Consider the following 97,279-nt stretch of genomic DNA (forward strand, 5'->3'; position numbering starts at 1 on the left):
GTGGGTGATTCAGGCATTTCGTTCTTGAGTCGTTCCGGGATATTCATTTCTAAAGCGCGGAGCTTTTTTATGAGGGCTAGTTCCGCCCGCTTTTTTTCACCTGAATGGGTTTCTTTTTCTTTGACATAGAAGATCTTCCTTTCTGTTTTGGTGAAATCCCTTCTATGCCTATTTCTAGAAATTTCTGATGACAAGCCAATACTAAGGTGTCATTTGACAGACCATATTTTAATGCGACAGTCAGATAAGATTCACCATTCGTTTAATAATAGTGTATGACATCCCGCTTGGATTTGGAAGAGCAATGTTGATAATTTACTTTTCGATGAAGTTCGTTAAATCCAAATTTTTCGACTGTTTTACCCCGTTTACGAACAGTTGAAAGTGAAGCAATATTAAATTAATTCGCTAGTGTTCGATAACCTCCTGATCCATTTTGATAAGCTACGACTACGTTTTTCTTGAATGCATAATCGTATTTTGCCAATTTAAATACGCCCCCAATGTTAGACCAAAAAATCTAAACTTTGGGGGCGCACTACATAGTGCCCTTTTTAACGGCTCTTTTTTATTTTTGAAAAAATATGGTGGCTTTTTAGCCACCATTAGAAACTATAAAGCCATAAAATGGCATAATCAATTGTCAGGAATATTTTCATTGATAAACAATGATAATTTTGTTTGATAGCGTGATAAAATCGAATTTACTAAAGGTGATTCTAGACATTTTTTAATCAATTTTTCTCCCGAAAAACCTATTGATTGTAATAATTTTTCTAGAGATAATTTTTCATTATACGTTTGACCAAGCTTTTTAATCAAAGCACTTTTTATAAACCATTCAAAGAAACCTAAACTAGATTGGTTGGAATCATAATCAATAACTTGATCTAAGTTTCTTTTTATATTAATTTTACTTGTAAAAAAAGTAATTAAATTTGCTAGTTCTTTACTTGCAGCATTTAAGTGTTCTTTAAGGACATGATTATTAGGGGCATTAAGTTTTTTTGATATTTTTTTTATTATCTTAAAATGCGAATTATTTTCGCTTAATGAGTTTGTGTGGACATTATCTATAATTTCTCCAACAGTAATATTATCATCTTTTAAAACAGGTTGATTTCTTATTTTTTTTATAATTTTTTCTATATATTTTAATATCTCGATGTTATTTTTTTGAGTAATATTATTGATTTGCTCAAGTGATTCATCTATTAATTGTCGTAAAACTTTTTCCTCTATCATAAAATGATACGGGGGATTATCATCTAAAGAAATATCTAATGCAATCTTATTACCTTTACCCAATCTTCTTTCTCCATAAGTTATTTTATCCCAATAAACATTAACTGAAACTTTATCAAAAAATAATGATTTTTTGGTTATTCGAAGCTGAATAGGCTTTTTTTTGTTTATTAACATGGGTATTTTTTTTATTAACTTATCTGTAATACTTTTTTTTGTCAAATGAAATATAGAAAATATATCTGTTGCATTCGAAGAATCAAAATATTTCTTAATTAATGTAATTATAGGTTCTTCAGAAGACTTTTCTATTTGATTTGGCAATACAGTCTTTTCGTCGGTAGCACCGTTATGTTCTGAAGGTGCTAAATCTTTTGAATTTAAAGATGTATCGGTCGCTTGCTTATCTGGTAATACAGTTTTTTCATCGGTAGCACCGTTATGTTTTGAAGGTGCTGAATCTTTTGAATTTAAAGATGTATCGGCCACTTGCTTATCTGGTAATACAGTTTTTTCATCGGTAGCACCGTTATGTTCTGAAGGTGCTAAATCTTTTGAATTTAAAGATGTATCGGTCGCTTGCTTATCTGGTAATACAGTTTTTTCATCGGTAGCACCGTTATGTTCTGAAGGTGCTGAATCTTTTGAATTTAAAGATGTATCGGCCACTTGCTTATCTGGCAATACGGTCTTTTCGTCGGTAGCACCGTTATGTTCTGAAGGTGCTAAATCTTTTGAATTTAAAGATGTATCGGTCGCTTGCTTATCTGGTAATACAGTTTTTTCATCGGTAGCACCGTTATGTTCTGAAGGTGCTGAATCTTTTGAATTTAAAGATGTATCGGCCACTTTCTGAGATGAATTTGACAAATATTTAACGGGAGCAGCTGATTCTATAATTTGCACTTGGTTAGCATGGACAGAAGTAGATTGACACGCATAAAAAAATATGATAGTACAGAAAAAAATTAGAATATTATATTTGTTTTGTTTATTCATATGTAAACCTCCCTTTCGTTGATAAAATTATTATACTAACTGTGTCATTCTGAAATCATTAACATGTGTTAATTCGATACTATTGATATCTGGGCATAGATATATAAGCAACATATAATACTATCCATGAATTAACTAAAAAATTATAGAAAAGAAATATTTTTTTTGATAATATATTCTTGAAAATTTTATATATGGAGGAATTTATATGAAAAAAATGAAAATTATAATGATAATTTTTCTTTTGATTTCAAATTTTTGTTCAATATTTCAAACAATGGCACATGCAGAAGAAGGTAGAGATGTTACTAGTAATGTGACTTCTTTAAGTGTCTCGCCAACTAGTGTAAGAGATGGCGAAAAATTTACAGTAAATCTTGAATTTAATGAGAAAACAATTGATATTCAACCAGGAGATTATATCAAAGTTAGTTGGCCTAGCGGTGGTGACATTTATGGTTCTGGATTTAATAAAAGTATCGATTTGATGATTCAAGGAAAAAATGTAGGTAAGTTAAATGTAACAACAGACGAAGCAATCATAGTTTTTAATGATAATATTCGCAATTTAGATGATGTAGAAGGTTGGGCGCAATTCGAGGTTCAAGCGCGCAATTTAACCAATACCTCTGAAGAAAATACGGGGAATCTTACAGTAAGTAGTGGTGATAAAACAGCAGTAATTACTGTAACTAAACCAGCATCTTCTACAGGGCCAAGTGATTTTTATTATAAAGTTGGTGATATGTTACCTCAAGATACAGATCATGTCAGATGGTTTTTATGTATTAACGACAATAAAGCTTATGTTTCACAAGATGTACGTATTTTAGACGAAATACAGCCAGGTCAAAAACTTGATCCAGCAAGTTTTGAAATAGTCACTGACTCTCAGTATGCTGGAGAAAAGGTGTTTAGAGGTGAAGAAGGTGTTACAAATTTTTTACAAGCATATCCTGGAGCAAGTTTTAATTATTCTGTTGACGAAAATAGAATTACAATTAATTTACCAAAAAACATCGCAAATCTAACTTCTTTTAGAATTAATTATAAAACGATTATTTCGAATCCAAATCAAGCATCTTTTGATAATCATTCCAGAGCTTGGTTCAAAGAATATAATCAACCAGCTGTTGAAGGAGAAGAATTTAATTATTCAGTAAAAAATATTGATGTATCTGGTGGAGTGAATGGGACAGTTAAAGGTGAATTAAAGATTGTGAAAAAAGTTCATGGGACAGAGGTGGGGATTCCACATGTTCAATTTGAACTTAAGCGAGCAGATGGAGGAACAATTCAAGGACAAGAAAGTGTACTTCTTGAAACAAATGAACAAGGGGTTACAGGGATTAAGAAGTTAGTAGTTGGTGATTATATTGTGAAAGAAGTTCATGCTCCAGACTGGATTGATTTTGATCCGCTAACGGTAAAAGAACTGAAGTTTACTATGACAGATCAAGATACAAGTGGTGTCATCTTAAATGTTAGCAACGAGAAAAAGAAAATTTCTGTTACTGCAAATAAAGTTTGGGAAGGTGGAGAATCACCACGACCAACAATTTATCTTAAATTGTACCGATTAACTAATAATGGAAACCAACTTGAAGAAGTCCCTAGCATAGGATTAGGTGAATTAAAAGATGGTGAGTCTTCATTTACTTGGAATGGGTTAGAGCAATATGATAATTATGGAAATGAGTATCAATATAGCGTAAAAGAAGTCGATGAAAATGGTATTGATTTTGTTCCAAAAGGTTATACAAAAATTGAAACAGGTCTTACTGTAACTAACAAAAGTGTAGAAAAAGTAAACATTCAGGGAACGAAAATATGGAATGACAATGATGATCAAGATGGTAAACGTCCAAAGAGCATTAAGGTAAATTTATTGGCCAACGGCCATATGGTTGCGAATAAAGAAGTAAGAGAAAGCGATGGTTGGAAATATCAATTTGAGAACTTACCAAAATATGAGAATGGCCAATTGATTAACTATACAGTGACAGAAGATCAAGTAGCTGATTACAGTACTGAGGTTAAAGGCTTTGATATTATAAATAGCTATACGCCGGGTAAAACTAGTGTGAGCGTAACTAAAGCTTGGAATGACAGTAATAATCAAGATGGATTACGGCCAAATAGTGTGAAAGTTCAATTATATGCCAATGGTAAAGCAGAAGGAGAAGCGATTGAATTAAGTGATGGAAATCAATGGAGTTACACATGGGTAGATTTGGCAGAAAAAGCTAAAGGAGAAACTATCCAGTATACAGTGAAAGAAGTAAGTGATGTACCAGGCTATACAAGCGAAGTAGAAGATAGTAATTTAGGAAATGTGACAATTACAAATACACATACACCTGAAATTATTCAAGTTAGTGGAACGAAAACATGGAATGACAATGATGATCAAGACGGTAAACGTCCAGAGAGTATTAAGGTAAATTTATTGGCCAACGGCCATATGGTTGCGAATAAAGAAGTAAGAGAAAGCGATGGTTGGAAATATCAATTTGAGAACTTACCAAAATATGAGAATGGCCAATTGATTAACTATACAGTGACAGAAGATCAAGTAGCTGATTACAGTACTGAGGTTAAAGGCTTTGATATTATAAATAGCTATACGCCGGGTAAAACTAGTGTGAGCGTAACTAAAGCTTGGAATGACAGTAATAATCAAGATGGATTACGGCCAAATAGTGTGAAAGTTCAATTATATGCCAATGGTAAAGCAGAAGGAGAAGCGATTGAATTAAGTGATGGAAATCAATGGAGTTACACATGGGTAGATTTGGCAGAAAAAGCTAAAGGAGAAACTATCCAGTATACAGTGAAAGAAGTAAGTGATGTACCAGGCTATACAAGCGAAGTAGAAGATAGTAATTTAGGAAATGTGACAATTACAAATACACATATACCTGAAATTATTCAAGTTAGTGGAACGAAAACATGGAATGACAATGATGATCAAGACGGTAAACGTCCAGAGAGTATTAAGGTAAATTTATTGGCCAACGGCCATATGGTTGCGAATAAAGAAGTAAGAGAAAGCGATGGTTGGAAATATCAATTTGAGAACTTACCAAAATATGAGAATGGCCAATTGATTAACTATACAGTGACAGAAGATCAAGTAGCTGATTACAGTACTGAGGTTAAAGGCTTTGATATTATAAATAGCTATACGCCGGGTAAAACTAGTGTGAGCGTAACTAAAGCTTGGAATGACAGTAATAATCAAGATGGATTACGGCCAAATAGTGTGAAAGTTCAATTATATGCCAATGGTAAAGCAGAAGGAGAAGCGATTGAATTAAGTGATGGAAATCAATGGAGTTACACATGGGTAGATTTGGCAGAAAAAGCTAAAGGAGAAACTATCCAGTATACAGTGAAAGAAGTAAGTGATGTACCAGGCTATACAAGCGAAGTAGAAGATAGTAATTTAGGAAATGTGACAATTACAAATACACATACACCTGAAATTATTCAAGTTAGTGGAACGAAAACATGGAATGACAATGATGATCAAGACGGTAAACGTCCAGAGAGTATTAAGGTAAATTTATTGGCCAACGGCCATATGGTTGCGAATAAAGAAGTAAGAGAAAGCGATGGTTGGAAATATCAATTTGAGAACTTACCAAAATATGAGAATGGCCAATTGATTAACTATACAGTGACAGAAGATCAAGTAGCTGATTACAGTACTGAGGTTAAAGGCTTTGATATTATAAATAGCTATACGCCGGGTAAAACTAGTGTGAGCGTAACTAAAGCTTGGAATGACAGTAATAATCAAGATGGATTACGGCCAAATAGTGTGAAAGTTCAATTATATGCCAATGGTAAAGCAGAAGGAGAAGCGATTGAATTAAGTGATGGAAATCAATGGAGTTACACATGGGTAGATTTGGCAGAAAAAGCTAAAGGAGAAACTATCCAGTATACAGTGAAAGAAGTAAGTGATGTACCAGGCTATACAAGCGAAGTAGAAGATAGTAATTTAGGAAATGTGACAATTACAAATACACATACACCTGAAATTATTCAAGTTAGTGGAACGAAAACATGGAATGACAATGATGATCAAGACGGTAAACGTCCAGAGAGTATTAAGGTAAATTTATTGGCCAACGGCCATATGGTTGCGAATAAAGAAGTAAGAGAAAGCGATGGTTGGAAATATCAATTTGAGAACTTACCAAAATATGAGAATGGCCAATTGATTAACTATACAGTGACAGAAGATCAAGTAGCTGATTACAGTACTGAGGTTAAAGGCTTTGATATTATAAATAGCTATACGCCGGGTAAAACTAGTGTGAGCGTAACTAAAGCTTGGAATGACAGTAATAATCAAGATGGATTACGGCCAAATAGTGTGAAAGTTCAATTATATGCCAATGGTAAAGCAGAAGGAGAAGCGATTGAATTAAGTGATGGAAATCAATGGAGTTACACATGGGTAGATTTGGCAGAAAAAGCTAAAGGAGAAACTATCCAGTATACAGTGAAAGAAGTAAGTGATGTACCAGGCTATACAAGCGAAGTAGAGGATAGTAATTTAGGAAATGTGACAATTACAAATACACATACACCTATAGCCCCCAAAAATACACATTTAAATAAATCAATAACTTCTGAATTATCTAATATAAAAAGCAAAAAAAATATTCTTCTAAAAACTGGAGAGAAAATAGATTTTTGGCTGATTATATTAGGAATTTGTTTAATTTTTGGTAGTAGTTATTTTTATTTTAGAAAAAAATAAAAAAGTGTAAATACTCAAAAAGTCATAATTTTAGGTTCTTTGTCAAATAATGTTTAATATTGATAAAGATAGATTGCAGAATCTCGTCAAATCCAGAGGATTTTTTCCTCTGGATTTTTTTATTTTGTTTGCATTACTTGTCTTTGCAGAGTGAGAATATGCAATTAGATATTCCAGATGGATCTTTTCTTAGTATTTTCTTAAGGTTGTTTGATAAGCAGCAGGACATTAAATTATGTTTGATTTCGTTGATGAATAGGATACAAAAAGTTCTTGTTACAACGTGTAGACTTGTGTTAATTCATCATTATAGAAAAGTAGTCTGTCCATATGCTCTATTCCGATTAAATAAGTTTTAAACGAAGGACGTCAATAACAGTTTAAACTATCAAAATTTTCTTGTAATAATTTTAAGTATTTTTTGAGTCATTTTTCAGTTAAACTTTAACTTTTTAATAAGTAGATTATCCAAGTGATTTGATGGTTTCGGAAGGTTCAATCGACGTGAAAGCAATTAATAATACTGAGAATCATTTTTTCACTAGAGAAACATGAGGTGCAATACATATCACTGGCAATAAATTGGACTTTTTTTGTACAAACAGTGAGAAACGGCTAAAATAACGTTTTAACTAATAAAGTTGTCGGTTTTCAACAATATCAAATAACTTTCATGTTTGTTCATTTACTTATATGAGTAGATAAATTATTTTTATGTTTATATTATGCACACTCTATTATTTAAGTGATAGAAATAATTTGAAATTTAACTAATGTTAAAGCGTGTTGATTGATATTAAATATAAAATGAAAATACAAAAAATAAAAGGAAGGATTGATTGAAGTGGAGTATAAAAAGAAAGTAATTAGTAAAAAAAATGTAATAATGAAGTTGTTTAGTGGAATCATTTTTTTTATTATTTTAAGTATATTTAAGCCTACTTGTGTAAATGCAAGCCCAAGTCTCAATAAACAATTAAATAATGGTGATTCAAATATATCTATATCATTTCATCAAGAAAATGAATATGTTAATCTAAAAGAATCAGTATCAAAAGAAGAGTTGGATAAAAAAGAAAAGAATTTGATGGAAGAATCAAAGGAGAATATTTTGGAAGATAGTAGTTCTCCAAATTCAAAAGAATCAGTATCAAAAGAAGAGTTGGATAGAAAAGAAAAGAATTTGATGGAAGAATCAAAGGAGAATATTTTGGAAGATAGTAGTTCTCCAAATTCAAAAGAATCAGTATTAAAAGAAGAGTTGGATAGAAAAGAAAAGAATTTGATGGAAGAATCAAAGGAGAATATTTTGGAAGATAGTAGTTCTCCAAATTCAAAAGAATCAGTATTAAAAGAAGAGTTGGATAAAAAAGAAAAGAATTTGATGGAAGAATCAAAGAAGAATATTTTAGAGGATAGTAGCTTAAAAAAATCAACTTTAATTGATGATTTTTCACTAAATAATAAAGGCGGCATTAATAAAATTATGCTAAATCATAGAGGAGCATATATAGTACGTTACTATATTGATTGGGATGAAATTAGTTCCAGTAATAATAGTAATGAAATAATAAGGAATATAGAATGGCCTGAAAACAACATGAATAAAATGGCTGGTTTTTTATCACAAATATTAATTCCAGCTAATGCTAGAAACATCAATATTAAAATTATTGGAGCTACAGGGTTAGTTTGGAATCCTTGGTGCGTTATATATCAAAAGAAAAATTTGCCAAATATAGAATTACGTACTATATTAACAAGTGGTACAACTATTTTCCCTCATTATATAGAAGAAACATTGCCGAGAGAAAATACAGATTACCATCAAGAGTATGTGTATGATAAAGTTATTCAATACGATACATTCGATGATTTTGAAATAAAAAAATTACAAAATGGTGAAGAAAAAAAAATCATTTGGTCAGAATCAGAATTTATGGGACGAAAAATATATGTTTCGGAGTTTCCAAGAGTTTTAACTGGTGTACTGTATCCATTTTTAGCTTTTCCTAGTTTTTATAGAGTTGTTCCCCCAGAAAACGGATATATAGAAATTGCAGATTCAAAGCCAACTTTTACTGTATCTTCGGCTAAAAGTTCTCCATTTCAATTTAGGATTATAGGAAAGGTAGATTCTTTGATAAAGGGAAGAAGTTATGAAGCTAAATTGATATCTAAAAATAGTGATTGTGAAGATAAATATATGAGCTATGATGGTATTGATAAAAAAGCTACTGTAGAAATTTTATTTATTTCAGGTGGTACATTATTTACATCTAATGGGCCTCAAATACTTAAGCCTAACTTTTATGCAAAAGCAAGTATGAAAGCTAATGATGATAGTGCTGAATTTAATATAAACCTAAATCCAGCTATTTCTCCATATATAAAGAAGAGAGAAACGAGATGGCGGCATCCACTTTTTCCTCCATATAATGAAAAAAACCAAACAAGTTTTACTCCTAGAATAATTATAGAATTAAAATATAGTAAAATATGGCATAGTATTGACAAGTTATTTACTTCAGATAAATATACAGAATTATTGCATGATGTTACAAATAAAAAAATTCAAGAGGTTAAGCAACAAGTTTTGAGTATGCCGAATAATCAAGATGCTTTAGAAATGATTAAATTAATTACTAAAGCTGAACAATTATGGGAGAAAAAGAGACAGCTGTTACAAAAGTAAGTGTAATAACAATCTTTTGTTATTTGATAAATCTAAGCTCTTTTGTACCATTAGTAATGGAGTTTTTACATTTGGTAAAAAATATGATTTCTTATATAGGAATAAATGATCCATAAAGTATAGAAGCTAAATTTAATGTGAGTTAAGCTTATAACTACCACATAATGTGTTATTATTAAAAGATATTAAATGGAGAAAGGAATAAGAAAACAAAAATACCCATTAATCAGATATTTTTGATTAATGGGTATTTTTGTTTTCTAGTTAACATAAGATATATTATTCAAAGTAGTGTAAAGTGGGCGAATGTTAGGATTAAGTGCAACATATAATTGTTTTAGTATAACAATAGTTCGTGATTTGATCTATTATAACATGTTTCTATTTACGTATACATAGTATTGTTCGTTTTATTTTTTTATACCAATTGTAAAATTTGTTTGCAGGTTTCTAGAAAACTTTTGATATTTGGAATCGGGTTGTTTAAGTAATTTACATTTATTTTTGTTCTAAATCGTTTGTTTAGCGATGTTTATCATTAAATTTGATTAAAGAAATAAAAAGAGAACTAGAAACATCTAGTCCTCCAAGCATAAATCAAAGTAATATATCCTATTTGATTTGAATTTTTACCTAATAGCAAACCATACGTATTGTGCGGTATTTTTTACTAAGTCGTTCTTTTATTTGCATAAATGCTCTAACCTATTCTGTATTTATCATATGTAGTCTTCAGAAATTAAGTTGTATTTGACATTATTTTAGTAATTTAATTTTAATTCTGTTTCATCGGAATAATTCACTATGTGAGCCTATTCTAGCTAAAGTTAGAATTAATTTATCACCATCAATTTTATAAATCAACAACCAGTCTGGTTCAATATGACATTCTCGTGTGCCTATATAATTTCCTGTTAGTGCATGGTCTTTATACTTTGGTGGCAATGTTTGTTGTTCTTGTAAAAGTACTAGTACTTCTTTTAACTTCTCTAAATTCTTTCCTTGTTTCTTTGCTTTCTTAAAGTCTTTTTTGAATTGGTTCGTGTAAAATATTTCAAGCATTTAAATCCTCCATTAAATCCTCCACGGAAGAAAATCCACCATGAACGTTTCCCTCTTTAATGTCTTTTAATGCTTGTAGAGTTTCTTTGTTTCCCTTATTAATCATAAAAGGAATTGCTTGTTCATTAATAGACTGTTTTAAGAAAATAGTAATTGCACTTGTCATATTTAACCCTAAATCATCAAATAATTGTTCTGCTTCTTCTTTTAAATTTTCATCAACATTTACATGTATAGGTTTCTTTTTTGTAGTGGCCAACTTTATCCCTCCTTTATGTGAATAACAATAACATGAATTGTTGTTAAAAGCAACATTTTTTGTTGTTTGTTTGATTCAAACGTTCTATCTTATAAAGGATACAAGATTTATGTAAATGTTGTAGTTTAAGACACCTCTTCTTCTAATAAATATTCTTTACAAAGCATTAACAAGACTGATTTTCCTACACAACGAATCTCGGTAATAACCTTAATAAATTCAGAATCTTTAAACTGAATAAGCTAATTAAAACAAATAGATCTTTTAAACATTTTCATCCTTCTGTTGAAGTAAAATTCTATTATAAAATTATTTCAACATTATTTGAAGTTAACTTCAAATAATGTTGACTTTTTAAAACAATAGGAGTTCAAACAATCTCACAGTGCTATGTATCACTGTGAGAAAACTGACTGTTATTAATTTGAAAAAAATCAGTAAAATAAATAATGTATTCAATTTTTGATATTAAGTAATGTTGCATACAGTATTAGCAAAATTTTAGCTTAATAAAGTTAAATATGCTAGAATTTTATTGTAGGAAGCATATTATTCACTTCTTTACAAATCTATCTTAATCTTAGGCAGTCGGCGGAAAACGGCTGTCTATTTATCTGGTGAAGTATTTTAGGTTTGTTTATTCAGTGGTCGATTAGACATGAATAAAAGAGCGATTCTTTTTAGAATCGCTCTTTTATTTAGTTAGCTGTAAAGTGTCCTAAGTAATCCACGTTGAAGTCAAAACTAATATTTATAAGTCCTCAACGTTGTATTCGGTATATCCTTCATAATAATAACTAATATCAATACCCTTCATGAAGATTTCTCTATCATTAATTTTATTAGTTAAAGCATTTGAGAATAAGTATTTGATTTCCAAATCGTTGACCGGACTTCTTTCCATTGCAGACAAATAATCTTCCTTATTAATTAAGTTCCAGTCTACAACTTGCTTTAATTCTTTTTTCAGAATTAGGTCTAACCATATTCTTGTAGCTCTACCATTACCTTCACGAAAAGGGTGAGCGATGTTCATTTCAACATATTTAGCTACAATTTCATCTAAATTTCTTTGTGGCATTTTATCTATATGTTCTAAAGCAACTTCTAAGTACATTACTGGTGCAAAGCGAAAATTTCCTTTAGAAATATTTTTACTTCTTACTTTACCTGCAAATTCATAAATATCTTCAAACAAATAATTATGGATATAAGATAGCCCCTTGAATGTTCCGACTTCTACTTTGTCAATATCTCTTGAGTCATATAATCGTTTTGCATTTTCTTTACTAACACGCTCCTCAACTCTGTTTAACTCAAGTTGGTTAGTAATACCTAATTTATTCTCTAACAAATTAAAATCACCGCCTATTAATTATTGTCCTTCTTTTTAATGATCTCTTCAACTCTCATACTAAGTTTTTCAATGTATTTTAGCACAAAAGTTACATAACAATCAAAAAGCTAAAGATACATACTATCCAGTTTTCTCCAGTAATATTCTCCTTTTTCCTAATAGTGAAAATAAACTCAACACCCTTTTTTTAGATCTGGAACATCATCATGATAGATAGTTGATGGTATATAATAAATGTTTTTCTATTACATATAAGACATTAATTTAGATATTTTTAACAATGAACGCTTGTAAAATATCTAATTTGCTAGTTTCGATATTATGTGCCGCAGGTTTAATAATTTGAATTTTTCTTTTATCTGAAATTTTTAATAACCCTATTCCTTCAGGAAGCTCTTTAGATGCAAGTAATAAGATATCTTCAGGAACAACGACCCAGCTATAATTAGTTTTAGTATTTAAAATTATATTGTTAAGTTTGTTATCCGAAAAAACTATTTCGATGCTATGCGTATTTAATTCTTCTGTATATTTACTAGACACGTTTTCTAGCAACAAAAAATCTAAAGTGACGGATCTCATTAATAACGAAGAATAAAAGGAAAAATTGGGAACTAATTTATAAACTGATTTTCCTTTATGATATGAGTTATTAGTACTTTGCAACCATGAGCTTTCTGACAATGCAAACGAGAAATCAGATATGGTGAATATTTGTTCGTCGCTACTATCAATTTTAGAGTATCTATTTTTTTTAACTATTCCTCCACCCTCTTTAGCTTGTATCGTTTTAATAGTTGCCCAAGTGTTTAACAAGTCAGATCTCTTAATATCTTTTGCTAAAACTTGTTGCATTAATTCATCTTTTATTTGGCTGTTTCCTTGGCTAATTTTTTCTACTAATTCAAAGTTATCTGGACTGACTTCTACGTCCTCTATGTTAGGAACACTAACTCCCCTACCTGCTGCTCGCTGCTGGTAGTCAAAGTATATTTCTCCTGCTTTTTTTCTTTTCCATATTAGTGCTTCAGTTACTCCAGCTACATGTGCTAAATGTTTAATCCATTGTGTGAAAGAACTATACTCGTTACGCCATAATCTATTATGTTCTACTTTCCTTATTAATTCGTATAGACGCACCCATGAATGAGTATCCTTAGCCAATATTTCTTCAATTTCATGTTCTATTTTTCTTAGGTTCAATTTTTTCTCCTTTCTACCAATTTACTATAATACGTTATAGTAAATATTTGCTATAAAAAGAAAGAATTCATGAATATTAGCTATTATATGTATTCTTTCTTCTTATTATAATTAAAAAATGTATTCAATGATTTGATCTATTTTAGCCATATCTTTTAATGGTAAATGTTCTATTTGGCTTAACTTTCTTTCTGTAAAATCTAAAGATTTTAATTGGGAAATAACGACTTGTCCATGAGTTTCCATTTCATCAGGTAATGTATAACGAGTTGGCATGTTTTTAATTGTAGAAGTTATAGGACAAATTACTGCAAACATTGTTTTTCTATTAAATTCGTATCTAGAAACTACTAGACCTGGACGTCTCTTCTGTATTTCTTTTCCAGCTGAAGGATCGAAATCTATCCATACAATATCACCCTTTTTAGGAATATATTTTGTTTCGTCATTCATTAAAATAATTCTCTCCCTCCAGGTTCAATGTCATGCCATTCGTCTTTTTCGTAGTACTCCCCTTCTGATCCACCACTAAATGGATCTTGTAATTTAGGGACTAACGTAATTGTCCCATCATCAGAATACATCACTATATATTCTTGGTCTGCCTTTGGTTTCTGTCCGTTATTAGATGGTAATGTCAATACTACAGAACTTCCTTGTTTTCTAGATTTTGTGGTTAACATACAATCACCTCTTGTCTTTTATTATACTAAATAATTAAATAGTTTCAAATGATTATATACTACATTTAGTTAACTTAGTGTGATTTAATTAAATAGTCAAAATTAGATATTTTAGAATTAATTTTTTAGATTCAGAAACTTAAAAGTTTTTGACCTCTTTGTTTTTTCGTGCTATACTTGGAATTATCAAGTGTCAAAAACTTATGTTCAGAAAAGGTGAGGAAATTTTGGCCATTTATGGTTATTCAAGAGTGAGTACTAGTAATCAAGATTACAAAACCCAGATTCAAAAACTAGAAAAATCCGGAGCAGAAAAAATATTCAGTGAAAAATATACGGGAACAAAAAAAGAAGGAAGAAAAGAATTAGAAGAACTACTATCTATTGTAAAACCTGGCGATAAAGTTTTAGTGACGAAAATTGATCGGCTAGCTAGAAGTATCGTTGATTTAAATTCGATTATCTCTTCTTTAAACCATTCAGGAGTGACTATCACCTTCTTAGATAATTCCCTAACCTTTGAGCCGAATAAAAGTGATTCTATGCAAACATTAATGATGAACATGTTAGGGAGTTTTGCACAATTTGAAAGAGATTTAATCGTGACAAGAACGCAAGAAGGAAAACAGTGGCACCGGGCAAATAATAAGAACTATCGAGAAGGACGTCCTAAAAGAGTGTTGAATGATAAATACAAACATGCACTAGAGTTAATGGAAACAAATAGCATGCGAGAAGTGGAAAGGAAAACAGGTATTTCTTTATCTACTCTCAAACGAATCAAGAAACAAGCAAAGGAAGAACAGTTACTTAATGAGAAATAATTCAGGAGTAGTTATTATGGAAAATAGAGAGAAGATTATTCAGATGTTGGAAAATCCTTTGATTTCAGAATACGGAATAGAAAAAATGTCAAATGGTCGGCTCTATTCTGCAAATTATCAAAGATACAAAAAACGTGTCGAAAAAGAAAATCAGCCAATGTTTATTTTTGATACGATGTCAGTAAAAGCGGAAAAACTATTATTAGAGTTGTCCGAAGAAGTATTACAAGTTCAGCCTAAGATAAAACAAGAATATAAAGAAATGGTTGCAAGATATAGCTTTAGAAATGGAGAGAATTAAGATGGTTGTTCGAAAACAATATGATCATTGGGAAATAGAAATTACTACGTGGAATAAGACAAATGTAGTTACTTATGTTGATTGTGATTGTGGTCAATTGGCTAGAAGAGAGTTGGGAAAATATAATCATTTTAAGTGCAGTAGCTGTAAAAAAGAATATAAATTAAGCAACGGTTCTTATGTAGAAATACGCACAAAAAAGAATTGAAAAAAGGTAAAATCTTGATAAAATAATAATAGGCAACAACTATTTCCTCAATAGAATAGTGTCAGTATGTATAAAGTAATACCTCGAATTTTTTGTGGTTGTTGCTTTTTTATTTTAAAGTAGGATCTGGGTAGATTCTCTACTTATTTTTATTACGCCACCAGTGATAAATTCCTGTTAAGATAGTGGCTATATAAAAAAGGCAGATACTTAAGAAGAGTATATTCATGATTTCCTCCTAGTTAAATAAAAGTCATGAATAATTGTACCAAGATTTTTTAGGGAAGTTAAGATTGAAATAGGAAAGTAAATACGATAAAATTTTTATAGACTGTTACGTTGAAATTGTTCTTCAGAGACTATTTCTTCCAAACCACCTACTAGATAGGTGGTTTTAATTATTATTTTCGGAGGTTGTGTTTTGGCCAAAAAAAGTAAGGATTTAATAGATATCGGATCATTTGTGCATTGTCAATCTGTTATGGGACAAACGCTCAAAGGAAAAGTTGAAGTGATAAATCAATATACAGTGATCGTTTTTGATGGAGAATTTCGTCATGTGGTCACGAAAAAACAGTTGAAAGAATTAGGCTATTCTTTGCCAAATAAAAGAAAAAAATAAGCAGAGAGGGATTCCTTTCTGCTTATTTTTTCGTTCGTATAGATTGTTGATCAAAGTCGAAAAGTGCGCCTTCACAGTCAAGAGTTATCTTCTTTTTATCTGAGGATATTTCAGATATTACTCCATGTAATCCTCCAATAGTCACAACAGTGTCTCCTGGTTGTAAATTGTTTAAAAAATCTTGTCGTTCTTTTTGTTGCTTTTTTTGTGTACGAAACAGATAAAAATACATAGCAACAATAACTAATAGCATGATAAGCATCGGTTTCATTTCTCCTTGTTAATTTGAAAATTTATATATAGACATCAAGGCTATTTTATAAAAAGAAAGTATTGATGGCAATATTTGTTTCGAATGAAATGGTACAATAATCAGGTAAAAACAATTGGAATTGATGGATACCAACTTACAAAAATGTTAGGAAAATTCTTTTGTTTTAACATTTACAAAACTATACTAATAGTTCTATAATTTCTATATAGAAGACGTTTTCTAATTTTTATTTTCGAGATGAACATTCATGAAAAAGAAATTAGTTAAAGGCTTAGTTATTTGTGGCATGATAGGAATTGGTTTTACAGCATTAGGAACAAATGTAGAAGCTGCTACGTATTACGGAAATGGTGTCTATTGTAATAAGCAAAAATGTTGGGTAAATTGGGGCCAAGCATGGTCAGAAGGAGTTAAACGTTGGGGAGATAATTTGTTTGGTAGTTTTAGTGGAGGAAGGATTTAAATGATTGATATTGAGGAAACAAAAAAAATAATTCATGAACTATATAATAGTTTAATGAAGCGTGATAAGACCAGAGCTATATTAGATATTACAGATGTTTTACTGCAAGTCTATAAAAAAATAGATAGCGAAAAATATCCAGAAATATTAATAAATAAAATGGTGAATTATATCTATATTGTTGGATTTGACAATAAAATTCATTTTTTAGGAAATGATGAAAAGTTATTAATTGAATTGGGAGATATATCTAAAAAGGCTGGAATTAACAGTAAATATAAAGCTAATTTTACAGATAAGTCTCAATTCTATAGTTATTCTGAAAAAGTACCTATTAGATAGTGATAGTTCTGCGTTTGACTGAACAACTACAAAATTTCGTTGTCTTAGATAACTCTGCAATTCTTATATAAAGGTATGATAAAAAGAAATGAAGAAATCGATATTTTTTAAAATTATTATGGTAGTAGTTATATATGCAATCTTTTTAATTAGCAACATAGTTATAGAATATATACCAATAGAAGATTCGTCTATTTTAAAATCTGTTCTACAGCTTGGATTCAACTGTATTTTAGCGTGGAGTTCATATTTAATAGTAAGAACTTTTAAATTAACCAATGATACATTGTTAACTAGTAGAATTACTAGTGTCTGGTTAACGATATTAGGAATAATTATAATACTATTTTTATTGATAGTAACAAATGTTCCGCAAAATATTAAAGATATCTTCAGTGGAGGATTAAATTTATTAGTAAATTCTTTTTTGGTAGCCGTTGCAGCAGCTATATTTGAAGAATTTTTAGTTAGATTATTAGCATTTTCGACATTTTTAGAAATATTTAAAAAAAATAAATATTCTTTGGTTTTTGCTTCAATAGCTTCTTCCTTTTTATTTGGAGTATTGCATATTTCTAATTTAACAATGCAATCTTTTGAAGCAACCATGCAACAAATTTTTTATGCAACAGTTTTAGGTATATGTTTTTCTGTAATTAGAATTCGATTTAATGGGTTACAGTATGTTATTTTCTTACATTTTTTAATTGATTTTCAACCAACAATAACTGATAACGGAACTCCGGCATCATCTTGGGAACAAGTATTTTTAGTGTTTATGCCGATAGCAATTGTTTCTATTATTTGTTTAATTCAATTAAATAAAGATAATAAGAATTTAAATTATTTATTTTAAAAAGTAAAAATATGTGTATTGTAATAAGCAAAAATGTTGGGTAGATTGGAGCAGAGCTCTTTTCGAAATTATAGATAGAGGCGTAAAAGCATATGTCAATGGATTTACGAAAGTGTTAGGTGGTATAGGGGGAAGAGAATAAAAATCAAAAGCTATTTACACTGTTATCAAGGGCATATAATACGTACACACTTGATAATATGGAAGTAAAAGATGGACTTTTAGAAGCAGCAAAAGTATTGCAACAAGAAGACTATACTAAATCTATTATTATCATTTACAAAAAACTTGCGAAGTTAAAAGCAGAGCAAAGAATAAAGATACCTGAAATTCGTGAGTTAATGGATTTTATAAAAAAGGATTATCAAAATTTAAGCAGAAAAGAATTGATAGATAATGATATTGGATATGGATTTGAAGCAATACCGTATATTTTTTAATTGAAGGGCTGCAAAATTCCATATAAATCAAAATCATGTAGCTTAATACAAACTAGTATATTGAGGTTCCCGCTGTCTTTTAAGGCAGTAGGGTTCTTTTTTATGCTGTTTTGAGAAATATAATAAAAAATATTACTGTTAAAAATGAACACTATTCGCTTGATCATACGAACTCTAGTTCGTATGATGTTGAGTGGAAAGGTGGTTTTTTGTATGAAATTTGATTATTCCAAAGAACCTAGACGTGACATTCTGTGTATCGATGTAAAATCATTTTATTCGAGCGTAGAATGTGTAGAACGCGGCTTAGATCCCCTCAAAACAATGCTTATAGTAATGAGTGGGGCTGATAATGCAGGTGGATTAGTACTTGCTGCTTCTCCAATGGCAAAAAAAGTTCTAGGAATTTCTAATGTGACTCGTAAAGACGAAGTCCCTGATCACCCTGATTTATTAGTTGTACCACCAAGAATGAATGTGTATATGAAAAAGAATCAAGAAATCAATAATTTATACAAAAGATTCGTTGCCGACGAAGATCATTCTGTCTTTAGTGTAGATGAAAGCTTTTTTAGATATTACTGCTTCTCTCTCCTACTTTAATTGTGATTCAGCATTTAAGTTGGCCAAAATTATACAGCGTGTGATTTATAATCACATGGGATTGTACGTAACTATTGGAATTGGAGACAATCCTTTGCTAGCTAAATTAGCATTAGACAATGAAGCAAAAAATACACACAGCTGTACGCTCATTCTTGGGGTATTGATCGAAGTTTTTTAGGAGAAAAAAGACAAGTTGCTAAAGAAAAGTCTTTTGGAAATAGTCAGGTATTACCTAGAGATTACGCAAGAAGAGATCAAATTGAATTAGTGCTGAAAGAACTTTCAGATCAGGTAGCAACCAGGTTGAGAAACTCAAACTGTCAAACGGAATGTGTATCTGTATTTGTAGGCTATTCTAAAGGACAAGTTGATGGACTGGGAAGGTCTGGTTGGCGAAAATAGCTTAAAATCGCTCGCAGCAACAACACAAAAGTGTTAACCGAGCATGTTTTAAAGCTTTTTCGAGAAAACTATGTTCCTGGAATAGACATTCGTAATTTAGGCGTTTCATTTGGAAAGTTGGTTTGGGATACTACCCTTCAGTTAGATCTCTTTTCTGTTCCTGAAGAACAAATTGTAGATACTCAGTTGGATTTTTTGATTGACAAAATACGTCAAAAATTTAGCTTTAAAGCATTGATACATGCTTCTTCTCTTTTAGATGGAGCAACAGCTGTGAATCGTTCGGGCTTAGTTGGCGGTCATGCCGGAGGAAACATTGGTTTGGAAAGATAAACTAAAAAAATTTGTTACTAAATCAAAAATAAGAGTATACTGGTATACTCTTATTTTTTTATAGGAAAAGCCAGACATAAAAGATTCAAAACATATTTATGCGCATGTTCACACGCATGAATATGCGCATAAATATGCCATAAACACACGCACACATATGCCCATATTTATTTGATCAATGAAAGATCTGATTGGGAACGATTAAACATTGCTGAAGGGCCCTCTAAACGTTACATTTGTGAAGGATGCTGTGTGGCTGTTTGGTAAGTAGAGTGTTAAATAATTTTGATAAATACAAGTGTTCCTGGTGTAAGCGAACGTATATGTTAGGAAAAGAGATTTATAGATGAAATAAAATACTGAAGTTTTTAAAAGTACATAGGGATATTTTGAATTTATGTTATAATTATTGCGGCAACTGCCAAGTAAGGTGGTGTAACTATGGCTGAGAAACTAATTTCGTTGATTATCTCACCGCTACTTGTGGGTCTAGTACTTTTTCTAGTTGATCGTTGGCTAGACGATTAGTCGATAATCCAAGCAGTTGCCTTTTAGCCCCAACGCTGAAGTCGCAACAGCGCCAAAAAGTCCTCCTACCGCAAATAGGAGGGCTTTTTGGTATAACTATGCTGTTGAACTAATTTCGCTTCGCACCTATAGTATAACATATTATTTAAGGAGGTCAACAAAAAAATAAGCAGGAATGTCCTTCCCTTATTGCTTGGGGTTTGATAGAATATTACTGCGAGCGCATTAATATTTATTTAAAAGGAGGATTTCCCACCATGCCTAGAAAAACCTTTGTGTATCCGCACCCTATCAACACATACATTATCAAGCAACTAGGGATTACTGTTGAAGAATTTTGTGAATTACACGCTTTCTCTCAAGGAACTGTTTCTTCTTGGATTACTCGCAACAAAAAAATTGAAACACTTCCTATCTCATTTATTTATTCTCTTTCCCTGTCTGCCAGCAAAACTATGGATCATGTTTATTCAGACCTTTTAAAACTGCAAGACGATTATTTGCTACACCTGGAACGTTACAGACGTACTAAAAAAATTATTGATGAAAAAGTTTAGTATAACAAGGGTTAAAAATATTTCTATTTTTTTTAATCAATCAAAACCAAGTAACAGCAATCCTTATTTTTAGATTATTACGCCTTAGGATTATCTGTACAAACCTATCTATAAATAACAAGTTGGAGAAAAATTTCTGGCTGTTTATCCATTTCAAATTCTGCATTTTGTTTCTTTCTATTACTTATATATCAATATTTATTATGTATTACTTACCACTTTTAATACATTTAATTACTACCTTAAATCATTTTATCTAGTGCTTTTTCCCTATACTTATAACGTAAATAACGTTTTTATTTTATTTAGCTACTACTTTAATAGCATTTATATACCACCTTTTATTAAAATTCACTACTTATACATCAGTATTTAATATATACCACTTCTTCTTATTTACCTACCACTTTAGTCCGGTTTATTTACCACCTTTAATCTTTTTATCTAGTGCTTTTTTCCTATACTTATAACGTAAATAACGTTTTTATTTTATTTAGCTACTACTTTAATAGCATTTATATACCACCTTTTATTAATATATATTACTTATATATCAATATTTAATATGTTTTACTTCTTATTTGATTACCACTTTAAATATATTTTAATATACGTAGAGAAAGTGTATTAAAATTTTTACTTCTCTTTATATGTTTCACAAAAATCATTAAATAAAAAAATACCTACCATATTTATTTAAAGTGGTAGGTATTTTTTTTATTTTCTTATTTTATCGTTGATTCCCCATTGTTTCTTTATATCAGTAAACGTTTCTTGCTTTATTTCTTCAGACGAACGTATCACATTATTGTCTATATCTACATCAGGAATAATAGGATGAGCTTCTCTAAACAAATCTAATTCAAGGGCAACAGAATTAAGTAAATCATTTTTATCTTCTTGAGAAAGATTTAATCGAATATATTCATTTAAAGCTTTTCTCAATAATTCGTCTTTTTTCATATTTGTTTCATACTTTTCAACCATGATGCTTGCTGTAGCATTAGTAAGGGCAGATAATTTAACAGATTGCATTGCAGCGTAAACTTTATCAAATTTTGTTATTGGGGCACCTTTTCTTTTCTTTCGAATAGGTACTTCATGAGTTACAGAGCTTGTTTTCTGGCTTCTAAAGGTACTATTAGTCTTAGGAATATTACTTATAGTTGTTTCTCTTGCCCTCTCCTTTGATCGCTGCTTTATTTTATCTAGTCCTTTATTACTACTACCAAAGATACCTAAGTTTTTAATCTCAGCCATTCTTTACACCTACCCTTCATACCAATGTTCATGTTCTTCTAATTCGTCCAAAATGTTGATAAATAATTCATGGCATTTCTTATCCCATTGCTTTAATTTTCCTTTTTTAGTTAATTCAGTAGTGATACCCGATCCGTCATATCTTTTAAGTCGTGCATTTTTTAGCACAACGTTTTTAATTAAGTGCTCTCCATAGATTTCCTGTGCTTGTTGATACATTTCTTTATCTACGGAATCACCGCTTTCTAACATAAATGGAACAACACCAGCAACTTTTAAATTTGTATCAAATTCATTAGTAAAGAAGTCCATATATTCCAAATACTGCATAGCATTACGCATAGATTTAACTTGAGTTTGTAACACAACAATAGCCCAATCAGCTATATACATAGCTGATTTACTATAAATAGAAATTGATGGAGGTACATCCAAATAAATGACATCAAAATCATTAAATAGAGGAGATAATTTTTCTTCCATGTATTTAAACTTATCAATTGAATTAGGAAATCTATCTTTAATCCAATCATCGTATAATTCAAACGACATATCCGCAGGTAATATATACAGATTTTCAATAATCTTATAAATAGCGTCATGTGGATCAATATTTGAAATAAGTACGTCAGTAATTGTATTTGTGTATTCGGTTAACTCACCTTCCCCCCCACCCTCATCTTTAGAAAAATTCATATGCGTTAAGTTCATAACATCAGAAGTATTTCCTTGCATATCTAAATCAATGATTAATGTTTTTAATTCTTTGAATTTTGCTGACTCAAATCCAAACATTTGAGCACAAGTACTTTTACCGACGCCACCTTTAAAGTTACCAATTACATATTTCTTTGCTGCCATACATGCAACTTCCTCTCTAAGTACAATTTTATAAATATTATAACATACCACCTAAAATATAACTAGTTTAAATACCACCAGAAGTATTTAAGGTAGTAATTAATTTCAATTAAATAATAATTACTGTGGTAATCAATTTATTTAAAGGTGGTAATTAATTAATTTATCTTTATATTTAAAGTGGTAGGCAATTGTTTTTAATCTACAAGAAGGTGGTAACTAATTATAATTTCGGTAGTAGATAATACACATATTTTTATATTTAAAGTGGTAATTAAATAAATTTAAAGTGGTAACTAATTCATTTAATTACTATCGTTATTACCAATAATTATACATTTACATACCAAAATAAGTAGTAATTAAATAAATTTAAAGTGGTAACTAATTGTTTATTAAAAGTAGTAGGTAATTCACTTTACAGTAGAGTACAATTATACATTCAGGTAGTAACTAAATAAATTATTTTTATATTAATGGTGGTGTGTAAATACTTATTTTATTAAGTTGAGGTGGTAACTAAATAGTTTCTAACAAGAATTAAAGTGGTAACTAATTTAAATAGCTATTATTATTGCTTGCCAACGCCTTTTGTCTTTGCTATTTTTAAATTGCTTACTATGTGATTAAAGTATATCTAATAAAGGAGTATCTAAAATAATGACGAATATTAAAGAACGGGGGTATAGTTATCAAAACAGCTACTCGGAGCTATTTTGGAAATTCCCACAGTTTCTGTTGAAAAATGAAAAATACAAATCTATGAAAGATAGTTCTAAGATTGCTTATATGCTTTTTAAAGACAAAATTTCTCTTGCTCTCACAAATAACTGGATTGACGAAGATGGAATGATTTATTTGATTTTTCAACAAAAGGATCTCATGGAAATGCTGAATTGCTATCAAGGAAAAGTTAAATCTACCCTAGATGAATTAGAAAAGTATGGCTTATTGGAAGTTGTCAGAGGCGGTTTTGATGCGAAAGCTGGAAAAAACATAGCAAACAAATATTATCTCTTACAGCCAGAGTTAAAAAAAGAAGATTTATACCTGTCAGCAAACACAAACGCTGAAACCCTTGATAATAGTGGATATGCTGAAATCGCACGCCGTGAAAAAAACGCTGAAACCCTTGATAATAGTGGATATGCTGAAATCGCACGCCGTAAAAAAAAAGCTGAAACCCTTGATAATAGTGGATATGCTGAAATCGCACAAGTAAAAGATAATATCTATATAAATAATTCTTTAGATACAATAGACACAAAAGAGACGGATAAAGAGCAGATGCGCCAACGAATTTTATTAGATCAGTTTCATGAAGTTCAAGAACAAACATTTTTAAACAAGTCCAGCTTAAAATATATTGCTCTTTTTTCAAATACAATTCAAGAAGCTCATGAAAAAGTTGGCACAATTATTCGAGCTAAAAATAAAGCAGAAAAGGAGTATGCTACAGTCTTGTTAGGCGAAGATTATCAAGAAGAAATTGACAAATGTTTACGAAGAGTGATGCATAAAATTAAAACTGATTCTACTGTAAAAAGTCCTAAAGGGTTATTTTATAAATCTTTTTACAACTTATTCGTTGAATGTGCAATTGAGAAAAAGAACCAGTTAAATTCAAATAAAATTGAGAATCTACCAGATATAACTACCCATAATTGGGTTTAAACTGCTTCAAGCAATCACGATTATATTGTATGCAAATTTGCATATTTGTTTATCAATATTGACACTAAATTTTGCTAATGGTATATTCTAAACAAACACAAAGGGAACGCGAGTTCGCTTTTTACTGTTGATTTTTGTGTTAATTACAATTTACTAGTAAATCTAAAAAATTATTTGCATTATTTTTAAGGGTATGCTATTCTTTTTTTGAAATTATTAGAATTAAAGAATACACCTTTAAATAAATGCAATGTTTGTTGAGTTTCCAGCTTAAAAGTAAGCATGAGAAGCTAGCAGGCAACAAAAAAAAGAACCGTCTCCATAGGATTGGCAGTCCTAGCGGGAGATTAAGACAATTCAGCTCTCCAAAGCGTATGAATTGCCCTCGGTCCTTTTGTTGCAACCTGCGTTACAACAAACTGTATTATATCAATTTATGCGCAAAAAGAAAAACATTTTTTCTTGATTTTCCTTGAATTCTTTTCCTCTTCTCATTCGAGAAATTGAATTTTGGGACGCTTATTTTGGTATAATCTGTTTTTGCTGTACGTAGGATGTTTCAAAGGGGAGATTGTGCAATTTGGCGCAATCTCCCCTTTTTTTGTTGTGTGCTAACTTTTCATGATGATGCTAAGGAGGAATTTCAGTGATTAAAGTCTTACGTAAAGAGGATATTGGGTATTATGGCGCAAGAGTAACGACATTTTCCTCAAGGGAAAAACGCCAGTTAAGAAATACACGTTCTGAAACGCGTAAAAGCAGTAAAAACTATCGGATTGATGGGTTAGAAGCAATTGAAGTAGAGCATTATTTCGAAGGAACCAAGAAAAAAGTAAGAGAAAGGGCGAGAATTTTGTTAAAAGATGTCTATCCTGAAATCAAACATGTCTATGATCATAACGGTATTTTGATTGGCCGTAGAATTCAACGTGGCGCTCCGTTAAAACCTACGGGAAAAGGAATGAGCAAATTTTTACGTTATGAAAACTAAATAAAAAACGATTTGTCTTCTTGGACGTGCTTGAAAATGTTATGGAACTTTTGGTTGATTTCTGTGATGTGAAAAAGAGAAATGTTGGACACAAGAAGGTGGCGTGAGCGGTCAGCGGTTAAAGTTAGGGCAAACGATTGCCAGTCCTTTTTAGAATGAACGAAGGTCGTTCTTAGTCTATGTACAACAACGAATTGGTGCATAGAAGTACACGCTTGCGAATAACTTTTGTAAATGAACAAGAATGATGACGATTCTTGGTAAACAATTGGAGCATGTAGAAAGGATGCCAAAAGGAAAATAACCTATAGCGCCTAGATTTATCAGAGCAGCTACTAAGGGATCTAGGCTTTGACACTTCTTTTGATAAAAAAGAAAAGGCTTCTCGTAATGGGGAAGCGCTTATCTGGAAAAGGTAGGTTGTGTGCTGCACTACATATAGGCACTTGTAATGAAAAACAGGACATTACATTTACCGTTGTCTATTAGGGTTTCTAGTTTCGGACGCCATAAACTAGTCGAAATTAATTTTTAAGTGGGTCCAAGAAGACAAAGTGCAAAATCAGTGCGTGTTTTTGTCTGTTTTACGTTTCTTTATGGCTGGAAGGCTAACCCATAGAAGCAAGGCAACAGGGAAGAAGAACAAGAAAATACCTAAACTGATTTTATGTAATAAAAAGACAACGGCGAATACTAAAAAAGCAAGAAATAAAATAAAAACAGTTAGCTGCATGGTCGTTCGTCCTTTCGATTTAGTGTTTAGTTTCTAAAATTATTTTAGTAAGGAAATATGAATTTTTCAAAAAAATTGTTTAGAGAAAGCATGAAAGAATTTGACAGGAGGAGAAAGCACAATGAAATATTCAATAGCAAAAAGATTGCATGAACTTTTTGGATTTGAAAGGATGAATTTTGAAAAATAGTGATGCAAAATTTAGAGAATGGAGAACAGAACATGGGGCTATCAATTTAAATTAGTAAAGGTTATTCAAAAAAAGACATTAGCAACTATGTAACTATTTCAATTATACTTAAGATATAATATTGAAGCGGTTAAAAAAAGTTGATATAATAAAAAAGGTTATGTGATAAAAGTAACAAGAGAAGCTCTCTTGTTACTTAACGGGAGTAGGCAAGGTATTGTTCATGGATTTTTGCAAGACCAAAAGTATCACCTATTTTTAAATTATTAGGGGTATGTTTGATACTAGAAATTGAAAAAAGGTTTTTCTCTTTATCTGTTACGGTAAGAGGAAATTCAATATCATTTTCTTTTTCAGAAGTGATAAAAGCTACGTTTTTCTTTTCAAACAAGACAGTAGTGATTTGAGAAGAACCAAGGTCGATTAAATCTTGTCCATATTTTTCTCTTAAGCTATTTAATGAAGGATAAACGGCAAGCTCACTAGATTGGCTTGTAGTAGTTGATTGAACAGTATTTTGTGACTGTGTTTCTGTTTTGTTAGATACAGTAAAAGCAATAATAGTAAGTACAATCAGTAAGATTGAACCAATAGCAACAATGTATTTCTTATTCATAGAACCTCCGTTGTAAAAATTGTTTATTATTGTTTTAGTTGTAAATTCAAGACAGAAAACGACTTATTGCCGTTTCTGTCTTTTTTCTTCGAGCTGTTCGGCATATTTTTCAACATCGCTTTTCAGATATAGACGAACACTTCCAGTGCCTGAACCGTATTCTAAAAAAGGTTTGATATATTTTAAATTTACGGATTGAGAAAAACTGCTGTAACTTTGTTTAGTTATTTTGGCAGCTTCTTGTCTAGTTAATAAATTTGTTAAACACCAGTCTTGAATATCTTGATTTGTTTTTAAATCCATCATAAATCTCCTTTCAATGTTGTATAGTAAATTTATTATACTAAAAAATAAAAAAATAGCAAAAATGTGTTTACTTTTTACGTTAAGTTTATTATAATAAATTTATCGTAATAGTTGAAAATATTTAATAAAGAAAGAAGGAATTAAATCATGAAAATTTTGAAGGTATTAGCTATCGGAGTAACAGTAGGTGGAATTGCATTAGCAATGAATAGTGAAAAAGCTGAAGCAGCAGAATGGACACCACGTACAGCAGAACAAATCAAAGCTGAAATTAAAGGGAATGAATATACTATTGTTTGGGGAGATACACTAAGTGCTATTAGCCAAGCAACAAATATTACAGTGCAAAAATTAGCAGATATGAATAAAATTGCAAATGTAGATTTAATCTACGCAGGAAACAAATTGAGTTTTGATGGCAATGTAGCAAGTGTGCAAAACAGCGCAGGTGAAACAGTGGCTCAAACAGTGATTCAAGATACAGACAAAGTAAATCCTTCTCAACCTGTCGGCCAACCTGCACAAGAAGCAACAACGAATAATGTAGTAACAGATAACACACAAACTGGAAATGTTGAAGTAGCACCAAGTACACCAGAACAAACGCCAGTTCAACCAGATAATGGCAGCCAAGGCGAACAAACAACGCCTTCTACACCAGAAAATAATCAACCATCAACTCCTGGAAACGGAGGAACGACAACGCCAGAACAACCAAGCCAACCTGGTGGAGGCAATCAAGGAGGTTCAAATGGAGGAACAACTACTCCTGAGCAACCAGAAACACCGCAAGAACCAACACCAGATTATGAACCAGCTGGTCGAATCAGTCCTTGGTTTATGACCTATGAAGAAGCAGATGCTTGGGCAGAAAAATTACCAGATGATCAATATAATAGATGCAGCATTGAAGGCACTTCATTTTCTGACGGTACAATCAGATATTGTGTAACATTAAAATAAAATAGTCATTATACTATGAAAGATCTTTAACGTTTATGTTAAAGGTCTTTTTTTATACAAAAATTCCACCAATCTGGGTGTTTATATAAATAAAATTTTACCTAAGGAGGCAAACAAATGCGATTAAAAAAATTATGTACACTCTTTACATTAGCGGTGTTGGGAATAAATTCTTTAACACCTGTAACACAAGTAGTAGCTGAAGGATTTCCGTCTATAGCGACTACAGAAACAACTGCTTCTGAAAGTACGTCTAGTACAACTGAAAATTCAAAAGAAGAAACAACTCAAACAAGTTCTTCTGAAAAAGAGAAGACAAGTGAGACAAAAGAGAATGAAACAAGTACACAAACTCAGCCGTCTACAGATACGGAAATGAGTGAATCAACAGTTAACACTGATAATTCAAGTCCAGATGTGGCAAAAGGTGAAGAACAACTGTATTCTTCTGATAGATCTGCCTATACTTATTTAGTAGGAACTGAAACAGAGCTTGTAAAAGCAGAATTACTTGCTTTCATGGACGCACATACACAAGAAATTCAAGCGATTAAAGGCGCTTCTTACGAAGCACATGTAGGATTTACTGCTTCAAATGGTAAGTTGTATGAATTCACTCCAGTTGACTCAGCGGCTAGATTGCGTAGAGCAGTAGAAGAACAAGCAGGAATAACAATTCAAGTTGTTCGTCAATTTGCAGTTAATTGGCATATTCGTATGCCTAATAGCGGACTAGAAACATGGGGGTCAGTTTATGATGAAATGGCTACCCCAGATGGACAACCACTTTTTTGTATAGAACCTGGTATCCTTGTTAATGGTTTTGGTGGTTATACGCAAACGGTAATGCCTAGTCAAATTACGAAAAGAATGAAACAAGGTGCGAGTATTGGATATACTAAAACAAAAGATATTCCACATTATTGGAATACTCAAACATTTTTGTGGGATGAATTTGGAGTTCAGTGGATTCAAAACAGTGGACGTAATCAAGGGATTATCAATGAAATCCATACAGGTATTGCGAATCTAGCTAAACGTCCGTCTTTCCAAAATAAAGAAGTAACTTTGAAAGTTGGACAGTCGGTAACATTGACAGATACAAATGGAGTATTTAAAGATTATGATAATCTAGTAAGTAATACTGCAGGAGTAAAATTAGAAAAGAGCGGTAATAATTTAAAAATTACTGCAACGGCTTCGAGTAATGAGAATGGAACTGTAACTTATAGACGTTACAAAAATGAACCAGTAAATATAGCTTATTATAAACCAGGAAGTCAAACAGTAGCTGTATTGAATGATCCTGATAGAGCTAGTTTCAGTATTCCAATCAAAGTTCTAAAAAACGGTAATGTAAAAATCAAAAAAGTGGATGCAGACACAGGAAAAGCTATTTCTGGTGCGAAATTCAAGATTTCTTATGGTGGCCGAAATGTAGAAGTGGTAACTAACGCTAATGGTGAAGCTGACCTGAAAGATATTCCTCACGGAACAAAAGTAACCATTACAGAAATTCAAGCAGCAAACGGCTACGTTCTTAACAAAACACCACAAACAGTTACAATTGAAGCAAATAAAACAATTACAGTTACGTTCAAAAATAAAAAACAAGTTGGACGCTTAGATCTCATCAAAGAAGATAAGGAAACAGGTAATCAAGCGCAAGGTTCTGCTAAGTTGGAAGGTGTTGTGTATGGTTTATTTGAAACAAACGGTCAAAAAGTAAAAGAAGTGACGTTGAAAAAATCTGGAGACAAAGTCACAGGTTCTTTTGAAAACATTCAAATTATGCATGACTATTATGTTCAAGAAATCAAATCACCAGAAGGATATACGTTAGATAAAACAAAATATCCAGTAAACATTGCATATGCAGGCCAAGATAAAACCGTCGCAGTAAAAACAATGACGCTAAAAGACCAAGTCATTAAAGGTGGGGTGGAAATTGTTAAAATTGGTGACAAACCACTTGTCAAAAAATTCCTTGATACAATCACAGGAAAAGCAGACAATATCAAGCCTCAATTAGAAGGGGCAGAATTCACTATCACGTCAAAAACAAATGGAAAAGTTGTAAAAGTGATGACAACGGATAAAAATGGTAAAGCAAGTACAGGTAAAACATTGCCTTACGATTCTTATATAATGACAGAAACTAAAACGCCAGACGGCTACTTGCCAATTGAACCGATTGAATTCACCATTTCAGAAGAAGACCAAAAATTCTTCTGGGTTTTGGAAGATAAAATCATTGAAGCCCGTTTACATTTAGTGAAAGTGGACGCAGAAACAGGAAAAAATATTCCGCTACGCGATACCACGTTCAAAATTTGGGACCGCTGGGCAAATGATGGCAAAGGTGACTATGTTTCCATGCGTGTGCCAAACTCATTAGAAATTAGTGACGAATTCAAAACCAATGAAAAAGGGGAATTGGTGACAAGCGATAGCTTACCATTCGGTAAAGATCGTTATGAAATTCGTGAGTTACGTGCGCCAGAAGGCTACTTGCTTGCGACTGAACCAGTTGTTTTCTCTGTTACTGAAGCCGATGCAGGTGGTGTAATTACGATTAAATTCGAGAATATGCCACAAAAAGGCCAAGTAAAAATCCATAAGACAGGTGAAAAAGGAATTTCTACCGTTGAAAAAGAATGTGAGTACGGGAAATATGCGGAAATTCAATATGACCAAGTGGATTTAGCAGGTGTGAAATTCAAAATCCGTGCAAGAGAAGATATTACAACACCAGACGGAACAGTTCGTTTGGCCAAAGGTGAATATGTTCAAAAAGACGGCAAAGATTTTGAGTTAGTAACAAATGATTTAGGAATGACTGAATCTGAGCCAAACTTGTATCTAGGTAAATACGAAGCAGTAGAAATCGAAGCACCAAATGGTTTTGTGCTGTTAAAAGACCCAATTCCTTTTGAAATCAAATACGAAGGACAACTGGTTGAATTAGCTTCTACAACCGTTAAAGTTGAAAATCAATTGCAAGAAATCAACGTATACGGCTACAAGAAACAAGAAGTTGTAACTGGTTGGGAAGACGGCAAACCAGTGATTGAGCTAGAAAATGCGAAGAATGGCCAAGTCTTTGGCTTGTTTGTTGGCGAAGGTGGTATTCAAATTGGTTTTGATATTTTACCTCACGACACAGCATTAGCTTTTGCGAAAGTCAAAGACGGTAAATTAGCTTTTGAAGGCTTAACATTACCAAACGTAGAAAGTAATTTCTACTTGAAGGAAATTGATGCAGGAAATGACCACGTGTTAGACGAAACTAAATATGGATTTAAGTATGTGCCTTCTACAAATGAAAAAGAGCATGCGATTCATGTATTTGCGGACGGATACGCTGAAAATAAAGAAATCTTGACGAAAATGGCTCGAAAAGAGATTGAAAACAAATTAGCGTATACAGACGTAGAGCTAATCAAAACGGATAATTTAGGAAACAAACCTCTTGAAGGCGTTGAGTTCCAATTGATCCGTGTAGACGGTAAAAAAGAAACTGTGGTAAATACGTACAAAACAGATAAAGACGGAAAAATCACTGTGAAGAAATTACCAACAGGGAACTACAAATTCAAAGAAACAAAACCTTTGAAATGGTACTATCCAAATACAGACGATTTGAGCTTTGAAGTAACGCCAGAAACGAATGGCCAAATCATTTCCCTTAAAGCAGTCAACAAACGCAAACCAATGGAAATTACGACACTTTTAGCGACTGTAGACGGTAAGAAAGAAGCGAACCCAACAATTGACAATACGTTACGTGATGAAGTGAAAATCAAAGGTGCAGAAGTAGGACACACTTACACTATCGTTACTCCATACGTAGATCCAGAAACGAAAAAAGTGATTACGACTGTTGAATCAACGTATACAGCAAAAGCCGAAAATGAAACGATCCATGTAGATATTCCAATTGCGAAAAATACAATGAAAGACGGTCAAAAAGGGGTAGCTACTCACTATATCTATTACGACAAAGAAAAAACAAAACTTGTTGGTAAAGAAGATAACTTGGCCAATAAAGACCAAACAGTTACCTTCAAAACACCAAAAGCATTACCAAAAACAGGAGAAACAGCAAATGTTGCATATGTAGCATTAGGGCTGTTTCTTTTTGTATGCGCAAGTGTTGTTTTGGTACGTCGTAAAGTCAAAGAATAATGAAACGAACTAGAGATAGTCAAAAGGGACTATCTCTAGCTTTATTTTAAGGAGAAGGAGATCAATGCTTTCTAAATTTTTGAACAATTTTAACAAGAAAAAACAAAGTAGAAATAAACGAAGAAATATCCATGAAAATTGGTTTTTAGACGCTAATATCTTGACTGATAATTCCACAAAGCCTGTTAGCCAATCAAATAAAATGAGAAAAAGTGACTGCTTTATGCAAGCACCTGATCCCCATTTTTTTACTCTACCAGAATCAAGAAATCCCAAATTTGGAAAATGGAATAGGTAGTAAAGAGTATCTTATGTAGAAAATTTGTAAAAATAATTAAAAGTAGGGGGTAGGAGAAAATGTTGTTTATTTTTATGTTGAGGAGGAATTTCTGTGTTTTCAAGAATATTATCTGAATTTGCTTCTGTTGAAACTGTTATTGTTTATTTATTACCATCAGTGTTATTGGCATTGTTTTTTCTTTTGTTGCTTACATGTATTGCTTTTTATTCTAAAATATCAAAAATCAAAAGAATTTGTCTTTTAGCAGGGTTAAGTTTTTTTCTTATTGCTACATGTATAACGGGTTATATTTATAACAAAAAAGAGAATGAGTGGAAGGATACTATTCAACATAGTTTGAAAGAAAAACATTATCAATTACCAGGAATGGTAGACGAGAAGTCTAAACCAATTATACAGTTTTATCCTAATCCTGTTAAAAATTTTTATGAATCATTGAAAAACGAAGGACCATCTTTTTTTGTTACTTTTAAAACAGAGGATAGGAGAATAAATCCAAAATTTTATTTAACAGGAGAGATTCGAGGAAATAAAGTAACAAATATTCAAATCGTTAATAACAAAAATGTAAAGGAGAAACTTTTACAATGAGTAGCATTCTTTTTGCCTGTGGCTTACTTGTTGGTCTTTTCTTAGGTGTATTTCTAAGTTATCTAGCTTTACACGTTGATTAACATAGTATTTTTTGACAGTGAAGTTCACTGTTTTTACTTATAATAATTGAGAAAATTTTAGGAGGAACTTTATGGGAAGTATTTTTAAAGCTGAAGGAAAAGCTTTGGCAGTGAGAGAAACAGATGTAAAACTTTATTATGATGAAAATAATTATCTTTTTCGGATTTCACTTTTACCAAATAAAGTGTTGGAATTTCAGAAGAATGGTTTGTTGAAGCCAGATCAGTTGAGGGCATATACCCAGATAATTTTGATACATTCAGGTAAGTGTTTGCCAATACCGATTGTACAAGGAAGTCATGGAGTTTGGAAAGATTTGTTTGGATTTGATGTACCAAAATCATCCAAAATAAAGAAACGAAAATTAAACAAGTGGCACCTAAAAGCAAAAAATTAAAAAAATTTTTACAGTGTATTAAAAAAGCTTTCACAAACAGATGTATATACTTCTGTTTGGTAAGAAAAAAATGAAATAAATGGAGGAAAAGTCATGAAGAAAACAAGTAAATTATTGTCTGCATTATTAGTTGTTAGCCAAGTATTTGGTTATACACCAGCAGTTTTTGCAAATGAAGAACCTACGTCGCCGACACTTTCTTCAGAATCTGCGACGGTTCAAGAAGGAAGTACTGGAGGACAAACAGAAGAAACCGTTGATTCTACACCAGAAACAACGCCAGAAGCACCACCAACAGATTCTTCCGCGGAAGAACAACCGACTACGCCTGAACAGCCAGTAGAACCAGAAACGCCTACGGTGCCAGATTCAAGCAAACCAGAAACGACACCCGTAGAACCCGAACAAAAACCAGAAGAAAATCAGCCTGTGGAAGAGTCTAAGCCAACGGATTCTACAACGACACAAACACCACAAAAGCCGACAGAAACGCCGACGAATCAGCCAAATGTATCCACTCAATCTGGTGTTTCTACTAATACAGAAACAAGCACAACAAATCAAGAAACAGCAGCACCTGTTGTAGACGAAGTCAAAGAATACCACCAAGCTCCATCAGCGCCTATTCAAGAGTTAGTGCCAGAAAGTACGCTTTCTTCAGATGGAACAATTCACTTTGAAAAAAATGAAAGTGTGGAACAATTTATTCAAAAAATTGGAGAAGCGGCTAGAAAAGTGGGCCAAGAAAATGATTTGTATGCTTCCGTTATGATTGCGCAAGCGATTTTAGAATCTGCTAGTGGTCAAAGTTTACTATCAAAAGCACCAAATTATAATTTATTTGGCATCAAAGGGACACATAACGGAAAAGGGGTCTCTTTTGCGACACAAGAGGATTTAGGCAATGGAACGCTTTATACTACCCAAGCAACCTTTAGACAATATCAGAGCTACGAAGAGAGCCTGAAAGACTATGCGAAACTCTTAAAAGAAGGGTTGGCAGGTAATGCTTCTTTTTATGAAGGTGTCTGGAAAAGTAAAGCGAAAACCTATCAAGAAGCTACTCAGTATTTGACAGGACGTTATGCGACAGATAGTCAATACAATCAGAAATTAAACGGCTTAATTGAAACCTACGACTTAATGATGTATGATCACCCGAAAGCGACAGTAGAAATGACAGAATCTGATTTTCCAGCGTATAACGGTGAAAACTACGATACGTCTAATAGCTATGCGTGGGGGAATTGTACGCAATATGTCTATAATCGAATCACTCAATTAGGTAAACACATTGACTTAACGATGGGAAATGGAAAAGACTGGGGAGTGACTGGTCTAGCTCGAGGGTATGAAGTGAGTCGCACACCACAAGCTGGAACAGCTGTTTCCTTTCCTGCAGGCGTGTTGGGTGCAGACCCAGTTTATGGTCATGTCGCATTTGTAGAAAAAGTGAATCAAGACGGTTCTATTTACATTTCAGAAATGAATGTACAAGGATTAAACATCGTATCTACTCGTACAATTCCAGCAACTCAAACGAGTATGTTGAGTTATATCATGCCCAAATAAAAAAACAAGAAAAGCAGACAACGTGTCTGCTTTTCTTTTGTTTCTGCGAGAAAGGATTTTGAAAAATGGTGAATACAAAAGCCGTAGTTTTATTTGTTATTCTAACTTTAGTTATGTCTTTGTTTGTATTGTTTAGTTACTTAAAGATGGAATCATATGAGCTGAAGGAAAAGCTTTATGATGATACAGCAGTGAACTATGAACTTGTGAAAAAAGAAAAATTTGAGGAATTGTCATCAGTTGATAAAGAACTAAATATCTTTGGGTCGAAAGGGAATTCTCCTTTATTATTAGGAAATTTTTTCATATTTAGTTCAGGAGTAACAAAAAATGGAGAAACTCAAACAAGTAGTGATTTATATTATTTTACGAAATCTGATTTTGGATTAGTAAAACATCATTTGTCAGATACGATAAAGGTTGATAAAAAGAAAAACAATGTTTTTTATAAAGCAACGGAAGAAAAGCAGCCATTTATTGAAGTGAAGGAAGCGAAATTTAAAGATAAGGTATTAGAAGAAAAACGTAAAAAGTTTGATATATCAAGAACGATTTATGTGATTTATGCACCGAAGGATATGTTAGATCTTATTAAGTGCGTAGAATTAACGTAGGTAGAAAGTATAAAGGAAGAAGGTTTAACGAATGAAAAATGATGTTAAAAAAATGTTCAACGAGTTAAAAAGGGAAATGAAAGAAACGAAAAATAAATGTGTAGCAACCCTAACAAGTTCTGCATTTTATCGTGTTCAATGGATGAATCTTATTTATTTTATCAAACACCTTGCGAAGATAGTCTGTCTGTTGTATTTTTGGAATTTTAGTCTAATTTATTTTGAATTAGATAAAATTTTGGGAATATCTAAACAACAGCTGTTTACTGCTGTAGCCACCACGTTAAGTAGTTTTTTACTTATTTTATTTCTTATCCATTTCGTAGGTTTGATGGTAGACATGTCTAAATCATACTATAAAAGAGAGCGATTATGTCATTTAGTAAAAATATTTACCAATTATTGTTGTGTATGGTTTGTCTATTTAATTTGGCAAAAACAAATTCCGAATATCCAAACGTTGGATGATATTCCAATAGAATTCATTTTTACATTTCTTTCCAATTTAGTAACGTTTCTTTTAAGTACTCTTGCGATTCACCTTTTTTGGAAAAGAGCGAGAAACCATTTAGCTGTTATTACAGATTATAGAGAAAAAAGAGACGCTGCTTCTATTCCTAAACGTATTCAAGATCAAGTTATTTCATCGGATTATGCTAAGCAGATTTTTGTTCCAGTTGATTTCAAAATAGTTGAACATGAGCTTGAAAACCAACCTGCTTATATAGAAGGACAATCTGCTTATACTCATGTAGAAAAATATCTAAGAGAAACATTTGTTACTGTGAAATTAAAGTGGTCTATTATCGAACCGAAAAGTTTATCGGTGCAAGAATGTGTGCTTGAAAATGATTCATCATTCACTTTAGAAGAAGCTAGTGAATGAGAATAAAAAGAAAAGAGGTACTTAAAAAGTGGAAAGCTAATAGTTTCTAAAACAAGAAGCTTCTGAGTAAAGGAAATAAAAAAAAGAGAAGCAATCATGACTGATTGCTTCAACAGCGGTTTAGAAAACATTATCTAATTTTTTTGAGGTATATGTTATTTATATAGCATATTCTTCAAAAAAATTCAATAAAAAATACCAGTCTTTTAGACTGGCAGTCGTAAATTCACTGCGTCGAATTTACACGATGTTTGAGTTACTCGCTTCTTTATTTTATATCACAGCCAAAGAACTTTTTCAATAAAAAATAAAAAGGCTCGACAAAATATGCGAAGCCTTTCAAGATAGATTGTGATGGAGTGTTTAATACACCTTTTATTATAATGCAAATGAAAAGGATGTCAATTTTATGATAAAAACAGTCAATCGACCACTGATTGACTGTTTTTGGAAAATATTGTTGGTAGACTATTGATCCAGAAAGAAACGCCCGTTAGTATCCGCTAACGGCCGCTTGAGTGTGACAAAGAACAGAAAATAACACTGTTCTTTGTTTTTTTATACCACAAATGCTGTCTTTTTTTTCAAGAAAAAAAGAATGTCCAGTACCGCAACTACTGGACACCAAAGGAGTATTTTTTGTTTTGTGACTTAGTCACAGGGATTATTAAAGGAGTATTGTCCTTCTATTTATTATATAACATAAAGCAATTTTTGAAGCAAGTAGTTTTTACTTGCTTTTTTGTTGCTTTGAAAGGGGGTGAGGTGAAAATGAACGAAAAAGAACTAGCTATAAAAAAATGGTTACTACATTTGTTAGATCAAGTTTATCTTGATGCAGATGCGTACAAAAACTTTTTTATACGTATTTTACCAAAAGAGCGAAAGCGTGTAACAGGCACTTATCATTCAGTTGAACGAGTGATTGAGGTAAGTAACTTGTTACGGCCTCCAGAAGTAATTGCTTTAAATGTCATAAAGCTTTTAGCTCAACATATTGTTGTGGTTAATCAAGAATTATTTGACACAGAAGAATCAGAAGTAAGTATCTGCAAAGAATTACTAACAGAATTAATCAATCAAGGAAAAATTAGTAAGAAAGAATTAGAAACGATGGTTGATACAGGAATGTTAGATGACGAAATGGCGGTGTATGGAGAAATTTCTACATGGTCAGAAAAAGAGACAGAAGGCTTACTTTGTGTGGTGGTTAGAAATAGTTTTTCTCTTAAAGGAGCATTACGAAAACGAGGGTATAAATGGTTGTCAGCTAGAAAAGCATGGATTAAAACTTATTCTTCGTTAGAAACTGCTGAAGAGGAAAAAAGCAGCTTGTGGACGTTAAGCAGTGAAATAGACATTGGGCTTGAAACACCGATACAATGTTTATTTCATTTTGATTATTTTCTTGCCATTAAACAACCAGAAGTCAATGGTGACCAAATGGAAGTGCTTGGCTATGTCTATGAAAATTATGGCATTACCAAAAAATTTGTTAAGCGCGTTCCTACTTGTTTATTTTCAAATGAACGAGAACGGTTGGCAAAATTAGAAATTCCATTTGAATTAGTCGTACCGAAAGAACGTCAAGTCGTGTATTAAACACATATAAAAAAATAGGAGGCAAGTATATGGCAGTAAAAATTGATGGAGTCATAAAAAAACGTGCGCAATCGTTAATGGCTCTAAATGGCCAATCTTATGAAGAATGGCTAAATGAACAACATCAGAAATATTTGAATGAACAAGCTGATGTGATTGATCAATTATTGAAAAAAGAATTGGAACGAAAAAAGCGTGAGAATCAGCAAAAACCACATCAAATGTATGGAGGGAATTCTAATGGTGAATAAAGTAAAAGAAAAGTGGACACGTTGGACGAGTGTGTTACAAATGATTTTAGCTTTAGGTTGGATTGAAGTAAATACGATGATGCCTGCTTTTGCGGACGTAGAATCAACATTAAAAGGAGTAGAAACGGGTTTAGGTTCTAATTTTAGAAAATTTGCCAATCCAGCCTTAGGTATTGCAGTTTTAATTTACGGTGGTTGTCGTTTTTTAGGATTAGAACTTTCACAATGGGCCAAAAGATTTGCCTTTGGTGCCTTTCTAGGTGCAGCCATTATTATTAATTTCAGCTGGATTAAAGATACTATCTGGGGCTGGCTAGGAGGGTAAAAGAAATGGCAGTAGAAGTAGAAATTTTAACATCAAATGTTGAAATTCTAGCAAAGCAGCCGCCCTTGGAACTATTGCCTTTTAGTGATTTTTTAGAAATTACCCAGTATATGGAAAAAGGAGAAACTGTGACGTTTCAATTATTGGAAGTAGCTGGAGAGCCGTTTTACAAAGGGACATTTACAAAAATGTCTGAGGAATATGCGTTTGAAGAAGATATTCGTAAAAAGTTGAATCAAGTGATAAAACAAAAGAAAATGTCTGCAGAACAAGCAGAATCATTATTGGAAAAACTTTCTTTTACAACGGTTCATGAGACACCACCGCTTTCTGTGAAACAGAAATTTTTAGAAAAAAAGAAAGAGAAGTCTGAAAAAGTAATGATTCAGAAAAAGAAACCAGAAAGACGTGTTCCACGTCTTTCTAAGGTTTCTCTTCCTTCTTTTTTTGTCTCATGGAAAAAAATAGGCATTGGGTTGCTTATTTTTAGCTGTATAGGATTAAGTGCCTTCTTTTTCTTGAAAAATGATACGAGTGTAGCAAAGAAAGATACTAGTTATGAACAATTATTTCAGGAAGGAAACTATCAACAACTTTTAGAAAAGTATCCTGAAAAAGAACAAACGTTGATTGAGCAGTTGTATCAAGAAGGAAATGAGAAGGGGCTGGAAGAAGTAGCGAAACAAGCCGCTGATAATTTGGCTCAATTTTATCTTTCTTTTTATCGAAAAGACTGGGAAAAAGTGACAACTCTTAAAGAGTTACCACAAGAAAAAGACGTTTTGTCAATGAAAGGTTATGCTTTTTTAAAACAAGGCAAGCTAGAAGAAGCTAAATTAATCAATGAAGCAATCAAAAATGAAACGCTCACCCAACAAATTGAAGCATATGAACTAACTCAGGCATATAAGGCTTTGCGAGAAGGAAATGTTTCAACCGCTGAAAAAATCAATAAAGAAATAGCAAATAAACAGCTATCAGACGATATTTCAGTAGTAAAAAGCATATTAAATTTAATGAAAAAATATGCAGAAGATAAAGAAAATAAAAAGTTATCAGAAGCTGAGCGAAAAGAAGCGCAACAAAATTATGATGACTGGAAAAAGAATTTACAACAAATAGGGGAAGAGTCAACCTTTGAGTAAAAATGACAGGTATCCTCTATACATATTGTGGAATTCTTTTGAAGCTATTTTCTTTTGTAATAAGAAGAATGTAGAACCCAAAATTCCTTTTTGCTAAAATTGGAGGTGAAAAAAAGTGAAAGGAAGTAGTGTGATGGATTGGGTACAACTGGGTGGAATTTTGTCGGTTATTGGTGCTATCGTAGCAACTTTGATAGTAATGGTACGAGATAATAAAAATTTAACAAGGGACCATAAAGACTTATCTAAAGATCATGTAGATTTAAAGCATGGGCAAAAAAGTTTAAGTAAAAAGCTTTCTGTTCATGAAAAAAATAGAGTTTCAGACGTCCATAAGTTAGATAAGACCGTATCAGAAATAATGAAAGAGACAACAAGGGTTTCAACATTTTTATTTAATGAAAAACAAAAAGAGCAACATAAGTTAAGTTTGTTGAGCTATAGTCAACAAGATATTCAAGATTCATTGGAACATATTCAAGGAATTTTTGAAGAAGTCAAAGAAACGAATCGTTTGAATGCTAAACTTGCTTCTGAACGAGAAGAATTGATACGTAAAAACGAAGAATTGACTGAGAAGAATCAACAGTTGCAACAAAAGAACCATGAGTTAACTAAAAAATTAGATAAAGTAATGAATAAAGGACGTTCTAGAGGCTTAGAACGTTAAAGAATATAAAATACTACGTAAAACGATAATCATTAAATGATTGTCGTTTTTTTATTGGAGGAAAAACTATGTCAAAAGAAGTAAGTGTAAACAATGAGAAAAAAATGAAGTATGGAATTGTTAGTGTATGTGCAGTCGCTTTGTTAGGCTGTGGTGCAGCATTTGCTATGTTAAACAATGAACCTGAGCCAGTGCATAAAGCAAATGGTACAGAAACAATCCAAGAACGTAAAGAAAAACCGTCTGCAGAAACGAAAAAAGCACCTTGGGAAAAACAAGTGGAAAAAAGTCAGAAGAAAGAAGCTTCTAAAAAAGCAACAAAAACAGACGATCCACTGGCATTAGTTAGGGATGAAGCACCATTGGTAGTGGCTAATCCATTAAAAGCAAAAGTCGAATTACTGAATCAGTTAGAAAAAGCGATTTCTGTACAAAATGAGAAAGAAGCAACCAGGAAAAAAGAACAAGAAGTCGTTCCTTTAGTATTCTCTAAAGAGGAGAAACCAGCTGTTTCTTTAACAGAAAAACCAACTAATAAACCGAATGTAGAAAAGCCTGAAGGTTCCGAAGAATTGGAACAACCAGTATTACCAGAAAAACCAATTTTACCAAATGAACCTGTATTGCCAGATAATCAACCGTCTATACCAACACCGCCTGACCAAAATATTCCAAGTGAACCAGAGCAACCAGTATTACCAGAAGAGCCAACAGGACCTTCTTTAGATGAGTTGGTTTCTTCCGCAAAAGATAAGTTACAAACAGCAAATACGCAAGCCCAAGCAATTAATCAACAGTTACAACAAGTACAAGACAAATTAAACCAATTGAATCAAGTAACAGAAAAAACACAAGCAAATGTAAATGAAGCAACAGAACATTTAGCTGAAGTAAATCGATTAGTAGCAGAATACAATGAATTATCGGCTCAAATTAAACAGTTGTTAAATGAAAATAACGAAATTCCGCCTATTAATCTAACAATCTATCAAGAAACTTATGCGAAGTTACAAGCAAAAGTAACTGAAATTCAAGAAGCACAGAAAAAAGCAACACAGTCAACAGAAGCTGCACAAACAGTTGTTTCAGAAGCACAAGAAGTAAATCAATCATTAGATACAATGAAACAACAATATGAAGAAACACATAAACCACAAGCGGAAACAGCGGTTTCCATGATTCAAACAACTGTAAATGAAGTGAAAGAAACATCTGAAGTAGCAGAACAGGTACAACCAGAGTTATCTCAAGCACAAGAAACAGCAAATATGGTAGGAACAACAATAGAAAAAGTGGAAGCTGGGTTTGAAGAAGCTAATCAAGCAACAACGGAAGAAAAATTAACGCAAGCCCAAGACTCTGTTAATCAGTTAGTAGAAGAAACAACCAATCAAAATCAGAAGGTAGAAGAAGTGTTAGCAGACTTTAATCAATTGCCAACCCCACTTGAAGTGCCAGAACAAGAGACACCAGAAACTGCACCTACCACGAGTGAAGTAACTACCCCTGAGCAACCTGTAAGTGCAGATTCTACTATGGCCTAAGAGATTGTTTCATTTTTTGAGCAGAGAAAGTCTTATTTTCTCTGCTTTTTAAAATGTATTTTGTAAAAGAATAGGAGAAAACAGTCTATGGTAAAGAAAAAAATATATTATTTGTATTTTAAAGGAAACGATTATCAATTACTTAGTGGTAATCATTCTGAAGAAATAAAAAATATTATGAATGGCTCGAGTGGTACACAAATTTTGACAATTGGGCTGACAAAAGAAAATGAAAATGCTACAGAATTTGTTGTGTGGGGAAGCTCTAAGGAAGAAGTAAAGGAGCTTTTGGAAACGGGGATAAAAAGTGTATTAGATAATTTAATTAATTATATGGAAGGAGATTTAAAAAAAGGATTGGAATTGACTTGTTTAGAGATGTTAAAGAACAGTTCTCCAAATTTAGGAGAACTGTTCTTTTAGTTCGTTAAGTATTAGTAACTTTTCATTTGTGCTGGTTCAGATTTTAAGCAGAGAAAGTTTTATTTTCTCTGCTTTTTTACTATGAATAGCCTTTTTCTGGTAAGAAATATGACATTTTATATAGCAAAATTATGATAGAATAGGAGAAAACAAAATGATATTTGTTAAGATAGGAGTAGTTTTGCTAATGTTAAGTATAGGTGTGGAAGTTGTTAAATGCATTTTGAAAAATGTCTATGGCGCCCGAATTCTTATGCAGTTTGGTGTTACTATTCTTGGAACTTTGTTAATTGCTTCATTAGACTTAGTATATTCTTCTTTTTTTAGACAAGATTGGTTATTTTTTCCTTCGATGATTAATACTTTATTAAAGGGATCAGAAATTCCTTTTGATTATTCAGATAGATTAAATGTGGGGTTATCCATGATTTGTGCAACTATTCTGATTATTATGCTTTATATAATTGCACGAAATAGGCAAATCACTATTGATAAAAAACGGTTTAAACTTGATGAGTTGGATAACAAAGTGTCAATTTATGTTGACAAAAAAACGTTTAATTACTCATGTTTTTGGTGGGGATTGACCACACTTATTGTGTATTTTAGTTATTATTCTTACGTTTTTGATTTAGGACGTATGGATAAACGAATAGTAATTCCCCTGATATTTATTTTTGGAATGGTTGAATTAGTTTTAACAGGAATGCAATACTTTTTTTTAAAAGAGCTAATTCAAATCAGTTTTATGATTCGCTTGTTTATAAATAAAGAAAAATATAGTGATATAGTTACAAAAATTGACAAGCTTCTTAATAATTCTACTGTATATGTACAGGGAAAAGAGATTGATGACCAATTAAAAACATGTATTGATATGAATGTATTTGATGTAATAGGAACAGAAAAAATAAGAGATATTAAGTTGAATGATACTGTTCAGATAAAATTGACAGAATTAGCTAAGAAGCTTTTCTCAAATCAAGAGGAGCTTTTATCAAAAGGAGTCGTTATATGTGAAGAAGGAGTTGATTTATATAGTTTAGAAGAATAAAGAACAAGTCCTTTAAGAAGTTTTGCTTATTTGATAAAAATGGATAAAAACAAACACTGATAGAAAGGTGTTTGTTTTTTTATTTTATTATAGGAGGTTCCTATGAGAAAAAAAGAAAGAGGAAAATATAAAAAAAGGAATTATGAAAAAGCCACACAAAATCATTTACGATTTCTTGCAGATCGTCGCTTTTTAATTCCTAGTATGACTATTTTCTTTATGGTGGAAATGATTCTTGGAAATTGGTTAATACAAATGGTGGGAAGTATTACCCAACAATCACTGTTTGCTTTTCAAGGGGTATCATTAAGACAAGCAGTTTTTTACTATCCGATAGGACAATATCCTCAATGGTATCTTCTATTGTTTCTTTTTTCTTTAGTTGGGGTAGCTGTATCAACGCTTCGATTGTATAGCTCGTTTCGACCATTGGAAGAAGAACACGTTCAAGGAACGATGGATTTTGAGACAGTCGAAGGAATGAATAAGCAATATGAGCTTGTTCCTGTCCATATGTTTACAGACAAAGAAGATTATTTTGATGGGAAACCAGGCTATCCAGTCGGAAGAAAACCACAAACACCTAGTGAAAAAGCCCAAGGGCTTTTTTATTATTATGTTGATACTACAGATTCGAATAGCATTACTTTGGCAGGAACACGCCAAGGGAAAGGTATTTATTTTGTAGATCCATTTATTGATATATTGACACGAGCCCGATTGATTAGCAATCGGGCTTCTTTTGTTATGACAGCTACTAAAGGAGACGAGCCAAGGGTATGGTATGAAACCTTAAAAAAACGCGGCTATCGCATACGAGTGGTTAATACAATGAATCAATATTATTCTGACCCAATACCTGTTTTGGGTGTGTTTAATAACTATTATCGACACTACAAACGATTAAAAGCAGAAAGTGTTCAGTTGAAACAAGCTGGCAATAAAAGCGAAGCGTTAAATTTAAATATCCAAGCGGAAAAACAATTGGCCAATGCAGAAAAAATCATTACGCAAGTAGCATTTTCTTATTTTCAAGAAGTGAATGAAGGAAAAGATGGTGGGTTCTGGACCAAAGCTTGTCGTAAGTTATTTATTAGTGTCGGTATAGCTTTAGCAGACCAGGAATATGAAAAAGAGGAAAAGAGTAAAGTCAATCCATACACTATTTATACGGTTGTTAATGAAATGCAAAAACGCAAAGTTAAAGAAAAATCCTATAATTTCTTACGAAAATATACAGACGATGAGAGTGAATTAAAGCGTTTGTTAGCAGAGTATGAAGGGAAATGTGAATTAGACGTTTTCTTTGGTGAATTGCCTCGCACACACCCAGCTACACGACATTATGACGCAATTTTTGCTTCAGCACCAGCACATGTGACGTTGGGAAATATTATTACGCACTTTGATGGAGATTTAGAACCGTTTTTAATGACGTTAAATGCCAAAATGACAGCGATTGATGATGGCTTTGACATGGAACTGATTGGTTTTGATAGAGAACAACCAACAGCGGTATTTGTTGTGTTAAGTGATGCAGATACGTCTAACAATCAGTTGGGAGTCATGTATATCGATCAAATTTATCAAGTATTGATTAATCGATGTAATTTAGAAGACGATTCCTGTTGCTATCGAGATGTGCATTTCATTTATGAAGAAGGAGGAAACTTAGGCGTTCCAATCTCAAATCTAGCAAGAAAATGGACGTCTGGACTAAGTAGACGTTTATTTTCTCATTTAGTGTTACAAGATGTGCAACAACTTGCTTCTTTATATGATGAGGATACGAAAGATATCATTTTGGGCAATACAGGGAATTTGGCGTATATTCGTACAGCCTCAGATAAAACGAATAAATATATTTCTGGTCGTTTAGGTGAACGGTCGAACTATTCAAAAACACGACATAAAGATCCGCTGTCTATAAAAGCAACCGAGACAGAAAGCGCAGAAAAAATTGATTTGTTAGCTTCGTATGAATTAGAACGTGTACGTGAAGGGGAATCGATTATTTTGCGTATTAATAAACACCGAGATTTAGAAGGAAACCCTATTTATCAGTATCCGATTTTTAATACGTATGAAAATGATACCAACTTAATCCCTTTTTATAAGTATCGGAAAATGAAAAAAGTTTCATGGGAAGAGATTCCTGTAAATAATCAGTTTATGGAACTAGAGCTGGAAGAGTTGAATTGGTTGTTAGAACCTAAAGAAATAAAACAGACAAGTGCTCCAGAACAGCTTTCACTTCCATTGCTTTCAGAGTATCAAAAGCCAAAACGTAGAAAACAACAAGAAAATAAAGTGTTATCACTGAAAGAGATTGAACCAGAAGTGCAAGAAAAGCATTTCTTTGAAACAAGCAAATATCAAACGCAGGTTGCGTTGCTAGAAAAATTATATGGTGACCAGCTTGAACAATCAGTAAAAACTACTTTTTCAGAAGAACAACAAAAACGCTTGACCTCGTTGATTCATATTGCAGGTGAAAGGAACAACAAAGCGTTTGCGGAACTTAAAACTATTTCAGATACAGGAAATTTACGGTCGTACTTTAGTTGTATACTCTCTAATTTTGAAGAAAAAGCCGTGAATGTTTTTGTACAACAATTGAAAGAATGGAGGGGAACGTATGAGTACTAAAGAAATTTTTACAGCATTAGATACGTTTTCGGATTATCTTTCGCTTGCGTCTATGATAAAAGATATTGGGCGTTCCATCTTGTATTTTATTGTGTCAGTTCTATTATGGATTGTAGACAACTTAACGAATGTATTAAAAGAAATGTTAAAATTTTTTGGGTTTTACAATGCTGATTCTTTAAAAGGAGAAGGTGGGCTAGTTCAAACGCTTATTAGTTTTAAATCATTTGGGGTAGCTGTTGCTATTTTAATGATTGGGCTAGTTCTACTTTTAGGGAAATCACAACAAACAAGAGATATTCCAATGAATGTCTTGATGTTGTTGCTAATGTCGTTGATGTTGCCTTCTATTATGCGTGATGGGATAAAAATTGTAACGGCCACAGAAACAAGTTTATCTGCGACACAAGGGGCTGTTGGCTTTGCGACAGTAAAAGACAACATAATAGACACGTATATTTTAGCAGAAAAAGGGTGGAAGACCACAGAACCTGACCCCAAAAATCGACTGACGGATTTAGATTGGTTTGATATCAATGAACGAATATCTGATCCAGATGAAATGGAAAATGGGGAAGTATTTAATTATGAACTAAAAAACAAGAAAAATGGAGAAGGAAAAGAAGCGGTCGAATTGGACGACGGTGGAGGAGGAATAAAAGGATGGTTACTGAAAAAATTCTTTACCTCGGCTTATTATCGATGGCGAGCAGATTGGTTGCCAATGATTGTTACATTGGGTGTTCTTGCGTTTTCTTTAATTATTTCACTGCTTCGTGTAGGACGGTTAGGAATTGAGCTTGCTTTTAACAATATTTGGGCTCAATTAACTGTCTTTTTTAGTTTTCGTGATATGAAACGTGCAAAAATGGCGTTTATGGAAATCATCAGTGGGTTTGTCATGTTGCTGTCGATTTTTACGATGTATTATGTGTTTATCTACTACAATAGCTTCGTGTTTTCAAAAGATGTGTCTATGTTGGCTAAATTGTTTGCTGTAGCTGGTGGTGCTTGGTTTGTGTATGACGGACCAGCGATTGTTCAAAAAACATTAGGTATTGATGCAGGACTATCTACTGCAGGTTCGTTTGTTATGGGTATGGGTGCCAAAAGTGCAGCTGATAAAGTTGGTGATGTGGCTAAAACAGCCGCAGGTGCTACGGTTGCAGGAGTTGTTGGTGCTGCAGGTTTTGCTGATGGTTTGATGAGAGGTAAGAAAAATAATGAGGACGCAAACCTTAACAAAACGGATAATGAAAAGAATACAGATGAAACAAATGATGATCTACCACCAGAGGATGAACCAGAAGATTCTAATTTAGAGAAAGAATCAAAAGATACAGAAACAAAAAATGCTTCTGAAAATGAAGGAGAAGATTCTGAAACAGGAGAACCTGATATGGAAGAGTCTGCAGATACAGAAAAATCATCAAATGAACATGAAAATATGGATGACTGGAATCAAGAAGATATGGAAGAGAAAAATTCAGAGGGCAATGATGCTTCCTCTTCTCCTGATGAATTTGATGAAACTGGCGAAGCAGATAAGACAGCAAACGAACAAGATTCTTCTAATTTTTCAGAAGAGACTGGTGAAAAGAATACGACTTCTGACCATGAATCTACAGAATCAGCAAGTAAAAATTCTAGCGATACAAGTGAATCAACAGCACCTGATGAAAAAGAGAGGAGAAACTCAGACCGCTCTTCTGCTTCAGAAAGAGAAGAGAATGCAGATAATTCTTTAGAAAAAGTAGAAAATCCGTTTAAGAAAAAAGCGAAAGAAATGATCCATACCAATAAGTATCAAAAAAATATGAAAAATCCTATTGGGAATCAAGTAGATCGTTATCAACGGAACAAAGAATTTGGTCAAGAAGTAAATGAGTGGTTAAGTCAAAGAAAAGCATTAAAAGAACAAGCACGTAATGAGCAACGTTCAAAAAATAATGACTAGGCAGGTAAGAGTGTATGCATGAAATACAAGAAGAGATTTTCACACAAGCAAAATTTTTTGGGAAACTCTTAATAAAAGATGCGGTTTGTGTGTTTATTCTGTTTCAGGTAGCCACAGGGTTACAAGAAAAAACCTATAACCCACTAGGCACTGTTGCGTTTCTTTTTGTTATGATTATGGGAATCTATTGGTTATTGCCAACGGTAGGAAATGTACGAGTGAGGAATTATCAGCGATTGTGGCTTATTCTTTCAAAAAATCGTCAAACCTATCATGCGATTGCCCAACAATCTTTCCAAGAGGAAGAAGAAATAGAGTTTCCTATGTTTACGGAAGAAGAGATTTTAGAAGAAGATTCGCAAATTGAACAAGAGATGAAAGAATATAATGAATAAAAGAAAGCAAAGAAGTTCTCTTTGCTTTCTTTTTGTTTCATGATGTAAGTATTTTAGAACAAGGAAGTGAAATGATTTGATGATTGATACAGATGCATTATTGCAACCAGAAGAGGCGTTACCAGCGTTAATTGATACAACGGAAAAGAAAAAAGAAAAAAAGAAGATAAAAAAAGTAGAAAAATCCGTATTAAGTTTTATGGCAGAACGTCGCATTATTTCGGAAGAGTGTATTGCCTTAGAAAAAGGAGTAACAGACTTTTATCGTATTGAAGACTCTTCTGCACGAGAGGGAAGTTTAGAGCAACGACAAGCAGCCATCAATGATTTTTTGGTCTTTTTAAAAGCGATTCACAAGGATGTAAAATTCATTTTTACCAGTTTTCCAATTGATATGTCGGAAAATATTGATTATGCCATTCGTCGGTTTAAGATGGGGGCATTAAGTCCAGCAGTAAAACAGGAACAGAAATATACGCTTAAAGTATTAGAGAATTTAGACAACAATCGATTAATTGATACGGTCTATCTTCAAATATTTGCAGATAACGAAGAAGAATTAAAAGAGGTTAGCCGAGAGATACGGGTAGCTCAAAGTGCAGGATTTCGATTATATCCAATGACCTTAACACAAAAAATCAAATTCTTATTTCGACGATATAATCCAAGTTCTCCTTTACCTGTGGGCATTCCTTATCAAAAAACAGATAAAACAGGAAGAGAAGCTTCTGTACAAAAAATAGTAGATAAAAAAGGATATGATCCGTTATTTATTGGAACTATTCAGCCAATGGGAGGTGTCAAGCCGCATTCTTCAAAAGATTTACAAATTGCGGACGGTTACATACGGGTATTAAACCTTGTTATTTATCGACCGAAGAATAATCCGAATTTTTGGGGTGAAAAAATCTTTTGTATGAAAAACGTTTTAACCACGTTGGATGTTCATACGATTGATATCAATAATCCTCTAGTCGAGCAAAATTTAAATCGTAGTTTAGGAGAATATGAAGATCGTGTGTATTCGTCAAAAGACAAAATTTCACGAAAAAAAGCTCGGAAAGAGTATGAACAACTTGACCGTACCGTAGAAAGTATTTTGGAATCGGTTGAAGTTTTAAAAGAAATTCATGTACGATACATTTTGACTGAATCAAGTATTGAAAAACTCAATGAACGAGAACAAGAAATTCACCGAAATTTACGAAAAAATCAATTTCAAGCAACTTGTTTCTTAGATGAAGCAGAACGGCAATTTAGAGCTTCTTTTGTAAGCTTTAAAGAAGGCATGAAGCTAATTAAACGGAAAGGAAAAGAAATTAAAGGAACGGCATTAGCAGGAAGTTATGCGTTTAATTATGCCAATCACATTGACTATGATGCGCCTTATAGTGGCTATCCGTTATATGGATCAGGTGTTGTTGCGTTATCTACCACACATAAAGATAGTTTGAGAAAATCTTACAGTATTATTATTCTAGGTAGTCAAGGATTTGGGAAAACAACGGCTGCCAAAAAGCAATTAAAACAGGCAGTGGAATATAACAATATTCATTATGGTTTTTATGTGAGTGATGAAACCAAGCGCTTAACAGAAAAATTAGGTGGCGATTATTACGATGCAAGCCTTGTACGTTTAAATCCTTGCCAAATCTATCGCTCTGATGTGGATGCAAAAACAAAACAGACCAATGAAAAACAATCGTTAAAAACAAATTTAACCAAAATGCGCTTAGTTTTTGGGTTGGCTGAAAACATTGATTTTGGCAGCCCCACTATGACAGAAGCAAAGCAAATTTTTAATGATGGGTATCGAAAATATATGGAGCGTCATCATTTGGAAGAAAGTAAAATTACCCAATATGATCCTGAACAATATCCAATTTATTCTGATATTTTGACTTATGCAAAAGAAGAATACAATAGACGATCTGAAACGTTTGAAAAGCAATCGTTGAGTGAGTTAATAAAAAAACTAGAATCGTTTATTACGGATTCAGGAGACATTTTTAATCAAAAATCAACGTTTGATTTTTACGAGAAGAAATTAGTAACCTTTAATATGGAAAATCTCGTAAAATCAGATATGTTTGCGTATAACGCCCAATACTACAACTTATATACCGCTGCATTTAGTGAAACCGTTCGTGTAGGCCAACGAGAGAAGTATTTGTTTGACCGTAAGAAAAAACGGGTAGACGAGCTGATTTATTCCAATATTACTTCAGATGAGTTTCATAACCCTATTCGCACAGAAAATCTTACGTTGTTAAAAGCTTTGGATCGTTACAATCGTGAAGGAAGGAAATTATTGATTGGTCAAACGTATATTATGCATGATATAGCCGACGCATTTCCTGACTATAGCGACAATAAAATGGGGGAAATTTCAAAGATTGTTGTGAACTTGTTTAAATTATCTACGTATCGGTTTTTGTTTAAACAAGATGAATCTTCCGAAGAATTATTAAGAAAAGTCTTTGGGAAACAACTAAGTGTTTATGATATTAAAGATATTATTCAGTTTGAGGAAGGCGATATTTTGTTAAATATTAAGGGAGCGAAAAATATCAAATTCCGTTATGGTCTATCAGCTATGGAAAAAGAAATTTTTGATGGAGGGGTGTAACATGGCTAAAAATGTAGTAGAAAAGCAAAGAAAACTGAAAAAAATAAAACAAAGTGTTCAGCGCATTGTATTTGGAAAAAAGAATCAAACGATTGTAAGTTTTGAAACAAGACGACTATACCTTCTGGTAGTAGTTGTCTTTTTTATTTACCTTTTATGTTCATGGTTAGTTTCTTAAAGGAATAGGAGGGAAACACATGTCAACCATTCCTGTTTTCTCCCAAAAACAGTTAGCAATTGCAAGACGCACGAATATGTTGGCGTATATGCAAGAGCGAGGAGAAACTTTTGAAAAAGTTTCTTCCAAATTTTTAGAACATACACTGCATGATAGTATGCGAGCAAATGCCAAAACAGGTGTCGTAAATTGGTATTCTCAAGGAATCAATTCGTATGATAATGCGATAGATTTTGTTATGACTTATTATCAAGAGCCTTACGAGCAAGTAGTGCGTCAATTGTTAGACTTTCAATTTAATCAGCAGAAACGATACACGACAACGAAAACAGCAAATAAACAACAAGAACCACGACAAGAAGCATTTCGCTTAGATAAGCTTTCAATCACAGGAAATTATGACACAGGTGTATTAGATGAAAAAGGCTGGGATTATTTAAGAAGTCGCTATTTATCTGATGAAACCATTCAAGAATTTGTAGATAAACAAATGATTAGTTCAGACAATCGCCACAACATTCTTTTTAAATTTTCTGATATTGGAAAAGGTAAAATGGGAACAGTGGTTGGAGCGGATGTGCAAGGAACCTATGCTCGACCATTGGCAAAGCGAATAAAAAAAACGAAAGAGAATGACCTTAATTTAGAACGAAAATATTTTAAGGGAATTGCTTTAAATAGCCACGGACAACGTGGTTTTTTGTTTGCCAAAAATGTTGATTTTAAAGAACCTATTACACTTTATGTGACAGAAAGTCCAATAGAATCTTTATCGTTGTATGAGTTAGATAAAGAATATTTGCCTAAAAATAGCTTTTTCCTTTCATTGTCTGGTTTAAAAGAAGAAACCCTTTGGCGAACGTGTCGTGATTTATCCAATACGATGAACTGTTCTATTGGAAGGATCGTGTTAGCTGTAAATAATGATGAAGCTGGAAAAGAATTAGTGAGTAACGTGCATGGTACTTATAGTAAAAATGCTGAAATGAAAGAAAACACTAAGTTAACTTTATACTTGCCAACAGCGATAGAAAAAGGAGATTACAATGAAGTCTTAGAAATGCAAAAAACAGGGCGTCTTGCCAGTCGTGAACTGAAGGAAAAAGAACAACAGCAAGCGCAACAACTATATAACCAACAAAAGGCTGTACAGTATCAAGAGGTGTCGGTATGAGAGGTTTAAAGGCGAAAATTTTTCTTATCGTTGCTTTATTAGGAAGTATAGCTTTAGTTACAATGTCTGTTGCTCAAGAAATAAATTATATTATCATGCTTGCAATAGGTACTGAAGAAGAGGAAAAAACAAATCTTTCTCCTGTAGAAAATCAAGGACTTTCAGCAGAAGTATTAGCGTTAAAACCAATTGTTGAGCGAATTGCCAAAGAGATGGGGGTTTCAGAAGAAGTTCCTTATCTTTTGGCCATTATTATGGTGGAATCAGGAGGAAGAGGTGGCGATCCGTTTCAATCAAGTGAAAGTGCGGGATTGTCGCCCAACTCAATAACTGATCCTGAACAGTCTATTCGGCAAGGAATTATCCATTACAAAAGTGTTTTACAATTAGCAAAACAATATGGCATAGAAGATAGAAAAGCAGCCTTACAAGCATATAACTATGGCGGAGGTTTTCTTAGTTGGTTACATGCTAATAATCGTCCATATACGTTTGATGCAGGCGTAGAATTTGCTAGACAGCAAGCGAATGGATTGAAGGTTCCATATACGAATCCGATAGCAAGTTCTCATGGAAATTGGCGCTATGCTTATGGAAATATGTTTTATGCAGAATTAGTGTATCAGTACGTGAATAGTATGCAACAAGGGGTTGCGAATGGTGGAAATGGGGCTTCTTTAGCGGTTTTAGAATCTGTTTTAGGTCAGGAACTTTACGGCGGAGAGTGTTACATGTTGACCGCTTATTATGTTGAAAAATTAGGAGGCCCACAATTACGAGGAAGTGGCTTTGAGTATGCAGAAAGAATTGGTGAAGATTACGATTGGCCAGCATATGGATGGTCAGTAATTATTGACCCTAAGCCGTCAGATTTGCGCGCAGGAGACATTGTTAATTGGTACGCAGGAGGAATATTAACTCCTCAAATATGGGGGCATACAGGCGTAATAGCGAGTGTTTCAGACGGTGGACAATCGTTTACTACCTACGAGCAAAATTCCGAAAAAGGACGAATAGTAGCGAAGTATAATCGTACCTATTCGATAACGAAAATCCGTAGTATTGTGCGAAAAAACAAGTAAATAAGTTGTATTTTTCTTTTATAAGAAATTACTATTCATTCTTTTTGACAATTGAATTAAATTGAGTTAAACTTTGTTAAATTAAAGAATGGAGCTGAAAAGAATGGAAACCATCGCAAGAAAAATCGGCAATTCTGTAGGAGCAATTTTCCCAAAAGATATCTCTCCAGAAGTTGGGGAAGCCTTTACTATTTTTAAAGTAGGTGACACGTATATTCTAAAACCTAAAAAAGAAGATATTTTTGAAAAGAAAGAAGCGTGGGAAGGTTTTAGAGAGTCTTTAACAGAAGAAGATAAAGAATGGGACACTATGAAGCTTGAAGGGGAAGAATATTAATGTATACACCAAAACAGCGTGACATTATTTGGTTAGATTTTGACCCTTCTAAAGGTAAAGAGATAAAAAAACGAAGACCTGCATTGGTTGTCAGTAAAGATGAATTTAATGAACGGACAGGTTTTTGTTTGGTCTGTCCCATAACGTCTTCTAAAAGAAGCTTTGGGACATATATTTCTATAAAAGACCCACAAAAAATTGCAGGAGACGTTGTTACACATCAATTGCGTTCGGTGGATTATACGAATAGAAATGTAGAAAAAATAGAGCAATGTGATGTATTAACATGGATTGATGTTATTGAAGTCATAGGTATGTTTATTTGAGTACAGAGTTAATAAAATAGACAGGAAAAAGCAATCTAAGAAAGAATTCTTAGGTTGCTTTTTTTTGTAAAAAAATACAAGAATGCGAGGGAAAATAATGAAATCAATGCCTCAATGGTTAATGATTGGTTGTTGTGGTTTATTATTAGGGATAGGAGGAACCTTCTTCTATACAAAGAAAATATTGGCACCACAAGAAACAAAAATCATGCAAAACTATGAAGAAAAAAACAAGCAATTAGAAGAAGAATTACAGTCGTTAAAGGAGAAAAAAGCTAACGGAACAGCAGGAGAAGTTCCGATTCCGAAACATACTTATTCACATAGAGAATATAAAAATTTAAAAGCGATTGGAGAACAATTTAGGAAAGCCTATTATGATATTTCTACCGATACGGCAGAAGAAAAATTAAAAAAATTATCGGAAATATGTGAACCCAAATTAGCAAAAACGTTACGTCCTGCTTGGGTAGATGACTACAAAGATAGCTTCCGAATTGAACAAGAAACAGTAAGTGAACAATACTATGTTCAGCTTGATGGCATTACTGGTAAAGCAAGAATGATTGGTTGTCTGGTTGTTTCAACGAAACACGGAAGTGCGCAAGCATTTGATGTGAAATATATCGATCAATTTACGTTAGAAAAAGACGAAAATAATCATTGGAAAATAAAAAAATTTGAAGAACAAATTGCTTCACGAGATTTTCCTACTAGCTATTTTTCTAAGGAGTGAAACGAATGTTTGACAAGATAAATGAATGGCAAGAACGTATTGAAACATTTCGAGAACAAGTCCAATCGAAGGAAAAAAAGCCTCGTAAAATACAGTCAAAATTACAAAAACATGCCTCAAAATTTTATATTTTGATGTGTGTTTTTACTATTTGTGGGTATCTATTTTTTAGCTTTTCAAGAAGTATTTTTAAAGATGATAGCCCTATGTTAGATACAGGAATTGGCGTGGCAAGTAAAACAAAAATCGGGTCTAGTGAAGTTGAAATTTTATCACGAAAAGTAAATGAGGATAGTGGGTATGGAGAAGTTCTTTTTTCTATAGAAGATGGGAACGACCAGGTGCATAAAAATTATGTTGCTTTCGCAGGAGAAAGCAAAAGTAAGCAACAAATAAAAACCGATTTACAAGAAATTTCAACGGGTTACTACTTACTGAAATTGAATGGCATACCCAAAGAATGGAAAGAAATTATTATTGATTTTGGGTACAACGAAGAGAAAAAAGCGCCAACTTCTATCGAACAAATTGAAGAGGAAGCAGAAGAAAAACAAAAGAATCAATCGCAACAAACAACGTTTTATTGGGACGTTAGAAAAAGTAAAAACAGTCCTGACTTAAAAGAAAAACCAAAAGAAAATTATGAATTAGAGGTCATTAAAATTGAAGAAAAAGAGGTAGGAAAACAACAAAAATTATTAGCGGAAAACAGTAAAAAAATTGATGAAGAAATGAAATTAATTGAAGAAAAAATAGCTACTGAAAAACAAGAATTGTTCTATAAAGTTGGGGAGGAAAAAGAAGATGGAGAAGAAATTGTTAGAGGGTTGGAAAGAGAAAAAGAAACCTATTTAGAAACCAAAAAGAAGATAGCTGAGGAACAAGAATTATTAGAGGAAAAAGCAGAAAAATTAGCTGAAAAGCGAAATAAAATAACAAATAATTAATCATTTTACACCTATTAAAAACGTAGTATGTGTCTATTAGAAATGTATTATGTTTGTAGTATGAATGTAGTATGTGTCTATTAGAAATGTAGTATGTCAAAAGCACAATTACTGTAAAATCAATAAATACGTATCTATTAGAAATGTAGTATATATGTATTATGAATGTAGCATGTATGTAGTATGAATGTATTATGAGTGGGCAAAAATGTACTACACCGGAAAGCCTTGCACTGCAAGGCGGGACACCCTGTGTGTCCCCCATTTCCCCTTATGCTCTTACAAGAAGAGTGGCGATTAAGCAAACTGCTCAGAACTAGAAAGAAAAATAACGAAGGTACCACAAAATAATATGAAGGGGACAGAAATAAAAATGGAAGGGAACGTGATAAAAGTGTCAGAAAAAACGGTGTTAACAATACGAGATATAGATAAAGAAACGTGTAAACGTTTGGTAAAAGTAGCAAAGGAAAAAGGGTACAGTGGACGAGATGAAATGTTACGTGACATTCTGAAAAAAATTGCCTATGAAGAGTTTCAATTAGAGACAGAAATTCGTTATCAAGCTTTTACAAAAGATGTAGTTGAAACGATGCAATTGGGCATGGAAATTTTAGCAATGAAAATGCTTGAACCAGGAAAAACTTTTGACGAAATGGAGAATGAAAAATGACGAAAAACACTTTAGAAGTAAAGAAATCAACAAGTATTTATATGTCAGCAAAAACGAAAGAACGGTTGGATCAGTTGGCAGACAAATTACATTATAGTTTAGGAGATACGATTGAGTTCCTATTGGATATTTCTGAACGAACAACGATGAATCAATCTGATGAATTATTGGCCACACAAAATCAAACGAAAAAAATGGTTTCGGTGATTGAAGAGCGGACAGAATTATTTATGGTTTTATTCAATGCAATGACTGATTTTATGCAACTAGAAATCAAAGAAGGGGAAGAACATGCAGCGTTTATTGAAGCGAAAGAGCTAGTAAAAAAACGACAAGAAAGTAGAAAAACAGAAGCGATTAATAAAAAGAAATATTCTCAAGTGACGGGAAGAAATGACTAAGAAAACAGCAGGCATTATCTTGACGAGTGCGTTTGTTATGCCTGGTTCCAATACGTATCAAGCTTACTTGGATTATATGGAAAGAAATGAAGCCACTCGTAATGAACAATTCGATCGTTTTAATGCTTTTTCTACACAAAATTTTATGGACAGTATTTCTGCTATTGATGGCGGAGGAGAAGTGATGTTTTCGACTTATAACGATTATATGTCGAATCCAGAAAAAACCTCTGCACTGTTTACAAAAAATTATGATCAAACACCAGAAAACGAAGTTCACCGAATGAAAAAATACTTTAGTGAGGCACAAGAAAATCGCTCACCTTTATGGCAATTAGTCTTTAGTTTTCGTAATGAATGGTTAATTGAAAAAGGTTACTTAGATGAGAAAACCAATCATTTAAAAGCGCAATATATTTACCAAGCTACTCGAAAGGCCGTAGCTGAATTGGAAAAGAAAGAAGGATTGAAAGGTGAATGGACAGCGGCCATTCACTACAACACAGATAACCTTCATGTTCACGTAGGTTATGTTGAAAAAGAACCGACAAGAGAATGGATTAATTATATTCATCCAACAGAGCCTCACAAATCAGGTTGGCAATATAAAGGGAAATTTGCGCAAAAAAATATCACAGCGACAAAACGTGCTTTCGTGAATGAATTAATGCAAAATAAAGAACAATTATTGTCATTGCAGACCTACCTAGATTATCAAAAAAGATTAGCAGAATCGTGTCAGGAACAATTCACACAAGGGCAGTATGAACAACGCTTTGTTCAACTCATGGAAAAACTTCCTCGCAATCAATATTTTTGGAAATATGGTTTTGCGGAGCGCCACCATTTTAAACCAGAATTGGACCGATTAATTGATTTATTTCTAGAAACTGATGGCAAAGAATTGATGGATAAAATTCTTCCACGTTTAAAACAAATTTCTGATGATTATGAAGAAGTATATGGGAATCCAAGAAATAAACCTACGTATTATGATCAACAACTTTACGGAAAAAATAGTTTGTATTCTCGTATAGGAAACTTAATTTTATCCGAAGCAAAAAAACACCCTGAATTATTCAGAGAAACACCACGAACTGCTTCTTTGTCAGCATTAATTGAAGAAGAAAATAGAGGAAGAGATAGTCCAAACGAACAATTTTTAACAGAACAACAAATAGTAACAGAGGAGGGGGGCTTTTCTGAAGGCTATGCGTCGTTAGAGGCTTCTATGCCAAGTGAAGAATCAGAATCTTTAATTGATGTACAAAGTGAAAAGCCTCTCTCAGAGCTGTCCACAAATAAAGAAGAGTGGACAGAAGAAGAGCAACGGATGTTTTCGTCATTAGAGGCAGAGCAGCCAATGGATAACGAAGAAGAACAGATAACAGATCAACAAACAGAGGCAAAAAAAGAAGAAACACCATTAACTCAAGCATTAGGCACGTTGAATCGTTTTTTTGAAAACCGTGAAGCTACAAGAGAAGAGCGAAATCAGAATATTATACGTCAAATGGAATTAGAAAAAGAAACCGCTATTAAAGAAAAGCGAGGGGTTTATTTCCATAAAGTAAATGATGAGGATTTGGCAGAACCCGTGAGTATATTTGAACATGGAAAATTAAAGAAAAAGATTATCTTACCTAGCAACAATCGTGCGGAATATGTGTCAATGCATGAAGGGCCTTCTAAGAAGATAAAAAGCAACTTAGAAAATTATTCAAGTACAAACCAACGGTCAATTTTGAACCAAAAACCAGAAGCAACGTATGTGTTAGGAGAAGAGCGTTGGCAACTGAAGAATCGTCGAATAAAAGAGTCAGAAAAAGACAAGCCTATTTTATTAATTGGCCTAAAAAAGGAAGGAGAAGAGAGTTTTCGTTTTGAAAAAAAGAAGGTTTATGATTATTCTCAGACAGAAGAGATTCCTATAAAAGAACGAAAAAAAGATGAAACGATAGAAAAAGGTGTATTGTCCAAAAAGCAACCTTCGGCATTCCGCTCGACAAATGTAGGATTCAATAAGAATCACTCGAAACAAAGTGATTATGAATTTCGAAAACAGATGTATCATTTACGGAAAGCGTGCCAAAATAGTTTACAAAATTACTTAAATGAAAAGGCGTATCGAGAGTTAGAACATTCAATCGGTACAGAAATGATTTTTTAATAAGCAACCATTGTGTATTAGAAGATAGCTGAAGCTATCTTCTTTTTTTTATTTATCAAAAAGAAAAGAGGAAACAATATGCAAAAAGAAGTATCTAATTTTGATTTTTCAGATTTTTACGATGAAGGATTTGAAAAAACAAGCAATATTCGTCAAGCGATTTATGTTTTTCAAGATGGTTCAATGTGGAATGGTTATTCTGAGGGAGGAGGTGGTTATATTAGAGATGTAGATCATGGGTCTATTGAAGCCTTTTTTAAAGACACGTCAATTGATAGATATCACCCTGAATATCATTCGATGGTTTTGAGCGAACTAGTGCAAGTCGTACCAGAAACGCAAACGGTATTAACATTAGAAACCAATAATTACTCAGAAGAACAATTAGAAATGTTGCAGCAATTTGAACAAGAAGGATTTTCTATAGAAAAATTAGAAAGTTCTATTTCAGAAGAACAGGAAAAGTATGTACCGATTCAAACATCAGAAGGAATGTCTGAAGTTTTTGAAAGAGAAACAAAAGAACCTCTTCCAGAAGAAGTAAGACCATACATTGAAGAATATGTTCGCTTTATTTCTCATGAAAGTTATTATACGTATGATGAAATGGGAAATGAGTATGAAGAATATCATATTAATGGACATAGTTTTTATGTGCAACAAGCAGAGTATGAGGTGTCAAAATGGGCATTAGATGAAGAATTGATTGAAAGCTTAATGGATGGAAGTATTCGTCTTGCTGATGCTTACACAGAAAAATATATGGCGAAACTATCTCCTGAAGCAGAAAAATTTTGGAAAAAAAGTATAGAAGAAACGAATTCTCAGAAAATATTAGAAGAAAAAGTAAAACAGGCCTCTATCGAATTAGAAGAAAATATTATGGAATTAGACGATAAAGAATTTTGGGAAGATTTACAGTCAAGATATGACTTAACAAAACTTGAAGATATAGAAAAAGCACAAGAAGAAACTGAACAGCGATTACTTGAAGAGGATGAAGAAGCTAAAGAATTAGCTGAAATAGAAAATGAAATGTGGGAGGCATATGAACAACAACAGGAGGAGAATATATATTTACAAGAAGAACTAGGAATTGCTGCAACTGAACAAAAAGTGGCTCAGCATGAGATGGAACAAGGACTATCTTTTTAAAAAGTATTTTTTGTAGCATAAAATGAAATTTCCCTGCTTGACTAATCATATGTGTTAATATATGATTTGTTTGAGCGGGAGTAATGAAAGGAAGACTAGATTTGCACCCAACGAAACAAAAAAAGCTATTAAGTTTGTATGATGAAACTTTTTTACAGGTCACTAAAACAGAACAAAACTTTTTTAATTTTTTGAAGCAAAGTAGTTATTTGCATAAGTATTCGATAGATGAACAGCTTTGTATTCATGGACAAATGCCACAAGCAAAGTATTTAGCTGATTTTGATACCTGGATACGAATAGGACGATTTGTTAAAAGAGGGCAAAAAGCAATATGTGCTTTACGATTCAATGAACATAGAGTTCAAGGGCTTTACTTTTTTGATGTGTCTCAAACGTATGGTAAAAAAATAGATTTTCCAGATTATACTTTGTCAGAGCAAGAATATAGTCAGTTATTTACTATCGAACAGGTAAAAAGTAAAATAGCTGAAATTCAGAATTATAGTCATTTGTCGCAAGCTGAGAATCGTTTAGCGGAAGTAATTGGTAAAGAATTAATCCGGTATAAAACAATACAATCTTTTACAAAATCTATTGAATGGAACGTGGATTTACAAGATTTGAATAAATTTGTTCCAATTATGCAAGTTGCGAATGAAATGAATCGTGTCGTAAGTAAAGAAATTTTATTATTAAAACAAGAAGAAAGGATGAATAGCAATGAGTATGACATACAAGGAGAACGAAGCTGGAGTACAGATTCCTCAAGTCACATATCCCGACAACAAACCACTGGGGAGATTCGGGAAAATAGCGGTAGAGAATTTGAAGAATCGAAACAGGTCGGAATACGTGATAAAAATGATGGACGGCAGCTTGATGAGTTACGGCCACGAAATGGAACAAAAAATGTGGAATCGAATCAGCGAATTGGAGAATCAATACGAACAACAAGCGCCGTTGACGAAAGAACAACAGAAAGACTTGATGACCGCAACGAAAATTCGGAATCAGTATCGACAACAAGCAACGGAAGTAGCAATGAAGGAACTGCTCAACTAGACGAAAATACGGCCATGTCGTTGTTAAAAGAGGAACTCCTTCAAGGAACAGGAACCGAGCATGGTAAGTATCGGGTTGTTCATTTTTTCAATAATGTAAAATCGCAGTCGTTACGTATTAAATTCTTAAAAGATGAATATGGATACTATGGCCATGCAGGACCAAATCAACCTCATGTGTCGTATTCTTCAAAAGGTGTTTCTATTGATGATATACAATATAGTTGGAAACAAGTTACGCAGACGTTGGACGAACTTATTCTCACTAATCAGTATTTAATTGGTGGAGAAACTATTGGTTATCAGCAATATAGAAGTACGTTAGATGATGATACATTCATAAAACAAAATAAAACGAAAAACAATAGCGAAAACTCTGAACAAGAGCTTTCGCTATTTGATTTTGCTTCAGATAATGTTGAAGCAGAAAACATATCAGACACTACAATAACAGGAAATTCTTCTCTTGAAGAAGAGCAAGCTTTGCAAGAAACAGGACAAGCATTCTATTTTCCAGAAACAGAACATTTTTATGATACGAAACCGAAAGAGAAAATTCGAAATAATATAGCAGCTATTCGATTATCAAAAAAGATTCAAAAAGAAAATCGATTAGCAACTCCTGAAGAACAAGTGATTTTAGCTAAATATGTTGGCTGGGGTGGTATTGCGAAAGTATTTGATACACGTTCTGACAACTATGAAAAAGAACGAGAAGAATTACGTTCTTTAGTAACTGAAAAGCAATATAAACAGATGCGAGAAAGTGTACTGACTGCTTACTATACAGACCCAATGATTATTAAAGCAATGTATCAAAAAGTACAAGCATTCGGGTTCACAGGAGGAAAAATTTTAGATCCCGCAATGGGTACGGGAAACTTCTTTTCTGCTTTACCAGATACTTTAAAAGACCAATCCGAATTGCATGGAATTGAATTAGATGAAGTTACTGGAACGATTGCAAAACAATTGCACCCTGAAGCTGACATAAAAATCAAAGGATTTGAAGAAGTAGGGCCTTTAACAGATCAGTATGATTTAGTCATAAGTAATGTTCCTTTTGACCAGCAAAAAGTGACGGATAGTCAGTTTGAACGACGTTATTCTATCCACAATTATTTTTTAAGAAAAGCCATTGATAGTGTACACGATGGCGGAATAGTAGCCATTATAACGTCTACTAATACGTTAGATAATTTGACTGGAGATATACTTCTTGATGTCAGTAAAGAGGCAAAATTACTTGGAGCAGCAAGACTTCCAAATAATGCATTTAAAAAGATTGCAGGAACAGAAGTGACCACAGATATTTTATTTTTCCAAAAAGATGTCTCATGGGCTGCTACCCAAGCCTATTCACCTAATTGGTGTTTTGTAAAAACAGGAAAACAAGGAGCAATCTGGTATAACAATTATTATCACGATCACCCTGAACAAGTTTGTGGCCAGTTTGAAATAAGACACCATCATGGGAATACATTGTCGGTTGTTTCGTCAGGTACACCACTTGATGTGCAATTGAAACAAGCGTTTGAGCGCATAGAAGGTCGTTATTTTGGTGAGAGAAAAATAGTCGAAGAAATAGAAAAAGCGGATATAGTGGAAAAAGAGCCGCTTTCTATTGACGAAATTCCGTTATTTACACATGAACTCATTGATAATCAAATCTATTACAATGATTCTAATGAAATCGTGAAAGTTGATGTATCAGGGAAAGCATTTGATAAAATGAAACGATTAATTGATATTCGTAATACGTTATTGGATGTGATTGCGATTCAACGAGAAGTTGACTATGATACAGAAACGTTGAAAGAGTTACAAGAAAAACTAAATCAATCTTACGATTCGTTTGTTGAAAAGTATGGATCCATTAATGAAAATCAAAAGGTTTTTGTGAAAGATGATTATTTACCGTTACTTCGCTCGATTGAAGTGCTTGAAAAAGATGGAAGTATTACTAAGTCTGAAATATTTACTCAAGCGACGATTCGACCTAAAAAAGAGATTAAGAGCGTTTCTTCTGCTTTAGAAGCGTTACATGCGTCTTTGGGCAATCGTTTAAAGATTGATTGGGCATATATGTCTGATATCTATTCCAAACCTGCAGAAACGATTTTAGAAGAATTAGGGGAGAAAGTATTTCTTGAACCAAATTTATATAATGAATCCAATCTTTTTGGGGAAGGATGGCAAGAAGCAGAAGAATATTTAAGTGGTGATGTGAAAACAAAATTACTTGAAGCAAAAAGAGCGGCAGAAAAGCACCCAGATATTTTTGAACGAAATTTTAAAGCATTACAAGAAGTACAACCAAGTCCAGTTAAAGCAGGAGACATAGAATTTTCGATTGGAAGTTCATGGATACCAACAGAAATGTACCAGAAATTCATGTATGAAACTTTTGAAACGAGACCTTATTATATCAACTATGATGTGATTAAAATTGAAAAAGACTCTCTTTCGGTTCGTTATTTTATTAAGGGAAAAGGACAAGATAAAAGCGCCGTTGTTACCAATCAATATGGAACAAAGCGTGCGTCTGCGTATAGTATTCTTGAAAATAGTTTAAACCTAAAGAAAGTTGAAGTGAAGGACAAAATAAGAGATGGAGATAAATACAAATATGTATTGAATCCAACGGAAACTGCCTATGCACGTTCCAAGCAAGACCAATTAGAAGAGGTATTCCGTTCGTGGGTGTTTAAAGATGAAAAACGGTTGGAAAAACTGCAAGAAATTTATGAAGAGCGATTTAATCGAATTGTTCCAAGAACGTATAATGGCGATTATTTAGTATTTTCAGGCTTAAATGAATTGTATGAGTTACGGCCCCACCAAAAAAACGTTGTCGCGCGTATTATTCAAAATGGTCGTGCATTGATGGCACATACGGTAGGTGCAGGGAAAACATTGTCTATGATTAGTGCGGGAATGTTAATGAAAGAGCAAGGCTTAATTAATAAACCGCTATATGTTGTGCCGAACCATTTAACCAATGAATTTGGGAATGAACTATTGCGTTTTTATCCAGCGAAAAAGGTTTTAATTACAACTAAAAAAGACTTTGAGAAAAAGAACCGCCAAGCCTTTATCTCAAAAATTGCTGTGGGGAATTACGATGCCATAATTATTGGCCATTCGCAGTATGAAAAAATTTCCCTTTCTCCAGAAAGACAAAAAGAAATGCTGGAAGAAGAAATTGCCCAGGTATCAGACGCAATTGCTACGTATCAAATGGAATCTGATGAAGATAGCTGGTCAATCAAGCAAATGATTGCCTTTGAAAAACGTTTAGAAGAACGTTTGGAAAATCTAAATAAATTAGATAAAAAAGATAAGCAAGTCTATTTTGAAGATTTAGGGGTTGATTTTCTTTTTGTAGATGAAGCACACCAATACAAAAATTTGTACAGTTATACCAAATTATCGAATGTTGCAGGTGTGAATTCTTCAAACAGTTTAAGAGCTAGCGATCAAGAAATGAAATGCCGCTATTTGCTAGAAAAACATAATAACAGAGGGGTAGTATTTGCAACAGGAACTCCCGTATCAAATTCGATGTCGGAGTTGTATACGATGCAAAAATATTTACAACCAGATGTGTTAAAACAATATGGGGTGTATCATTTCGATGCGTGGGCGTCTACATTTGGTGAGATTATTTCTTCTTTGGAAATTACTCCTGAAGGCACAGGTTATCAGATAAAAAATCGATTTGCGAAGTTTCATAATTTACCAGAACTTATGCAAATGTATAATTTGATTGCTGATATTCAAACTAAAGATATGCTAAATTTACCTGTACCAAAAATGAAAACAGGAAAGGCACAAGTAATTGTGACAGAGCTGACAACATATCAAAAAGAAAAAGTCGCTCAATTAGCGGAACGTGCAGAACGTATTCGTGCAAAAGAAGTAACGTCCGACGTTGATAACATGTTAAAAATTACGAATGAAGGAAAACTTATGGCGCTTGATCCACGCTTAATGGACGATTATGATTCTAAATGTTATCCAGTTGAAGAATTGAAAGAAACAAAAGTTGCTGCATGTGCTAATAAGGTATTTGAAATCTGGGAAAATTCTAAAGAAAGAAAATCTACTCAAATGATTTTTTCAGATTCAGGAACACCTAATCCGCAACGGTTTAATATCTACGATGAATTAAAATTACAGCTGATTGAAAAAGGGATTCCAGCAGAAGAAATTGCTTTTATTCATGATGCTAAAAACGAAAAACAACGTGAAGAGATATTTGATGCTATGCGTGAAGGTGAAATTCGTGTCTTATTAGGAAGTACGAGTAAACTTGGTACAGGAACAAACGTGCAGAGAAAATTAATAGCCTGTCACCATGTCGACTGTCCATGGCGTCCTTCTGATATCGAACAACGTGATGGTCGAATTATCCGTCAAGGCAACGAAAATGAAGAGGTTGAGATTTATCGGTACGTCACAAAAGGCTCTCTGGATAGTTTCTTATGGCAAATTCAGGAGCAGAAATTAACGTTTATCAACCAAGTTATGACAGGAAAAGCCGTAACACGTAGCTGTGATGAATTGTCAGATACGGTTTTGGAAGCGGGAGATATGAAGGCCATTGCTTCAGGAAATCCAAAGATTGCTGAAAAAATGAAATTAGATAATGAAATTGCTCGTTTGAAAATGATGCAACGAACATTCATTAATGAAAAAGAAGGCTTAAAATGGCAAATTAAACATGAATTACCTGCGAGAGTCAATTCTTTAAAAGAGACAGTAGCTAAGCTAGAAGAGGACAAACAGTTAGTAGAATTACCTGCAAACCAAGAATTTTCAATAACTATCGATAATCAAACGTTTACTGAACGTGCAAAAGCAGCAGAAAAATTGGATGAACTTTGTACTTTGTATAAAAACACGGAGAACTTTACTGAGATTGGTGAGTATCATGGGTTTACAGTAGAAGTAAGAAAAAATTTCCACGAATATGGAAATGTAGATATCCGTATGGTTGGACAATCCAATTATATTGTGAGTAATGCTCTTGGAAATGGATTAGGTGGTATTAGAAAAATGGAAAATGAGCTACAAAGAATACCAAGCTACTATGCAGATACCATAAATAAACTAGAAATCGTAGAAGATCAATTTTCTAAAGCGAAAGAGCGACAACAAGGTGAATTTCCTCAAGAAAAAGAACTGGAGGAAAAACTAGCGTTACAAGCTCAATTAAATCAAGAAATTCAAACGACTTTAGAAAGTGAAAAAACAACTACAGCATGTAAGGAATTTGAACAACCAAACCTTGAATTAGAATACTAATAAAAAAGCCGTCACAATCAATGTGATGGCTTCTTTGTAGGTTGATTTTTTTGTCGGTTTTGTATCTTCTTTGCATAAGCTTCTACGTCTTGTTTTAAAAATAAACGCACGGTTCCAGAAGGTGTATTACCCTTTTTTTCAACAAAGGGTAATAATTGTTTAGTATAAACAGATTGAGTAAATGCATAGCTACTTTGCTTAGTGATAGCCATGGCTTCTGTTCTGTTTAGCAAATTTTCTTGACACCATTTTTGATAATGTTCAAGTTTTTCTTCGTTCAAAATACCACTCCTTTCAGTTTATGAAGTAGATTTTTTCAGCTGTTTTGTTTTGAAACATATATAGAATGAAAAAGTCGCTTAATTTCTTTTTACTATAACACAAAATATCTGTATATAATAAATTTATAAAAAATACGAAAGAAGGAATGACATATGATGAATAATGTAACTTTAATTGGTAGGCCAACAAAGGACCCAGATTTACGTTATACAGCTAGTGGAACAGCAGTTGCAACTTTTACACTAGCAGTGAATCGTAATTATACGAACCAAAATGGTGATCGTGAAACAGACTTTATCAATTGCGTTATTTGGCGTAAGCCAGCTGAAACGTTAGCGAATTATGTTAGAAAAGGAACGTTGATTGGAATTTCAGGAAGACTTCAAACTCGAAATTATGAGAATCAACAAGGACAACGAGTTTATGTTACTGAAGTTATTGTAGAAAATTTTTATTTATTAGAATCGCGTTCACAAGCAGAAGCACGGGAGCAAAAACAAAAAACAACACAAAATTCTACGACCAATAATCAATTTTCTTCAACTGCTTCTAATGTGGATAATAACGATCCATTTAATGGTAATCCTATAGATATTTCAGATGATGATTTACCATTTTGAGTTCTTTTTCAAGGAACATCCATTTTAATAAACAAGAATGAAAAACGCCTGAAGAATTCAGGCGTTTTTCTACTTAATAAAGCGAGGAAATATAATGAAAAAAAGATATAGCATTTGGATATTTTTAATTTCGTGTTTAAGTATTTTTTTATTAGTCGGGTGTAGTGTGCAGAAATCTATTAATAATTCTTTAGAACAAATAGAGCGGTCAGTCCAGCACTCTAATCTCAAAGATAATTCTTCAGAAAGAATAGCTGTAGATTTTGTTCGACATGTGGATGGGGATACGAGTGTTTTTCTTGTAAATGGCAAGGAACAAAAAGTGAGGTATTTATTGATAGATACTCCTGAGACAATGAAGCCGAACACGCCTGTTCAACCATTTGGTAAAGAAGCCAGTAATCGAACAAAAACATTGTTAAGTAATGCGAAAGAAATTCAGCTAGAATTTGATGAAACGAATAAAACAGATCTCTATGGTCGATTATTGGCGTATGTGTTTGCGGATGGACAGTTGTTGCAGGAAATATTAGTAGGCGAGGGCTTAGCAAAAATTGCTTATGTGAAAAACAAAGAAGCAAAATACCTAGAACAGCTAGAAGAAAAACAAGCTTTAGCCCAGCAACAACATTTAGGTATATGGAGTAAATAAAAATATGTATAGAATATTTATCTATAGATGAGGGTGTAAAAAAAGAGAGAAGATTATTGACAAAAAACAAAGTTAATGGTAAATTTGATATGTAAACAGGTAACTTGAGTACTCTGTTCGGCAACGATGAATATAGTGTGCTGGAATGCATTGTATTACTGAGCCATAGTAGGGTTGTGTGTGGACACCTCAAACCAGTAAAGAAAACACTCATTAATTGTATCCATTATGAAGGAATTCGTAAGAATTCCTTTTTTTTAGGAGAAACAATATGTGTGATCAATTATTTAATGCAGCACAAAAATTCAATATTTTAATGGAAAGAGAGTATCATTTTCTTTTGGGGCGTAAAGGGAAGTCTAAAACTGTGAAACTTAACTTTTGTGCAGAAAATTTTTTTCATTTAGTCGGTATACACAAACTGAATGATATAAATCAAAGTAAATTAAGGGCAAAAGAATTTTTTTTTAAAGCTTTAGCAAAAAAGATCACTTTAGAAGATTTAGGTAAATCTTCTAAAATTAATACTATCATGGATAGATTATATATTGTTGAAAATTTAGATTTAATTTTGGCACAAAATAATGAATATTTTCAGTTTAGAGAAAAGGTAATATTAAATAGTAAAATTAATTGGGATTTGTTAATAGAATTTTGTACAGATGAACTTGAAGGATACCTTTTTTTGGATGAGTATAGAAGGAATAAAGGAACTTTTTTTTGTTGTAGCTGCTTTTCTAAAGATAGAAATGATTATGCTTTTAAGCAAATAAGGTGGACATTACTTAAAGTAGAATATATTCAAAATGGAATTGAATTGCCAATACAAGTTTATAAAAGTAAATCTTATAAAGAGTAATTTTTATTGATTTATTTAATAAATTAATTAATCTATATGTAAAAAATTATCAAAACACCAACTTGTTATCTTGTTATTAAGTTGGTGTTTTGATAATTTTTTTGAGATTAGGAAAATTTAAAGTAAAACTATAAGAGAAGTATCAAAAGAACTACAAAAGTAAGTTTGTTTGGAATATAATTAATCATAGTTAACTAAAATAAGATTAGGAGTATTAACTTTGGAAAAGAAAGTAGTTATTTTAGGTAATGGTTTTGACTTAGCGTGTGATTTAAAATCTAGATATAGTGATTTTTTTGAGAACAGAATTGATGAAGAGCTAGTATGTTTATTAAATAGTACGTTTAATGACTTTAAAGATAGATTGAGCGTTGATGGGCTTGGATTTAAGATGATTTTTGAGATTGGAGATTACAAAGAAAATAAAAATTCTGAACAGTTTTATATATGGGCGAATGAAACATATAATAAACTTAAGGAAAGTAAACTTACTTTTTGGGATTTAGTTTTTTATTTCTTTGGTAATAATAGTAATGATTTGCAATGGCAACATGTAGAACAAAGAATGTTAGAATTTTTAAATACTCCAAAAGAGCTAGTAGAAATTCCAAGTCTAAATTTGATTCTATCAGCACTAAAGCATAATTCTCGTCGTAAAGCAAATATAAAAACATTATTTTGTTTGCATTTAGCTTTTTATTTATCTGGTGGCGAAAAAATTTACGATCAAGCAGAATTAATGGATTATCTGCATAAAGAATTACGTTCATTTGAAAAAGGTTTTTCAGAATATATAAAATCTGTTGAAAGTGATGAATATAGAAGAAAGGCTTGTAAACTTTTGTTAGATATAACTAATGCTACTACAGTACCTAAAATCGAAGATGTAGTATTTAGTTTTAATTATACAAATCCTTTCAATGTTTATAATCCAAACCTCTCTGTAGTAAATGTTCATGGTACGGTTGAAGATGATAATATAATTTTTGGCATTGATCAGGAAAGAATTGATCCTAATTTAGATATATTTAGATTTACTAAAACATTTAGACAAATGACGGAAACAAAATTGGCTACTAAATATGAACAAGAAATCTTACCTTCCAGAGATGAAGTAACTGAGATTGCTTTTTATGGACATTCTTTAAGTAGTTTAGATTATTCGTACTTTCAAACGATTTTTGATTATTATGATTTATATGGTAGTAAGGTCTTATTAGTTTTTTATTATAAAGTATATAAAGGAATAACTAAGGAAGCTATGGAATTAGATTTAGCAGATAAGATAAGTAAATTGTTATACAGTTATTCTGAAAGTATTGATAATGTAAAAAGAGGTAAAAATTTAATGCATAAATTATTACTAGAAAAAAGATTATTTATTAAAGAAATAACTTCTGAAAGGTGATGTTGTATTTATGGAGGTAACATTTATTTATCTAGATACACCTTGTAGAGATTTAAACGAAAGCAATATAACTGATTTATACACGGTGAAAAAAGAGTTAGCTGATGATGACTCTGTTACGGATATGGCCAAGGAGGTAGCCAAGGGTTATATTAACTGTAACCTAGGTCATGTTAGGGAGACAGAAAGAGATATTTCTGTTATTCTTTTTTTTAAGCCAGTAGATGGACAAGATATTTACAGTACTACCCCTGATTATTATTTTAATGAAAGAGATGAAGTAATATTTTTCGATTTTAATGAAAAAATAAAACACAATTGGACACTAAAAGAACTTAAAAAACTGAAATATAAGGAACATATAAAAAATGATATTTCTGTAGTATATGTAGCTATTCCCCAAGGAATTGGGGCAGGTTTTCTTGAAGAACAAATAATATTATCTATAAAATCTTTTATTTTTGAAAGGTTTATGGGGATGCTTGTTTCAGGAGCAAAAAGTACGCTAAAATCACGTATTTCTAAAATAAAAAACAAAGATATTCAAAAAATAGCAGAACAATGGGTAAAAAAACAGGGCTTGCGATCTGCAAGACAATTACGACTGTTTATTGTAAACAAAGGAAATTGGGAACTTAGCGAGTTAGCAATTAATTTGAACATTACTCAGGAACAGGCAATGCTCCTTTTGGAATCTTTAGGATTTGAATTACAAGGTAATCAATATATACCTAGTTATTCTGAAAAAGCGATTCAAAGAAGACTAGAGTGGGAAAAAAGAGAAAATCTACAATTGACAGAATAATTATTGATATTAGAGTTTTAATATTTTTATTGTTACTTATTTCTAATTGAAAAAAATCGGGTCAGAAACTAAGTTTTTGACCTCTTTGGTTTTTCGTGCTATACTTGGAACTATCTAGTGTCAAAAACTTATGTTCATAAAAGGTGGAGAAATTTTGTCTATTTATGGTTATTCAAGAGTGAGTACTAGTAATCAAGATTACAAAACCCAGATTCAAAAACTAGAACAAGCTGGAGCAGAAAAAATCTTTAGTGAAAAATATACGGGAACAAAAAAAGAAGGAAGAAAAGAATTAGAAGAACTACTATCTATTGTAAAACCTGACGATAAAGTTTTAGTGACGAAAATTGATAGGCTGGCTAGAAGTATTGTTGATTTAAATTCGATTATCTCTTCTTTAAACAATTCAGGAGTGACTATCACCTTCTTAGATAATGCCCTAACCTTTGAGCCAAATAAAAGTGATTCTATGCAAACATTAATGATGAACATGTTGGGGAGCTTTGCGCAATTTGAAAGAGATTTAATCGTGACGAGAACGCAAGAAGGGAAACAGTGGCATCGAGCGAACAATAAAAATTATCGAGAAGGACGTCCGAAAAGAGTTCTAAATGATAAATACAAACATGCACTAGAGTTAATGGAAACAAACAGCATGCGAGAAGTGGAAAGGAAAACAGGTATTTCTTTATCTACTCTCAAACGAATCAAGAAACAAGCAAAGGAAGAACAGTTATTTAATGAGAAATAATTCAGGAGTAGTTATTATGGAAAATAGAGAGAAAATTATTCAGTTGTTGAAAAATTCTTTAGTAACAGGTTATGGTATGGAGATACTGTCAAATGGGCGACTCTATTCTGCAAATTATCAAAGATACAAAAAACGCGTCGAAAAAGAAAAAAAGCCAATGGTTATTTTTGATACGATGTCAGTAAAAGTGGAAAAACTATTATTAGAGTTGGCCGAAGAAGTATTACGAGTGCGACCTAAAACAAAACAAGAATATAGAGAAATGGTTGTAAGATATAGTTTTAGAAACGGAGAGATTTAAGATGGTTGTTCGAAAAAAATATGATCACTGGGGAATAGAAATTACTACGTGGAATAAGACAAATGTAGTTGCTTATGTTGCTTGTGATTGTGGCCAATTGGCTAGAAGAGAGTTGGGAAAATATAATCATTTTAAGTGTAGTAGCTGTAAAAAAGAATATAAATTAAGCAATGGTTCTTATATAGAAATAGGTGCAGGAAAGAATTAAAACACTTTTAAAAACCATCATGAATTAGATCAAAGTAGATAATTCATGATGGTTTTTATTGGAAATAAAAAGAAGAGGTACATTTGAATTCTTTTTATGATAAATATAAAAACATGAAAGAAGTGTGAACAGTGAATACAGTAGTTCCTCTAAAAGATAAACGGTCAATAAATAAAATGAAAAAAAGTTTGCGTAAAGGGAGATATGGTGAGCGAAATGTGCTTATATTTTCTATGGGAATTAATACAGCCTATCGTATTTCGGATTTGAGAAATCTAAAATTATCAGATGTAGCAATGATAGAAGAAAATAAAATAGTGATTAAGAATAGATTGTCTTTAAAAGAACAAAAAACAGGGAAGTACAATTCTGTTATATTATCAGACCAATTACGAGAAGAACTTGAGATTTATATCAATAAAAATTTTACAGAATATGTAAATAATGATGAGTTAGAGCATTATCTTTTTCCTAGTGGAAAAGGGATAGATAGACCAATGAATCGTCAAACATTATGGGCCATTTTAAACCGTGCAGCAAGTGAAAATGGAATCTCAAATATAGGTAGTCACTCTATGAGAAAGACATTTGGTTATTTTTTATATAAAAACAAAGTACCTATAGAAATTATTCAGGATTTATTAAATCATTCTTCCCAAAGAGATACATTAAGGTATATAGGGATTACACAAGAAGATAAAGATATAGCTGTTATGAGTTTAAACTTATAAAAATATAAAAGTACAAAACAGAAGAATAAAAACCATATTTACAATTTTTATTCTTCTGCTTTGTGGTTCTATGAATGTATATCACAATTTTTTTGTTTTTTATGAATAATAGAGTCTTAAAAAAATAGTAACAGTTTACAGGACTTTGAACTAAACAAATGAACTGTTATGAGTAAAAATAAAACATATTTTTTACTTTATGTTTGAAAGAAAACCAGTGAAAAAAGGGAGCCAAATTGAGAAAACCAGTATAATAATGCTTACTTTTTGAAGCGTTGTTAATTTTTTTCGCTCAGTTTTAAAACTAAAGAGTAATAAAATGCTACTGAAAAAGCTTATAAAACTTGAAAAAATGTATATGAAATCGGACATTTGTTACCTCCAAAATAGTGTTAAATTTTATTTTGAATGGAAAAAAACAAAAGAGTGAATTAGCTCTTGAATGACTAATTCACTATGTGTTCAACCTAAAAAAAATATAAAAGGTTTTTCAACAAAAATCAATAGTTTTTTTGTTAAAGAAAGAATTAAAATAGTCGATATTATTTTTTAGAGATAGGGTGTTAAAAAAGTTAGAATCTATAGGAAACTATTCATAAAAAAGGTTGAATACTTGTAAATAGGGATGATAAAATTCTTGGTAACAAGATTTCTTACATTCTTAATTCATGCTAGAATACTAGAGGCTTATAATTTGTAAACTTTTTAACTCCTACCTCTAGTTTTTGTGCATGAAAAGTAGTATTGTATTTTGAGTTCTAGTTAAAAACTAATACTAGATAATAGGAGATCTCATTTTTAAATAATTTATTATACAAAAAGAACTAGGTTATTTTTGATAAGTAACTTAGTTCTTTTTTAGTAAATAAAAATGGTTATTATAAACTATTTTTTTCTGAATATTAATATAAAAAACACTAGGTAAATGAATAAAACCTAGTGTTTTTGTGGAGTATTAATGATGCATTTTTGAATAGACAAAGTATAACATGTTTAAATTAGAAGCAAAGTTCCATTTTAAGAGCTTTTATTCTGCCAATCGGAAAAAGAAACGTAAAATTTTATTTTCGCTTTTCGTAGTCAGCATATTCGTAGGGAAAATGGTTAATAGAAGCATAAGAATATTGATAGTAAAATCTAAAAATGTAACTAGAATATTGTTTCCTAATGTAATATTTTCTTTGCTTCCTTCTATGAAATCAAAATTATAAACATAGCTATAAGTTCCTTGAGCCATAAAAAGTATAAAAGCTAAAAGATACAGACAAAGAGTTCCCCAACCTGTCAAACCGACATCACGAATTCGACGGACATTTAAGGCTAAGCTTGGAATAATTATGAATAAGATAAAGATAGAGACTACAATTAGCAGCCGTTTTAAAGCCTCCGCAGAAGAAGAAACAAACATTGAAAAAAAGAAAAACATTCCTAAAATTAAAGTTATTATAGTTAATAGAATAAATGCAAGTATAACCCACCAATAACCTGCACGTGTTGTTTGTCCTTTAAAATCGAAATACCCTAAAAAAAAGTCTTTGATTGCTTGTTTAAAAGATACTTTACCTTTTTGTTCAATTTTAGTCAAAATAATCCCTCCTGAAATTAGATATTTTATCAAAAAAGATTTCACTATATTGTATTATGAGGTGCAATATTTTTTAAAAGGGTTGTAATTCTATTTTTCATTATATAAGTATACTTAAAAATATATAGAATATGAAAAATAACAGCAATAAGAATATCCACCCAAAAGACTGGTGTGTAATATTTAATTTCAATTTACAAATCGAAAAAAAGTTGTTTATAATGACAAGTTAGAAATTGTTTTAGTTTTTTTGTATAATTTTTCCTAAAGATAGAAAAAAACAATGAAAGAGACGTAAGAAACTACCCAAATAAGTTCAACCAAAATTAGTGAAAGTTTAAGTATAAATGAAACATCTACGTCTGTTGAAAAAACGCCTCTGTATAACAGATACAAGGGCGTATAGTGTAAGTAAATGTAGTTGTTTTAGAATTTTTGGAAAAACTCTATGGTAAAAGGTAAACATATACAACAAACAAGTACTATAATATTGATTTTTTGCATAGTAGTTAAGTCTTTCCAGCTTTCTTTAAATGTAAATAAAAGTAGAATGCTACTAAAAAAACCAATGAAGCTTAAAATAATGCGAACAGTGTCCATATTATCCCTCCTTAAATTTATTTACTAAGAGAATTTACCAAAATTTTGATTCTATTTCAATAAATGATAAATATAATGAGAAAATCCTAATAAAATGATAACAGCCTACAATATTTTTTTATTGAAAACTATACCTTCCTTTTTTTAACCATAAAAGTATATTTTAGTTATTATATCTCTTTTGTTTTGATACTGAACTATTTAAACCAAAGTTGATCTAAAAATCCTGAAAATATAAAAAAACTAATACAAATGGCGTGGAAGGTTAAAAATATTGCAAGTGCGTGGGTCAATTTATTTGATGGAATTTTTTTTCTGTTTTTTTTCTTGAAACGTAACCAAGCATCTGTTAAGCAAATCAAAGTTGCATGATATACTCCGTACATAATGTAATACCAGGTTAAACCGTGCCATATCCCCATAATTAAAAATAAAACAAAATATCCAATATTTGAAGCTACAATTTTGCTTTTGAACATGTTCTTTTTCATTAAAAAGAACATTAGTCGCATATATACATAATCACGGAACCAAAAAGATAAAGTCGTGTGCCAACGATTCCAAAATTCTTTTATATTCCAACTTAAGAAAGGCTTATTAAAATTCATAGGAGTATCATACCCCATTAAATAACTTGTTCCTACTGCAAATAAACTGTATCCAGCAACATCAAAAAAAAGATATAAGCTATAAACATACATATAACCTAAAGCCCACAATGAAATACCGTCTTGTGCTAAAGCAATTTCTTTAACATATTGTAAAAGTTCATATAAATAATAACTAATAATGAATTTGTATAAAAAGCCTAAAAATAAACAAAAAATACCTCTATCTAGAAAGTCTAAATATTTTTCTGTATTGGGCGGACTTGTTAAATCTTTTTCAAAACGCCGATATCTATCAATTGGACCAGAAGAGATTGTTGGAAAAAAAAGTAAAAATTGAATGTAATGCCATGGATAGTATTCTTTAATCAATCCATCGCGCAAGTCGATATTTACTTGGACAGCTTTAAATGTTAGATAAGATATTCCTAAAAAGCCTATTGGAGTTTTCTCTAGCATAAATGGAGAAATTTTTACTAAGATAAGTGGCAAAATATTTAGAAAAATGAAAAGATAAAATATTTTATTTTTATTCTTATTCTTTCGATAAGTAGCATAAGTCCATGTCAATAGTGTTTGATAGATAGTATATACAATTATAGTTATACCTTGTTGCCATCGATGACCACCAAAACTTATATAAAGAAAAAGTAAAGTTATTAATGTTTGATACCAAGACCATCTTTCTCCTTTAAACATTAATGTTAAGATTATTGGTATCAATGCTATAATCAATAATACAAAATAAAATGGGGTGTAATATGGTACCATATGAGGAAAATTCATCACTATATTTCCACCAGTCTTTCATAGTTTTTTTCATCTATTAATCATAGTTAATAAAAAAAATATTTCCATATATAAGTCTAACGATTTTCTTACATTGTTGTAACATTTAGTATATCTAAAAAAACAATAGTGAGAAAAGAAGAATATTATACTGAAACGATTGCTTTCAGTAGGGTTATAATTCTATTTTGCATTACATAAATATACTTAAAAAATAGTAATAAGAATATCAGCTCCAAAAATTGGAGTGTAAAAAGTAGTGTATTGAATTCTTTATAGAAACGAATCTTACAGTTCATTATTCTGCATCGTAACTAAAAATTCTCAATAAAAAATACACTATAAAAAAAATTGGTTGGAATAGTGTAAAATACTGTGATATTTTTAATAAAATATACTTACCACTGAGTATATTTGAATAGGGTAATAGAAAATATGGTTGTTTGTCACTATATGGAGGTTGTTTATAACAACAGATGTAAAGTTTAAATCAAAGTCAATAAAATAAATGTGTATTTATTTTTTTAATGATTGCAAATAAGTTAAAGAACTACAAATTGATATTGTTGTATAAGCTATTTATTAGGTAAAAAACAATGAAAGAGACACAAGAATTTTTTGTCTCTTTTTTTATTGTTCATAGTTTTCAATTAGAAGCGAAACTTCTCTCTTTTGTAAGATATACTTCTATATATATAATTACTAAAAAATAATATTTTTTTCAATAGAATTAAATAAAAAACTGAAAAAAATCTCTTTTTATAAATCAAACTCTTACATATCAAGTGAAAATAACAATAAAATAACAACTTTTTTAGTTTATAAAAAAGACAAAAAATTCTTGTGTCTTTTTTTATAGGAAAACTTTAATCAGGAGGAGATATGTTTGAAGAAATTTTATCAGTTAGCAGTAGGAATTAGTTTGCTAAGCGTGCTAGTAGGGTGCGGAACCAAAGAAATAAAACAAGCACAATCAACGCAAGAAACTACCAAAACAAGTTCAACTAAAATTAGTGAAAGTTTAAGTACGAATAAAACGTCTACATCTATTGAAGAAAAACAAAGTAATGGTGCAATTTCTAAAGATTTATCTAAAAATTGGTATGATAATCAAATACAAATAGATAGCCAAGTATTGACTATGCCTATAGAATTAAAAGATTTGAATAAGTTAGGTTTTGAATTGAAATATTCAGATCCTTACGTATTAAACCCAAAAGATTCAGTTGCAGGAACACATTTAACAAATAAAAAAGGTAATACTATTTCTGGGACGTATTCAAATTTAACTGATAAAACAATTGATATTAAAGAGTCAAGTATGACATCTATTAATATAACGGATACTACAAATAAAGATTTAACAGTTTTCTTTCCGGGTGGTTTAACATGGGGGACTACTATCGAGAAGGTAAAGGAGATGTATGGAGAGCCCAAAGATGAATACACTGGAGATAGTGGTTTTGCAATTTTAACGTACCAAGAGGATACAGATCATTATGCAAAATTAACATTATCAAATGGAAAACTAAAAGGGTATGAATTATATATCTAATCTTCAGATAGAGAATTGATTTATAAAGAAGGGGATGATTTTATGAAAAAAAGTATTGTTTTAAGTACAATAGTATTATTTTCTAGTCAGATACTTTTGCCAACTGTAGCTATAGCAGAAACTAATCAGCAAAATACGACTGATAGTAATAATCAAAATCAAGTAATGATACCTACCGATTCTTCTCAAGTAGAAGATGAAAATACTGTTTCAAGTGAAAAAGATAATAATATTTCAGAGGAAAGTTCTAAACATAATTCAGTAGTAACTCCTAGTGAAAATAATAAAACAGATCATTCTATATCTCTTGAAGAAAATACAAGTATTTCTAATGATACAACAGATAAAATTGTGAAAAATGAAGATGAAGACAGTAAAGTCGACAATTCTTTTAGTAATAATGAAGAGTTAAAATCTACTCAGGGAATTTCTCTGGGGAAAATACAAGTAGTAGATCAATATCAGACATATATTGATCCAATAACTGGTGTTAAACCAGGAGAGTTAACAGTTTCTGTACCTGTAACTGTAAGTGAAGAAGGTATATCTGATGCTTATATAGTCATTCCTTATGGTGGTTGTATTCCATCAATAGATAATCCTGTTTTTTCGAATTTTTCTATGAATAGTTCTATTTTTGAATACGTACAGAATACTGATATACCTTCTAATTCTATAGTATCTTCCTATGAAAATGATGTTGTTAACAAAAGAATTATTGTAAGGCTTAAAGAAACTGTGACTTCTGTTGAAACAATTAATTTGAAATTTAAATTTAATGATGAATACATGGGGAAAATTCCTGTTAATCAAATAATCTGGAGTAATTTGTATGCTGAAATATATATACTAAATAACAAAATAGATCAAACAGATTCAGTCAATATTACATCATCAACAAGAGATGGTATGGGGCTAGCTTATAATTATATGAATCCTTCTGATCAGTATTATTCTGATGGAAGGATTTCAACTAGATTAAAATATGTTAATGATTTTAATCAATATTCAAAACTGGATGTATCTAAAGATAATCAAATGTATATAGAATTACCTACTGGATCAATAATAAATAATCAAGCTACGAAAAATTATTTTGATTTTAGTTCAGGACAAACTAATATTGAAGATAATAGTATTCCTGTGGGGTATACGAGGTATTATAGAAAATTAACAGACGATTCTAGTAGTTTTACTAACTGGCATTCTGGTGGAAATCCAAATAAAAATTCTATACTGTATGATTTTCAGTTTACTCCACCATCAACTATTAAAACAGGAGAGTATTTTTATGTAAATTTTGGTATGAAATATTTTAAATATAATTCTGAAAAAAAGGTGATTAGTAGTCAAGTTAAATATCAAAAAATTGATACCCCTGAATGGCAAATTAGTGGAACGGGAGGAGATCATAGTACAGGGACTTCTACAAATGCTACTGTTGTAATTAATGAACCAAATAGTATTAGTAAAGAAAATATTGCATTTGGATGGAAAACCTACGAACATGTATGGACTACAAAAAATACGGGTAAGAAGCCTATTAAAGGAATGAAATTTGAAATTTTACAACAAAGTGATAGTTCAGCATTAGCCAATTTTAATTCTATAACCATTTATGGAACCAAAGCGAATAAAGATGTTGCTGATACTTACTATAAAACAGTTTTTGAAATTAAAAATACAGAAGGTAATACTAGGGAAGTTTCTTCAAATCTATATAAAGGGATACATAATGTACCTATCCCTGATTTAATTTCTGGTGAATATATTAATAAAATTACTGTAATTCCAATGGGAGAAACAGGGACTTCTGAAGGTGTTTTTCTTCCATCAAATGGTTTTGCAATAGGATACACATGTAAAAATTGGACAAGTGGTAAATGGCCAAATGGAAGTACAATTGAACGAGAGAAAGTTTATGAAATAGATTTTGCTGCTAAAATGTATTATGAGGACGAAAGTAATCCACAGAATGTAATAGCAATTGAGAAAGCTCAACCTATGGGAAAAGTATTTTATACTGCAGCGGCAACGCAAGCAAAAGCCCAGATTGTTAGTAGTAATTCTTTTGGCAAATCTCCAGGAGATACGGTTGACTATACTATTCAGGGATATAATGGTAGTTCAGCAACAGGTGTATTGAAAAATCCTAAAATAGCAATAGCGATTCCTAAAGTTTTAGAATTGAAAAATCCTAATGAATTAAAAACTTTTGAAGATAAAGTCAATAATAAAATATATAAAGAAAATGTAGTTGTAAAATTAATAAACACAGATGATGAATATAATTATTACAGTATAGAAAGCTCCGTGACAGTAGATAAGAATGGAGAAAAAGTTGCCTTCGAAATTCCGTTGGAATTTACTGTGAAAAATGGAGCTATGGAAGGTAATTATAAGATACCAGCAGTTGCTATTACTGGAAAAGATTTTTTACAGATAGATTCATATACTAATAATCTTTCATCAGAATTAGCAGAACTTTTAGGTTTGTCGAATGATGTTCCACACTCATATACAGCAACAGTTGAAAAAAACACGTCACTAACTATTGTTAGAAGTTCTAGATTATTTGGCAGAACGTTTGTACGGGAAAATAATTCAGCAAATTGGAGCAATACTTCGATTTTAAGTGTAAATCAAGAAGAAAAACCACAAATGAAAGTAGCTGTTTCCAATGAAGGAAATACAACTTTTAATAAAGCTAAAATATACAATGTACTGCCTTATGATGGAGATAAAAGAGGGTCTACAGGAAATATAGAATTTAAAGAAATATTACAGTCGAATACTAGTGCTAAAGTATACTATACAAATAAACCAGTTGATGAGTTGCCCGAATACGGAACAGATATTAATGCTTGGACAAGCGAAAAACTTGAAAGTTTAGGTTTTACTCTTGAAAAACCAAAAAATTTAAGTACTGTAACAGCAATATTTATAGATTTTGAAGAATCTCAAATATTGCCAAATTCTATATTTGAATCAATTTTAGAATTTTTTGTTCCAAAAGCAGAAAATCAGAAAGCTGTAAATCAATTTCAATACTCTGCACAAGAAGTAGGAACAGGTACTTTATTAAATGGTGTAAGTGAAAAAGTCATATTCTCTACAGAAATAGCTAGTGTTTATTATGATAGTAATTTACCAAGTGTGTTAGTTCCAGGTATCTCGGATGCTACAAATATACCAGAAACTCAAAATATATTATTAAAACCGGATGGCTCTGGTGAAATTACTATACCTTCTATAATTCCAATATTACCAGGATATAATTTCGTTTCTTGGGAAGATGAAGAAGGAAATAAGTATAGTCCTAATGATAAGATACAATTCACTAAAAATAGTTCTAAAAAGAAAATTAACTTAAAAGCAATTTGGCAAGCTAAAAAAGTTAATGTGATATATAACGATAATTTTGGGGATACCCCAAGAGAAGTAACAAAAGAGTATAGGTTTGGAGATACAGTTCAATTATCTGATGTGACTATACCAATAAGAGAAGGATATACTTTTAAAGGTTGGAGTGAATCTAACGTAGCTACTGTACCAGATTTCCTTGAAAATAGTAAAATTGATTTTGTGGATACAAAAGTAGTTTATGCTGTATGGGAAGCTAATGATTATACGATTAAGTTTGATGCAAATGGTGGAAAGGGAACAATGCCAGACCAAGTTATGAAATATGATCAAGCAGAAAATCTTACACAAAATGCATATATAAAAGAAGGATATATATTTAAAGGTTGGTCCACAGAGCCAAATGGTAATGTTAAGTATAAAGATAAAGAAGTGGTAAAAAATTTAGTTAGTAATGCAAATGGAGAAATCAGATTGTATGCAGTATGGCTTGAAGGCTTACAATTATCAGTTCCAGATTCGATAGGATTTGGCTCAAAAAAACTATCTAAAGAAGATAAGATTTATGGTGTGGAAGAAATTTTAGGTAAAGAATTAACGGTTACTGATAATAGAGGTTCGAATAATACTTGGAAACTAGGAGTAAAATTATTACAACCTTTAACGAATGTTGATAACGGAAAACAATTACTTAACTCTTTGGTATACAAAAATAAGACTGGTGAACAACTATTAACTGATTCAGATACTCAAATAGTAGAAACTGAAAATACAACTGAAGATAATTTCACATGGAATATTTCTAAAACTTGGACAGAAAATTCAGGGTTGTTATTAAAAGTAGACTCTGGTAAAGCAAGTTTAGGTGAATATACAACAACGATTGAATGGACATTAAATGACACACCATAGAAAGGAATAGAAGCGATGAAAAAAATCTATCAATGGTTGTTAATGGGTGGCTTAATGGTTTTGACTTTTTGTTTAGGCATTACTACTTATGCAGAGTCTAAAACGAGTCATGCTGGAATTACCTTTACTGGTGATGGTTCGATTGAAGTCTCTGTAACTTTGCAAAAAAAGGATAAAGAAACAAAAGAAGTATTATCAGATGCGACGTTTGAACTACGAGATGAAAAAGGAACAGTAGTAGAAGTAGCTCAATCGATGACGACAGATGGAAAAGGAGAAATACACCTTACCCGATTGTTTCCAGGAAAATATATGTTTGTGGAAACAAAAAGCCCAAAGGGGTATCAACTAGATCAAACCCCAATCTCATTTGAAGTGGGATTTGATCAACCTTCTGTAAAGGTTACAGCTTATAATGAAAAAAGTAAAAAAACAGGTGGTACAACGCAATCAACAATACCTGTAGAGAGTACGAATAAAAATCAAAGTACAAGCAGTAAAAAGCCTGTAGCTCAAAAACAAGAAGTCGCTAAGAAAGCAAAAGGAAACCTACCAAAAACAGGTGTCAAAATGTCATCCGTTTGGATGATTCTAGGTATCCTTATTTTGGCAAGTACTATTTATGGGATGTATCGGAAATATATAACAAAGTAGCTAAACAAGTGGAATGAACAAATCTTAGATTTTGTTTATATAAATATTTTTTAGAAAGAAGGAGAAAATTTATGAAATCAATGAAATTGACTAGTGCATTAACAGTGGCTATGATTGCAGGAGGGATTGGATTCTCTTCAATTTCTGCAGATGCAGCACCACAAAACCAAAATTCTACAGGGAAAGTAACTTTTACTGCAGGAGACTTAACTTTGGATCAAGTGCCTGATTTTAATTTTGGGGCACAAGAAATAAAAGCTACAACGGAAACTTATGGTGCGCAAGACGAAAGTAAAGTACAAGTAACTGATTTACGAGGTTCTTCAGCTGGATGGAATTTAACAGTAACAGCAGGGAAATTAAAAACAGCTAGTATGAAAGAGTTAGTAGGTGCACAAGTAACATTACATTCAGGGCAAGCTAATAATGATAACGGTGAGACAGTGACTGTAACAGATGGTATTTTAACACCAGATTCGGCAGTTAAAGTATTAGACGCAGCTAATGGTCAAGGAAATGGTGTATCAACTGGAACATGGGCAGCAAACACAGGAGTAACGTTAGAAGTTCCTGGGACATCTGCAAAATTAGCAGAACAATATACTGCCGATTTAACTTGGACATTAACGGATGCGCCAGCACCATAAATAATAAAAGAAAAAGAGGGAAGCAAATCGCTTCCCTTTTTTCAAAGGAGAATGGGGACATTTAATAGTGGGAATAAAGTAAGAGATATGTACGAAACATTAAACAACTGCCTATATTTAGTGGCTTTACAGATACTTGGTGGCAGACAATTGTTTATACATTTCCCATGATTTTAGTAATTGGACTAATTAAAACGATTAGAAAGGATGAAAGAGTATGAAACAAATAGCAGTATACATAGGAGTAGGAATCATTTCTCTACTCAGTCTAATAGGTTTTTCCCTTACGGGAGTAGCGACAGAAAATCAAGCAGATTTTTCAGTGAATGCAGAACAATCTGCGTATCAAGTGGATAAAAGCAAAACATATTTTGATTTGTCGTTACCTGTGAATGAATCTGTCCCTTTGGTTATACATGTAACAAACAATTCGGAGGAAGCAATTGAAGTGGCAGGGGAATTGAGTCCAGCAACCACCAATATTAACGGTGTAGTGGAATATGGCAAGACTCAAAATCAACTTACTTCGAGTGTTCCTTTTGATATTACGAAAGTTGCTTCTTTTGAAAAAGAAAAGCAGACAATTGCCCCTAAACAGACGGTAGATTTTGTAGTAAATGTTTCTGTTCCGACTAAAGATTATGCAGGGGTTGTGGCAGGAGGAATTACTCTTCGGGATGTTACAGAAGAAAAGACTTCAGATGAAACAAAAGGGATGTTTAAAAATAAATTTGCCTATGCTATTGCGTTACTTGTCCATGGAGATAAAACACCTGTAGAAAATGCCGTTACGTTAAAAGAAGTAACCCCTACACAGGTAAATAGTCGGAATGTAGTTAGTGCAGCAATTGAAAATAAAACTGCAAACTATATTAATAAAGTATCGATTGAAGCAAGTGTAACAGATGCTAGTGGAAAAGAAGTATTAAGTGAAAAGAAAGAAGACATGCAAATAGCGCCTAGTAGTCTGTTTCAGTTTCCAATTTATTATGAAAAACAAGAGATGAAGGCAGGGAAGTATACGTTAAAAATGACCGTAAGGTCAGAAAAGCAAGAATGGCAATTAAAAAAATCATTTACAATTACAGAAGAAAAAGCTACTTCATTGAATAAAACAGATGTTTCAGAGAAAGAAGAAAGCAGAAACGTTCAGTGGTTAGTACTTGGTTTAGTAGGAATTATTTTCTTACTGTTGATTATTCTTATAGTTGTATTGAAAAAGAAGAAATAATGAGGGATTTAAAATTAGCAAAAAAATTGGTAAAATGAACTAAGGTAACGATCGCACCCTCAATATAATAGTGTCATGAATTTAAACCTCGATTTTTTTGCGATTGTTACCTTTTTATTTTGGGATGGAAAATTTCTAAATGTCCTATTTATTTCTTTTTGTTATTTCGCCAGTGATAAATTCCTGTTAAGATAGTGGCTATATAAAAAAGGCAGATACTTAAGAAGAGTATATTCATGATTTCCTCCTAGTTAAATAAAAGTCATGAATAATTGTACCAAGATTTTTTAGGGAAGTTAAGATTGAAATAGGAAAGTAAATACGATAAAATTTTTATAGACTGTTACGTTGAAATTGTTCTTCAGAGACTATTTCTTCCAAACCACCTACTAGATAGGTGGTTTTAATTATTATTTTCGGAGGTTGTGTTTTGGCCAAAAAAAGTAAGGATTTAATAGATATCGGATCATTTGTGCATTGTCAATCTGTTATGGGACAAACGCTCAAAGGAAAAGTTGAAGTGATAAATCAATATACAGTGATCGTTTTTGATGGAGAATTTCGTCATGTGGTCACGAAAAAACAGTTGAAAGAATTAGGCTATTCTTTGCCAAATAAAAGAAAAAAATAAGCAGAGAGGGATTCCTTTCTGCTTATTTTTTCGTTCGTATAGATTGTTGATCGAAGTCGAAAAGTGCGCCTTCACAGTCAAGAGTTATCTTCTTTTTATCTGAGGATATTTCAGATATTACTCCATGTAATCCTCCAATAGTCACAACAGTGTCTCCTAGTTGTAAATTGTTTAAAAAATCTTGTCGTTCTTTTTGTTGCTTTTTTTGTGTACGAAACAGATAAAAATATATAGCAACAATAACTAGCAACATGATAAGCATCGGTTTCATTTCTCCTTGTTAATTTGAAAATTTATATATAGACATCAAGGCTATTTTATAAAAAGAAAGTATTGATGGCAATATTTGTTTCGAATGAAATGGTACAATAATCAGGTAAAAACAATTGGAATTGATGGATACCAACTTACAAAAATGTTAGGAAAATTCTTTTGTTTTAACATTTACAAAACTATACCAATGCTTCTATAATTTCTATATAGAAGACGTTTTCTAATTTTTATTTTCGAGATGAACATTCATGAAAAAGAAATTAGTTAAAGGTTTAGTTATTTGTGGTATGATTGGGATTTGTTTTACAGCATTAGGAACAAATATAGAAGCTGCTACGTATTATGGAAATGATGTGTATTGCAATAGTAAATTAGGGACAAGCTTGGTCAGAAGGAGTTAAACGTTGGGGAGATAATTTGTTTGGTAGTTTTAGTGGAGGAAGGATTTAAATGATTGATATTGAGGAAACAAAAAAATAATTCATGAACTATATAATAGTTTAATGAAGCGTGATAAGACCAAAGCTATATTAGATATTACACATGTTTTGTTGCAAGTCTATAAAAAAATAGATAGCGAAAAATATCCAGAAGTATTAATAAATAAAATGGTGAATTATATCTATATTGTTGGATTTGACAATAAAATTCATTTTTTAGGAAATGATGAAAAGTTATTAATTGAATTAGGAGATATATCTAAAAAGGCTGGAATTAACAGTAAATATAAAGCTAATTTTACAGATAAGTCTCAATTCTATAGTTATTCTGAAAAAGTACCTATTAGATAATTATAAACTAGCGTCCATTACACAAAAACTCACTGCCGATTATAGAGCAGTGAGTTTTTTTACTGTAAATTTGAGAGAGCAATTCTAAGCCATTTTCAAAAATATTGCTAGGTAATTATAATTATGCAATAAAGACATTTAAATGCTCGTTCTTTCAATTTTGATTTATAAATTTATATTTATAACAATTTAAGAAGTTTAGTTTCACCACACTTGTATTTGAAAAATAATCACCAATATGTTGTTTTTTGGGAGTAAAAATCGTTATTAGATATCCAATAGAGAAGAAAATATTTTTTAAGATAAAACGACAGAATAATTCTCGAATAAGAACTGTTTGCCAACTAAGTGCATCTTCTTGAAAACTAACTACCTTTAGTCCAAAAATCATTTTTCCTATCGTCTGCCCGTCATTTAATTTGGTTAAAAGAACAAAGTAACCTAAATAAATGACCAATGAAAAAAAACCATAAATAGTTATAATTGAAGAATCCGCTTTTAGGCCAATAAGCTTATATACTAAACCTATAGTTGCACTTGTGAGAATATTAATACACAAATAGTCTATAAAAAAAGCGAAGAAGCGTGACCAAAAGCCAGCATAAAAATAATTTGGAAACTGTTTTCTTTGTTCTTCATTTGTAAAATTTGAATTTTCTACTTTCATACTAACTACCTCCGTAATAATACATTGGTTTAGGAGCCTCAGAGGTTCCTAGTTTTTCCAATATTGAAAATAACTGAGCAGAAGTGTTTGCTTTAAGTCCTTGCCACTCTGCTAGTTTCACTCCAAGCAAAGAAGAAGCAAAATCAGTAGTACTATTTTTATATGCAATAACTTTGGCATCTTCTAATTTTTTCTCTTTTTTTAAGTCCTTCAAAGCGTCTTCAGGGAATCCTATTTTATCAATCAAACCATTTTCTAGGGCCTGAGTTCCATCATAGATACGACCGTCTGCAATTTTTTTCACATCGTCAATGTTCATGTGACGGCCTTTTGCAACAATATTTAAAAAACGTTTGTAAGAGCTCATAACAAAATTTTGTATGACTTCTTTTTCCTCTGGAGTTGGGGTTCGTTCGGAAGACAACATATCTTTTAAAGCTCCACTTTTATATGTTGAGTCTGTGATACCTAGTTTTTTTAACAGCCCAGCATAATTTAATTTTGATATAATAACCCCAATAGAACCTGTCGTGGTTTCTTCGGTTGCAAAGATTTTATCCGTATTGGCGGCAATATAGTATCCTCCACTGGTAGCAGTGTCTTTAAAAGTTGTATAAATTGGAATTTTTAACTGCTTAATTTTTTCTAATTCCTTGGCGATTTCTGCACTTTCATAAACTCCACCACCAGGAGAATTTACTTCAAGTAAAACACCTTTAACGGTGTTATCTTCTTGTATTTTTTTTATTTGGGATAAAAAATTTTGATGGTTGTAAGTTTTTTTACTGAATAGATTATTTTCCCCAGTGTCGGCGATAGTTCCTTCAACTGATAATTTAACTATTTTTTTATTATCTTTCCCTTCTTCTAAAGTCTCTTCTATTAACTCATTTGATCCATAAAAAATTCTATTAATTCCTGTCAAAGTATTTTCTTTGGTTTCTTTTTCCGGTATAAAAGCAATAATGATTGATATAATAAACAATGCTGCTGCGATACCAATAGCTGTCCATCTTCTTTTATTCATAGTTTCCTCCTAAAAGTAAGTAGTTATTTTCTTCTTAGCTAAATTTTATTGTCAAAGAAATCATTTTTGTTAGTATTTTTCTTTCGGATAAATAATTGTTAACGCATATAAGTTTAAGCCATACTACAATATTGACTCTACTATCCCTTCACTGTTAGCTTCTTTTTTAATGCTTCTTGTTTGAATAATAATTGTACCTATTCCAGTAAATTCATTAACCAAACCTTTACCTGTTGTAAAACCAAATTTTCCAGAAGCAATTTTGATATTGTAATCTAACGATTCTGACCATGCAACAACGTGGTGATTATCTACAACAAATGGTGTAGTTCCATCTAAGTGGATTTCCGTGATATCTCCATAGCTATTGATCAATAATGATCCAGAACCAGTTGTCTCCATTACAAACAATCCTCCAGTCCCCCCAAAAATGGCTCCACTTAGCTTTTGACGTTTCATATTATAAGAAACACTTGCATCACAAGCTAAAAATGTTCCCGTATTTAATCGCCAATGCTCACTGTCTACCTTAAGTTCTTTGATGGTTCCTAATGTAGCTGGTGCCAAAGCAATTTTTGCTGTATTTGTTAGACCAGATGCTTTTGTAATAAAAAAATTTTCACCACTAGACACTGAACGACCGATAGCACTAATGACTCCGCCAAATCCAGATCTTCCATTACTATTCATTTTTCCTTCTAAATTAATTTCACTATTGTGATAGACTAGTGCCCCACTTTCTAATAGAATACTTTCACCTATGTGTAAGGCCACTTCTACCAATGGAAAAGTTTTTCCGATTGTCTTGTATTGCATAGTATTAAACTCCTTTTTACTTATTATCAGTAGTATAACTTATCAATTATTTTTTTAATAATAAAAAAATAATTTTTTCTAACATTTTTGTAAGTTAATATAACAAAACTCAACGACTGTTAGAATTCTGGCAGTATCTTAAAGAATTTTTTTCATTTTCTACATATCTCTTTATCTCGTTTACTTTTTTAGAAATTGTATCTACGTATTCCATATCCAGGAAAATTATTTCAGCTTACGGTTAAGTCTTTAGTAATTTTAAAGTTATTTTTAAAACAAATAGAAGAGTTACAACGGATAGGATAGGAGGTAATAATTTAATACCTTTGAAACTGAACTCATTCATTGGTGAATTCCATAAAAAATGCAAAATAATAGGAGCTACCACAAATGAATAAATATCTTTCTTTGAAAAAATTTGAATTTTTTTCAAAATAGAAGCTATACCCGTTGAAAAAATACCTGTGTATGCCCAGTGAGAAGAAATTGCATTTGAAATTCTAGCAAAAACTTGTTCGAAAAATAATTGAGAAGAATTTGTTTCTCCAATAATATAAGAAATATCTTCTACAATTTGGAAGCCCAAGCCTACAGAAATCCCTATAAGAAAAATTGGTTTAATATCGGTTATTTGAAACAGCGAAACAATCATTAGAACACAAATAACTTTGAAACCTTCTTCAACAAAAGGAGCTGTTACAGCTGCTGACCATTTATCAATTATCTCTGACGAATCAAAGAAATTTAACAAACGGTTTTCTAAATTAGAATTACACTCTCCGCTTATCCAACCAGATGAGAATAAACCGCTAAAAATTCCTATAGATATGAAATAAGCTCGTATTTTTAATGTTGTACTAAGCATTTTTAATAATAAAATACCAGGAATAATATATATCCCAAGCAATATTTTTAAATAGTTTGAATTACTAATTTCTGTACCTAGAGTGGAAAGTTCATACCCCATTCCTATTGCAATGCTTAATAAATAAAATTATTTTTTTCAAAAAGTCATCTCTTTCATTCTTAAAATCTATTTATTATTAGGTGTACATTTAAAAGTAAGATTATCGTCTATAAAAGTTACAGAGATTCCAGAAACATTTAAAGTGGATACTATAGAACTTAAATCAACTATATTTTTTGTAAATAAATTAATTTTAGGTACTAAAATTTCATCTTTGGGTTGTACTAAGGAAAGTAGTTTTTTTAGTTCGTTTTCAGAATCTATAGATTTTTCAATGAAAATCTTTTTTACTCTAATATTTTTTAATTTTTTAACATATTTTTTATTATTAACCCTTGAATAACCATAAAGTGACAAATAATTATCTCCCTTCTTAAATTATAAATTTAGAATAAGTTTACTATTTCATGGGTCAACAACTCATTAACATATGTTAATGAGTTGTTGACCCATTTTTAGTTAAAATATTTTTTTGTAAATTTTATTTAGTAAATATAGGGGAGGAAGTTGAAAATGAACAAATCTATTTTGAACAAAAAAAAAGAGGTAACAAAAAAGAAAAGAATGTTAGGATTAGCAACAGCTGTGACTTGTGTAGGTATTGCAAGTAGTCAAGTTGGAGATACTTTTTTTCCTCACTCTACACAGCTTGGAGAGGATTCTGGTAGCCAGGAAATAGAGGCGTATCAACCTACACAGCTTGGAGAGGATTCTGGTAGCCAGGAAATAGAGGCGTATCAACCTACACAGCTTGGAGAGGATTCTGGTAGCCAGGAAATAGAGGCGTATCAACCTACACAGCTTGGAGAGGATTCTGGTAGCCAGGAAATAGAGGCGTATCAACCTACACAGCTTGGAGAGGATTCTGGTAGCCAGGAAATAGAGGTGTATCAACCTACACAGCTTGGAGAGGATTCTGGTAGCCAGGAAATAGAGGCGTATCAACCTACACAGCTTGGAGAGGATTCTGGTAGCCAGGAAATAGAGGCGTATCAACCTACACAGCTTGGAGAGGATTCTGGTAGCCAGGAAATAGAGGCGTATCAACCTACACAGCTTGGAGAGGATTCTGGTAGCCAGGAAATAGAGGCGTATCAACCTACACAGCTTGGAGAGGATTCTGGTAGCCAGGAAATAGAGGCGTATCAACCTACACAGCTTGGAGAGGATTCTGGTAGCCAGGAAATAGAGGCGTATCAACCTACACAGCTTGGAGAGGATTCTGGTAGCCAGGAAATAGAGGCGTATCAACCTACACAGCTTGGAGAGGATTCTGGTAGCCAGGAAATAGAGGCGTATCAACCTACACAGCTTGGAGAGGATTCTGGTAGCCAGGAAATAGAGGCGTATCAACCTACACAGCTTGGAGAGGATTCTGGTAGCCAGGAAATAGAGGTGTATCAACCTACACAGCTTGGAGAGGATTCTGGTAGCCAGGAAATAGAGGCGTATCAACCTACACAGCTTGGAGAGGATTCTGGTAGCCAGGAAATAGAGGCGTATCAACCTACACAGCTTGGAGAGGATTCTGGTAGCCAGGAAATAGAGGCGTATCAACCTACACAGCTTGGAGAGGATTCTGGTAGCCAGGAAATAGAGGCGTATCAACCTACACAGCTTGGAGAGGATTCTGGTAGCCAGGAAATAGAGGCGTATCAACCTACACAGCTTGGAGAGGATTCTGGTAGCCAGGAAATAGAGGCGTATCAACCTACACAGCTTGGAGAGGATTCTGGTAGCCAGGAAATAGAGGCGTATCAACCTACACAGCTTGGAGAGGATTCTGGTAGCCAGGAAATAGAGGCGTATCAACCTACACAGCTTGGAGAGGATTCTGGTAGCCAGGAAATAGAGGCGTATCAACCTACACAGCTTGGAGAGGATTCTGGTAGCCAGGAAATAGAGGTGTATCAACCTACACAGCTTGGAGAGGATTCTGGTAGCCAGGAAATAGAGGCGTATCAACCTACACAGCTTGGAGAGGATTCTGGTAGCCAGGAAATAGAGGCGTATCAACCTACACAGCTTGGAGAGGATTCTGGTAGCCAGGAAATAGAGGTGTATCAACCTACACAGCTTGGAGAGGATTCTGGTAGCCAGGAAATAGAGGCGTATCAACCTACACAGCTTGGAGAGGATTCTGGTAGCCAGGAAATAGAGGCGTATCAACCTACACAGTTCAATGAATTGTTAATACAGCAAGTAGTTAATAATATACAGTTTATTGAAGATCTTGAGTCTGCAACAACTGATAATATACAAGATAAAAAAGATACAAATCAGTGTATTCTTCAAGAACTAAAAATGCTTGAACGGATAAATGGCATAGCCTGTGATATGTATTTTCCATACAATATAAAAAGTTTGAACCAATTATTTGAGATGTTAGAACAGTTAGAAAGAAAGAAAATTGAACAAATATCAACAAAACAAATATATAGTAATATACCAGTAATACAAAAATCACTAAGTAACATGAAATCTGACAATGAAGAAAATAATATGATTCTTTTGAACTATTTGCCTACTCTGGAACGGGCCAGGGGGATTTTGAATACTGTAGTATCAACATTACCGTATTCTGAAGAAAATTTAAAAAGGCTATCCGAAATTTTTACACACAAGCAGTTACTTCTACAGCCTGAAGAAAATATTATGGAAGTAAAAAAAATATTAGAAGATTTAGATTTAGATTTAGAAAAAGCAATTCAAGAATGCAAATTGGACTTGAATGAGGTTAATCAAGAACTTTATACAGAGTCATTTTATATAGTTGAGGATATAGCGATAAATTCTTTAGTTTCAATATGCGAAAAAGTTTTAGTAACTTTAAATGTAGATGAAGAATTTAAAAAAAGCTTGGAAAAGATGAAGAAAATAATAATAAGCGAGAAAATTGAAGTGGGAGAATATAGAGAACAACTTAAAAACCAATTTATTGATTTATCTCAATGGCTTGAAAAGTTTGCTAGAGAAAGACAATCATTACAAGAGGCATTACAAGATGCACTAAATAGATGGTTTGGAGGACATGAAATAAATTAATTGAAAAATTTCAATACAAAAAATTAATATTTACAAAGTTCTTCTAATTTTTTTATAATAGATAGATGAAAGGAGGTAGTTAATGAAAAAGAAAATAGAAAAAATATATTTAACTAACGAGGTACATTTTAACATATGTCAATGCTTTTTTTTCTATTGCTTATAAAATATATATAGAGTAAATAGAAAGGGTTGATGAAAAATGAATAAAAAATTTTCAACTTGTTTGTTAATAGGAGTAATTTTTCTAATTTTCTTTTCAGTAAAGTCAATAAAAGCTTTTGGAAGTAACATAGAAAATAGTACTATTAATGATTTTATTTACTCGCTTAGTTATGATCCGTTAAAGATATTAAGATTTCAAGGAGACAGCATAAGTAATTTACCTAGTACTGAATCAGATTGGAAAAATGGAGTATTTTATGTAGTAGAAAAGAAAAAGAAAAGCTTAAGTAATGGTTCTTCGGATATATCCTATTTATCTGCAGGAGAAGGAAATCTTTATCCAGGAGCTATATATTTAGCGAATCGAGGCTTGACAGAGGGTAGACCTACGCCAATTTCAGCTGAAAAAAAAGGATTGACTCTTACAATTGATTTGCCAGGACTAACTGGTACCGATAATCAGAGATTTGTCGAACATCCCGACGGTGGAAACATTAAAAGTGCTATCAATGATATGATTGATATATGGATTAAAAAGTACCCTCAATATGAACAAGTACCAGCAAAAGTAGAATGTGAGCAAGCACAAACATATAGTATGTCACAATTAGAAACACAATTAGGTTTAGGAATTGAAACAGTTGCACAAAAACTTAATGTTGATTTTTCGTCAATCAATAAGGGAGAAAAGCAATGTATTTTCCTGAAATTTAAACAAATTTATTATACTGTAAGCACAGAAGCTAAAGCTAAACCGTCAGAATATTTTTCGGAAAAAGTAACTCCGTATGAACTACAAAGACAAGGTGTAAACAATGATGCGCCTCCAGTATTTGTTTCAAGTGTATCGTACGGAAGAACGGTATATGCTGCAATTGAAACAAGTAATACTAGCAATAAATTTAAACTAGCGGTAGATGCAGCTATTAACGGTAAAGATGTTTCTTCAGATGCTGAGTTAAGTAGCTTAATTCAGGAATCTACATTTAACGCAATAGTTTATGGTGGAGGCTCAAAATCAGGTGTTAAAGTTATTAATGGTATGTTGAGTAGTATTCATGAACTGATTGATGAGGGGAAAAATTTTGATAGAAATAGTCCAGCAGTACCAATATCTTTTAATACAATGTTTATAAAGGACAATGAGCAAGCGCTAATTAGTAAAGCTACTGATTACGTAGAGACTATAGTTCATGAATATCATAGTGGCGAAATAAATTTGAATCATAGTGGAGCATATATAGCACGTTATTATATTGATTGGGATGAAATTAGTTACGATGATAAAGGAAATGAGATAAAAAAGAATGTAAGTTGGCCTGAAAATGATATGAACAAGACAGCTGGCTTTTCATCACAAATATTTATTCCAGCTAATGCTAGAAATATAAATGTTAAAATTATTGAAGCTACGGGTCTAGCCTGGGATTCTTGGCACACTATATGTGATAAAAAAAACTTGCCAAATGTAAATCGTCGTGAGTTTTCAATATGGGGAACAACGTTAGCACCTTATTACGTTAATAAGATCATTCCTTAATATTAATAGTAGAGAAGGTGTACAAGTAATGAAAGATGATATATTTTTAAAGCAAATTCAAGCAAATGGATTATGTTCAAAAGTCTATAAAAAAGGAGAATTTATAATAAGTAATTGGAAAAATAATTACTCAAATATTTTTGTTGAAGAAGGTATTTTAAAAATGACAATAAGTAATGCAGAAGGTCTTACTTTCACTTTACAGCATATTCAAGGAAGAATACTTATTCTTTCAACATCAATATTTAATGATAAAGCAATGTGTAAATATAATCTAGAAGTTGTTTCAGATACAGCTAAGTTATATTTTTTAACTATTGATAATTTAACTACATTTATGGCTAAATCCACAAACATAATGAGATATGTTATTGACTGCTTAGAAAAACAATTAACTTTTGTGTGGTCGAAATTGTGTGATTTTTCTGTTCATGGTAAATGTGGTGCATTGTGTGGACAATTATTAGTTTGGACATATTTATTTGGAGAGAAACAAATGAATGGAACGATAACGATAGAGTTAATTGCCACTTTACAAGACTTAGGTGATTCTTGTGGGATATCACATGTAGCATCTGTTTCTAGAATGTTATCTAATTTAAAAAAAGAGAAAGTTATAGTTATAGAAAATGGAAAGATAAAAATATTAAAGTTAGATATTTTGAAGATTAATGCACCAAAGATAGAAGAATGGTTTGCTCTTAATGAAAGACAAAAGTGGGAAAAAATAAATTATTAAAATTATTAGTAATATATACTGGAAGGGCGTACTACTTGTTGCTTCCTGAAAGGTTGCAAGGTGGTCATTAGAGTGTAGTGAGACCCGAAAGTTAGACCGAATACCGACTGGAGAAATCTGGTCGGTATTTTTATGCGATGAACCGTTCACCTAATTGGACGTGACTGCACCCTGTTTTTTTCTTTATTCGTTGATGATTATAATAATCAATCCATTCCTAAATTGCTTGTTCTAGTTCTTCAAAATTAGAATAAATAATACCATGGTAGGTTTCTTGTTTTAAGACATGTCTTGAAAGATCTGGAGACTAGTTGATTGCTTTTTGTAATGCTTCATTTGGTCCCCCCCCCCCCCCGACCTTGGTCAGAATGAAAAGTGCGGCGATGTTGACAATCTTGCGTTTTATCAATGGCTTCTTTTTGTTCCTCAAGAATTGCTTTGGCATTCGGCTATTTAGAAATACGGTAAGACAAGATTTCACCATTAAATAAATCAAGAAAAGGATCTAAATAGAGTTTTTTTTATTTGAATATTCCCGTTTTGCTCACGTTCATAATCAGGACTTCTAATTTTTGATTGGAATTTTTTTCGGAGTTC

Annotated in this window: 86 protein-coding genes and 3 pseudogenes; 66 read left to right on the top strand and 23 right to left on the bottom strand. The window is 32.1% G+C overall.

The features are described from left to right. A partial coding sequence (locus tag IGL17_RS13200) for a hypothetical protein (RefSeq protein ID WP_438839751.1) occupies positions 1-194 on the bottom strand: 194 nt, incomplete at its 3' end. Positions 195-636: 442 nt separating this feature from the next. Beyond that, complete coding sequence (locus tag IGL17_RS13205) at positions 637-2,244, bottom strand: hypothetical protein (protein ID WP_438724672.1); 1,608 nt, start codon at positions 2,242-2,244, stop codon at positions 637-639. Between the two features lie 208 nt (positions 2,245-2,452). Here IGL17_RS13205 and IGL17_RS13210 point away from each other — a divergent pair, with 208 nt between their 5' ends. Together IGL17_RS13210 and IGL17_RS13215 are read left to right on the top strand one after the other, a co-directional pair. Continuing rightward, complete coding sequence (locus IGL17_RS13210) at positions 2,453-7,021, top strand: Cna B-type domain-containing protein (RefSeq protein ID WP_438760357.1); 4,569 nt, start codon at positions 2,453-2,455, stop codon at positions 7,019-7,021. Positions 7,022-7,865: 844 nt separating this feature from the next. Further along, complete coding sequence (locus IGL17_RS13215; protein ID WP_438839757.1) at positions 7,866-9,716, top strand: thiol-activated cytolysin C-terminal domain-containing protein; 1,851 nt, start codon at positions 7,866-7,868, stop codon at positions 9,714-9,716. A gap of 786 nt (positions 9,717-10,502) precedes the next feature. On the opposite strand, the gene IGL17_RS13220 is transcribed toward IGL17_RS13215, so the two are convergent. From IGL17_RS13220 to mazE, 6 genes are all read right to left on the bottom strand, one after another. After that, a complete protein-coding gene (locus tag IGL17_RS13220) occupies positions 10,503-10,778 on the bottom strand; it encodes a type II toxin-antitoxin system YafQ family toxin (protein WP_002360769.1) in 276 nt (91 codons plus the stop codon). Beyond that, positions 10,771-11,037 carry a type II toxin-antitoxin system RelB/DinJ family antitoxin gene (locus tag IGL17_RS13225; RefSeq protein WP_002369771.1) on the bottom strand — a complete coding sequence of 89 codons (267 nt, stop codon included), beginning with the start codon at positions 11,035-11,037 and terminating at the stop codon, positions 10,771-10,773. The genes IGL17_RS13220 and IGL17_RS13225 overlap by 8 nt, the downstream gene beginning before the upstream one ends. A gap of 751 nt (positions 11,038-11,788) precedes the next feature. After that, entirely contained in the window at positions 11,789-12,391 is a 603-nt protein-coding gene (gene fic, locus IGL17_RS13230) for a protein adenylyltransferase Fic (RefSeq protein WP_016617165.1), read from the bottom strand. A 267-nt stretch (positions 12,392-12,658) separates the two neighbouring features. Next, a complete protein-coding gene (locus IGL17_RS13235; protein WP_289867793.1) occupies positions 12,659-13,597 on the bottom strand; it encodes a hypothetical protein in 939 nt (312 codons plus the stop codon). A gap of 111 nt (positions 13,598-13,708) precedes the next feature. After that, complete coding sequence (locus IGL17_RS13240; protein ID WP_289867792.1) at positions 13,709-14,050, bottom strand: type II toxin-antitoxin system PemK/MazF family toxin; 342 nt, start codon at positions 14,048-14,050, stop codon at positions 13,709-13,711. Further along, complete coding sequence (mazE, locus tag IGL17_RS13245) at positions 14,050-14,280, bottom strand: type II toxin-antitoxin system PemI/MazE family antitoxin (RefSeq protein WP_002362431.1); 231 nt, start codon at positions 14,278-14,280, stop codon at positions 14,050-14,052. Before mazE ends, IGL17_RS13240 begins: the two co-directional genes overlap by 1 nt. 203 nt (positions 14,281-14,483) lie before the next feature. On the opposite strand from mazE, the gene IGL17_RS13250 reads away from it, so the two are divergent. The 4 genes from IGL17_RS13250 to IGL17_RS13265 all read left to right on the top strand — a co-directional run bounded on the left by IGL17_RS13250 (position 14,484) and on the right by IGL17_RS13265 (position 16,235). Further along, a complete protein-coding gene (locus IGL17_RS13250; protein WP_438724681.1) occupies positions 14,484-15,104 on the top strand; it encodes a recombinase family protein in 621 nt (206 codons plus the stop codon). Next, positions 15,094-15,405, top strand: coding sequence for a hypothetical protein (locus tag IGL17_RS13255; RefSeq protein ID WP_438724668.1), 312 nt, complete (start codon positions 15,094-15,096; stop codon positions 15,403-15,405). The genes IGL17_RS13250 and IGL17_RS13255 overlap by 11 nt, the downstream gene beginning before the upstream one ends. Then, positions 15,392-15,613 carry a hypothetical protein gene (locus tag IGL17_RS13260; protein ID WP_438724667.1) on the top strand — a complete coding sequence of 74 codons (222 nt, stop codon included), beginning with the start codon at positions 15,392-15,394 and terminating at the stop codon, positions 15,611-15,613. The genes IGL17_RS13255 and IGL17_RS13260 overlap by 14 nt, the downstream gene beginning before the upstream one ends. 421 nt (positions 15,614-16,034) lie before the next feature. After that, positions 16,035-16,235 (top strand): hypothetical protein, encoded by a 201-nt coding sequence (locus IGL17_RS13265; protein ID WP_010709164.1) that lies wholly within the window; start codon positions 16,035-16,037, stop codon positions 16,233-16,235. Between the two features lie 22 nt (positions 16,236-16,257). Here the strand turns inward: IGL17_RS13265 and yajC (IGL17_RS13270) are convergent, their stop codons facing one another. Next, complete coding sequence (gene yajC / locus IGL17_RS13270) at positions 16,258-16,497, bottom strand: preprotein translocase subunit YajC (RefSeq protein ID WP_025193441.1); 240 nt, start codon at positions 16,495-16,497, stop codon at positions 16,258-16,260. Positions 16,498-16,756: 259 nt separating this feature from the next. On the opposite strand from yajC (IGL17_RS13270), the gene IGL17_RS13275 reads away from it, so the two are divergent. The 7 genes and pseudogenes from IGL17_RS13275 to IGL17_RS13305 all read left to right on the top strand — a co-directional run bounded on the left by IGL17_RS13275 (position 16,757) and on the right by IGL17_RS13305 (position 21,036). After that, positions 16,757-16,972, top strand: a complete 216-nt coding sequence (locus tag IGL17_RS13275) for a leucocin A/sakacin P family class II bacteriocin (protein ID WP_010709166.1) — start codon at positions 16,757-16,759, stop codon at positions 16,970-16,972. After that, on the top strand, positions 16,973-17,314 hold the full coding sequence (locus tag IGL17_RS13280) for a bacteriocin immunity protein (RefSeq protein ID WP_016632859.1): 342 nt from the start codon (positions 16,973-16,975) through the stop codon (positions 17,312-17,314). Positions 17,315-17,432: 118 nt separating this feature from the next. After that, positions 17,433-18,170 (top strand): lysostaphin resistance A-like protein, encoded by a 738-nt coding sequence (locus IGL17_RS13285; protein ID WP_438839752.1) that lies wholly within the window; start codon positions 17,433-17,435, stop codon positions 18,168-18,170. A 13-nt stretch (positions 18,171-18,183) separates the two neighbouring features. After that, positions 18,184-18,312 carry a leucocin A/sakacin P family class II bacteriocin gene (locus tag IGL17_RS13290; protein ID WP_289867812.1) on the top strand — a complete coding sequence of 43 codons (129 nt, stop codon included), beginning with the start codon at positions 18,184-18,186 and terminating at the stop codon, positions 18,310-18,312. A gap of 58 nt (positions 18,313-18,370) precedes the next feature. Beyond that, positions 18,371-18,610 carry a hypothetical protein gene (locus tag IGL17_RS13295; RefSeq protein WP_289867811.1) on the top strand — a complete coding sequence of 80 codons (240 nt, stop codon included), beginning with the start codon at positions 18,371-18,373 and terminating at the stop codon, positions 18,608-18,610. Positions 18,611-18,823: 213 nt separating this feature from the next. Next, a pseudogene (locus tag IGL17_RS13300) lies at positions 18,824-19,951 on the top strand (DinB/UmuC family translesion DNA polymerase). A 785-nt stretch (positions 19,952-20,736) separates the two neighbouring features. Continuing rightward, positions 20,737-21,036 carry a type III secretion system protein PrgN gene (locus tag IGL17_RS13305; RefSeq protein ID WP_289867810.1) on the top strand — a complete coding sequence of 100 codons (300 nt, stop codon included), beginning with the start codon at positions 20,737-20,739 and terminating at the stop codon, positions 21,034-21,036. Between the two features lie 717 nt (positions 21,037-21,753). On the opposite strand, the gene IGL17_RS13310 is transcribed toward IGL17_RS13305, so the two are convergent. Further along, positions 21,754-22,296, bottom strand: coding sequence for a hypothetical protein (locus IGL17_RS13310; protein WP_016622199.1), 543 nt, complete (start codon positions 22,294-22,296; stop codon positions 21,754-21,756). 9 nt (positions 22,297-22,305) lie between these two features. After that, the gene (locus IGL17_RS13315; protein WP_289867780.1) at positions 22,306-23,157 is read right to left on the bottom strand and encodes a ParA family protein; all 852 of its coding nucleotides are present in this window, start codon (positions 23,155-23,157) and stop codon (positions 22,306-22,308) included. Between the two features lie 660 nt (positions 23,158-23,817). Between IGL17_RS13315 and IGL17_RS13320 the strand changes: the two genes are divergently transcribed. Continuing rightward, positions 23,818-24,831 (top strand): replication initiator protein A, encoded by a 1,014-nt coding sequence (locus tag IGL17_RS13320; RefSeq protein ID WP_289867779.1) that lies wholly within the window; start codon positions 23,818-23,820, stop codon positions 24,829-24,831. Between the two features lie 646 nt (positions 24,832-25,477). Further along, positions 25,478-25,822 carry a type IV conjugative transfer system protein TraE gene (gene traE / locus IGL17_RS13325; RefSeq protein ID WP_130760248.1) on the top strand — a complete coding sequence of 115 codons (345 nt, stop codon included), beginning with the start codon at positions 25,478-25,480 and terminating at the stop codon, positions 25,820-25,822. A 1,119-nt stretch (positions 25,823-26,941) separates the two neighbouring features. On the opposite strand, the gene IGL17_RS13330 is transcribed toward traE, so the two are convergent. Further along, positions 26,942-27,361, bottom strand: a complete 420-nt coding sequence (locus IGL17_RS13330) for a hypothetical protein (RefSeq protein ID WP_289867777.1) — start codon at positions 27,359-27,361, stop codon at positions 26,942-26,944. Positions 27,362-27,424: 63 nt separating this feature from the next. Then, a complete protein-coding gene (locus IGL17_RS13335) occupies positions 27,425-27,664 on the bottom strand; it encodes a hypothetical protein (protein ID WP_016633163.1) in 240 nt (79 codons plus the stop codon). A gap of 150 nt (positions 27,665-27,814) precedes the next feature. Between IGL17_RS13335 and IGL17_RS13340 the strand changes: the two genes are divergently transcribed. The 31 genes from IGL17_RS13340 to IGL17_RS13490 all read left to right on the top strand — a co-directional run bounded on the left by IGL17_RS13340 (position 27,815) and on the right by IGL17_RS13490 (position 67,460). After that, positions 27,815-28,630 (top strand): LysM peptidoglycan-binding domain-containing protein, encoded by an 816-nt coding sequence (locus tag IGL17_RS13340; RefSeq protein WP_438724665.1) that lies wholly within the window; start codon positions 27,815-27,817, stop codon positions 28,628-28,630. Between the two features lie 117 nt (positions 28,631-28,747). Beyond that, positions 28,748-32,818, top strand: coding sequence for a SpaA isopeptide-forming pilin-related protein (locus IGL17_RS13345; RefSeq protein WP_438724664.1), 4,071 nt, complete (start codon positions 28,748-28,750; stop codon positions 32,816-32,818). Positions 32,819-33,209: 391 nt separating this feature from the next. Further along, positions 33,210-33,710, top strand: a complete 501-nt coding sequence (locus IGL17_RS13350) for a hypothetical protein (RefSeq protein ID WP_033918869.1) — start codon at positions 33,210-33,212, stop codon at positions 33,708-33,710. 154 nt (positions 33,711-33,864) lie between these two features. After that, complete coding sequence (locus tag IGL17_RS13355; protein ID WP_070363656.1) at positions 33,865-34,191, top strand: hypothetical protein; 327 nt, start codon at positions 33,865-33,867, stop codon at positions 34,189-34,191. A gap of 93 nt (positions 34,192-34,284) precedes the next feature. After that, entirely contained in the window at positions 34,285-35,763 is a 1,479-nt protein-coding gene (locus IGL17_RS13360) for a glucosaminidase domain-containing protein (RefSeq protein WP_438724663.1), read from the top strand. 65 nt (positions 35,764-35,828) lie between these two features. Next, entirely contained in the window at positions 35,829-36,377 is a 549-nt protein-coding gene (locus IGL17_RS13365) for a hypothetical protein (RefSeq protein ID WP_057086818.1), read from the top strand. 31 nt (positions 36,378-36,408) lie between these two features. Further along, positions 36,409-37,263, top strand: coding sequence for a hypothetical protein (locus IGL17_RS13370; protein WP_438724662.1), 855 nt, complete (start codon positions 36,409-36,411; stop codon positions 37,261-37,263). Positions 37,264-38,034: 771 nt separating this feature from the next. Continuing rightward, entirely contained in the window at positions 38,035-38,865 is an 831-nt protein-coding gene (locus IGL17_RS13375; RefSeq protein WP_438724660.1) for a hypothetical protein, read from the top strand. A 29-nt stretch (positions 38,866-38,894) separates the two neighbouring features. Continuing rightward, a complete protein-coding gene (locus IGL17_RS13380) occupies positions 38,895-39,116 on the top strand; it encodes a hypothetical protein (RefSeq protein WP_014862349.1) in 222 nt (73 codons plus the stop codon). After that, positions 39,106-39,441, top strand: coding sequence for a hypothetical protein (locus IGL17_RS13385; protein ID WP_014862348.1), 336 nt, complete (start codon positions 39,106-39,108; stop codon positions 39,439-39,441). Before IGL17_RS13380 ends, IGL17_RS13385 begins: the two co-directional genes overlap by 11 nt. A 5-nt stretch (positions 39,442-39,446) precedes the next feature. Then, positions 39,447-40,586 (top strand): hypothetical protein, encoded by a 1,140-nt coding sequence (locus IGL17_RS13390; protein WP_289867736.1) that lies wholly within the window; start codon positions 39,447-39,449, stop codon positions 40,584-40,586. Positions 40,587-40,701: 115 nt separating this feature from the next. Next, complete coding sequence (locus IGL17_RS13395; protein WP_289867737.1) at positions 40,702-41,256, top strand: hypothetical protein; 555 nt, start codon at positions 40,702-40,704, stop codon at positions 41,254-41,256. A 68-nt stretch (positions 41,257-41,324) separates the two neighbouring features. After that, positions 41,325-42,800, top strand: coding sequence for a hypothetical protein (locus tag IGL17_RS13400; RefSeq protein ID WP_438724657.1), 1,476 nt, complete (start codon positions 41,325-41,327; stop codon positions 42,798-42,800). An 87-nt stretch (positions 42,801-42,887) separates the two neighbouring features. Continuing rightward, entirely contained in the window at positions 42,888-43,223 is a 336-nt protein-coding gene (locus IGL17_RS13405; protein WP_438724655.1) for a hypothetical protein, read from the top strand. 154 nt (positions 43,224-43,377) lie between these two features. Next, entirely contained in the window at positions 43,378-44,277 is a 900-nt protein-coding gene (locus IGL17_RS13410) for a hypothetical protein (RefSeq protein WP_438839753.1), read from the top strand. A 102-nt stretch (positions 44,278-44,379) separates the two neighbouring features. Further along, positions 44,380-46,926 (top strand): type IV secretory system conjugative DNA transfer family protein, encoded by a 2,547-nt coding sequence (locus IGL17_RS13415; RefSeq protein ID WP_438760359.1) that lies wholly within the window; start codon positions 44,380-44,382, stop codon positions 46,924-46,926. Continuing rightward, the gene (locus IGL17_RS13420; RefSeq protein ID WP_438724649.1) at positions 46,916-48,883 is read left to right on the top strand and encodes a pLS20_p028 family conjugation system transmembrane protein; all 1,968 of its coding nucleotides are present in this window, start codon (positions 46,916-46,918) and stop codon (positions 48,881-48,883) included. The genes IGL17_RS13415 and IGL17_RS13420 overlap by 11 nt, the downstream gene beginning before the upstream one ends. Positions 48,884-48,897: 14 nt before the next feature. Beyond that, positions 48,898-49,278 (top strand): DUF5592 family protein, encoded by a 381-nt coding sequence (locus IGL17_RS13425; RefSeq protein ID WP_014862341.1) that lies wholly within the window; start codon positions 48,898-48,900, stop codon positions 49,276-49,278. Between the two features lie 79 nt (positions 49,279-49,357). After that, on the top strand, positions 49,358-51,907 hold the full coding sequence (locus IGL17_RS13430; protein WP_438709939.1) for a trse protein: 2,550 nt from the start codon (positions 49,358-49,360) through the stop codon (positions 51,905-51,907). A gap of 1 nt (position 51,908) precedes the next feature. Next, a complete protein-coding gene (locus tag IGL17_RS13435) occupies positions 51,909-52,085 on the top strand; it encodes a hypothetical protein (protein WP_165442590.1) in 177 nt (58 codons plus the stop codon). A 19-nt stretch (positions 52,086-52,104) separates the two neighbouring features. Next, positions 52,105-53,259, top strand: coding sequence for a DUF3991 domain-containing protein (locus tag IGL17_RS13440; protein WP_438709924.1), 1,155 nt, complete (start codon positions 52,105-52,107; stop codon positions 53,257-53,259). Next, positions 53,256-54,341, top strand: a complete 1,086-nt coding sequence (locus tag IGL17_RS13445) for a lysozyme family protein (protein ID WP_438724647.1) — start codon at positions 53,256-53,258, stop codon at positions 54,339-54,341. Before IGL17_RS13440 ends, IGL17_RS13445 begins: the two co-directional genes overlap by 4 nt. A 103-nt stretch (positions 54,342-54,444) precedes the next feature. Beyond that, on the top strand, positions 54,445-54,678 hold the full coding sequence (locus IGL17_RS13450; protein ID WP_014862336.1) for an AbrB/MazE/SpoVT family DNA-binding domain-containing protein: 234 nt from the start codon (positions 54,445-54,447) through the stop codon (positions 54,676-54,678). Next, positions 54,678-55,004: a type II toxin-antitoxin system PemK/MazF family toxin gene (locus IGL17_RS13455; protein ID WP_014862335.1), complete on the top strand. Its 327-nt coding sequence runs from the start codon at positions 54,678-54,680 to the stop codon at positions 55,002-55,004. The genes IGL17_RS13450 and IGL17_RS13455 overlap by 1 nt, the downstream gene beginning before the upstream one ends. Before the next feature lie 97 nt (positions 55,005-55,101). Beyond that, positions 55,102-55,740, top strand: a complete 639-nt coding sequence (locus IGL17_RS13460) for a hypothetical protein (RefSeq protein WP_242384647.1) — start codon at positions 55,102-55,104, stop codon at positions 55,738-55,740. 5 nt (positions 55,741-55,745) lie between these two features. Continuing rightward, complete coding sequence (locus IGL17_RS13465) at positions 55,746-56,687, top strand: hypothetical protein (RefSeq protein WP_438724645.1); 942 nt, start codon at positions 55,746-55,748, stop codon at positions 56,685-56,687. A 394-nt stretch (positions 56,688-57,081) separates the two neighbouring features. Then, the gene (locus tag IGL17_RS13470; protein ID WP_438724644.1) at positions 57,082-57,360 is read left to right on the top strand and encodes a hypothetical protein; all 279 of its coding nucleotides are present in this window, start codon (positions 57,082-57,084) and stop codon (positions 57,358-57,360) included. Beyond that, positions 57,357-57,761: a hypothetical protein gene (locus IGL17_RS13475; protein WP_016622190.1), complete on the top strand. Its 405-nt coding sequence runs from the start codon at positions 57,357-57,359 to the stop codon at positions 57,759-57,761. Before IGL17_RS13470 ends, IGL17_RS13475 begins: the two co-directional genes overlap by 4 nt. Then, on the top strand, positions 57,754-59,931 hold the full coding sequence (gene mobP2 / locus IGL17_RS13480) for a MobP2 family relaxase (RefSeq protein ID WP_438724642.1): 2,178 nt from the start codon (positions 57,754-57,756) through the stop codon (positions 59,929-59,931). Before IGL17_RS13475 ends, mobP2 begins: the two co-directional genes overlap by 8 nt. Positions 59,932-60,009: 78 nt before the next feature. Continuing rightward, on the top strand, positions 60,010-61,086 hold the full coding sequence (locus IGL17_RS13485) for a hypothetical protein (RefSeq protein ID WP_438724640.1): 1,077 nt from the start codon (positions 60,010-60,012) through the stop codon (positions 61,084-61,086). A gap of 83 nt (positions 61,087-61,169) precedes the next feature. Further along, positions 61,170-67,460, top strand: a complete 6,291-nt coding sequence (locus IGL17_RS13490) for an SNF2-related protein (protein WP_438760361.1) — start codon at positions 61,170-61,172, stop codon at positions 67,458-67,460. Between the two features lie 17 nt (positions 67,461-67,477). Here IGL17_RS13490 and IGL17_RS13495 read toward each other — a convergent pair whose 3' ends face one another. Beyond that, the gene (locus IGL17_RS13495) at positions 67,478-67,741 is read right to left on the bottom strand and encodes a hypothetical protein (protein ID WP_010817818.1); all 264 of its coding nucleotides are present in this window, start codon (positions 67,739-67,741) and stop codon (positions 67,478-67,480) included. A 153-nt stretch (positions 67,742-67,894) separates the two neighbouring features. Here IGL17_RS13495 and ssb point away from each other — a divergent pair, with 153 nt between their 5' ends. From ssb to IGL17_RS13540, 9 genes are all read left to right on the top strand, one after another. Then, positions 67,895-68,362, top strand: a complete 468-nt coding sequence (gene ssb, locus IGL17_RS13500) for a single-stranded DNA-binding protein (protein WP_010817817.1) — start codon at positions 67,895-67,897, stop codon at positions 68,360-68,362. Between the two features lie 94 nt (positions 68,363-68,456). Continuing rightward, positions 68,457-69,014 (top strand): thermonuclease family protein, encoded by a 558-nt coding sequence (locus IGL17_RS13505; protein WP_438724635.1) that lies wholly within the window; start codon positions 68,457-68,459, stop codon positions 69,012-69,014. 271 nt (positions 69,015-69,285) lie between these two features. Continuing rightward, positions 69,286-69,873, top strand: a complete 588-nt coding sequence (locus IGL17_RS13510) for a PBECR4 domain-containing protein (protein WP_057086840.1) — start codon at positions 69,286-69,288, stop codon at positions 69,871-69,873. Positions 69,874-70,093: 220 nt separating this feature from the next. Beyond that, positions 70,094-71,281 (top strand): AbiH family protein, encoded by a 1,188-nt coding sequence (locus tag IGL17_RS13515; protein ID WP_232035939.1) that lies wholly within the window; start codon positions 70,094-70,096, stop codon positions 71,279-71,281. Between the two features lie 10 nt (positions 71,282-71,291). After that, the gene (locus tag IGL17_RS13520) at positions 71,292-72,086 is read left to right on the top strand and encodes a hypothetical protein (protein ID WP_057086842.1); all 795 of its coding nucleotides are present in this window, start codon (positions 71,292-71,294) and stop codon (positions 72,084-72,086) included. 130 nt (positions 72,087-72,216) lie between these two features. Beyond that, a complete protein-coding gene (locus IGL17_RS13525) occupies positions 72,217-72,837 on the top strand; it encodes a recombinase family protein (protein WP_289867758.1) in 621 nt (206 codons plus the stop codon). Next, the gene (locus tag IGL17_RS13530) at positions 72,827-73,138 is read left to right on the top strand and encodes a hypothetical protein (protein ID WP_438839754.1); all 312 of its coding nucleotides are present in this window, start codon (positions 72,827-72,829) and stop codon (positions 73,136-73,138) included. The genes IGL17_RS13525 and IGL17_RS13530 overlap by 11 nt, the downstream gene beginning before the upstream one ends. A gap of 1 nt (position 73,139) precedes the next feature. Next, positions 73,140-73,346 carry a hypothetical protein gene (locus IGL17_RS13535; RefSeq protein ID WP_010818055.1) on the top strand — a complete coding sequence of 69 codons (207 nt, stop codon included), beginning with the start codon at positions 73,140-73,142 and terminating at the stop codon, positions 73,344-73,346. Positions 73,347-73,477: 131 nt separating this feature from the next. After that, on the top strand, positions 73,478-74,077 hold the full coding sequence (locus IGL17_RS13540; protein ID WP_192411281.1) for a tyrosine-type recombinase/integrase: 600 nt from the start codon (positions 73,478-73,480) through the stop codon (positions 74,075-74,077). Positions 74,078-75,104: 1,027 nt separating this feature from the next. On the opposite strand, the gene IGL17_RS13545 is transcribed toward IGL17_RS13540, so the two are convergent. Next, positions 75,105-75,662 carry a DUF805 domain-containing protein gene (locus tag IGL17_RS13545; protein ID WP_181034000.1) on the bottom strand — a complete coding sequence of 186 codons (558 nt, stop codon included), beginning with the start codon at positions 75,660-75,662 and terminating at the stop codon, positions 75,105-75,107. Between the two features lie 797 nt (positions 75,663-76,459). Beyond that, entirely contained in the window at positions 76,460-77,659 is a 1,200-nt protein-coding gene (dltB, locus tag IGL17_RS13550; protein WP_181034001.1) for a D-alanyl-lipoteichoic acid biosynthesis protein DltB, read from the bottom strand. 886 nt (positions 77,660-78,545) lie between these two features. Between dltB and IGL17_RS13555 the strand changes: the two genes are divergently transcribed. From IGL17_RS13555 to IGL17_RS13580, 6 genes are all read left to right on the top strand, one after another. Next, the gene (locus tag IGL17_RS13555; RefSeq protein WP_289867783.1) at positions 78,546-79,214 is read left to right on the top strand and encodes a hypothetical protein; all 669 of its coding nucleotides are present in this window, start codon (positions 78,546-78,548) and stop codon (positions 79,212-79,214) included. 42 nt (positions 79,215-79,256) lie between these two features. Beyond that, positions 79,257-83,489 carry an InlB B-repeat-containing protein gene (locus IGL17_RS13560; RefSeq protein ID WP_438724680.1) on the top strand — a complete coding sequence of 1,411 codons (4,233 nt, stop codon included), beginning with the start codon at positions 79,257-79,259 and terminating at the stop codon, positions 83,487-83,489. A gap of 15 nt (positions 83,490-83,504) precedes the next feature. After that, positions 83,505-84,143, top strand: coding sequence for an LPXTG cell wall anchor domain-containing protein (locus IGL17_RS13565; RefSeq protein WP_289867781.1), 639 nt, complete (start codon positions 83,505-83,507; stop codon positions 84,141-84,143). Between the two features lie 71 nt (positions 84,144-84,214). Further along, the gene (locus IGL17_RS13570) at positions 84,215-84,790 is read left to right on the top strand and encodes a WxL domain-containing protein (protein ID WP_438724679.1); all 576 of its coding nucleotides are present in this window, start codon (positions 84,215-84,217) and stop codon (positions 84,788-84,790) included. A gap of 217 nt (positions 84,791-85,007) precedes the next feature. Then, complete coding sequence (locus IGL17_RS13575) at positions 85,008-86,021, top strand: DUF916 and DUF3324 domain-containing protein (protein ID WP_438724678.1); 1,014 nt, start codon at positions 85,008-85,010, stop codon at positions 86,019-86,021. A gap of 430 nt (positions 86,022-86,451) precedes the next feature. Next, positions 86,452-86,652, top strand: a complete 201-nt coding sequence (locus IGL17_RS13580; protein ID WP_010709164.1) for a hypothetical protein — start codon at positions 86,452-86,454, stop codon at positions 86,650-86,652. A gap of 22 nt (positions 86,653-86,674) precedes the next feature. Here the strand turns inward: IGL17_RS13580 and yajC (IGL17_RS13585) are convergent, their stop codons facing one another. Beyond that, a complete protein-coding gene (gene yajC / locus IGL17_RS13585; protein ID WP_438839755.1) occupies positions 86,675-86,914 on the bottom strand; it encodes a preprotein translocase subunit YajC in 240 nt (79 codons plus the stop codon). Positions 86,915-87,173: 259 nt separating this feature from the next. Here yajC (IGL17_RS13585) and IGL17_RS13590 point away from each other — a divergent pair. Both IGL17_RS13590 and IGL17_RS13595 read left to right on the top strand, forming a co-directional pair. Further along, positions 87,174-87,375 (top strand): annotated as a pseudogene (locus IGL17_RS13590) (leucocin A/sakacin P family class II bacteriocin). Positions 87,376-87,428: 53 nt separating this feature from the next. Further along, positions 87,429-87,716 carry a bacteriocin immunity protein gene (locus IGL17_RS13595; protein ID WP_016622730.1) on the top strand — a complete coding sequence of 96 codons (288 nt, stop codon included), beginning with the start codon at positions 87,429-87,431 and terminating at the stop codon, positions 87,714-87,716. Positions 87,717-87,870: 154 nt separating this feature from the next. Here the strand turns inward: IGL17_RS13595 and IGL17_RS13600 are convergent, their stop codons facing one another. The 5 genes from IGL17_RS13600 to IGL17_RS13620 form a co-directional block, all read right to left on the bottom strand. Continuing rightward, entirely contained in the window at positions 87,871-88,383 is a 513-nt protein-coding gene (locus IGL17_RS13600; protein ID WP_016617119.1) for an RDD family protein, read from the bottom strand. Between the two features lies 1 nt (position 88,384). Further along, positions 88,385-89,410 carry a signal peptide peptidase SppA gene (sppA, locus tag IGL17_RS13605; RefSeq protein ID WP_016617120.1) on the bottom strand — a complete coding sequence of 342 codons (1,026 nt, stop codon included), beginning with the start codon at positions 89,408-89,410 and terminating at the stop codon, positions 88,385-88,387. A gap of 123 nt (positions 89,411-89,533) precedes the next feature. Beyond that, positions 89,534-90,226, bottom strand: a complete 693-nt coding sequence (locus IGL17_RS13610) for a TIGR00266 family protein (RefSeq protein WP_438724675.1) — start codon at positions 90,224-90,226, stop codon at positions 89,534-89,536. A gap of 241 nt (positions 90,227-90,467) precedes the next feature. Further along, positions 90,468-91,193, bottom strand: a complete 726-nt coding sequence (locus tag IGL17_RS13615; RefSeq protein WP_289867805.1) for a PrsW family glutamic-type intramembrane protease — start codon at positions 91,191-91,193, stop codon at positions 90,468-90,470. Between the two features lie 66 nt (positions 91,194-91,259). Then, positions 91,260-91,550, bottom strand: a complete 291-nt coding sequence (locus tag IGL17_RS13620) for a recombinase family protein (RefSeq protein ID WP_289867804.1) — start codon at positions 91,548-91,550, stop codon at positions 91,260-91,262. Between the two features lie 156 nt (positions 91,551-91,706). On the opposite strand from IGL17_RS13620, the gene IGL17_RS13625 reads away from it, so the two are divergent. The 3 genes from IGL17_RS13625 to IGL17_RS13635 all read left to right on the top strand — a co-directional run bounded on the left by IGL17_RS13625 (position 91,707) and on the right by IGL17_RS13635 (position 96,682). After that, positions 91,707-94,238: a hypothetical protein gene (locus IGL17_RS13625; RefSeq protein ID WP_438839756.1), complete on the top strand. Its 2,532-nt coding sequence runs from the start codon at positions 91,707-91,709 to the stop codon at positions 94,236-94,238. Between the two features lie 202 nt (positions 94,239-94,440). Beyond that, on the top strand, positions 94,441-95,943 hold the full coding sequence (locus IGL17_RS13630) for a thiol-activated cytolysin family protein (protein ID WP_438724673.1): 1,503 nt from the start codon (positions 94,441-94,443) through the stop codon (positions 95,941-95,943). Between the two features lie 28 nt (positions 95,944-95,971). Further along, positions 95,972-96,682 carry a Crp/Fnr family transcriptional regulator gene (locus tag IGL17_RS13635; RefSeq protein ID WP_016622422.1) on the top strand — a complete coding sequence of 237 codons (711 nt, stop codon included), beginning with the start codon at positions 95,972-95,974 and terminating at the stop codon, positions 96,680-96,682. A 220-nt stretch (positions 96,683-96,902) separates the two neighbouring features. Here the strand turns inward: IGL17_RS13635 and IGL17_RS13640 are convergent. Continuing rightward, positions 96,903-97,203 (bottom strand): annotated as a pseudogene (locus IGL17_RS13640) (IS3 family transposase); the annotation flags it as partial. Between the last annotated feature and the right edge of the window lie 76 nt (positions 97,204-97,279).

Source organism: Enterococcus sp. AZ088, assembly GCF_051714845.1.
GTDB lineage: Bacteria > Bacillota > Bacilli > Lactobacillales > Enterococcaceae > Enterococcus > Enterococcus faecalis.

Bases quoted from the DNA above. Each gene is read 5' to 3' on its own strand.
- IGL17_RS13205 (WP_438724672.1), bottom strand. From the start codon at position 2,244: ATGAATAAACAAAACAAATATAATATTCTAATTTTTTTCTGTACTATC.
- IGL17_RS13210 (WP_438760357.1), top strand. From the start codon at position 2,453: ATGAAAAAAATGAAAATTATAATGATAATTTTTCTTTTGATTTCAAAT.
- IGL17_RS13220 (WP_002360769.1), bottom strand. From the start codon at position 10,778: ATGCTTGAAATATTTTACACGAACCAATTCAAAAAAGACTTTAAGAAA.
- IGL17_RS13240 (WP_289867792.1), bottom strand. From the start codon at position 14,050: ATGAATGACGAAACAAAATATATTCCTAAAAAGGGTGATATTGTATGG.
- mazE (WP_002362431.1), bottom strand. From the start codon at position 14,280: ATGTTAACCACAAAATCTAGAAAACAAGGAAGTTCTGTAGTATTGACA.
- IGL17_RS13250 (WP_438724681.1), top strand. From the start codon at position 14,484: ATGTTCAGAAAAGGTGAGGAAATTTTGGCCATTTATGGTTATTCAAGA.
- IGL17_RS13255 (WP_438724668.1), top strand. From the start codon at position 15,094: ATGAGAAATAATTCAGGAGTAGTTATTATGGAAAATAGAGAGAAGATT.
- IGL17_RS13260 (WP_438724667.1), top strand. From the start codon at position 15,392: ATGGAGAGAATTAAGATGGTTGTTCGAAAACAATATGATCATTGGGAA.
- yajC (WP_025193441.1), bottom strand. From the start codon at position 16,497: ATGCTTATCATGCTATTAGTTATTGTTGCTATGTATTTTTATCTGTTT.
- IGL17_RS13275 (WP_010709166.1), top strand. From the start codon at position 16,757: ATGAAAAAGAAATTAGTTAAAGGCTTAGTTATTTGTGGCATGATAGGA.
- IGL17_RS13280 (WP_016632859.1), top strand. From the start codon at position 16,973: ATGATTGATATTGAGGAAACAAAAAAAATAATTCATGAACTATATAAT.
- IGL17_RS13285 (WP_438839752.1), top strand. From the start codon at position 17,433: ATGGTAGTAGTTATATATGCAATCTTTTTAATTAGCAACATAGTTATA.
- IGL17_RS13295 (WP_289867811.1), top strand. From the start codon at position 18,371: ATGGAAGTAAAAGATGGACTTTTAGAAGCAGCAAAAGTATTGCAACAA.
- IGL17_RS13305 (WP_289867810.1), top strand. From the start codon at position 20,737: ATGCCTAGAAAAACCTTTGTGTATCCGCACCCTATCAACACATACATT.
- IGL17_RS13310 (WP_016622199.1), bottom strand. From the start codon at position 22,296: ATGGCTGAGATTAAAAACTTAGGTATCTTTGGTAGTAGTAATAAAGGA.
- IGL17_RS13315 (WP_289867780.1), bottom strand. From the start codon at position 23,157: ATGGCAGCAAAGAAATATGTAATTGGTAACTTTAAAGGTGGCGTCGGT.
- IGL17_RS13320 (WP_289867779.1), top strand. From the start codon at position 23,818: ATGACGAATATTAAAGAACGGGGGTATAGTTATCAAAACAGCTACTCG.
- IGL17_RS13330 (WP_289867777.1), bottom strand. From the start codon at position 27,361: ATGAATAAGAAATACATTGTTGCTATTGGTTCAATCTTACTGATTGTA.
- IGL17_RS13335 (WP_016633163.1), bottom strand. From the start codon at position 27,664: ATGGATTTAAAAACAAATCAAGATATTCAAGACTGGTGTTTAACAAAT.
- IGL17_RS13340 (WP_438724665.1), top strand. From the start codon at position 27,815: ATGAAAATTTTGAAGGTATTAGCTATCGGAGTAACAGTAGGTGGAATT.
- IGL17_RS13345 (WP_438724664.1), top strand. From the start codon at position 28,748: ATGCGATTAAAAAAATTATGTACACTCTTTACATTAGCGGTGTTGGGA.
- IGL17_RS13355 (WP_070363656.1), top strand. From the start codon at position 33,865: ATGGGAAGTATTTTTAAAGCTGAAGGAAAAGCTTTGGCAGTGAGAGAA.
- IGL17_RS13360 (WP_438724663.1), top strand. From the start codon at position 34,285: ATGAAGAAAACAAGTAAATTATTGTCTGCATTATTAGTTGTTAGCCAA.
- IGL17_RS13365 (WP_057086818.1), top strand. From the start codon at position 35,829: ATGGTGAATACAAAAGCCGTAGTTTTATTTGTTATTCTAACTTTAGTT.
- IGL17_RS13370 (WP_438724662.1), top strand. From the start codon at position 36,409: ATGAAAAATGATGTTAAAAAAATGTTCAACGAGTTAAAAAGGGAAATG.
- IGL17_RS13375 (WP_438724660.1), top strand. From the start codon at position 38,035: ATGAACGAAAAAGAACTAGCTATAAAAAAATGGTTACTACATTTGTTA.
- IGL17_RS13380 (WP_014862349.1), top strand. From the start codon at position 38,895: ATGGCAGTAAAAATTGATGGAGTCATAAAAAAACGTGCGCAATCGTTA.
- IGL17_RS13385 (WP_014862348.1), top strand. From the start codon at position 39,106: ATGGTGAATAAAGTAAAAGAAAAGTGGACACGTTGGACGAGTGTGTTA.
- IGL17_RS13390 (WP_289867736.1), top strand. From the start codon at position 39,447: ATGGCAGTAGAAGTAGAAATTTTAACATCAAATGTTGAAATTCTAGCA.
- IGL17_RS13400 (WP_438724657.1), top strand. From the start codon at position 41,325: ATGTCAAAAGAAGTAAGTGTAAACAATGAGAAAAAAATGAAGTATGGA.
- IGL17_RS13405 (WP_438724655.1), top strand. From the start codon at position 42,888: ATGGTAAAGAAAAAAATATATTATTTGTATTTTAAAGGAAACGATTAT.
- IGL17_RS13410 (WP_438839753.1), top strand. From the start codon at position 43,378: ATGATATTTGTTAAGATAGGAGTAGTTTTGCTAATGTTAAGTATAGGT.
- IGL17_RS13415 (WP_438760359.1), top strand. From the start codon at position 44,380: ATGAGAAAAAAAGAAAGAGGAAAATATAAAAAAAGGAATTATGAAAAA.
- IGL17_RS13420 (WP_438724649.1), top strand. From the start codon at position 46,916: ATGAGTACTAAAGAAATTTTTACAGCATTAGATACGTTTTCGGATTAT.
- IGL17_RS13425 (WP_014862341.1), top strand. From the start codon at position 48,898: ATGCATGAAATACAAGAAGAGATTTTCACACAAGCAAAATTTTTTGGG.
- IGL17_RS13430 (WP_438709939.1), top strand. From the start codon at position 49,358: ATGATTGATACAGATGCATTATTGCAACCAGAAGAGGCGTTACCAGCG.
- IGL17_RS13435 (WP_165442590.1), top strand. From the start codon at position 51,909: ATGGCTAAAAATGTAGTAGAAAAGCAAAGAAAACTGAAAAAAATAAAA.
- IGL17_RS13440 (WP_438709924.1), top strand. From the start codon at position 52,105: ATGTCAACCATTCCTGTTTTCTCCCAAAAACAGTTAGCAATTGCAAGA.
- IGL17_RS13445 (WP_438724647.1), top strand. From the start codon at position 53,256: ATGAGAGGTTTAAAGGCGAAAATTTTTCTTATCGTTGCTTTATTAGGA.
- IGL17_RS13450 (WP_014862336.1), top strand. From the start codon at position 54,445: ATGGAAACCATCGCAAGAAAAATCGGCAATTCTGTAGGAGCAATTTTC.
- IGL17_RS13455 (WP_014862335.1), top strand. From the start codon at position 54,678: ATGTATACACCAAAACAGCGTGACATTATTTGGTTAGATTTTGACCCT.
- IGL17_RS13460 (WP_242384647.1), top strand. From the start codon at position 55,102: ATGAAATCAATGCCTCAATGGTTAATGATTGGTTGTTGTGGTTTATTA.
- IGL17_RS13465 (WP_438724645.1), top strand. From the start codon at position 55,746: ATGTTTGACAAGATAAATGAATGGCAAGAACGTATTGAAACATTTCGA.
- IGL17_RS13475 (WP_016622190.1), top strand. From the start codon at position 57,357: ATGACGAAAAACACTTTAGAAGTAAAGAAATCAACAAGTATTTATATG.
- mobP2 (WP_438724642.1), top strand. From the start codon at position 57,754: ATGACTAAGAAAACAGCAGGCATTATCTTGACGAGTGCGTTTGTTATG.
- IGL17_RS13485 (WP_438724640.1), top strand. From the start codon at position 60,010: ATGCAAAAAGAAGTATCTAATTTTGATTTTTCAGATTTTTACGATGAA.
- IGL17_RS13490 (WP_438760361.1), top strand. From the start codon at position 61,170: ATGAAAGGAAGACTAGATTTGCACCCAACGAAACAAAAAAAGCTATTA.
- ssb (WP_010817817.1), top strand. From the start codon at position 67,895: ATGATGAATAATGTAACTTTAATTGGTAGGCCAACAAAGGACCCAGAT.
- IGL17_RS13505 (WP_438724635.1), top strand. From the start codon at position 68,457: ATGAAAAAAAGATATAGCATTTGGATATTTTTAATTTCGTGTTTAAGT.
- IGL17_RS13510 (WP_057086840.1), top strand. From the start codon at position 69,286: ATGTGTGATCAATTATTTAATGCAGCACAAAAATTCAATATTTTAATG.
- IGL17_RS13520 (WP_057086842.1), top strand. From the start codon at position 71,292: ATGGAGGTAACATTTATTTATCTAGATACACCTTGTAGAGATTTAAAC.
- IGL17_RS13525 (WP_289867758.1), top strand. From the start codon at position 72,217: ATGTTCATAAAAGGTGGAGAAATTTTGTCTATTTATGGTTATTCAAGA.
- IGL17_RS13530 (WP_438839754.1), top strand. From the start codon at position 72,827: ATGAGAAATAATTCAGGAGTAGTTATTATGGAAAATAGAGAGAAAATT.
- IGL17_RS13535 (WP_010818055.1), top strand. From the start codon at position 73,140: ATGGTTGTTCGAAAAAAATATGATCACTGGGGAATAGAAATTACTACG.
- IGL17_RS13560 (WP_438724680.1), top strand. From the start codon at position 79,257: ATGAAAAAAAGTATTGTTTTAAGTACAATAGTATTATTTTCTAGTCAG.
- IGL17_RS13565 (WP_289867781.1), top strand. From the start codon at position 83,505: ATGAAAAAAATCTATCAATGGTTGTTAATGGGTGGCTTAATGGTTTTG.
- IGL17_RS13570 (WP_438724679.1), top strand. From the start codon at position 84,215: ATGAAATCAATGAAATTGACTAGTGCATTAACAGTGGCTATGATTGCA.
- IGL17_RS13575 (WP_438724678.1), top strand. From the start codon at position 85,008: ATGAAACAAATAGCAGTATACATAGGAGTAGGAATCATTTCTCTACTC.
- yajC (WP_438839755.1), bottom strand. From the start codon at position 86,914: ATGCTTATCATGTTGCTAGTTATTGTTGCTATATATTTTTATCTGTTT.
- IGL17_RS13595 (WP_016622730.1), top strand. From the start codon at position 87,429: ATGAAGCGTGATAAGACCAAAGCTATATTAGATATTACACATGTTTTG.
- IGL17_RS13600 (WP_016617119.1), bottom strand. From the start codon at position 88,383: ATGAAAGTAGAAAATTCAAATTTTACAAATGAAGAACAAAGAAAACAG.
- sppA (WP_016617120.1), bottom strand. From the start codon at position 89,410: ATGAATAAAAGAAGATGGACAGCTATTGGTATCGCAGCAGCATTGTTT.
- IGL17_RS13610 (WP_438724675.1), bottom strand. From the start codon at position 90,226: ATGCAATACAAGACAATCGGAAAAACTTTTCCATTGGTAGAAGTGGCC.
- IGL17_RS13615 (WP_289867805.1), bottom strand. From the start codon at position 91,193: ATGGGGTATGAACTTTCCACTCTAGGTACAGAAATTAGTAATTCAAAC.
- IGL17_RS13625 (WP_438839756.1), top strand. From the start codon at position 91,707: ATGAACAAATCTATTTTGAACAAAAAAAAAGAGGTAACAAAAAAGAAA.
- IGL17_RS13630 (WP_438724673.1), top strand. From the start codon at position 94,441: ATGAATAAAAAATTTTCAACTTGTTTGTTAATAGGAGTAATTTTTCTA.
- IGL17_RS13635 (WP_016622422.1), top strand. From the start codon at position 95,972: ATGAAAGATGATATATTTTTAAAGCAAATTCAAGCAAATGGATTATGT.